Origin of the sequence: Cytophaga hutchinsonii ATCC 33406 (assembly GCF_000014145.1) — a bacterium.
GTDB lineage: Bacteria > Bacteroidota > Bacteroidia > Cytophagales > Cytophagaceae > Cytophaga > Cytophaga hutchinsonii.
Genome location: NC_008255.1, coordinates 2,057,672 through 2,173,014, shown reverse-complemented (window position 1 = coordinate 2,173,014; position 115,343 = coordinate 2,057,672). Strand labels below are relative to the sequence as shown.

Annotated in this window: 104 protein-coding genes and 1 riboswitch (2 of these 105 running past the window's edge); of the genes, 55 read left to right on the top strand and 49 right to left on the bottom strand. The window is 38.8% G+C overall.

What is annotated here, in order from left to right:
* From CHU_RS09060 to rpsT, 3 genes are all read right to left on the bottom strand, one after another.
* On the bottom strand, positions 1-1,207 hold the start of the coding sequence (locus CHU_RS09060) for a gliding motility-associated C-terminal domain-containing protein (RefSeq protein WP_011585237.1). Its footprint begins 1,973 nt before the window's first position; the window shows 1,207 of its 3,180 coding nt (coding positions 1-1,207); its start codon is at positions 1,205-1,207; its stop codon lies beyond the left edge, outside the window.
* A gap of 201 nt (positions 1,208-1,408) precedes the next feature.
* A complete protein-coding gene (locus tag CHU_RS09055; protein WP_143144040.1) occupies positions 1,409-1,816 on the bottom strand; it encodes a c-type cytochrome domain-containing protein in 408 nt (135 codons plus the stop codon).
* Positions 1,817-1,936: 120 nt separating this feature from the next.
* The gene (gene rpsT / locus CHU_RS09050) at positions 1,937-2,194 is read right to left on the bottom strand and encodes a 30S ribosomal protein S20 (RefSeq protein ID WP_011585235.1); all 258 of its coding nucleotides are present in this window, start codon (positions 2,192-2,194) and stop codon (positions 1,937-1,939) included.
* 130 nt (positions 2,195-2,324) lie between these two features.
* Between rpsT and CHU_RS09045 the strand changes: the two genes are divergently transcribed.
* Together CHU_RS09045 and CHU_RS09040 are read left to right on the top strand one after the other, a co-directional pair.
* Entirely contained in the window at positions 2,325-3,281 is a 957-nt protein-coding gene (locus CHU_RS09045) for a zinc dependent phospholipase C family protein (protein ID WP_011585234.1), read from the top strand.
* Between the two features lie 127 nt (positions 3,282-3,408).
* Entirely contained in the window at positions 3,409-3,684 is a 276-nt protein-coding gene (locus CHU_RS09040; protein ID WP_011585233.1) for a hypothetical protein, read from the top strand.
* On the opposite strand, the gene CHU_RS09035 is transcribed toward CHU_RS09040, so the two are convergent.
* The 4 genes from CHU_RS09035 to ettA all read right to left on the bottom strand — a co-directional run bounded on the left by CHU_RS09035 (position 3,662) and on the right by ettA (position 9,718).
* Positions 3,662-5,143 (bottom strand): hypothetical protein, encoded by a 1,482-nt coding sequence (locus CHU_RS09035; protein ID WP_143144041.1) that lies wholly within the window; start codon positions 5,141-5,143, stop codon positions 3,662-3,664. The two genes, CHU_RS09040 and CHU_RS09035, sit on opposite strands and share 23 nt — an antisense overlap.
* 1 nt (position 5,144) lies before the next feature.
* Positions 5,145-7,190, bottom strand: a complete 2,046-nt coding sequence (locus CHU_RS09030) for a hypothetical protein (RefSeq protein ID WP_011585231.1) — start codon at positions 7,188-7,190, stop codon at positions 5,145-5,147.
* 44 nt (positions 7,191-7,234) lie between these two features.
* Positions 7,235-7,900, bottom strand: a complete 666-nt coding sequence (locus CHU_RS09025; RefSeq protein ID WP_011585230.1) for a hypothetical protein — start codon at positions 7,898-7,900, stop codon at positions 7,235-7,237.
* Between the two features lie 147 nt (positions 7,901-8,047).
* Entirely contained in the window at positions 8,048-9,718 is a 1,671-nt protein-coding gene (gene ettA, locus CHU_RS09020) for an energy-dependent translational throttle protein EttA (protein WP_011585229.1), read from the bottom strand.
* 435 nt (positions 9,719-10,153) lie between these two features.
* On the opposite strand from ettA, the gene CHU_RS09015 reads away from it, so the two are divergent.
* From CHU_RS09015 to CHU_RS08980, 8 genes are all read left to right on the top strand, one after another.
* Positions 10,154-10,375 (top strand): DUF2795 domain-containing protein, encoded by a 222-nt coding sequence (locus CHU_RS09015; protein ID WP_011585228.1) that lies wholly within the window; start codon positions 10,154-10,156, stop codon positions 10,373-10,375.
* Positions 10,376-10,386: 11 nt separating this feature from the next.
* Positions 10,387-11,067 (top strand): ABC transporter ATP-binding protein, encoded by a 681-nt coding sequence (locus CHU_RS09010; protein ID WP_238379382.1) that lies wholly within the window; start codon positions 10,387-10,389, stop codon positions 11,065-11,067.
* An 83-nt stretch (positions 11,068-11,150) separates the two neighbouring features.
* Positions 11,151-12,806 (top strand): glycoside hydrolase family 5 protein, encoded by a 1,656-nt coding sequence (locus tag CHU_RS09005; RefSeq protein ID WP_011585226.1) that lies wholly within the window; start codon positions 11,151-11,153, stop codon positions 12,804-12,806.
* A 200-nt stretch (positions 12,807-13,006) separates the two neighbouring features.
* On the top strand, positions 13,007-14,464 hold the full coding sequence (locus tag CHU_RS09000) for a potassium/proton antiporter (RefSeq protein WP_011585225.1): 1,458 nt from the start codon (positions 13,007-13,009) through the stop codon (positions 14,462-14,464).
* A gap of 135 nt (positions 14,465-14,599) precedes the next feature.
* Complete coding sequence (locus CHU_RS18880; RefSeq protein ID WP_011585224.1) at positions 14,600-15,076, top strand: HmuY family protein; 477 nt, start codon at positions 14,600-14,602, stop codon at positions 15,074-15,076.
* Between the two features lie 185 nt (positions 15,077-15,261).
* Entirely contained in the window at positions 15,262-15,579 is a 318-nt protein-coding gene (locus CHU_RS08990) for a DUF6686 family protein (protein WP_011585223.1), read from the top strand.
* Between the two features lie 292 nt (positions 15,580-15,871).
* Entirely contained in the window at positions 15,872-17,095 is a 1,224-nt protein-coding gene (locus tag CHU_RS08985; RefSeq protein WP_011585222.1) for a hypothetical protein, read from the top strand.
* 1 nt (position 17,096) lies between these two features.
* On the top strand, positions 17,097-18,290 hold the full coding sequence (locus CHU_RS08980) for a hypothetical protein (protein WP_011585221.1): 1,194 nt from the start codon (positions 17,097-17,099) through the stop codon (positions 18,288-18,290).
* Here the strand turns inward: CHU_RS08980 and CHU_RS08975 are convergent, their stop codons facing one another.
* Positions 18,291-18,788: a DUF2306 domain-containing protein gene (locus tag CHU_RS08975; RefSeq protein WP_011585220.1), complete on the bottom strand. Its 498-nt coding sequence runs from the start codon at positions 18,786-18,788 to the stop codon at positions 18,291-18,293.
* A 147-nt stretch (positions 18,789-18,935) separates the two neighbouring features.
* Positions 18,936-19,607 (bottom strand): 23S rRNA pseudouridine(2604) synthase RluF, encoded by a 672-nt coding sequence (locus CHU_RS08970; protein ID WP_041932665.1) that lies wholly within the window; start codon positions 19,605-19,607, stop codon positions 18,936-18,938.
* Between the two features lie 172 nt (positions 19,608-19,779).
* Between CHU_RS08970 and ttcA the strand changes: the two genes are divergently transcribed.
* Positions 19,780-20,610: a tRNA 2-thiocytidine(32) synthetase TtcA gene (gene ttcA / locus CHU_RS08965; protein WP_049755513.1), complete on the top strand. Its 831-nt coding sequence runs from the start codon at positions 19,780-19,782 to the stop codon at positions 20,608-20,610.
* A 33-nt stretch (positions 20,611-20,643) separates the two neighbouring features.
* Here the strand turns inward: ttcA and CHU_RS08960 are convergent, their stop codons facing one another.
* Positions 20,644-21,126 (bottom strand): hypothetical protein, encoded by a 483-nt coding sequence (locus tag CHU_RS08960; RefSeq protein WP_011585217.1) that lies wholly within the window; start codon positions 21,124-21,126, stop codon positions 20,644-20,646.
* Between the two features lie 275 nt (positions 21,127-21,401).
* On the opposite strand from CHU_RS08960, the gene CHU_RS08955 reads away from it, so the two are divergent.
* Entirely contained in the window at positions 21,402-24,497 is a 3,096-nt protein-coding gene (locus tag CHU_RS08955) for an AsmA family protein (RefSeq protein ID WP_011585216.1), read from the top strand.
* Between the two features lie 9 nt (positions 24,498-24,506).
* Here CHU_RS08955 and CHU_RS08950 read toward each other — a convergent pair whose 3' ends face one another.
* The 5 genes from CHU_RS08950 to groES all read right to left on the bottom strand — a co-directional run bounded on the left by CHU_RS08950 (position 24,507) and on the right by groES (position 28,104).
* Positions 24,507-24,887: a hypothetical protein gene (locus CHU_RS08950; protein ID WP_011585215.1), complete on the bottom strand. Its 381-nt coding sequence runs from the start codon at positions 24,885-24,887 to the stop codon at positions 24,507-24,509.
* A complete protein-coding gene (locus CHU_RS08945) occupies positions 24,874-25,488 on the bottom strand; it encodes an HAD family hydrolase (RefSeq protein ID WP_011585214.1) in 615 nt (204 codons plus the stop codon). The genes CHU_RS08950 and CHU_RS08945 overlap by 14 nt, the downstream gene beginning before the upstream one ends.
* Positions 25,489-25,604: 116 nt before the next feature.
* Positions 25,605-25,976: a hypothetical protein gene (locus CHU_RS08940; protein ID WP_011585213.1), complete on the bottom strand. Its 372-nt coding sequence runs from the start codon at positions 25,974-25,976 to the stop codon at positions 25,605-25,607.
* Between the two features lie 165 nt (positions 25,977-26,141).
* The gene (gene groL, locus CHU_RS08935) at positions 26,142-27,770 is read right to left on the bottom strand and encodes a chaperonin GroEL (protein ID WP_011585212.1); all 1,629 of its coding nucleotides are present in this window, start codon (positions 27,768-27,770) and stop codon (positions 26,142-26,144) included.
* A 55-nt stretch (positions 27,771-27,825) separates the two neighbouring features.
* A complete protein-coding gene (groES, locus tag CHU_RS08930; protein ID WP_011585211.1) occupies positions 27,826-28,104 on the bottom strand; it encodes a co-chaperone GroES in 279 nt (92 codons plus the stop codon).
* Between the two features lie 213 nt (positions 28,105-28,317).
* Between groES and CHU_RS08925 the strand changes: the two genes are divergently transcribed.
* Entirely contained in the window at positions 28,318-29,037 is a 720-nt protein-coding gene (locus CHU_RS08925; RefSeq protein WP_011585210.1) for a hypothetical protein, read from the top strand.
* A 75-nt stretch (positions 29,038-29,112) separates the two neighbouring features.
* On the opposite strand, the gene secG is transcribed toward CHU_RS08925, so the two are convergent.
* The 6 genes from secG to CHU_RS08895 form a co-directional block, all read right to left on the bottom strand.
* The gene (secG, locus tag CHU_RS18875; RefSeq protein ID WP_011585209.1) at positions 29,113-29,448 is read right to left on the bottom strand and encodes a preprotein translocase subunit SecG; all 336 of its coding nucleotides are present in this window, start codon (positions 29,446-29,448) and stop codon (positions 29,113-29,115) included.
* A 6-nt stretch (positions 29,449-29,454) separates the two neighbouring features.
* Positions 29,455-30,927: a hypothetical protein gene (locus tag CHU_RS08915; protein WP_143144042.1), complete on the bottom strand. Its 1,473-nt coding sequence runs from the start codon at positions 30,925-30,927 to the stop codon at positions 29,455-29,457.
* A 1-nt stretch (position 30,928) separates the two neighbouring features.
* Positions 30,929-31,447: an LptE family protein gene (locus CHU_RS08910; RefSeq protein ID WP_041932296.1), complete on the bottom strand. Its 519-nt coding sequence runs from the start codon at positions 31,445-31,447 to the stop codon at positions 30,929-30,931.
* Positions 31,440-32,711 (bottom strand): sigma-54 interaction domain-containing protein, encoded by a 1,272-nt coding sequence (locus CHU_RS08905; protein WP_011585206.1) that lies wholly within the window; start codon positions 32,709-32,711, stop codon positions 31,440-31,442. Before CHU_RS08905 ends, CHU_RS08910 begins: the two co-directional genes overlap by 8 nt.
* A 79-nt stretch (positions 32,712-32,790) precedes the next feature.
* Entirely contained in the window at positions 32,791-34,236 is a 1,446-nt protein-coding gene (miaB, locus tag CHU_RS08900) for a tRNA (N6-isopentenyl adenosine(37)-C2)-methylthiotransferase MiaB (RefSeq protein WP_011585205.1), read from the bottom strand.
* 174 nt (positions 34,237-34,410) lie between these two features.
* Entirely contained in the window at positions 34,411-36,018 is a 1,608-nt protein-coding gene (locus CHU_RS08895; protein ID WP_041932295.1) for an APC family permease, read from the bottom strand.
* 282 nt (positions 36,019-36,300) lie between these two features.
* Between CHU_RS08895 and CHU_RS08890 the strand changes: the two genes are divergently transcribed.
* From CHU_RS08890 to CHU_RS08880, 3 genes are all read left to right on the top strand, one after another.
* The gene (locus CHU_RS08890) at positions 36,301-37,542 is read left to right on the top strand and encodes a DEAD/DEAH box helicase (RefSeq protein WP_011585203.1); all 1,242 of its coding nucleotides are present in this window, start codon (positions 36,301-36,303) and stop codon (positions 37,540-37,542) included.
* 137 nt (positions 37,543-37,679) lie between these two features.
* Entirely contained in the window at positions 37,680-38,354 is a 675-nt protein-coding gene (locus tag CHU_RS08885) for a hypothetical protein (protein ID WP_011585202.1), read from the top strand.
* Positions 38,355-38,481: 127 nt separating this feature from the next.
* Positions 38,482-39,423, top strand: coding sequence for a bestrophin family protein (locus CHU_RS08880; protein WP_011585201.1), 942 nt, complete (start codon positions 38,482-38,484; stop codon positions 39,421-39,423).
* A gap of 101 nt (positions 39,424-39,524) precedes the next feature.
* On the opposite strand, the gene CHU_RS08875 is transcribed toward CHU_RS08880, so the two are convergent.
* From CHU_RS08875 to CHU_RS08860, 4 genes are all read right to left on the bottom strand, one after another.
* Entirely contained in the window at positions 39,525-40,388 is an 864-nt protein-coding gene (locus tag CHU_RS08875) for a serine O-acetyltransferase (protein ID WP_011585200.1), read from the bottom strand.
* A 28-nt stretch (positions 40,389-40,416) separates the two neighbouring features.
* Positions 40,417-42,366, bottom strand: coding sequence for a family 2A encapsulin nanocompartment cargo protein cysteine desulfurase (locus CHU_RS08870; protein WP_041932294.1), 1,950 nt, complete (start codon positions 42,364-42,366; stop codon positions 40,417-40,419).
* Positions 42,350-43,267 (bottom strand): family 2A encapsulin nanocompartment shell protein, encoded by a 918-nt coding sequence (locus CHU_RS08865; RefSeq protein ID WP_011585198.1) that lies wholly within the window; start codon positions 43,265-43,267, stop codon positions 42,350-42,352. Before CHU_RS08865 ends, CHU_RS08870 begins: the two co-directional genes overlap by 17 nt.
* A gap of 307 nt (positions 43,268-43,574) precedes the next feature.
* Positions 43,575-44,408 carry a CvfB family protein gene (locus CHU_RS08860; RefSeq protein ID WP_011585197.1) on the bottom strand — a complete coding sequence of 278 codons (834 nt, stop codon included), beginning with the start codon at positions 44,406-44,408 and terminating at the stop codon, positions 43,575-43,577.
* 265 nt (positions 44,409-44,673) lie between these two features.
* Positions 44,674-44,775: riboswitch (SAM riboswitch) on the top strand.
* A gap of 129 nt (positions 44,776-44,904) precedes the next feature.
* On the opposite strand from CHU_RS08860, the gene CHU_RS08855 reads away from it, so the two are divergent.
* The 3 genes from CHU_RS08855 (at position 44,905) to CHU_RS08845 (ending at position 48,224) form a co-directional block, all read left to right on the top strand.
* Complete coding sequence (locus tag CHU_RS08855; RefSeq protein WP_011585196.1) at positions 44,905-46,077, top strand: PLP-dependent transferase; 1,173 nt, start codon at positions 44,905-44,907, stop codon at positions 46,075-46,077.
* Positions 46,078-46,136: 59 nt separating this feature from the next.
* Positions 46,137-46,928, top strand: coding sequence for an alpha/beta fold hydrolase (locus CHU_RS08850; protein ID WP_011585195.1), 792 nt, complete (start codon positions 46,137-46,139; stop codon positions 46,926-46,928).
* 81 nt (positions 46,929-47,009) lie between these two features.
* Positions 47,010-48,224, top strand: a complete 1,215-nt coding sequence (locus CHU_RS08845; RefSeq protein ID WP_041932293.1) for a sterol desaturase family protein — start codon at positions 47,010-47,012, stop codon at positions 48,222-48,224.
* A 43-nt stretch (positions 48,225-48,267) separates the two neighbouring features.
* On the opposite strand, the gene CHU_RS08840 is transcribed toward CHU_RS08845, so the two are convergent.
* The 5 genes from CHU_RS08840 to CHU_RS08820 all read right to left on the bottom strand — a co-directional run bounded on the left by CHU_RS08840 (position 48,268) and on the right by CHU_RS08820 (position 53,779).
* The gene (locus tag CHU_RS08840; RefSeq protein WP_011585193.1) at positions 48,268-49,125 is read right to left on the bottom strand and encodes a zinc-dependent peptidase; all 858 of its coding nucleotides are present in this window, start codon (positions 49,123-49,125) and stop codon (positions 48,268-48,270) included.
* The gene (locus CHU_RS08835; protein ID WP_011585192.1) at positions 49,125-50,414 is read right to left on the bottom strand and encodes a chorismate-binding protein; all 1,290 of its coding nucleotides are present in this window, start codon (positions 50,412-50,414) and stop codon (positions 49,125-49,127) included. Before CHU_RS08835 ends, CHU_RS08840 begins: the two co-directional genes overlap by 1 nt.
* On the bottom strand, positions 50,411-51,856 hold the full coding sequence (locus CHU_RS08830) for a tetratricopeptide repeat protein (protein ID WP_238379381.1): 1,446 nt from the start codon (positions 51,854-51,856) through the stop codon (positions 50,411-50,413). Before CHU_RS08830 ends, CHU_RS08835 begins: the two co-directional genes overlap by 4 nt.
* A gap of 72 nt (positions 51,857-51,928) precedes the next feature.
* Positions 51,929-52,675 carry a zinc ribbon domain-containing protein gene (locus CHU_RS08825; protein WP_011585190.1) on the bottom strand — a complete coding sequence of 249 codons (747 nt, stop codon included), beginning with the start codon at positions 52,673-52,675 and terminating at the stop codon, positions 51,929-51,931.
* Positions 52,676-53,779: a Nif3-like dinuclear metal center hexameric protein gene (locus CHU_RS08820; RefSeq protein WP_011585189.1), complete on the bottom strand. Its 1,104-nt coding sequence runs from the start codon at positions 53,777-53,779 to the stop codon at positions 52,676-52,678.
* Between the two features lie 32 nt (positions 53,780-53,811).
* Between CHU_RS08820 and lpxK the strand changes: the two genes are divergently transcribed.
* From lpxK to CHU_RS08805, 3 genes are read left to right on the top strand one after another with little or no spacing between them, the layout of a single operon-like run.
* Positions 53,812-54,903, top strand: a complete 1,092-nt coding sequence (gene lpxK / locus CHU_RS08815; RefSeq protein WP_238379380.1) for a tetraacyldisaccharide 4'-kinase — start codon at positions 53,812-53,814, stop codon at positions 54,901-54,903.
* A complete protein-coding gene (locus CHU_RS08810; protein WP_238379379.1) occupies positions 54,903-56,900 on the top strand; it encodes a putative porin in 1,998 nt (665 codons plus the stop codon). The genes lpxK and CHU_RS08810 overlap by 1 nt, the downstream gene beginning before the upstream one ends.
* A 5-nt stretch (positions 56,901-56,905) precedes the next feature.
* On the top strand, positions 56,906-57,382 hold the full coding sequence (locus tag CHU_RS08805; protein WP_011585186.1) for a hypothetical protein: 477 nt from the start codon (positions 56,906-56,908) through the stop codon (positions 57,380-57,382).
* Positions 57,383-57,403: 21 nt separating this feature from the next.
* Here the strand turns inward: CHU_RS08805 and CHU_RS08800 are convergent, their stop codons facing one another.
* The 4 genes from CHU_RS08800 to CHU_RS08785 form a co-directional block, all read right to left on the bottom strand.
* On the bottom strand, positions 57,404-57,604 hold the full coding sequence (locus tag CHU_RS08800) for a hypothetical protein (RefSeq protein WP_011585185.1): 201 nt from the start codon (positions 57,602-57,604) through the stop codon (positions 57,404-57,406).
* 43 nt (positions 57,605-57,647) lie between these two features.
* Positions 57,648-58,613, bottom strand: coding sequence for a hypothetical protein (locus tag CHU_RS08795; protein WP_011585184.1), 966 nt, complete (start codon positions 58,611-58,613; stop codon positions 57,648-57,650).
* Positions 58,600-60,822, bottom strand: a complete 2,223-nt coding sequence (locus CHU_RS08790; RefSeq protein ID WP_041932292.1) for a gliding motility-associated C-terminal domain-containing protein — start codon at positions 60,820-60,822, stop codon at positions 58,600-58,602. Before CHU_RS08790 ends, CHU_RS08795 begins: the two co-directional genes overlap by 14 nt.
* 66 nt (positions 60,823-60,888) lie before the next feature.
* Complete coding sequence (locus CHU_RS08785) at positions 60,889-63,093, bottom strand: gliding motility-associated C-terminal domain-containing protein (RefSeq protein ID WP_041932291.1); 2,205 nt, start codon at positions 63,091-63,093, stop codon at positions 60,889-60,891.
* Positions 63,094-63,382: 289 nt separating this feature from the next.
* Here CHU_RS08785 and CHU_RS08780 point away from each other — a divergent pair, with 289 nt between their 5' ends.
* Both CHU_RS08780 and CHU_RS08775 read left to right on the top strand, forming a co-directional pair.
* Positions 63,383-64,429 (top strand): PorP/SprF family type IX secretion system membrane protein, encoded by a 1,047-nt coding sequence (locus CHU_RS08780; protein ID WP_011585181.1) that lies wholly within the window; start codon positions 63,383-63,385, stop codon positions 64,427-64,429.
* A gap of 43 nt (positions 64,430-64,472) precedes the next feature.
* The gene (locus tag CHU_RS08775) at positions 64,473-67,184 is read left to right on the top strand and encodes a LysM peptidoglycan-binding domain-containing protein (RefSeq protein ID WP_011585180.1); all 2,712 of its coding nucleotides are present in this window, start codon (positions 64,473-64,475) and stop codon (positions 67,182-67,184) included.
* 178 nt (positions 67,185-67,362) lie between these two features.
* On the opposite strand, the gene CHU_RS08770 is transcribed toward CHU_RS08775, so the two are convergent.
* Positions 67,363-67,716, bottom strand: coding sequence for a hypothetical protein (locus CHU_RS08770; protein WP_238379378.1), 354 nt, complete (start codon positions 67,714-67,716; stop codon positions 67,363-67,365).
* 138 nt (positions 67,717-67,854) lie between these two features.
* On the opposite strand from CHU_RS08770, the gene CHU_RS08765 reads away from it, so the two are divergent.
* The 12 genes from CHU_RS08765 to CHU_RS08710 all read left to right on the top strand — a co-directional run bounded on the left by CHU_RS08765 (position 67,855) and on the right by CHU_RS08710 (position 83,206).
* A complete protein-coding gene (locus tag CHU_RS08765; protein ID WP_011585178.1) occupies positions 67,855-69,888 on the top strand; it encodes a BatA domain-containing protein in 2,034 nt (677 codons plus the stop codon).
* A 4-nt stretch (positions 69,889-69,892) separates the two neighbouring features.
* On the top strand, positions 69,893-71,158 hold the full coding sequence (locus tag CHU_RS08760; RefSeq protein ID WP_011585177.1) for a dihydroorotase: 1,266 nt from the start codon (positions 69,893-69,895) through the stop codon (positions 71,156-71,158).
* Positions 71,158-72,132 carry a glycosyltransferase family 2 protein gene (locus CHU_RS08755; protein WP_011585176.1) on the top strand — a complete coding sequence of 325 codons (975 nt, stop codon included), beginning with the start codon at positions 71,158-71,160 and terminating at the stop codon, positions 72,130-72,132. The genes CHU_RS08760 and CHU_RS08755 overlap by 1 nt, the downstream gene beginning before the upstream one ends.
* On the top strand, positions 72,129-73,163 hold the full coding sequence (locus CHU_RS08750) for a glycosyltransferase (RefSeq protein WP_011585175.1): 1,035 nt from the start codon (positions 72,129-72,131) through the stop codon (positions 73,161-73,163). The genes CHU_RS08755 and CHU_RS08750 overlap by 4 nt, the downstream gene beginning before the upstream one ends.
* 225 nt (positions 73,164-73,388) lie before the next feature.
* Positions 73,389-74,261, top strand: coding sequence for a hypothetical protein (locus CHU_RS08745; RefSeq protein ID WP_011585174.1), 873 nt, complete (start codon positions 73,389-73,391; stop codon positions 74,259-74,261).
* Positions 74,262-74,266: 5 nt separating this feature from the next.
* The gene (locus CHU_RS08740) at positions 74,267-74,935 is read left to right on the top strand and encodes a hypothetical protein (RefSeq protein WP_011585173.1); all 669 of its coding nucleotides are present in this window, start codon (positions 74,267-74,269) and stop codon (positions 74,933-74,935) included.
* Between the two features lie 10 nt (positions 74,936-74,945).
* On the top strand, positions 74,946-76,397 hold the full coding sequence (locus CHU_RS08735) for an LptF/LptG family permease (protein WP_011585172.1): 1,452 nt from the start codon (positions 74,946-74,948) through the stop codon (positions 76,395-76,397).
* A gap of 96 nt (positions 76,398-76,493) precedes the next feature.
* Entirely contained in the window at positions 76,494-76,769 is a 276-nt protein-coding gene (gene rpsO, locus CHU_RS08730) for a 30S ribosomal protein S15 (protein WP_011585171.1), read from the top strand.
* 111 nt (positions 76,770-76,880) lie between these two features.
* Positions 76,881-79,034: a polyribonucleotide nucleotidyltransferase gene (gene pnp / locus CHU_RS08725; protein ID WP_011585170.1), complete on the top strand. Its 2,154-nt coding sequence runs from the start codon at positions 76,881-76,883 to the stop codon at positions 79,032-79,034.
* A 75-nt stretch (positions 79,035-79,109) separates the two neighbouring features.
* On the top strand, positions 79,110-79,973 hold the full coding sequence (locus CHU_RS08720) for a sigma-70 family RNA polymerase sigma factor (protein WP_011585169.1): 864 nt from the start codon (positions 79,110-79,112) through the stop codon (positions 79,971-79,973).
* A gap of 139 nt (positions 79,974-80,112) precedes the next feature.
* Positions 80,113-81,765: a T9SS type A sorting domain-containing protein gene (locus CHU_RS08715; RefSeq protein WP_011585168.1), complete on the top strand. Its 1,653-nt coding sequence runs from the start codon at positions 80,113-80,115 to the stop codon at positions 81,763-81,765.
* A 193-nt stretch (positions 81,766-81,958) separates the two neighbouring features.
* Complete coding sequence (locus CHU_RS08710) at positions 81,959-83,206, top strand: cation:proton antiporter (protein WP_011585167.1); 1,248 nt, start codon at positions 81,959-81,961, stop codon at positions 83,204-83,206.
* Between the two features lie 87 nt (positions 83,207-83,293).
* On the opposite strand, the gene CHU_RS08705 is transcribed toward CHU_RS08710, so the two are convergent.
* From CHU_RS08705 to CHU_RS08690, 4 genes are all read right to left on the bottom strand, one after another.
* Positions 83,294-83,683: a hypothetical protein gene (locus tag CHU_RS08705; protein ID WP_143144044.1), complete on the bottom strand. Its 390-nt coding sequence runs from the start codon at positions 83,681-83,683 to the stop codon at positions 83,294-83,296.
* Positions 83,684-83,830: 147 nt separating this feature from the next.
* A complete protein-coding gene (locus tag CHU_RS08700; RefSeq protein WP_011585165.1) occupies positions 83,831-85,759 on the bottom strand; it encodes a D-arabinono-1,4-lactone oxidase in 1,929 nt (642 codons plus the stop codon).
* 148 nt (positions 85,760-85,907) lie between these two features.
* On the bottom strand, positions 85,908-86,795 hold the full coding sequence (locus tag CHU_RS08695; RefSeq protein ID WP_011585164.1) for a hypothetical protein: 888 nt from the start codon (positions 86,793-86,795) through the stop codon (positions 85,908-85,910).
* Positions 86,788-87,117 carry a hypothetical protein gene (locus CHU_RS08690; RefSeq protein ID WP_011585163.1) on the bottom strand — a complete coding sequence of 110 codons (330 nt, stop codon included), beginning with the start codon at positions 87,115-87,117 and terminating at the stop codon, positions 86,788-86,790. Before CHU_RS08690 ends, CHU_RS08695 begins: the two co-directional genes overlap by 8 nt.
* Positions 87,118-87,315: 198 nt before the next feature.
* Between CHU_RS08690 and trxB the strand changes: the two genes are divergently transcribed.
* Genes trxB through bshB1 form a run of 3 tightly spaced genes read left to right on the top strand, consistent with a single transcriptional unit; the run spans position 87,316 to position 90,051 of the window.
* The gene (trxB, locus tag CHU_RS08685) at positions 87,316-88,263 is read left to right on the top strand and encodes a thioredoxin-disulfide reductase (protein ID WP_011585162.1); all 948 of its coding nucleotides are present in this window, start codon (positions 87,316-87,318) and stop codon (positions 88,261-88,263) included.
* Positions 88,264-88,273: 10 nt separating this feature from the next.
* Positions 88,274-89,317: a M23 family metallopeptidase gene (locus tag CHU_RS08680; RefSeq protein ID WP_011585161.1), complete on the top strand. Its 1,044-nt coding sequence runs from the start codon at positions 88,274-88,276 to the stop codon at positions 89,315-89,317.
* A gap of 2 nt (positions 89,318-89,319) precedes the next feature.
* Complete coding sequence (gene bshB1, locus CHU_RS08675; RefSeq protein ID WP_011585160.1) at positions 89,320-90,051, top strand: bacillithiol biosynthesis deacetylase BshB1; 732 nt, start codon at positions 89,320-89,322, stop codon at positions 90,049-90,051.
* 60 nt (positions 90,052-90,111) lie between these two features.
* Here the strand turns inward: bshB1 and pdxH are convergent, their stop codons facing one another.
* On the bottom strand, positions 90,112-90,759 hold the full coding sequence (pdxH, locus tag CHU_RS08670; protein ID WP_011585159.1) for a pyridoxamine 5'-phosphate oxidase: 648 nt from the start codon (positions 90,757-90,759) through the stop codon (positions 90,112-90,114).
* A gap of 37 nt (positions 90,760-90,796) precedes the next feature.
* On the bottom strand, positions 90,797-91,312 hold the full coding sequence (locus CHU_RS08665; protein WP_011585158.1) for a toxin-antitoxin system YwqK family antitoxin: 516 nt from the start codon (positions 91,310-91,312) through the stop codon (positions 90,797-90,799).
* Positions 91,313-91,466: 154 nt separating this feature from the next.
* Here CHU_RS08665 and CHU_RS08660 point away from each other — a divergent pair, with 154 nt between their 5' ends.
* The gene (locus CHU_RS08660) at positions 91,467-92,015 is read left to right on the top strand and encodes a YqgE/AlgH family protein (protein ID WP_011585157.1); all 549 of its coding nucleotides are present in this window, start codon (positions 91,467-91,469) and stop codon (positions 92,013-92,015) included.
* 37 nt (positions 92,016-92,052) lie between these two features.
* A complete protein-coding gene (locus tag CHU_RS08655; RefSeq protein ID WP_011585156.1) occupies positions 92,053-93,822 on the top strand; it encodes a DUF349 domain-containing protein in 1,770 nt (589 codons plus the stop codon).
* Between the two features lie 109 nt (positions 93,823-93,931).
* Here the strand turns inward: CHU_RS08655 and CHU_RS08650 are convergent, their stop codons facing one another.
* Complete coding sequence (locus CHU_RS08650) at positions 93,932-94,870, bottom strand: cation diffusion facilitator family transporter (protein WP_011585155.1); 939 nt, start codon at positions 94,868-94,870, stop codon at positions 93,932-93,934.
* Positions 94,871-95,190: 320 nt separating this feature from the next.
* Between CHU_RS08650 and CHU_RS08645 the strand changes: the two genes are divergently transcribed.
* The 6 genes from CHU_RS08645 to CHU_RS08620 are packed head-to-tail and all read left to right on the top strand — an operon-like array spanning position 95,191 to position 100,942.
* Positions 95,191-96,408, top strand: a complete 1,218-nt coding sequence (locus CHU_RS08645) for an ABC transporter ATP-binding protein (RefSeq protein WP_081428656.1) — start codon at positions 95,191-95,193, stop codon at positions 96,406-96,408.
* A 19-nt stretch (positions 96,409-96,427) separates the two neighbouring features.
* Positions 96,428-98,038, top strand: a complete 1,611-nt coding sequence (locus CHU_RS08640; protein ID WP_041932289.1) for a hypothetical protein — start codon at positions 96,428-96,430, stop codon at positions 98,036-98,038.
* A 2-nt stretch (positions 98,039-98,040) separates the two neighbouring features.
* Positions 98,041-98,343, top strand: coding sequence for a DUF5522 domain-containing protein (locus CHU_RS19725; RefSeq protein ID WP_011585152.1), 303 nt, complete (start codon positions 98,041-98,043; stop codon positions 98,341-98,343).
* Positions 98,327-99,061, top strand: coding sequence for a diphthine--ammonia ligase (locus CHU_RS08630; protein WP_011585151.1), 735 nt, complete (start codon positions 98,327-98,329; stop codon positions 99,059-99,061). Before CHU_RS19725 ends, CHU_RS08630 begins: the two co-directional genes overlap by 17 nt.
* Positions 99,062-99,085: 24 nt before the next feature.
* Positions 99,086-100,189, top strand: coding sequence for a DNA alkylation repair protein (locus CHU_RS08625; RefSeq protein ID WP_011585150.1), 1,104 nt, complete (start codon positions 99,086-99,088; stop codon positions 100,187-100,189).
* A gap of 60 nt (positions 100,190-100,249) precedes the next feature.
* Positions 100,250-100,942, top strand: coding sequence for a DUF4136 domain-containing protein (locus CHU_RS08620; protein ID WP_011585149.1), 693 nt, complete (start codon positions 100,250-100,252; stop codon positions 100,940-100,942).
* 56 nt (positions 100,943-100,998) lie between these two features.
* On the opposite strand, the gene CHU_RS08615 is transcribed toward CHU_RS08620, so the two are convergent.
* Together CHU_RS08615 and CHU_RS08610 are read right to left on the bottom strand one after the other, a co-directional pair.
* Positions 100,999-101,799 carry a hypothetical protein gene (locus CHU_RS08615; RefSeq protein WP_011585148.1) on the bottom strand — a complete coding sequence of 267 codons (801 nt, stop codon included), beginning with the start codon at positions 101,797-101,799 and terminating at the stop codon, positions 100,999-101,001.
* A 137-nt stretch (positions 101,800-101,936) separates the two neighbouring features.
* Positions 101,937-103,577 (bottom strand): ABC-F family ATP-binding cassette domain-containing protein, encoded by a 1,641-nt coding sequence (locus tag CHU_RS08610; protein ID WP_011585147.1) that lies wholly within the window; start codon positions 103,575-103,577, stop codon positions 101,937-101,939.
* 382 nt (positions 103,578-103,959) lie between these two features.
* Between CHU_RS08610 and CHU_RS08605 the strand changes: the two genes are divergently transcribed.
* From CHU_RS08605 to CHU_RS08595, 3 genes are all read left to right on the top strand, one after another.
* Complete coding sequence (locus tag CHU_RS08605) at positions 103,960-104,460, top strand: hypothetical protein (RefSeq protein ID WP_011585146.1); 501 nt, start codon at positions 103,960-103,962, stop codon at positions 104,458-104,460.
* Positions 104,461-104,584: 124 nt separating this feature from the next.
* Entirely contained in the window at positions 104,585-105,436 is an 852-nt protein-coding gene (locus tag CHU_RS08600) for a KPN_02809 family neutral zinc metallopeptidase (protein ID WP_011585145.1), read from the top strand.
* Between the two features lie 13 nt (positions 105,437-105,449).
* Entirely contained in the window at positions 105,450-105,926 is a 477-nt protein-coding gene (locus CHU_RS08595) for a DinB family protein (RefSeq protein WP_011585144.1), read from the top strand.
* A 99-nt stretch (positions 105,927-106,025) separates the two neighbouring features.
* Here the strand turns inward: CHU_RS08595 and menD are convergent, their stop codons facing one another.
* The 3 genes from menD to CHU_RS08580 are packed head-to-tail and all read right to left on the bottom strand — an operon-like array spanning position 106,026 to position 109,365.
* Entirely contained in the window at positions 106,026-107,705 is a 1,680-nt protein-coding gene (gene menD / locus CHU_RS08590) for a 2-succinyl-5-enolpyruvyl-6-hydroxy-3-cyclohexene-1-carboxylic-acid synthase (protein ID WP_011585143.1), read from the bottom strand.
* A 21-nt stretch (positions 107,706-107,726) separates the two neighbouring features.
* The gene (locus CHU_RS08585; RefSeq protein ID WP_011585142.1) at positions 107,727-108,944 is read right to left on the bottom strand and encodes a chorismate-binding protein; all 1,218 of its coding nucleotides are present in this window, start codon (positions 108,942-108,944) and stop codon (positions 107,727-107,729) included.
* A gap of 1 nt (position 108,945) precedes the next feature.
* Positions 108,946-109,365: a hotdog fold thioesterase gene (locus tag CHU_RS08580; protein WP_041932288.1), complete on the bottom strand. Its 420-nt coding sequence runs from the start codon at positions 109,363-109,365 to the stop codon at positions 108,946-108,948.
* A gap of 44 nt (positions 109,366-109,409) precedes the next feature.
* Between CHU_RS08580 and CHU_RS08575 the strand changes: the two genes are divergently transcribed.
* The 5 genes from CHU_RS08575 (at position 109,410) to CHU_RS08555 (ending at position 114,140) form a co-directional block, all read left to right on the top strand.
* A complete protein-coding gene (locus tag CHU_RS08575) occupies positions 109,410-110,042 on the top strand; it encodes a histidine phosphatase family protein (RefSeq protein WP_041932287.1) in 633 nt (210 codons plus the stop codon).
* Positions 110,043-110,270: 228 nt separating this feature from the next.
* A complete protein-coding gene (locus CHU_RS08570) occupies positions 110,271-111,935 on the top strand; it encodes a pyruvate dehydrogenase complex dihydrolipoamide acetyltransferase (RefSeq protein ID WP_011585139.1) in 1,665 nt (554 codons plus the stop codon).
* Positions 111,936-112,020: 85 nt separating this feature from the next.
* A complete protein-coding gene (locus CHU_RS08565) occupies positions 112,021-112,671 on the top strand; it encodes a DNRLRE domain-containing protein (RefSeq protein WP_143144045.1) in 651 nt (216 codons plus the stop codon).
* A gap of 117 nt (positions 112,672-112,788) precedes the next feature.
* Positions 112,789-113,337 (top strand): dihydrofolate reductase family protein, encoded by a 549-nt coding sequence (locus CHU_RS08560; RefSeq protein ID WP_011585137.1) that lies wholly within the window; start codon positions 112,789-112,791, stop codon positions 113,335-113,337.
* 59 nt (positions 113,338-113,396) lie between these two features.
* Positions 113,397-114,140, top strand: coding sequence for a HEAT repeat domain-containing protein (locus CHU_RS08555; protein WP_011585136.1), 744 nt, complete (start codon positions 113,397-113,399; stop codon positions 114,138-114,140).
* Positions 114,141-114,327: 187 nt separating this feature from the next.
* Here the strand turns inward: CHU_RS08555 and CHU_RS08550 are convergent, their stop codons facing one another.
* Both CHU_RS08550 and CHU_RS08545 read right to left on the bottom strand, forming a co-directional pair.
* A complete protein-coding gene (locus CHU_RS08550) occupies positions 114,328-115,131 on the bottom strand; it encodes an SHOCT domain-containing protein (protein WP_011585135.1) in 804 nt (267 codons plus the stop codon).
* 123 nt (positions 115,132-115,254) lie between these two features.
* Positions 115,255-115,343, bottom strand: the end of a protein-coding gene (locus CHU_RS08545) for a hypothetical protein (protein ID WP_011585134.1). 664 nt of this gene lie beyond the right edge of the window; 89 of the gene's 753 nt are visible here — the last part of the coding sequence; the start codon falls outside the window, past its right edge — the gene reads right to left on this strand; its stop codon occupies positions 115,255-115,257.

Below are 115,343 nucleotides of genomic sequence, written 5' to 3'. Positions count from 1 at the left end.
TGAAACCGGGATTGTTATAATAGTACCATTGATACGCAGGAGCAGAGCCTTGTCCGGCTACAGGCGTTGCTGTATATGTGATTGGCAATGCATTATCGCATATGGCGCCGCTTACAGAAGCACTTGCTGTAACCTTTGGATAAACCGCCGGATGTAATATGATTTGTCCGGCTGCCTCTTCCATATGTCCTGTTCCGCAATAATCCGTTGAGCTGATCAGCACTTTATATATCGAACCATTATCGCTCATCTGCAGGTTTGTAAGCACGAGAGATTGATTGATTGCGCCGGGAATACTTACCCATGGCCCTGCAGCAGAGTTTGCTTTTTGCCAGCGATAGGTTGGGTTAGAGATAAACTGTTCTGAAACGGCATTGAATGTCATATCTCCTGTTTCACACAGGTTAATAGGTACAATTGTTGCCGGTATAGGTGTAACAAGCGGAAGCGAAGGACAATTTGCCCAGGCAGTGTTTGAACTTTTCGTCCAATACGCACTGTTTGGGTCTGTAGTTGACATGCGTTCTGCATAATCCGAGCTATTCAGGCATACTGAATTTAATAATGAGTTATTGTCAATTGTAACGTAAGACAAATTGGTGTGACAGCTTAAGTTGAGTGAAGTAAGCAAATTATTTCCGGCAGAAAGTACACTTAATGAACGGATAGGATTTAAATTGATCGTACTTATTTGATTGTCAGAAAAATTCAGATACCAGATGAATCTGTTTTCTGATACATCCAGCTGCGTTAATGCATTATATTCTACTTTTAATTCCCGCAGATCTTTATTACTGGTTACGTCAATAGAGGTCAAGCCATTATCCTGAAGCCCTAAGACCTGCAGCTTCGTACTTTTGCTGAGATCAATATTCGAAATGCTATTCCAGCCGAGTTCTAAAAATTTCAACTCCGGATTGTGAGACAGATCTATGTGTGATAAACTATTATTGCTGCAGTTTAAACTTACTAATTTGGGAAATGCCTCAAGGCCGCTTAAATCTGAAATTGATTTACCTGCAACATATAAACTTGTTAGATTTTCTATTTCACTTATCTGAATAAGTCCGTCGTTGTTTATATCAATAGCCGGCCAATGTGTAAGCAATGCGTTTTGAAAATTAGCATCCGGAAAAGTAATGGTTTGCGCGGAAAGATTCAGTATACTAAAACAAAAAAAGGTAATGGATACAAACAGGGATTTCATTTTTTATAACAGTTTATTAAAAATACTGAATGCTATAATTTTATATCGTGCAAATGAGTGAATGGTTATTTTTTCAGGATAAGCGGTAAAAAATAGTTATTCAATGGGAGAGGCTATCAATAATGAGATGGACAGCAAGTGATGCATGTGCTAAGAAATTCGAACAGCATTAAAGTGGAAAAAATATAAGAATAGAACGGACTAGTTATTTTGAACACCCTGTTTCATCCACAATTCGATCAGCTGAAGTTCACATATAGTCAACGGGCGTTGCCCTTCCGGTGGCATGGGGTTTGAAACGGAAACAAGAGAGCTGTACAAAACACTTGATTTCGGATCGTTTACATCCACATAACCACTTCCTCTTTTGAGTAAAGAAACATATGCTTTTGATGCTTCAAGATTCAGATTACCTTCGGGGTTGTTGCCGGAATGGCAGGTAGGGATGGCACAGTTGGTTAACAGGATCGGTACAATGTCTGCAGAAAAAGAAACGCTTTCAACAGGTAGACAGTCTACTTCAGGAGCAGCTGTTGTTCCTTTATTATAAGAACAGGCAAAAACGAAGCTTGCAAAGAAAATAATGCCGCTGATCTTACGGTACTTCATGAACATGTAACCTGATATATGGAGATATACGGAGGAATAACGTTTCAACGATGTTTTTTGGTATAAATTAAAAAAGTCCCGCTGAAAAGCGGGACTTTTTTAATTTATAATGAGCTGAAATTAAGCAGCTAATTTATTAACAAATTTAGCCAACTTAGATTTTTTGTTCGCTGCATTGTTTTTATGAATGATGTTTCTTTTTGCTAATTTATCAAGCATACCAGATACTTTCTTATATAACTCATTTGCATCTGCTTTTACAGTTGATGCTCTTAGTCTCTTCACGAAAGTACGTGTAGTTTTCATTTGGTAGCGGTTTCTCAGATATTTCGCTCTGTTCGCACGGATTCTTTTTAAAGCTGACTTATGATTTGCCATATTAGTATCTAAATTCTATTATCTCGTCAATAAATTTTCGAATGGCAAAGATAAGAGTATATTATTAAAAAACAAAACCTGGTTTGTGATTTCCATAAAAGAAGCTAATATTGTGGAAAACTTCACAGCTATGAAGAAACTTGATTTTTGGTGGATAAAGGCAATTTTAAGCACCTTTATCCTCATTTTATGCACTTCGTGGGGCTTTTTTGCTCACAAAGAAATAAATAAAATGGCCGTTTTTACGCTGCCGCATCCATTAATGTCATTTTATAAGCGGCATATTGATTTTATAACGGAACAGGCGGTTAATCCCGATAAACGGAGATACATCGTTTCCGGTGAAGCGCCGAAACACTATATGGATATCGAATATTATTCCGATAGTATTTTGATTGTCCGCCCGGATTGGAATACTGCACAGGCAATTTATCCGGAAGATTCTCTTCATGCACATGGTATACTTCCATGGAACCTGGTCCGGTTAACCTACAGACTAACCGATGCATTTAAACACCGGGATGCTAAAAGTATTTTAAAGTTATCAGCCGACCTCGGCCATTATGTAGGTGATCTTCATGTACCGTTGCATACAACTAAAAACTATAACGGCCAACTTACCGGACAACAGGGCATTCATGGTTTGTGGGAATCACGCTTACCGGAATTATTTTCCGCTGATTATAATTATTATTTAGGTACAGCTAATTATGTTACTGATATTAAAAAAGTTGTGTGGGAGTCAATGACCGAATCCAGAGCATGTGTTGCTCAGGTATTGGCTGTTGAATTAAAATTACAGCAGCAAATGAAGGCAGATAAAATTTTTTCATATGAAGACCGAAACGGACAAACAGTCCGGGTATACTCATATGATTTTAGCAACGCATATCACAAGGCTCTTGAAGATATGGTACAGAAGCGGATGCGCGCAGCCATTAAATGTACTGGCGATTTATGGTATACCTGCTGGGTAAATGCGGGCCGGCCAGACCCGGCAGCATTCGATGAACCAGTATATTCACAAGAAGAGTTAGAAGAAATGGAAAAATTAAAATCAGTTTCAAGTGAAACATGTTCACATTGAATATTAACATTTGTAAATTTTTTTTATGTAATTTGAACTTTAATATGAATTAATGTAATCTATTTATTGATTTACAAACCAAACATTAAATTAGTCCGTTAATAAATAGAATCGTTCAAATGAGTTTATGACTGAAAATCACGATAGTTCTGAAGATACAATATTCGACATATACGAGCTTCTTAAAGATTCAAATTCTACATGCCTGGATTCTTCTTTTTGGTTTGAAAATGTGTTACTCCTGAATAACATTATTACAGGCAATCTATTCATGAAAAATGAGGTAATTGAATTTGAAATAGATCGTTACAGCATTCTGTTCTTTGAACATTTTACCGTAGGAGAATACTTGTTTAAAGTGATCGATAAAAAATATATTGTTAAGGTTGATTATTCTTTTTAGCAGTCATACGCTTTAATACTTCCATAAAAGAAAGCAAGGGGTGTGTACCATCCGTAAATTCAACGATAAGAGATCCGGAAAGAGTTCTGTCATGCTTAGCCGCAATACATTCAATGGAGGAAATCTTTTTCAGGCCTGAATCAAGCACGGGAAATCCTTCTTTTTTTATTTTATGATCGAAAAGCCCCGAAATATATGACGGGTGAATATACATAGCGAAAGCCCCGTTTATTGAATCTTTACTGCCGGATGTTGATTCCGCAGGCTGATGTTTGTTGTGAAGTACAAGCGACGCATCTTTTTCAATTTTTAATTCACTGTCAAAACTTCCTAAAACAACGGTAAAACCGGTTGTGTTTATTGCAGAGATCAAACCTTGTTTTTGAAGATATGCTGTAAAACGTAGTGCCGCAGATTTATCCGGTTGGCTTACGGTTAATTTAAATACAGGCTCAATACTGGTTGTGTCTTTTTTTTGAAGTACCATTTCAAACTCTTCATTCATAACAGAGGTATAATAACTGCTGTGTATTTTTTTCCATCCATTAAAAGCCAACGAGAGATGATTATTATTCAATGTTGAAATGAGTGTATCAATCAGCGGATAGGATTTTTTTTGATAAAAAGAATGCAGATAGGGTATGCCTTGAATAAATGTCTGTATACTATCCAGCGATGTATTAGCTGCAACAAAAATACCGGTAGCATCTTTTTCTGCCGCTAAGCGCCCCTGTTTTAGGAAAGCAGCCGCGGGGCCAGTATAATTCCAGTTTATCTGTAACGCTTTTGAATTGTTTTTAAGAAACAGTTGCATACTGGATCTGCGCAGCAGCGGATTGTTGTCTGCATATGGAATGTATGCTGTACGGATAGTTGCCGTAAGCAAAATGGTTCCATCCGGTATTGTTTCAACCGGATGTATATTTTTTTTATTTAAAATGCCCGCTGCAAAAATCGAATCATTATCTGCATTCCCAATAAAAAGCAGATTGTGGTTGCGATACATCCAGATGCCTTCGCTGGTTCTGAAGCTATAGCGCTTTTCATTAAAATGCGTTATACTGTCAACCGGGTATTCATTGCTGAACCGGTCAATGCTGGTTACCTGAAAAATAATCCCTGTATACCGGATGCTGTCTTTCCATACAGAGAAATACGGAATAGCATGCTGCTCAAGAATTGAATAATCAGAAGGATTTCTAAATACCTGCAGAAGCGCGCTGGTAGTGGTGTCTGTTTTAAATAGTTTAAATACATCGCCATTTAATAACGACGACCAGGCAACCTCTTTACGAATCTGGTCAAGATTAACAGTTCCGCAAAGCCATGCAGAATCGGGCAGAGCAAATCGTTCGTTTAGGCTTATAACAATCGTATCTCTTTTACACGAACGGTAAAAGAGATACGATAAGATAAGAAGTAAAAGGATCGCTCCTGAAAAAAAATATTTTTTTTGCATATTATTTTTTAGTGAAATGCACATACATTTCATTAAACATTGCATAAATGCTGTTCAAGCTATTGATTTTTTCATCGTTGAATACAACATCTGTTTTTGTATTCATATTTGTGTTTTCATCAAACGTTGTATAATAAATTGTTTCATCAAAGTATTTCGCCAGAATTTCTAAAACCTCAGCTGTTTCTTTGTCTTCAACAAACTGTACAGAAGAAGCTAATATCTTTCCTACTTCAATATAGGCGCCCGACTGGTGGTTTGTAACGCGGTTGAAGTTTGTTAATTCATAATCGCTTTTTGTAGTGGCAGAACGTTTGGATGGATTGAAATTATTATCGTTTGTGATGATACACATGGTATCGCTTGCCCATATATACTGGTTCATTTCTCCTAATACGACTAAATATCTGTTTTTTTCTTTCTGAATAAATCCTTTTTGAAGCATGATATTCAGATACTTTTTAAACATAACATTGTTGTTAATCGTTAATGCAAACGAATATAAGGGCATAGGAACCTTCTTTGTCTTTTCAACTTCTACATAATTATATTCGGCATCCATTTCGTACTCCTTCGATTTTTTTTCAACCGTTGTCATGGCATGGTAAAGAATCAGAAACTCTCCGTTAAAAATGCTCCACAGTTCGTCTCCTTTAATACCCAACGATTGATAGGTTCTAACAGCAAGGGTATCTTTGCGGTCATCTATCAATACATATAAGCTGTCTTGTCTTGCTTCCAATGAATCGATCTGATACCAGTTTAAAGATTCGTGTTCATATTTTGCTTTGTCTGCACCGGAATCATAGGAATAATAATCGTAGTTATCCCGTTCTTCATCTGTATAAACCGTTCCTGAATCAGTGATGGTTTCCAGATCTAATACGTCCACTGTTTGTTTGGGACCGTTCACAAGAAAATCAATGGAATCGATTTCAACACGGTACTTATTTATCACGGAGTCTGTTTCAAATAAATTATTCTGTGAATCACGGATATACTCAATCAGAATAGTATCCATACTATACGTAAAGGTTTTATCTACAAATTTCTGAACCTCTGTAAGGCTAAATGCATAGCTGATATAACTTGTTACAGGTGTCTGGTATAAGATGTTTCCTAATTTAGCCGATGGTTTGAGGTTGAATATCGGATCAATGATACCCGCTAATTTTTTGCCATAGAACTGATTCCCGGTAAACACAATTTCTCCGTTTTCGAAGTTGATGTAGCTGAAGCTGTAGTTATCTTTGAACAGGTCCTGGTTAAAGATTGCCGTATCTTTAACATTTTTTTCTCTGTTTATTTCATTAAACATATAAGGCATTTCACTCCAAACGTTTGAAGTGAAGATATAGGATACATCTGAATCCTTGCCCAATGCATTCAGCACTTTTGAATTGGATAAGATACTTTTATGTTCGATCGGGAAGGCAATGGATTTTATAAAGGTTTTGATATCCGCCTTAGAATATTCTTTATCATAATAACTGCGGTAGGGAAGTTTGCAGAAGAATACTTTTTCCGCATTCCAGATGATAAGATTAGAATTATTGACATTCATATAATTCATTCCCTTCGCAAATTTCATCACTTTAACTTTTGAATTATCGTGATACACATCCTTTATGAAATTGGTAAAGTTTTTATTGTTTAATAAAGGTATAGCTACAACTGTTATCGAACGTGTCTTAGGTTGGTAGTAATCCTCGTCGTCGTATGAAGACGCTTTGGCTGATTTTTTAACTTCCTGCGGAATCTCATATAAGTACATGTGAGATTTTATATTCAGGCCCGTTTCATCAGGTGTTTCAAACAGCTTAATAATAGCGCGCTGCTCAGCTGTTTTATTGTTGAGCATTTTAAAGATAAAATCTTTATACATTTCACTTGACCGGATAATGTCAAAATTTACATTGTTATTAATACGTTGCCCGTCAATCTTTACAATGTAGTTGACTTTTTCAGGGATGTAGTTTTTAATATCCTGTGCGCTTAAAAAAAGTGTAAGAAGAAAGGCTGATACCAACAGTAAATATTTTTTCATAAATGGTAATAAGTATTGGAGGAATTGTAACTGATAAAATTAAATTATTGCGTAATGGTTAATTGATTATTGGATTTACCTTTAACCACGATTGTACTCCAAACATCATTTTTATACAAGGCAGCCTTTTTACTAGGTGAAAGTGTGTAGTTCATTAGGTTCGTATTGGTAACGGTTGTATCAAACCTGCAAATAACCGTATAGTTTGATTTCTGCAGCATTTCAATTACTTGTGTATTTGCATTTTTAGTGAGATGATCTACTGCTGAACTGTTTGCATCTCGTTTGAATACACCGTTTTCGTAAGAATACAGGCTCAGGTCAGCAGGTGCGTTTTTGTCGTATGTTTTCCAGATACTATAGATGGCATTGTTTAATGCTGCTACATTTTTAAAGTCACAGCTCAGGTTATAGATGTAATTTGAATGATCCTGTTTTATGACAACATTGCTTATTCCGTTGATCGTTTGAAGTTTGATTTTCACTTCGGTGATCTTACTGTCTGCCATCGCGGTTGTTGGTACTTTAAAATGCAGGATGCTGTCCTGTGTGCGGATCTTATCTATCTGATTTTTACTCTGGCTTAAATTCACAATGAACTTGTATGTGCCGCTTCCGTTTTTGTGAACCGTAATATCTTCAATGATTTCAAAGCAAGAGGTCATTGATAGAGAAATAAAAAGTAAAATTGCGTAAAAAGAATATTTCATATTAAATGAATTAAGTAATCAACTCTATTGTCTGACAGGCAGCACCGAAGTTAACGGTCGCCTGTTTAAATATAATTGTTTTATACGTTAATAAAGAGCAAGATGTTAAAAAAATAAAGTCACGCATTTAGCGTGACTTTATTTCAATTATTTAACCAGTTTTTTATACCGGATACGTTGCGGGCCAACATCACCCAAACGTTTTTTCTTATTTTCTTCGTAATCGGAATAGTTTCCTTCAAACCAATATACCTGAGAATCGCCTTCGAAAGCAAGTATGTGTGTTGCCACACGATCCAGGAACCAGCGGTCGTGGGAAATAATCACCGCACATCCGCCAAAGTTCTCCAGTGCTTCTTCCAGCGCACGCAGTGTGTTTACATCGAGATCATTGGTAGGCTCATCGAGCAGTAACAGGTTCGCACCGGTTTTTAATGTCATGGCAAGGTGTACACGGTTCCGTTCACCACCCGACAATACACCAATCTTTTTTTCCTGATCTGATCCGCCAAAGTTGAAACGGCTTACATACGCACGGGAGTTCACCTGCTTGTTACCAAGCATCAGATGTTCTGTTCCGCCGGAGATCGTTTCAAATACAGATTTTTCAGGATCCAGACCTGAGTGTTCCTGATCGTAATACCCAATGTCTACAGTCTCCCCAACAGCAAAAGAACCAGAGTCCGGCTGCGCCTGTCCGGTAATCAATTTGAACAACGTTGTTTTACCTGCACCATTGGGCCCGATAATACCAACAATGCCACCTTGCGGCAGATTAAAGCTCAGATCATCGAACAGTAATTTATCGCCAAAGGCTTTGGATACGTTTTGTACTTCAATTACTTTGCTGCCCAAACGCCTGCCTGCGGGAATAAACATTTCCAGCCTTTCTTCTTTTTCCTTTGTTTCTTCGCCTAATAATTTATCATAGGCGCTGATACGAGCCTTAGACTTGGCCTGACGTGCCTTCGGAGACATACGTACCCATTCAAGCTCACGCTGTAACGTCTTCTGACGTTTTGATTCTGTTTTTTCTTCCTGAGATAAACGGGTTTGTTTCTGATCCAGCCAGGAAGAATAATTTCCTTTCCATGGAATACCTTCACCACGGTCAAGTTCCAGGATCCAGCCTGCAACGTTATCCAGGAAATATCTATCGTGGGTTACGGCAATCACCGTACCTGCATATTGCTGTAAGTGTTGTTCCAGCCAGTCAACAGACTCCGCATCCAGGTGGTTGGTAGGTTCATCAAGTAATAATACATCCGGCTCCTGAAGCAATAAGCGGCATAAAGCAACACGTCTTTTTTCACCGCCGGATAAGTGTTCAATCTTTGCATCACCGGGCGGACAGCGAAGGGCGTCCATAGCGCGTTCCAGCTTTGTATCCAGTTCCCATGCATTGTGCTGATCCAGTAATTCCTGTATGCGTCCTTGCTCTTCAATCAGTTTTGTCATCTGATCGTCGGTCATTTCTTCACCGAATTTCAGATTGATATCTTCGAATTTCTTTAACAGATCAACTACTTCCTGAACACCTTCTTCAACGATTTCTTTAACCGTTTTAGTCGGGTCAAGTTTTGGTTCCTGCTCCAGCATACCAACCGTATAACCCGGGCTGAAAGCCACGTCACCGATAAATTCTTTATCAATACCTGCAATGATTTTAAGCAGGGTAGACTTACCCGAACCGTTTAAACCTAAGACACCAATTTTGGCTCCATAGAAAAAAGACAAATAAATGTTTTTAATAATCTGACGTTTGGGTGGTATGATCTTACTCACACCAGCCATAGAAAATATAATTTGTTCGCTCATAGTACTGTTTAATTCTAAGTTCAAATATCGGAAAAAAGTTTCTAGTTTCTAGGTGCCGGTTTCCAGACGAGGAAAGTACAGAATACTAAGTAGCTAATTACAAGGAAATAAAAGAATAGGGTATAAGTAATACGTTACTTTATATAAAATCAGTTTTTTTAGTTTGAAAAAGTAACCTCAAAGGACGCAAAGTGAAAAAGGTGAAGTTTGCAATGGTTAAAATAAGAAAGACCGCAAAATTATAGTCGCCTTAGTACTAAGTACTCTGTACTGAATACTGATTTCAGCTCTTTTATCTTATTAAAATATCATAATCTAACAACTGGTATCTGTCAATTGGAAACTACTTTCTTATCCACATTTCAAAAAAAAAGTTTGTAATACTGATTAATATTTTATTTTTGCACGGAAGTTCAAAACTGAGGAAATAGAAATATGTATTGGACACTAGAATTAGCTTCCTACCTGGAAGATGCCCCATGGCCAGCAACAAAAGATGAGTTGATTGACTTTTCTGTGCGTTCTGGTACACCTCTTGAAGTGATTGAAAACTTGCAAGAACTGGAAGACGATGGTCAACCTTATGAAAGTATTGAAGAGATCTGGCCGGATTATCCGTCTAAAGATGATTTCTTCTTTAATGAGGACGAATATTAATCAGAAACCGGGTGCAAACCCGGTTTTTTATTTTCTATCCATTGAACACAAACCTGGAACTCTCTAAAGTATCCATAACGCTTAACGGAAAACAAATTGTCCATTCTGTTAACCTGAAAGCTGTATCCGGAGATGTTATCTTTATTACCGGAGATAACGGCTCAGGTAAATCTACCTTGTTAAAAGCAATTGCGCGTTACCTGCCTGTTTCAGCAGGAGATATATTTTTTAATGCCCGTCATTTTGAAGAAATGCCTTTGCCGGAATGGCACAGAAACGTACACTTTCTTCCCCAGCATAATACCTTAGCCTTTCCCGTTGAAGTAAAAGAATTATTGATCATGGCATTTTTCAGACAGAAAAAATGGTATGAAGCATATACACCACACCAATGGCTGGCTGTTAAAGGTATGGCCGAGCGATTTGGCATTACCCATTTATTAAACAGGAATGCAAAAGAACTTTCTGGTGGAGAGCTGCAGCTTTGCTGGCTGGTACAATCTTTTTTAGCTGCTCCTCCCGTATTGCTGCTGGATGAACCTACGCAATATTTGGATGCTAAAAACCGTACCCGGTTTTTTTCTATTTTGCATGAAATGCAGGCTGTTGAGCCATTTATCTGTATCTGCGTAACGCATGATCTGCCCTTCAAAAAAGAAGACTATGGCCAGGTTTTAAATCTGTCAAATTGATTTAATTCTATTAATAATAGTACATAATCTTGTAATAGTTCTATAATTTTCATACTTTACTATGCCTCTATATAGTAAAAAATATGACTATCAGAACAATCTTTATTTTAATTGCCGCATGTTCAATCGCGATTGCCTGCCGTAAAAAACATGACGATGAATCCACATCCATTGATAGCAGGCAATTACATGCCAGTGGAATTGATATTATTGATGGCAGCGGTAAAAAAGTATACTTGAGAGGCGTAGCATTTGGAAATGAAGTATGGTCTAATGCACCTACCATTCCGACAACGCATCATTCAGAAGAAGATTATAAGCGCGTGCGCGATATGGGTATGAATGCCATACGTTTTTACCTGAATTATCAGATTTTTGAAGATGATGCTACTCCGTATGTATATAAATCTGCAGCGTGGGACTGGATCGATCAGAATATTGCCTGGGCAAAAAAACATGACATTTATTTAATTCTCAATATGCATGTGCCCCAAGGCGGCTTTCAATCTAACGGAGATGGTGATGCGTTATGGAACAATCCCGAAAACCAGAACCGGTTAAAGGCGTTGTGGTTTAATATTGCCAAACGGTATGCAAATGAACCAACCATTGCCGGACTTGATCTGCTGAATGAGCCCGTAGTAACAACATCCATTGATCAATGGAAAAACTTTTCACAGTCAATTATTGATACCATCCGTACGGTAAACACCAACAGCATGATTATTGTGGAGCGGGTGAATGCGATAGATGATAACTGGTCAAATAATTCGGATATGAATTTTTTTGACCTGAATGACAACAATCTTGCATATGAATTTCATTTTTATTTGCCGATGGAATTCACTCATCAGGGGGCAAGCTGGATCGGAGGAGGCAACACATTTCCGATCGGACAAACCTATCCGGATGCCAACAGGGTTTTTGTTAAAGGCAATTCTTTTTTTTACACCGCATCTTTTGCAAATGCCCGCATACCAACAGGTACCTACGATTGGATGGAATATGCTGAATCACCTAAGTATAAAATACAGGATGAAAAAATAAAACTGGGCAAACCAACAGTTGTAAACCGTGCCAATACAGGTAAGATATGGGTAGATGATATTGTAGTGAAGGAGTATGATGCATCGGATAATTTTGTACGTAATGTATTTGAAATAGATCTGAATACATTTGACGGCTGGTATTCATGGAGTGAAAACGGATCTGGTACTGCAGGCGCTGACGCTGCTACAGGGCATTCAAATTCAAACTCGCTATACATGCAGGGGACAACCGGCGATGCCAATATAAGCAGTACTGCCTATCAGTTTATTCCCAAACAAGGTTATTCCTACACCATCAGCGGCTGGGTAAAAGGAGAAGATGTGACAGCTGGTTCTGCTGCCATGTTCCGCCTGGATTTTGAACAGATTGCTGATGGAGACAATGTATATTCATTGGGAAAAGAATATTTAGCGGCACAGGTAGATCAATATTATAAATGGACACACATCAAAAACAAGCCCTTATTTTTAGGGGAGTTCGGAGTGATTCAGTTTGGTTATGAAAATAATCTAGGCGGCTTGCAGTGGACGGGTGATATGATTGATATCCTTAAAGAACGGGATGCCCATTTTACATACCATGCCTATCATGAAGATTCCTTCGGTATTTATAAAGGCTACGGTACTCCTGTTGATCCTTCAACGGGCAATCAGGCGCTCATTAATTTATTCAAATCAAAACTCCCTTAGTTGCTGGTGTAAATATTTTTTTTAATTATATGTGTACAGACTTCTGTAAATCTATACACATATAATTAAAAAAATAACTTATGGTGTTTTCTGAATGTTTGAAATGAAGTGATGTAAAAATACTGTATCTTTATTAAGATAAAACGTCAGTCGTTTTTTAGAATTCTCAGACTGTTTCGAACCCTTATAAATTTTATATTTTGAATCTGGAAGAATTATTATTAGGTTTTTCAACGCTTATTTTAATAAGTATTTTTATTGCACGTATCAGCAATAATTTAGGAGTACCGGTACTGCTCTTGTTTTTAGGCATTGGTATGCTGGCAGGCTCTGAAGGAGCAGGAGGAATGGCATTTGATGATACCAGGCTGGCGCAATCCATAGGCATCACCTCTCTGGTATTTATATTGTTTTCAGGCGGCCTGTCTACGCATTGGCATATTGTAAAACCGGTATTGTTTCCGGCGATAAGTTTAGCAACACTTGGTGTTGTTGTTACAGCAGGTTCTGTTGCAATTTTTGCACATTATGTATTCGATGTATCGTTACTTGTGAGTTTGTTATTGGGTTCTATTGTTGCTTCAACAGATGCTGCAGCGGTGTTCTCTATCATTGGCGCACGCAACATAAAAATTAAAGGTAATATTACACCTTTGCTTGAACTGGAATCCGGAAGCAATGATCCGATGGCCGTTTTTTTAACCATCACCATGATCGAAATTATTCAGATGCCGGACATTTCTTTCGGACAGCTGGCGCTTCAGTTTCTTATGGAAATGGGCATTGGCCTTGGCATGGGTCTGCTGTTGGGTAAAGGGATTGTATTTATTATAAACAGGTTAAAAATACCTATTGAAGGTTTGTATCAGGTATTTGTTTTTGCATCTGCTTTCTTTGTATACGCTTCAACAAATCTTATTCATGGAAGTGGTTTCCTTGCGGTATATGTAGCCGGCATGGTAGTAGGAAACCACAACATCGTACATAAGAAAAACGTTTTCCGTTTCTTCGACGGGATGGCCTGGGTAGCGCAGATCGTTATGTTCTTAACGCTTGGTTTGTTAGTGTTCCCGAGTCATATACTCACTGCATTCAAAACCGAACTTTCTATTTCCCTGTTCCTGATTATTCTGGCACGTCCGTTGGGTGTATTTATTTCACTCATTCCGTTTAAGTTTAGCTTTAAGGAAATGCTATTCATTTCATGGGTTGGACTACGGGGTGCAGTACCGATTATCCTTGCTACCTTTCCTTTATTGGCAGGGGTTGCAGAAGCACAATGGATTTTCAACGTAGTGTTTTTCATTGTCATAACTTCGGCTTTGTTACAGGGCTGGACAATCCCGTTTGTGCTTGATCTGTTACACTTAAAGGATACGCATAAACCATTTATCACTTCACCTACCGAATTTAACCACCTGGATGAAGTAGACCGTGTGCGTATTAATATGATCGTACCGGATAATGCTACTTTTAACAATCAATCAATCGTTTCTATAAAAGCATTACAAGGGTGTTTAATCATCACCGTTAAAAGAGGGGATACCTACTTTGTTCCCTCCGGAGGTACTGTATTGCAAAGCGGCGATTATCTTCAGGCACTGGTGAGTAAATCAAAAGTAGAAGAACTGCAATCCATTCTGGAAGTATCTCAATAAGCTGGTAATCAGTTTTCTCTTTTCTGGTCTTTTTTCAAAAATTACCTCTTTTTAAGTATTTCAAAGCTCCCTGTAATCGGGTACATTTGATTGTTGTTTAGAAATATTCTAAATAATAATCAAATGTAACGCATAATGAAAAGAACAAGACTTGCCTGTTACCTGTTAGTATTCATGTGGACAGGAATGAATACATTTTTTGTTTTGGCCATACAAACACACACTGTTAAAAATCTGAATGCATCGTCTGCAATTGCTTATTATAATCTGGAAACCAATGCAGCAACTTCGGCTGATAAAGCCTGGACCCTTTCATTCAACAGAACGAGTATTGAAAATAATACAGGTGTAACCATTCAGGTTCTGAACCAATCTTATGATCAGGTGTTGGTGGCTCCCAAGACAGGCTATTTAAATGTACTGGAGAAAGGCAGCGGTAACAGCTGGTATGAATATGATATGCTTTCGCATTCAATAACACCTTTACCACAAAAAACGATTGTTGTTAAACTGGCTTCCGGTAAATATGTAAAACTGGAAATCCAAAGATATTACAAAGATGGAAAAGGGGATAGCGGATATTATACATTCCGGTACGAAGCAATAAAATAAACATGCGTGAACGTCCGGGGATTTCTTAGCGAATATAGGTATCCTCCAACTCCCTGGAGGTTTATATATAAACATTAAGTCCTGCACTTCGGATTTTGAATATACATTGAAGAAGTCCGGAGTCAGGCATAAATGTCACTCAGCAGACAGGTAGAATTCATGAATCGATAACCTTTTTACCAACTATGTGTAATCCTGTTTTATTAAAATCCACACCGACAACACACTTAAGTCAATGTGTGGAATGCAAAACGATTTTTTTATGGCACAACAATTTTGTCATTAATTATACCTTGCCGGAGTTTGATGCATTTCGTGAAATTATGAACCGTTCTGCATTTGAAAACAATTCGCTGCCCTTTCCCGATAATGTGGAACGCATTATTGTCCGCACTCCCCATGAATCCATCAACCTTACGTTTACAGAAAGTGAATGGGTTCATTTAAAAGAGGTGCTGGATGAAGGACAGTTTGTGCTGCAGATTTATGAGATGATGAGATGATTGCATACATGCTTCCTGTTTTTGATGTTCTGATTCTGGATTCAGAAAGCCAGCCGGAACTTCAGCAGCAGCAGACCGGTTCTGCTCAGGTTTAAATATAAATGCACTTGCAGCTGATGTATATGTTGTCAACGTATATTCAGACGGAGAATTAAAAAGTTTGAATCGGGTTTTGAAGATGAGCTGATCCGCTGGCTGCATTTTTTATCCACGCTGTTTTTTCAATTCAGAAGTAACGCATCATTATCATATTATTTTACTAATTTGAAGCACAATTTTTATCTGAAATACTATGGTAAATAAATTTACGCAGTTTCTGGTCGCTTTCATTTCGTTGTGGATGCTACATTCCTGTTCCGGTCCGCAAAAGGAATATGTGCTGAAAGTTAAATTAAATAAACTCACACAGAAAGATATGTATGAATACAATCTGGTTAAAGATGTGATTTTTGATGCACAGGAATTGAATGTAGATTCCATTAAAGCCAGAAGCAGAGAATCCTTCCTGAAAGGTGTAGATGAATATAAAAACAAACACAATGCTGCCGCTGCTGTACCGTTGTTTAAACAATCCATCCTAACATTTCCCGATGCCAAAACCTATTACGAGCTGGGCAATGCGTTGATGGAACTGAACACTGAAGCTTCTCTGGATGAATCGATCAAGGCATACCGCGTTGCGGAAGAACTGGATATTAAACCCATCGCTTCGGTTTATTATAAAATGGCGTGTGCTCAAAACATGATCGGTACACTGAAAAAATCAGACGAAGATGAGTATATGGTTATTTCCTATTTACGCAAATCCTTTATCAACGGTTTCTACGATACACTAACGCTTGCAAAAGATACACGTATCAACTCGATTCTTTCAACCATGTCATATAAAACCTTATTGCGTGAATTGGAATCCTTCAAGTACAAAGAAGATCGGAATGGTTTGTTTGAGTTATTTAAACAAGCGTATCCACGTCCGGTTGAATTTGAAGCCGCCTTAACCGATCTTACTCAATATGAAAACAAAGAATCCATTTCGTATGATTTTGCTGTTTTTGTACCGGAAATGCAGAATACAGAATTTGGACGCGAAGTATCCAATGATTTTTTCTATAATGCGCTTGTTCAGGAAACGCCTGCCTATACAGCACTTATATATACATCGGTTTCTTTCTGGGGAGATCATGATGCATTGATGCCTTCGTTTACGTCGCTTGTAACGTATGACCCAATGGGTATTATTATTGACAGGAAACTTATTGCCTGCCAGTGTTCTGCAGAAAAAGTGAAAACAGTAAAAATAAAAGACAATAAGGTGTATGTAGAAGATTTTAAACGCATCTGGAAACAACCTATTGATAAGGTTTCCTTTGATGACAATGAAGTAGATAAATTTGAATCATTAGCAAAGCTTACCTACACCATCAACGAAGACGGCACCATTCAGGCATCTGAAATACCTGCCAACTACATGGATACTGTCATTACAAAAGATCAATCTAAAAATACACCACAATAACATGAAAGTTTTTTTATATAGCATTGTTACAAGCATTCTTATGGGTGCCTGCTCCGGAAAAACAGAACAGGTAATTGTTGAAGTGCCGGCAATGCATGCAAGTGAGATTTACCAGCGAAATGATGTTAAAAAATATATGCTGAAATACGGCAGCGAACACCATGATATTGCAGCATCCTACAAAGAAAAATCCGCAGCGATAAAAGATAAAGACCTGAAGAAGGCCATTTATTTTTTACAACGTTCCATAACATTAGAACCTACGTATGAATCGTATATAGAACTTATAAATCTGCTGTCTGCCGATAAGGATTATTCCGAAGCCTGCAGCGCGTACAATGTATTGGTAAACGAAGCATATTATGAAGAAAATGGGAAATGGGTGAGTGGATATGTATTTGCCAAGCCCGACGAAAATCTGATTTCAGATTATATTATTGTCAATATTCTGGCTACCAATACCATTGATTATTACATATTATCTCTTGCCGGAGAAAATATGGATAAACAAAAAATACGTGCGCAGTTGATTGCAGATAAACGTTTTGAATACGATACTGCAAGTGCTGTTTATAAAAATCTCATGGTGCAGTTCTGGACAGATGAAGAAATAGAAGCATATAAAAAAAGTCAGCTAAACTTAAATGCACTGTTAGCATCTGTAACAGATACATCTTCGGTGTTTCAAATCAATCAGAAGAATGTTAATCAATTCCGCTACGATGATTTTAATGGAATAAATTATACAGACATTTATGAGGAAGGTATTGATCTGGCCGGCATGGCAGTTTATTATCTGAAAGAAAAAAGAGATGAACCGAATAAATGGCTGCAATACAATATCAACCATTCTTTCCATCCGCATGAATCAATAAAGGCATTGGTCTATGCTGTTGATACGTCTGTAACGGCCTGTCCGATTGATATGAGAGCAATCTATCACCGTTTGGTTATTTATGATTCAAATGGAGATATTTTATCCGATAAAGTGCTGGCATGTCAGGCTGGTGAAATGCTGCAGACGGTTTCATATAACAAAGACCACTTTGAGATTACGGAATATAAACGGACATGGAAAAATCCGTACGAAAAAAATAATTTTGATAACGAGATTACGAAAGTAGAGCAGCTCTCTAAAAAAAGCTATTCAATTACAGCGGACGGACAGATCGTTGAAGAGCCAGCCGTGCAATAATCAATACGGATGAAAGATTCTTTTTCGGATCAATAGTTCGGCAAGCAATAGATTAGGTACCCAGCTTAACCAGGAAATCAGCGTATACATTTCTCTTGAATGCAGAATAAAGAAATGAGGAAGAATTACTACGTAGGTACGCAGGGTTATCGCAGATAGGGTTAATGCATAGCTCCGGATCATAAAATCAGTATGTGCCTGAATATTTCTGTTTTTTATTTTACGGTAGGCCTGTAAAGTAAACATAAACCACAGCACAGAAATCAAACTGAAGGAAATTTTTGTCCATAAACCACCATTGGCGTACAGGGACATAACAAACCCGCTGGGAGCGCTCACACACAGGATCAGTAATACATAGGCTTTTCCCATTGTCCGGTGCAGTTGCGGAAATTTTTTTAAAAAGATAGGAATGAATTGAAAAATTCCCAGAAACAAAACAAGCAGGCTGGAACTGATGTGCGTGTAAAAAGCTAACCGCCAGATTGGCTTATGCAATACGCGCTGCTTGGTGAGCAGAAAAGAAATATCGTATCAAAACTAAAATAAGGAAAGGTGATCCGGATCATCAGCCAGGTGCAAAACAGCAATGGCAATGTCCATAGCAAGATCCAGAACGTTCGTTTTATATACATGCCAGTATGTTTAATCAAAGATCTCTGCACGGGTAAGGACTCTATATGCTCCCGGTTTAAGATCGCCCAATTCAATTGAGGTGATGCGTATACGTTTGAGCATTGTTACTTCATACCGGAGTTTGTAACACATTCTTCGGATCTGCCTGTTAAGGCCCTGTGTAAGAATAATGCGGAACGAGTGTTCTGTAACCATGCTTACACGTGCCGGACGTGTTTTCTGGCCCATAATAACAATGCCTGAAGATAGTTGCTCAACAGCTTCATCGGTCAATGGTTTATCAACTTCAACCAGGTATTCTTTTTCCTTAAAATTATCAGAAAACGCAATGTCTTTATAGAGCTTACCATCGTTGGTGAGCAGCAGCAAACCTTCAGATTCTTTATCCAGCCTGCCGACCGGGTACACATGCTCTCCGAAGGGAAGTGTGTGCAACAGATTGTTTTCAATGGCTGCATTCAGCGTACACTCAATACCGCGCGGTTTATAATATGCGTAATACGTAAAATTCCGGCCCTCCTGCAATACTTCGCCATTCACTACAATGTGGTCACTTTTTAATACATCGTTCCGTTGAAGCGCTTTTACGCCGTTAATGAATACCTGATTTTCAAGCACCATGTTACTGGCTTTATCTTTTGAGATATGAAACCGCTTTATGAGAAATTCATTAATATTCATAAAAGTGTATGGGAGCGTAGGTGATTCAGCCGTTAAAGTTCCTGTTAAATACTTACAATAACAAGCTGATAAGGTATGAAAATCAGTTGCTTTTAATACATTCAGTGTGTAAAGGCATTTCGCATTACTGGTTTTCTTCGTACCTTTGAGGCATACATTTACTACTGAAATCATGCCATTACCAACTCCTGAAGAAAAGAATATAAACCGCTTGCGAAAAAGTTTTTGGGAAGCAGTGGAAGAGTTTGATCTGATCGAACCGGGAGATAAGATCATGGTATGTTTATCTGGCGGTAAAGATAGTTATACCATGCTGGACATGTTTATACATGCTCAAACCGTACGGAAAAATTTTGAAATCATTGCGGTTAATTTAGATCAGAAACAGCCGGATTATCCCGAACATATCCTGCCAGAATACCTGACGCATTTAGGCGTTAATTTTAAAATTGTTGAAAAGGATACATACAGCATTGTAATTGATAAAACACCTGCCGGAAAAACGATGTGCAGCCTGTGTTCACGCCTGCGCAGAGGAAGTTTGTATGCTACTGCTGAAGAGCTGGGTGTTACCAAGATTGCTCTGGGTCACCACCGGGAAGATGTACTGGAGACGTTTTTCCTGAACTTATTCTTTAGCGGGAAAATGGAAGCTATGCCGGCAAAGTACCGCACCGATGATGGTAAACATGTTGTAATCCGTCCGCTGGTATATTGTAAAGAAAATGAAATAGCCGAATATTCCATCTATAAAAAATTTCCGATCATACCGTGCAATCTATGTGGCTCGCAGGAAAATATGCAGCGCAAGATTACTAAAAAAATGCTTGCCGATTGGGAGCTTCAGTACCCCAATAGAAAAGAGGTTATTTATAACGCATTAAAAAATATCAGCCCCTCTCATTTGTTTGACCGTGATCTGTATGATTTCAAAGAATTGAAACACCGGGTAGAGGAACTGAATGAAAAAGATACTCCGAAAGTAGAAGAGTATATCCCGTAAAAAAATCCTGCCGTTAACGGCAGGATTTTTTTATTAGTCTAAGTCTTCCGGAGTAATTTCGCCTTCGGCCGGTTTTGTTCCGGCAGCTCTGTTTTTTTGAAATTCCTCTTTTTTTTGCTTTTTAATTTCGTCCCATTTTTTTTTCTGGTCGGCTGTTAAAATTGTATTCAGGCTGGCGTTATAGGTATCGCGGGCTGTTTTTAATTCAGGTTTTGCAGCTTCCATATTACCTTTGTATTTTGAACGGATACTGTCGACCTGCTGTGCCTTGGATGTATTCAGCGCAGCTACTTTGCTTTGCTGTTCGGCACTTAAATTTAACGAGCTTGTCATATATTGAGTCAGCCTGGCTGCTTTTTGAGCTGACGTTTGTTTTTGACCCTGCCCGCCGCCATGAGCAGCTTTACCACCTTGCTGGCCATTATGTTGTCCCTGGTTGCCGTTATGGTTTTGCTGTGCAAAAGATACAAGGCATAAACTTGAGAAGAAAACGATTGAGAAAACGATTTTTTTCATAAGAGTAATAGAGTTAACGGTTTTAAATATGTTTACTTTATTAGACGTTATAAAAGAATAAATCCTTCGTTTTTTGAAATAAATAGTTGTGAATAACTCCGGATCATTTTAAGCAGAATATCAAACAACAGTTTAACCGGTAGGAGATCCTTTTAAAAATAAATTATAAAAGTCGAATGTGAATTATTTATGCGTCAAAAGAAATAGAATATAGTATTGCATTGAGTATCTTGTCGGGAATATGTTAGATGTATTCAATTACATTTTACTTTAAAATGAAGTGGAATAAAAATATACAAAAATGGGTTTTGATTACAGGCTGTATACTTGCAGTACTGTTAATCAGTCCGTTTATTATTGTACAGCTTTACAAAGACGAAATCAAAACGGAGATTGAAAAAAATATCGATGAAAATATTAATGGCATTGTAAGCTTCGAAAAAATTAATTATTCCTTCTTTTTTCATTTTCCAAATTTAACATTGGCCATGAATAAGGTTGATGTAATCGGCATTCATACGTTTCAAAAAGACACGCTGGCACACATTGACCGGATTGATTTACAATTGAACTGGTTTAAACTCATCCTCAAAAATAAGATTGAAATAGATGCGGTTGTGTTGAATAAACCAATCATTCATATGCTGGTAAAGCACGACGGAAGCGCCAATTATGCGATTATAAAAAAAGATACAATAAATGCAGACACCATGGAATATGCCGGCATTTCGCTTGATAGATTTGAAATTAAAGAAGGTACGATCCGTTACCTGAATGAAAGTACAAGACAGTGGATAGAAGTATATGATATAGCACATACCGGAAAAATTGATATCGAAAAAAATAAAATCAATTATTTAACTACTACGGCGGTTAAACATATTTCTGTAACGGATAATGATATCAACTACATGCATGATAAACAATTATCCTTACACATGAATCTGGTGTTTGATCTGCATTCAAATACCTGTTTTATTCAGGAGAACGCTATTGAGTTGAACACGTTTCGTTTCGGCATGGACGGCAGTGTGCGTTTTTTACCTAAAGGATATCACGTTGATATGACCTTTGCTTCTAAGCAAGCTTCTTTCAGTGATATCTTATCGCTTATACCGGGTACCTATAAGAAAGAATTGAAAAACATTCATACCGAAGGTTTATTAACCTGTACCGGAAAAATTAAAGGTGATTATTATGACACAAGCGCAGTTATTCCGGCTTTTCATGTAGATCTGAAAATTGCTGATGCCGTATTGCAGGTGCAGGATTTTCCATCAAAAATAAAAGATATACAGTGCAATCTCGAAATAGAGAATACGAGCGGTATTATAGATAGCACCATTATTAATCTCAAAAATTTTAATATGGATGTTGGCGGGCATCCGGTAAAGGGACGGTATAAAATGCAGGGGTTTACTGATGTATACATTGACGCCGATATCCTTGCCGAACTTGAATTCGAAACCATTGAAAACATATTTCCAATCCGGCATTGTGATATTAAAGGTAAACTTAATTTTGACCTGCAGGCAAAAGGCATGTATAAGAAAAGAAAACATGGCGATGATTTTGAAGTTACCAGTATACCAGCATTTGATCTGAATCTCACGTTACGTGAGGGTACCTTAAAGTACGACAGTGCACAGGCAACTTTTCATGATATAGATCTTTTTTTGAACGGCAATAATACAGATGGAAATCCGGAGCATACAGATTTTAATTTAAAATCACTGGAAGTTTATTTAGGTGAAAATGTTATTACAGGTACTATTTCAGTAAAAGGATTAAATTCCTGCTACATTAAATCCAACCTCAGCGCTTCCATGGATTTAGCAGATATAGAAAAATTATATCCCGCTAATACCAATATTATCAAAGGGCTTTTTAAAACAGATGTTATCATTAATGGGGTGTATGATACTAAAAATGATTTATTTCCTTCTGTCAATGCTTTGGTAAGCCTTACTAATGGCTACCTGCAGACAAAGGGGTATTCAGAACCCATAGAAAATATAAACTTCACGGCACGTGCTGTAAATACTACCGGAAAGGCTGAAAATACACGTGTTGATTTTGATCAGCTGAATTTTTTAATGGAAGGAAATCCGTTTTCAATGAAAGGGTATATTGAAGACTTTGTTAAAATGAATTATGATTTTAGCATAAAAGGCATACTGGATCTGGAAAAAATCACAAAAGTATTTCCGATAGAAGGGGTTACCTTATTGGGTATGGTTGATACCGATATTGAAAGTAAAGGATCTATTGTAGATATAGAAAATAAAAACTTCTCTAAAATTACCTGTGCCGGAAATATTTTACTTAAGCAGTTTAAATACCGTTCACCGTCTTTTCGGATGTCGTTGCATGTAAATGAAGCATATTTAAAACTGGCGCCGGATAAAATTGTAATGACCAAATGCACCGGTCGGGTTGGCAGGACAAAATTCTCCATGACTGGTGATTTAACCAATTACATGTATTTCATTACCTCTAACAATGATATGATTACGGGTGATATTAATCTTAAAAGCGATACGCTTGATTTAACACCCTGGATTGATAAAACATATTCCCGTAAACGAAAAAGTATAACAACGATACCAGAACCAACTCCTGTACCCTATACGGAGCCTGAGATCTGGGAGGTACCTAAAAATATAAACTTTATTTTTGATGCGCAGATTGAGCATCTTTTTTATCAGGATTTGCATATTACAAAATTGAAAGGGAAGATTGCGATCAGAAATGGAATATTAACATTGAATGAAACAGGATTTAATTCCTCTAATGGTTATTTTTCCGTCGATGGTGATTATAATACGGTAGATAGCAACCGTCCGTTTTTTGATGTGCATCTTGATATCCGGGAACTGGATATTAATAAAGCCTATACTGAAATTGCATTGGTGCGTAAACTGGCGCCTGCAGCAGGAGATACCTATGGCAAAGTATCGGTCAACTACAAACTTTCAGCAGAGCTGACACATAAAGGAACCATAAAGCTCGAGACACTTACAGGGGGCGGAAATGTTACGGTGGCCGATGCAAAAATCAATGGCATGAAAATGTTTGATGAGATCAGCCGATCTGCTAAAAAGCAGGATATAAAAAATCCGGATGTGAAAAATGTATCCATGGATTCAGAAATTCATGATAATAAATTATTCATCAAACCTTTTTCATTAAAGGTGAACGGGCTGAATACAGATATTGAAGGTTCAAATGATATTACCGGCGGCAATCTGAATTATTTAATAAAAATAGAATTGATTCCGATTGATAAAATGAAAATTCCATTTCACGTAACCGGTACGTATGATGCGCCCAAAGTAACCATGGGGAAAGGGAAGAAGGAGAGCCGATAAAATGGACTGTTATGTAATAGTAAGATAAGCCCACTTTAAAAACAGCATCAATAATAAGCATACGGGATGATACATAATGAAAATAAAAACCATTGCGCTTTCATCTGTTCCTTCAATTTTCAATAGTTTAATCAGCGCAGGAAGTATAATCGATATGCTGCATAAGTAAAGTATAGCAAAAAGAAGAGAGTAAAAAAAATAAGCCCAGCCAGTAACAGCATAGCAAATCATTACGGCGTTTACAAGCATAAAACCGATGAAAATAATGCCGGCCAGCGTCCAGGTTTTATCGGTATTTTTAGGCCGGATAATAAACACACAAACGATTGTCAGCAGTATAAAAAATAATACCTGAAAAAAAGGTTTTTTTAGGAGTTCAAATAATATCATACGTGTAAACAGAAGTATGGAATTTGGTAACATCAATATAATCCATCCCTCCGGCTTGTGCCGCTTTAAATCCTTGTAGTGCATCTTCAAAGACGAGGCAATTTCCCGGGGCAATGTTCATGCGTCTCGCGCATTCTAAAAACGTATCCGGAAAAGGTTTGTGTTTTTTTACATCTTCGGCACTTACTAAAATATCGATGTATGTATCAGCCTTTATCTGCTTAATATTGGGAAGTGCTATCTCCAGCGTTCCGCCCGTTCCCATAGACATTGGAAGTACGCCCGCATATTTTTTAACGATGTCCATCGTATACGAGATGGGTTGAATCGTAGGAATTTCTTCCAGATAATATTTTTCCTTTAAGGCAGACACTTCTTCTGTAGAAATGTGTGATTTATGTTGCAGGTTTAATAACTCTTTAAAGACATCTGTTGTAGGGATGCCTGCCATTTTTATAAAGAACTCTAATGGAAATTCAAAACCAAATTGCCTGGCTACACGCAGGCTTGCTCTGTAATGCGCAGGCATGGTATCAGCCAGGGTACCGTCAATATCAAAAATCAATCCCTTGATATGATCGGGTAAAATAAAGGAATTCATTATTAAATGGGTAAAGGACTGGATAGTTAATTATGGTACAGCATTTTGTGAATGGCACAAATACATCGGCAGGCGTTTCATAAATACATAGCTTTATGAAAATATGCTGCGTATTATTATTTCAGGGTATTGATTACTTTCCGTATGTAACGGAACATGATCCAGGCCGGGTTGTTTTCATCTTCTTTACCTGAAAGATGTTCAAGATGATTGATGACACGTGTACGGATAACAGGAGTACGTAGGAAGCGTGCCGCGTTTACAGAGATAAATTCCATCCGTTCTTCTTCGGAGTGCACAAGGTATTCGTTGTATACTTCACGCTGTAAAGATTGTAATCGGTTGGAATCAACGCTTGGGAATAATTCTTTTTTGATACGTGTTGTGTCGGCTTCAGAAATGACACAGTCTGTATCAGCTATTGATAAGCACAGGTAATACAGGTAGTGCTCATACGCCCAATTTAGAACAGTTACTGGATGCACCATAGGTTAGTTAGTGGCTTCAGGGTTTTGAAACGTATTCGTAACATTTTAATAATGAGGATAAATACCATTTCGGTTCCAATTTACGAATCCTATTGACATATAAACAACAAAACTCCCCTGAATTACAGGGGAGTTTTGTAAAAAGAATCGATTTTATTACATGAATTACATCATGCCACCCATTCCGCCGCCGCCCATTGGAGGCATAGCAGATTTTTCTTCCGGTTCGTCAGCCACTACACATTCCGTAGTTAATAGAAGAGATGCCACAGAAGCAGCATTTTCTAACGCCAAACGAGTTACTTTAGTAGGGTCAATAATACCTGCAGCAATCATTGCTTCGTATCTGTCTTCACGGGCATTGTATCCGTAATCGCCTGTGCCTTCTTTCACTTTCTGAACAATTACAGAACCTTCAAGGCCTGCATTGTACACGATAGCACGTAAAGGAGATTCAATTGCCGTACGGATGATCTGAATGCCTGTTTTTTCATCTTCATTGTGGAATGCAACGTTATCTAAAGCAGCACCTGCTCTGATCAACGCAACGCCACCACCTGGTACGATACCTTCTTCAACAGCAGCACGTGTAGCATGCAATGCATCATCCACACGGTCTTTTTTCTCTTTCATTTCAACTTCTGTAGCTGCACCAATATACATGATAGCAACGCCACCGGATAATTTAGCTAAACGCTCCTGAAGTTTTTCGCGATCGTAATCAGACGTAGTATTTTCCATCTGAGATTTGATCTGGTTAACACGTGCAACGATATTATCTTTTAAACCTGAACCATTAACAACCGTTGTGTTGTCTTTATCAATATTGATCTTTTCAGCTGTACCTAAATATTCAAGTGTAGCGTTTTCTAATTTGTATCCGCTTTCTTCAGAAATAACTGTACCGCCTGTTAAAATTGCGATGTCTTCCAACATAGCTTTTCTTCTGTCACCGAAGCCCGGAGCTTTAACAGCCGCGATTTTCAGTGCACCACGGATTTTGTTTACAACAAGTGTAGCTAATGCTTCACCGTCAACATCTTCCGCAATGATTAACAACGGTCTTCCGGACTGAACAACTTGTTCAAGAATCGGAAGTAATTCCTTCATAGAAGAAACTTTTTTATCGTAGATCAGAATATATGGACGATCTAACTCAACTTCCATTTTATCTGTATTCGTAACGAAGTAAGGCGATAAGTATCCACGGTCAAATTGCATACCTTCAACAGTTTTTACTTCTGTTTCAGTACCTTTAGCTTCTTCAACAGTAATAACACCATCTTTACCAACTTTATCCATTGCATGTGCAATCATTTTACCGATTTCGTGGTCGTTGTTGGCAGAGATTGTAGCAACCTGTGCGATCTCGTTTGAATTAGAGATTTTTTTAGACTGAACTTTAAGATCTGCAATGATCGCAGAAACTGCTTTATCAATACCTCTCTTAAGATCCATTGGGTTAGCGCCGGCTGCAACGTTTTTTAAACCTGCATTGAAAATTGCCTGCGTTAAAACAGTCGCAGTCGTTGTACCGTCACCAGCCTGATCAGCGGTTTTTGATGCAACTTCTTTAACTAATTGTGCGCCCATATTTTCGATAGCATCTTTCAACTCAATGTCTTTTGCTACAGAAACCCCATCTTTTGTGATAGCAGGTGAACCGAATTTTTTATCTAAAATTACATTTCTTCCTTTAGGGCCAAGGGTTACTTTTACTGCATCTGCCAATGCATCAACACCTTTTTTCAATTTTTCGCGGGCGTCTCTGTCAAATAAAATTTGCTTTGCCATTTTTAGTTTTACGTTTTTAGTACGGTTGTTAGGAATGTTTTTTATTCTTCAGGAATTAAAGAATAGCGTAGATTTCAGATTCTTTCATGATTAAGTAATCTTTTCCATCTACAGATATTTCAGTACTGGAATATTTACCATAAAGTACTGAATCTCCAACTTTTACTGTCATAGGTTCATCCTTTTTACCAGATCCGACTGCTACTACAATACCTTTAAGTGGTTTTTCTTTTGCTGTATCAGGGATAATAATGCCAGATGCTGTTTTTGATTCTGCAACTGCCGGCTCAATCAGAACTCTGTCTGCTAGTGGTTTGATGTTTACGTTACTCATAATCTATTTTTGAACTTAAAAGTTTTAAAATTTCCTACTGCCTCTCTGTCTACTATCGTGCCAAAGCAGAAGACAGAAATTATGACATAAAAATAAGTGTAAAAACTGACACTATTTGGCTATATTGTTATATCCTAGGCATTTTGTTGAAATAATAACTAACAAAATGGCAGTATTAAACGTTAAGTAGTATATACCAAACCCGCATGCGTTATGAAGCAACTTGATCCGGATTGGCTTACCAAAGGTTTAATCGACTTTGAATACAAAAAATACCAGCTTTTAGGGTATTTAAACTCGGTTCGCAATGATTTTAATGACCGAAAATTATACCCGCCGCTTTCGGAGTTGTATGGGCATTATCAAACCCTGATCTCCATTAAAAATAACAAACAAAACCTGAAACAAAGTTTTCCGAAAGAAATCACTGCTGCCGATAACGATAAAGCGGAGTTTTTATACCGGGAACTTATTGCAGATGACAAGCTTATGCAGGAGATCGAAGATATTTTATCGTTTGCCATTCCTGCTTTTGAAAATGGCCTGCGGGAAGGAAGAGCGATTTATGAAGATGTGGAACAAAGCTTAAAAATTGAACCCATCGGCCTGGAGCCATTGTATACCGATGCCGGTTATATTCTGCTGAATCAGCCACCGGATAAAGAAATGCACGTATATCAATATGATATTACCATTTTTCATCATGCCAATGAAAAATTCAGAGGGATTCATACTAAAAAGATTGATTCCTTTAAAGAATCTGTAAGCAATACGGTTAATTCTATGAAATTGGGTCTGATCAAAAAATATCCGGAATTACCGAATCCTGCAACATATTTAATTCAAACACAAATAAGGTATCCCGAAAAAGAAACGGTAATGCCGGTAGCTCAGCTGGCATTGGTGCGTTACTTATCTACTAAAACAGTGTAATGCTTACAACAGCTTGCATAAAAAAAGAAAGCCTCCCGTTTAACAGAAGGCTTTCTTTTTTAGAAATGTTTATGATTACTGAGCAGGAACAGTATCAGCCGGAGCCGGTGCTGTTTCAACTTCTTCACCAGATTCAGGTGCAGTAGTACCTTCTGTATTTTCAACATCTGTATCGTCTGCGTCATCAACAGTAGGTTTTGCAACGTAGTTGAAAGCAAGACAGATTACTAAAATTGTAATAGCTAAACCAATTGAAAGATTACTTAAAAAGTCCCCCGTTCTTTTAGCTCCGATTACTTGTGTTGAACTGCTGAAGCCATCTGCAACACCGCCTTTAGAGTTTTGAGCTAATACCACTATCACCAATAAAACGGCACATAGAATCAACAAAATAGATAATGTAATAATCATTGTATGTTAAAGTTTCTTTTTTAATTCTTGAATTCGAGTTGCAAAGTAAGAATTTTTTTCGGGATTTTTCAAAATCAATTCTTCGTAAACATCAATTGCTTTTTCTATTTTCCCTTGTTTCTCCAGTAATTTTGCAAATGTATCGGAAACAAAATTCGGTTTCGGTTGATTTATAGGAGTTTCGCCTGCATCATCGTCTTCATCCTGAGCCGGAGGTTTATACGATAAAGGTGAAATGATCGGGTCTTTTTGAATAAAACGGGAAATGATTGATTTTTCCCTCTTTTTATCAGGTTTCTGTTTTTTGTTTTTTTGCTCGCGTAGGTATTCCAGGTAATTGAGTAATAACTCATCCGTTGCCTGTCCTTGTTCTTCCAGTCTGCTTTCTTCTAATTTCCAGTCATTATTGGTAAACGGAAAATCAAACGTATTGTCTGTTGCTGCATCTGTACCGGTAAGCTGTGTATGTTCTTCCGGTATAGTATCTTCAGTTGTTTTGTCGCGTGTATATGTGTTTATGTCGAAATAATCTTTTACCCGGTCATCAAAACTTAAGATCAGATCTAACACATCGTTACGTTCTACGGTATCTCTTTTCTGAACTTCGGCTTCGATTAAAGAGGTAAATGGTTTTTTGGGTTTTTTGATCTGTTCTTCAACAGCCGGAAGCGGCTGTGGTGAAGGCGTTATGTCTGCAGACTTTGAAAGAGCATCAATCGTTTCAAAGAAATTGGTTTCAGTTTCTGCTGTATGCTCTACCTCAATGTCCTTTTTTTTTATTTCATCTTCTGAAGGAATGTCTATGCGGACTTGTTTATCGGGAGCAGAAACGTGATCTGACGGAGGCGTAAAAACAACATTTTTCGGAGGAAGAATATTTTCCGGAATAATGGTTTGTTTTTCTTCCCGTGGAAGGATATTTAATTTTCCAGCCGCCCGTGCCTTAGCTTCCCGTAAGGCTTTTAAATTTTCTTCTAATTCAGTTAGAAAATCATTCGCATGTTTGTCTGCCTGTTCTTTAACTTGAAAAGTAACAGGTGTGTCAACAGTTCTAGTAACAGGAGGTTCGGGAATGCTTTCAACAACGCTTATGCTTGGCGTTGCATCAACGGTAATACTATCTGCAGGTGTTTCTACGGTTTTGTCTGCCATGATCTCCGCAGGCACCCGTACTTCTGGTTGTTCTATCAACAGGGAAGTGCCGTTTTTTTCAATAACAACACCGGCTGTATGTTTAGTATCTTCTTTTAATGGTGATAATAAACGTTTTAATTTATTCCGGTCAGAGGTATAAAGTGCTGCTTTGCGGGAAAGCTTGTTGGCATGCATGCTGCCAAGTTCTGTCTGTACCTTGGCTAAAAGTATATGCGCATTCTGGCAATAGGGAAACTGTTCAATCAGTTCCTCTATATCCGGGATATCTGCTTTGGTTAAAGCGGAAGGATCTTTTAATAGCGCTATGTATCGTTGTTTATTCAAATTACCAGTTTGATGTAGTTTCACTGAATACCATAAATACCAATTGGTCTAATATAGTATTTACTTTTTCTGTTTCAATTTGCGACAGTGTTTGCGTTGACGGATAATCAGCATAAAAAGAGAAGTCTTTTTTAAACTCTCTGTTATTCTTTTCATCTTTAAACGAGGCATTGATGGTAATGGTTAACCTGGATTGTGCCGCTGTCTGGTTGGCTTGAGGAGAAATAGGCTGAATAAAGTATTTCGTGATTAAACCTTCCAATTGCCAGTCGCCATTTTCTTTTACAACAATCAGCTTTGTATTGTCCTGATAAAACGATTTGAATTTTTCTGTCAACTGAAGGCTCATGGACGGCGGTCCATTACCCGACTGGTTGAAAAACGGCTGAATTGAAATTGTTTTAACATTTGGATCAACACTGCCTCCTGTAAAGTTATAACTTACACCACATCCGCTGAATAAAAGGAATGCAAGCAGTACAAGAAGAAAGGCTGAACGTTTACTGGTATTGTTATCCATTATTCTCTGTTTCGTCAATTTGGTACAATTTAAGTTTTCTGTATAACGTCCGTTCAGAAATACCTAAATCACGTGCGGCATATTTACGTTTATTATGATTTTTTTTCAATGCCTTTAAAATCATTTCTTTTTCTTTTTCATCCAATGAAAGCGATTCCGTTACTGATTCGTCAGTGCTGTGATCAATATCTTCAACTACTTCAATGTCGTCATCAATATCACGGCCGTTTTTATGGATCACAAAAGACGGCTGTGCCGGAATGGATTCTTCTGCCGGACCTAAGCTATGAAATAAATCACTATGTTGCTTAATTATTTGACTTCCATAGGATTCATTCTGAAGGGAATCATAGACAAGTTTCTTCAGGTCATTCATATCCTTTTTCATATCAAAAAGGATTTTATACAGAATATCGCGTTCAGAAAAATCATCGCCTTTTTTGCCGTTACCGCTTAAAGCAGGCAGCGAACTTTCTGTTGGTAAATATTTTTTTAATTGTTCTGCTGTAATTTCACGCTCTGTTTCAAGTACAGACATCTGCTCGGCTAAATTGCGCAGCTGACGGATATTGCCCGGAAAACGGTATTTAATCAGAAGGCCTTTTGCTTCTTCTGTTAAACGCACGGGAGGTGTTTTATATTTTTCAGAAAAATCGGAAGCGAATTTCCGGAAAATCAATTCAATGTCAGTACCGCGTTCTCTAAGCGGCGGCACATATATAGGCACCGTATTTAAACGGTAGTATAAATCTTCTCTGAACTTCCCTTTCTGAACAGCTTCGTAGAGGTTGACATTTGTTGCCGTTACAACACGTACATCTGTTTTTTGTACTTTTGAAGAACCTACACGGATAAATTCACCGTTCTCAAGAATACGAAGCAGGCGCGCCTGCGTGCCAAGCGGCATGTCGCCGATCTCATCCAGAAAAATAGTTCCGCCATTGGTAACTTCAAAGTAGCCTTTGCGTGCTTCCTGTGCACCGGTAAAAGAACCTTTTTCGTGGCCGAATAACTCCGAATCTATTGTTCCTTCCGGTATGCCGCCGCAGTTGATCGCAATAAACTGGCCATGTTTACGCGTACTTAACTGATGGATAATTTTAGAAAATGATTCTTTTCCACTTCCGCTTTCACCGGTAATCAATACGGTCATATCGGTAGGCGCAACCTGAATCGCGATTTGTATGGCATGATTCAAAGCAGGAGCGTTGCCTATAATGCCAAACCGTTGTTTTACGCTTTGTATTTCCTGATTTAGAGTCATTGTAAAAGTTTTACGTTAATGTTTTTATATTTTTTAAGAGAAGTGTAGAGTGTAAAGGTGCACAAATACATTTTACACTCTACACTGTCTCCACGATTTCTCCGAATAACGTTCCGCCTGAACAGCCGGTGATCAGTACATCTACATACTGGCCTTTGCTGTAGTTTTTCTTCGGGAAGATAGCCATCATGTTACGGCTGTTTCTCCCTTTCAAATCATGCTCTGATTTTTTAGAAACACCTTCGATCAGTATTTTCTGGATTGTGCCGATCTGTGCCTGATTATGTTCCAGCGATAATTGTCTCTGTACCGTTATGATTTCAGACAACCTGCGCTGTTTTACATCTTCCGGCACATCGTCTGCAAGCTTCTTGGCAGCAGGTGTACCCGGCCGTTCGCTGTAAACAAACTGGTAACCGAAATCAAAGCGCGCAAACTCCATCAATGATAAGGTATCCTGATGTTCTTCTTCTGTTTCAGAACAAAAACCAGCGATGGTATCCGACGATATGCCGCAGTCATCACCCAGGATCTGCCGTATTTTTGTGATCCGTTCCATGTACCATTCGCGTGTATAGGTGCGGTTCATCAGTTCCAGAATACGCGTATTACCGCTTTGTGCAGGCAGGTGAATAGAGTTACAGATGTTATCGTACTTTTTCATGGTGTACAATACTTCATCGGTAATATCTTTCGGGTGTGAAGTAGAAAATCGTACGCGAAGGTCTGGATCAACCAGGGCAACGCGTTCCAGCAGCTGAGCAAAATTTACGCGCTCATCGGTACCTTCTGCAGACCATTTATACGAGTCAACATTCTGACCCAGCAGGGTAACTTCTTTGTATCCGTTTGCTACCAGCTCCCGTACTTCATTCAGGATGGAATGTGCGTCACGGCTGCGTTCTCTGCCTCGTGTGTAGGGCACTACACAGAACGAACACATATTGTCGCAGCCCCGCATGATTGAGACAAACGCAGACACACCATCACCGCTTAAGCGAAGCGGATTAATATCTGCATAGGTTTCTTCACGGGAAAGAAATACGTTTACCGCTTTATGTCCGCTGTCAACTTCGTTTATCAGATTTGGCAGGTCTCTGTAGGCATCGGGCCCTACAACCATGTCTACAATTTTTTCTTCTTCCAGTAATTGTGCTTTCAAGCGTTCGGCCATACAGCCGAGCACGCCAACAATCATGGATGGTTTGTTTCTTTTTAAGCCCTTAAAATGTACCAGGCGATGACGCACTTTTTGTTCTGCATTATCACGTATGGAACAAGTGTTTAATAGAATAACGTCTGCGTTGTTTGGTGTGGATGTGGTATCAAAACCTTCTTCGGTAAGAATAGACATTACAATTTCGCTGTCAGAGAAATTCATCTGGCAACCATAACTTTCAATATATAATTTACGCTGCTTGCCTGTATTACGTTCCTCGGTGATGCGGGGCAAATCGCAGGCAGCTTTTTCGGCTGCGGTTGGAGCAGCCGGAAGTACATCTAAGTCTTGAACAACTTGTTTCATGTATTTGAAAGGCAATAAAATAGGAGAGATTTTTTTCCTATAGCTTTAATAGACGTAAATATAATAAAAATATGCTAAATATGACATAATGGCAGAAGAAAAATAGGCCTTATGCTAAAAGCGGAGAGCCTAAGGCTAAATGCTGAACGCAAACTTTGCTTAAGCTTTAAGCCTTCAGCCTTTGGTGCTAGGACCTGCCAAAACAGAATGCTTCCTTCCATACGTCATATACACAATTAATCCTATGGCCAGCCATGCTACAAACCGGATCCAGTTCTGATGATGCATGGTTGAGAGCAGAAGTAAATTCAGACATACACCAATACCCGGGAGCAGGGAAAGATTTCTAACACTCCCGTAAAAGATTGTTGCGATCATGGCCAGAATACAGGAATAGAGCGGAATCTGCGTAAACGAAAAAACATTTTCTGTTGATACGGTATGCAGGTACAAATATAAAACAGGAAGCATGGTGACAGGTAATAAATACCGGCCGCCTATAAAAGGTACGGTAAAGGATTCTGTTTTTATCTTTTCTTTTTTCAGCCAGATACCCGCACATACAATTAAAAAGGCAAACAGGGTACCAATGCTTGTTAAGTCAACTACTTCTTTCAGGTCAAGGAATAATAACGGCAGAATAATGCTGCCACCTGTTAATACCGTAGCTACAGAAGGCGTTTGGTATCTGGGATGAATCCTGGAAAGTGCTTTAGGTAACAATCCATCGCGGCTCATGTTCATCCAGATACGTGGTTGTCCGATCTGAAACACAAGCAATACACCGGTCATGGATACAATGGCACTGAATGAAAGCAGTCCGGCAAATTTGTGTAAGCCTGTTTTTTCAAGCGCGTATGCAAGCGGGTCACCGACATTCAAATCGTGATACGAAACCATGCCGGTAATTACTAACGCGATGGCAATGTAGATGAGGGTAGAGATCAGTAAGGAAGAAAAAATGGCACGAGGTAAATCCCGTTTCGGATTCACACATTCTTCTGTAGTGGTTGATAACGCATCAAAGCCAATGTAGGCGAAGAATACCGCTGCTGTGCCTTTGAAGATTCCTGACCAGCCATTGGGTATAAACGGCGACCAGTTTGCTGTATTCACTGTAGTAAAACCTACGATTATAAATAGAAGAAGTACAATGATCTTAAATACGACCAAAACATTATTGGTACGTTTTGATTCCTGAATACCGATATAGACCAGTATGGTGATAAGAACAGTGATTAAAATAGCAGGCAAATCAACAATCACCGGAAAGTCAAATATGCGGGGAGCGTGTACATATGCCTGTTGTGCCGCCGCCGATTTTTGATGCACGGCTGTAAAATAATCCATGCTTAACCACAACGGGAATTCGATGTTAACCCCTTTCAGAAAAGCGGTAAAATAATCTGACCAGGAAATGGCAACGGCCATATTACCAACGGCATATTCCATGAAAAGATCCCAGCCAATGATCCAGGCAATGAGTTCTCCGAAGCTAATGTATGCATAGGTGTAAGCACTTCCGGAAATAGGCGTAGAGGCGGCAAATTCCGCATAACAGAAAGCGGAAAATAAACAGCCAAGAGAAGTAATAATAAAAAGGAATATAATGCCTGGTCCGCCGTCATACGCAGCTTGTCCGATGGTACCAAAAATGCCCGCACCAATTACCGCTGCAATGCCCAGCGCTGTTAAGTCTTTAAAGGTAAGTGTTCTTTTTAATGCAGAGACTTCTGTATGAAGTTCGTTTGGATTTTTTGTACGGAAAAGGGATGACTGCATAGAATGAAACGAGACGAGCATTCAAGTAACAAAAAAAAGCTGAGTGAATCCAGTTTATGTATGTTGAATGAGAAAAGGATTCAGGATCAATGGTCTGTTCGATTAAAATTCCTACACTGTTCCCTTATTCATGGTTTGTGACGCACAGAACATCGTTCGGTCTGTGTGCCACAGACCGAGGTTAGGGGGGATTTTTAAAAACAGGAAAGGCTTGACTGATAGATAGCTGTATGCGGGTTCGATGATCAATATATCTGATGGATTTTTCTTACCTTTGTTTTAATGAAATTTGAAAGTTACGACCTTGCACCGGGCATTAAGAAAAGTTTAGCAGAAGCTGGTTTCAATCGCCCGACAGATATACAGTTTAAATCTATCCCGCCTATTCTGGCAGGAGAAGATGTATTGGCGATTGCACAGACAGGTACGGGTAAAACCGCTGCATTTGTTATTCCTGTTTTAAATACACTTATCAACGTTAAAAAATCGGAGCATACAGACATATCCTGTCTGGTAATGGCGCCTACGCGGGAACTTGCTGTTCAGATCTCTGAGGTTTTTAAAAAAATAGGAGCGTATACACGCTTACGTACGGTATGCATCACAGGTGGTGTAGAGCAGGAAGCACAGATTGCAGCAGCGGATTATGGCATTGATATTTTAGTGGCCACGCCGGGAAGGATGTTTGATTTGATCTATCAGAAACATATTAAAATCACCAGGGTTAAAATATTAGTATTGGATGAAGCCGATCACATGCTTGATCTGGGTTTTATAAAAGACATTCAGGATGTGAAGAAATTTCTTCCGGCCAGACATCAGACATTATTTTTCTCTGCAACCATTAACGAAGAGATAAAAAAACTTGCTTATTCACTCGTTAAGAATCCGATCCGCATTCAGATTGCTCCTAAAGACCGTGTATCAAAAAACATTACCCATTCGGTAGCTTTTATTGGTATGGATGATAAACGTTTTTTCTTAGAGCGTTTATTGAAAGAACATCCTGAAAGCAAGGTAATTGTTTTTGTGCGTACACAAGTTCGTGCAGACCGTGTACAGGCTGCTATGGAACGTGTTGGCTTAAAATCAGTAACCATGCATGGCGGTAAAGAACAGCAGGCACGGGATGCTGCTATGGACGCATTTAAAAACGGAACTGTACATGTTTTGATTGCAACAGATATCAGTGCACGAGGGATTGATATTGCCGGAGTAGAATATGTTGTAAATTATGACATGCCTGAAGTGGCTGAAAATTATGTACATAGAGTAGGCCGTACGGGCAGGGGCGTTTCTAAAGGTTTTGCAATATCCTTTTGCAGCATGGAAGAAAAACCTGTACTGGATGAGGTAGAAGAATTTTTAGGAAAAGAAATCAATGTGATTGAGATTACAGGTAAAGACTATGATGCAACCTTAGATCTGACAGAGGATGTGAACGATAACTGGAAAGCATTGTTAAAGGAAGCTGACGCAGAAACAACTAAAAAGTATGTTCCTAAAAAGAAAAAGAAAAAATAACCGCTTTATTTTATCAATGGGAATGTTGTAACAAATAGTTCAATTTGTATAAATAATCGTTCACAAAGCTTTTTACATTTGTATATAACAAATCGTTTAGCTTATTTTAAGTACTAATCTTAATCGTTTACAAAAACATGAAAAAAATATTTTCTACAGTTGCTATTGTGTGCTCACTATTTATTAGTGTAGGTGCTTTTGCACAAGGAACAAAAAATGCCGGTCAGGATGCCGCCACAAACAAAGGGGATGTTCTTTTTGATTTTGGTGTTGGTTTTGTCGGAAATGAATACAGCTATAGTTCAGATTACAATTACAAAAATGAAAGCAGCTTTCAGCTACCAACATTTTCATTAGCCCTTCAAAAGGCGTTTTGGGAAGATATTACTATTGGTGGTCAATTTTCAATAAATGGTGGTGGAAGTAGTTATGACGATTACTATCAAAATGATGGATATTACAGAAGAGATGTAAAGAATTCTCAAGTTAATAGTTATTTCACAGCAAGAGGTGAATATCACTTTAATAGATTGATCGGCTTAGATCGTAAATTTGATTTATATGCGGGTGCATTGGTTGGTTTCTCTATTTCCAATGACGTACACAAATATACTGATGGATGGGTAGATCCAAATGGTCCAAATCCAGGTAACAGAGGTCCCGATACTCATAAGTCCAGAAATATTGGAGCTCATCCGGTAATTGGTCCATTCGGTGGTTTCCGTTACTATTTTGCAAACAATGTTGGTGTATACGGTGAAGTAGGCTGGGCAATTACTGCAGTACGTGCAGGTCTTGTATTCAGACTATAATTTCAACTGATATAAACAGTTAAAGAAAAGCCTTTGTATGCCTCATACAAGGGCTTTTCTTTTTTTTAGAAGACATATATTACAGTACATTCATTATACCTTAAATACACCCTAAGTATTATATTTTATGATCGTTAAATTTAGATTTGTTCCTAAAGATGTTTTTGAAGTATCTAAGAACAATATTACTTATTCATTAACAATTGTTTTTTTTGCTGTTGTGCTTAAAGTTACAAACTACTACAATGATTGGGGGGTACCCGTTTCAATTACAGCTGTATTGGGTACCGCACTATCTATTTTACTTGGTTTCTCGAATAGTCAGGCTTACGACCGCTGGTGGGAAGCGCGGAAGATCTGGGGAAGTATTGTAAATGACAGCCGCTCGTTTGCAAAGCAGGTTATTTCTTTTATTCAGTTTGAAGATGACAATCACCATCACGCAACAAAGGAGATCCGGAAAAAAATAATTTACAGACACCTCGCATTTATCAATGCATTAAGAATGCAGCTGAGAGAAGAATCTGATGCAGAAAAAATGACTGCTGCATTGAGCCCGTTTTTATCAGAAGAAGAATACAATACGGTAAGAGGGTGCAGCAATGTTGCTACACAGCTTATAAAAAATCAGGCAGCAGATATACGTAAAATGTACGATCGTAAATTGCTGAATGAATATATGTTTGTTCAGATGGATCAAAGCCTGAACCATTTTTACACCTATCAGGGGCAGGCAGAACGGATCAAAAAAACGCCTTTTCTTCCAACCTATCATTTCTTTTCAAAAGTGTTCCTGTATTTTTTTATTACACTGCTGCCTTTTAGCTTATTATCTGGTGTAGACAAAGCTGCAACCACCTGGATGATGCTGCCTATTACCGTGCTTATCGGCTGGGTATTTCACATGATCTATATGAACGGACATGTATATGCGTATCCGTTTGATAATACACCGTTTGATACGCCTATGACTGCGATTTGCAATACCATAGAAATTGATTTAAAGGAGATGATTGGTGATGATTCTATCCCGGTGAAAATGACCCCCACCAGAGGTATTCTGATGTAAGCTGTAAAACGAACGCAATAAAAATTAAAGCGATCTGAAGAAAAAGATTTTCCTGCAGATCGCTTTTTTAATACGTTATCATACGTATCGGAGATACAAAATCAGGATTGCTTTTTTAATACTACTCCTCTGTTTTCATCAAATGTACGTGCATGGATATTACTGATGCGCAGCTGGTGCGTATTAAATACCTGTGAATCCGGTTCAATGCTTTTGGTTATAAAAACACTTCCGCCTATAATGCTGTTCTTTCCGATTACGGTGTTTCCCCCCAGAATGGTAGTACGTGCATAAATCACTACGTTATCTTCAACGGTAGGGTGTCTTTTGATCTCGGCCATAATTTTGGATACGTGCAGCGCACCAAGAGTTACACCCTGGTAAATACATACATTTTTACCGATCACACTTGTTGCCCCGATAACAATTCCCGTTCCGTGATCAATCACAAACGGGACATCTATGCTTGCGTTGGGGTGAATATCAATACCTGTTTTTCCATGTGCATATTCACTGAGAATGCGCGGGAGAATAGGAATATTCAATTCTGCCAGCTTATGTGCGATCCGGTAAACCGTAATGGCATAAAACCCAGGATAGGACACAATCACTTCATTGACGCTGGTTGCAGCCGGATCAAATTCGTTGATCTTTGAAGCATCTTCCCGCAGATTCTGATATAGGTTACCTAAGCCATTGTAAAAACTGGAAACAGCCTGTTCGATATTAAGCTTGTGTGCTTCTACATAACTCAGCAGAATATTTTCCAGGTCGATCTGGTTCTTTTTTAATATGCCTTCATATGAAGACTGTTTGGGTAAATGATTACTGGGAAATAAAAATTGTACCAGGTCGCCTAACCAGGTAATGGCATCGTGTGCAGAAGGGGTGGCTTCCCATTCTGCATGATGCGTTTTTCGAAGTAAATCGATCAGTGATTGTGTATTTATATTTTCTTTCATCATTTACAGAAGTTAAAGATGCAGACTACAATTATCTTATGGCACGTTTATGTCCGCTGCGTAAACGGTAAAGCGTTTCAACAAGCACATCAATATCCGAACATGTATTGTAGAAGGCCAGCGATGGGCGAACGGTTGCTTCCAGTCCGAAGCGTCTTAAGATAGGCTGCGCACAATGATGCCCGGAACGTACTGCAATGCCTTCCTGGTTAAGCGCTGCACCAACTTCTTCTGTTTTATAGCCATCAAACACAAACGATAATACCGATGCTTTGTCTTCGGCCGTACCGATCAGGCGTAAACCCGGAATATCTTTCAATAATTTTGTAGCATACACGAGTAGATAATGTTCGTATTGATTGATCACATCAATGCCAAGTCTGCTTACGTAATCAAGCGCGGCTCCCAAGCCTACAGCATCTGCAATGTTTCCCGTACCGGCTTCAAACCGCCCCGGTGCTTTGTGATAGGTAGTATGTTCGAATGTTACATCAACAATCATATTACCGCCGCCTTGCCATGGATTCGTTTCATTCAGCAGATCTTCTTTTCCATATACAACACCAATACCTGTTGGTCCGAATACTTTGTGTCCGGAAAATACAAACCAGTCACAATTCAGGTTACGCACATCTACACGCATGTGGGAAATGGATTGGGCCCCATCTACCAAAACTTTTGCACCGGCCTGATGTGCCAGCTCAACGATTTTTTTTGCAGGCGTTACAGTGCCCAATGCATTTGATACCTGGGTGAAAGAAACAAGTTTTGTTTTTGGCCCCAGCAGTTTGGCGTATTCTTCAAGTATGATCTGTCCGTCATCATCCACCGGAATGACACGTAGCTTTAAACCTTTCTTTGCCGCCAGCTGCTGCCACGGAACAATGTTCGCGTGGTGTTCCAGATGGCTTACAATGATTTCATCTCCGGCCTGCAGATTCTGTTCGCCCCAGCTTTTTGCGATCAGGTTGATTGCTTCTGTTGCACCACGCACAAATATGATTTCATTAATTGAACCGGCATTGATGAACGTTTGTACTTTCTGACGGGCACTTTCATAGGCATCCGTTGCACGTGCAGCCAGCTCATGCGCTGCACGGTGAATGTTCGAATTTTCATGCTCATAGAAATAGCTGATCCGGTCAATTACCTGTTTGGGTTTCTGCGTGGTTGCTGCATTGTCCAGCCAGATCAACGGTCGCCCGTTTACACGTTCCTGTAAAATCGGAAAATCCTTTTTTATCAGATTAACATCAAATGGTTTTGACAGAATACCGCCTGGAGTATGTACTTCTTTAACAGAAGTGTGCTGCTGTTGATTTACTTTTGTATTCGATCCGTAATTCCTGGTTTCAGAAAGAAAATAAAAAGAAGAATCGTTTACGAGTGGTAGCTGCGGACTTAGCTCAAACGTATTAATAGATGTAAGTATGCTTGTAAGATCGTTTCCATACGCCTGTTCATGTACAGTCGGAAGCTTATCCGGCTTCTGGCCATGCTGTAAGGCAGATGGGGAAATACCGCTTCCGGAAAGGGAAGTGGGAATACCGCGGCTTTCATGTTTAGGCTCAGCAAAACTGGTTTGCGGATCCGAAGCATTTACAGCATTTCCTTGGTCGGTCGGAGAATAAGGCGTAATGCCTCCTTTGTACGATTCACCGGGAATTAAATTCTGCAATGCCTGCACATCAATTGTATTGGTATGCTGTAGCACAGAAGGAGAGATACCCAGACCGCTTCCTGAAGGCAATGCCTGCTGTGGTTCATAGCTATGCGGATTCTGAAAAGATGTTTGAGGATCTTTTAGATTGAATCGTTCAGTCTGACCAAATGCTGCATCGCTGCCGGATGAACTGTTCAGCTTCTCACGCAAAGATTCCGGATTCGGAAAATTTCCGGGCAGAGCTAAGAACAATTCATTTGCTAGCTTTTCAAGTGAACTTACGTCTGGTAAGTTGTTTGAATTAATATTTGTACTCATGGTAGTTCGTGATATCAACGTCTTCAAGCACTGCAATGGCATCGTCAACCAATACAGCTAATGAACAGTATAGTGATACTAAATAAGAAGCAATGGCTTTATCGTTGATGCCCATAAAGCGTACTGCTAAGCCTGGAGACTGTTCGCCCGGCAAGCCCGGCTGATAAAGACCTACAACACCCTGACGGCTTTCACCTGTGCGTAATAATAAGATTTTTGTTCTGCCATTTTCAATCGGCAGTTTATCCGAAGGGATCAATGGAATACCTCTCCACGTAATGAACTGAGAACCGAAAAGAGAAACCGTTGGAGGTGGAACACCTCTGCGTGTACACTCACGGCCAAAGGCTGCAATCGCTAAGGGGTGCAATAAAAAGAAACCCGGTTCTTTCCATACTTTAGTGATGAGTTCATCAAAGTCATCCGGAGTAGGGGCACCTACACGTGTTTTGATACGCTGCGCAGTAGCAACACTTGCTAACAACCCATATTCTCTGTTGTTGATCAATTCACTTTCCTGACGTTCCTTGATGCTTTCGATCGTTAAGCGTAACTGTTCGCTGATCTGATTGTAGGGTTTGCTGTATAAGTCTGATACACGCGTATGTACATCAAGCACCGTGTTTACAGCACTCAGATTATACTCACGTGGATTTTCAACATAATCAATGAAGGTATGCGGTAATTCGCGTTCGTCTCTGCCTGAACAATCTACTTCAGCTACACTGCCGTCTTTTACTTTGTTTAAACGGTATACACCTGATTCTACAGGAATCCAATTCAATAAATGCGTTAACCACCTTGGGGTAATTGCTACCATTTGTGGTACCGTTCTGGTTGCTATGGCTAATTGCCTTGCGGCTACATCACCAAGGGCTGTTTGTTTGTTTACGTCTGACATTTTTCCTCTTAATTTGGATTAAATAATGATTTATAAATCAAATGTAGATATAATCTATTATATCTACCAAGTTACTAGGGTAATATTTGCAATACATTAAATCATTATAAATCAGGTAAAATTTTAAATATTTGGCTGTTTTGTAATAGGCAATTCAAATCAATACTAGGAAAGGAAATACCACCAAAGATTATATGGTGAAAAAAAGCAAAAGCATTCTAAAAATAATTTTGCACTTTTTGTATATAAAAAAAGTCCTGCAGATAAACAGGACTTCAAATTTCATAGGTTTATGGGATCAATAACGTTAGACCAGATATATGCCGTCTTCTTCCAGACGGATCAGCCCTTGTTTATATAAACCACCGATTGCTTTCTTAAAATTCTTTTTACTCATCTGCAAGCGGAACATGATTTCTTCTGAATCACTTTTGTCCGTTAATTTTAAAACACCCGCAGAGGCACGAAGTTTTGATAAGATTTTTTCTGCAGCGTCTTCAATCTGGCTGTAGCCAAGCTTCTGCAGCGTTACATCAATCTTTCCTTCTTCACGGATATTTTTAATATATCCTTCAACTTTATCGCCAATGGAAATATACGTGAAGAGATCGTTGTGATAGATAATTCCTTTGTAGGTATTATTGATGATTACATTCACACCAAGATCACTGGTATAACAAATCAACAAATTAACTTTTTCACCCACTTCTAATCTGATGTTCTGTTTTTCAATAAAGCTCTCTATCTTGCTGGACGCGGCTAGTCTGCCTGTGCGTTCATCCAGATACAGATAAACCGGATAGCGTTTGCCAACTTCCATTTTTTTGCCTTGTTCACGAAAGGGAACAAGCAGATCTTTTTCCAGGCCCCAATCCAGGAAAGCACCAATGTTGTTTACATCTTTACAAATCAAACAAGCAAACTCATTTAATTTAATTTTAGGTTCCAGGTTTGTTGCAATAATGCGGTCTTCGGAATCCTTGTATATAAAGACATCAATGCTGTCATCTACATTGAAATCATCGGGTACATATTTATTAGGTAATAAAACCTCTTCGCCTTCATCGTTGCCCAGATACATACCTACGCTTGTCATGCGTAAAGCAGTTAAGACATTATTTTTTCCTACTTCTATCATCATATTCGTTATTCCATGTAAAATTAACGCTTTAATTTTACATTGCTTTCATTTATTTAAGCTTACATAAACGGCTGAAACATTCTCTATTATTAGAGTATACATTTGTGAAACAATTACGCCATTTTTTGTTATGTGGAAATATTTATGAGTAATTAATATTCTGTTAATCAGTTTATTAAAATTAATCTCTATTAAACCGATAGAGATACTTGCATTATTAAAATAAATGATGCAATTTTACATTCAGTTAGTGCTAAGCGCACAGCATTTATACAGAATAGGGAAGAGAGCAGGCTCAATGATCCTATAGCAACCGACTTAAAGAACGGTGCTAAACCTGCCCAAAAATAAAAGGGAACTATAAATTACCATCGTATGAAAAAACAACTTTTGACCTCACTTCATTTTAGTTTAGCCACAGCCTGTTGTTGAAACTAAAATCACCGGCCTCTTTCAGCCAATCTTTAATTTATTTACTCATTTAACACGTATTATCATGACAGCTATAACACTATCCAATCGTCCAGTATATACACTTTCAGAAATAAATAAAATTTCGCATTCCATTTCTACCAACCACCAATTACTGGAAGTAGAAAAACAGATTGCTTCAATAGAAAGCGGTGTAAATGCACTTGCTAAAAAAACATTCCGTTCGGCACGTTTTTCATTAATTAAAAACCTGTTACCTAAAGGAGGTACTGTTTTAAGTTTTCAATCCAAAAGAGAGTGGCTTGAAGATACCGCAATCTTTCAGCGCAAAAGTGTATCAATAATCTATACTGAAAATTATTCAGCAGATGATTGGGAATCTATTCTTACAAATGCCATCGATGTTGTATATATTTCTACGATTCAACAGCAGACATTGAATGTACAGGATTACGGATACATTATCCAGAAGGCACATAGCCTGAATATTCCGGTTGTGTTTGATAACACGTTCGGCGGCCTTGGGCACATTTATTCTCCATTGAAAGACGGAGCGGATTTCGTTCTGATCGATACATCTTCGATTGAGTTATTCAGTAAGCATCGCGTACATGCATTTATTGTTGAAGGTGAAAATGGAATTCTGCATTCAAATAAGGATAAAGTTTTAGGAAAAACGGTTCTGGGGGTTCAAAAAAATAACCGGATACTGCATACTAAGTGGACGTATTTATTTGCAGACAAGGAAGATTATCTTGAAAAGCTGGTAAAAAAAGCTTCACGCAAATTTGGTGATTATTCAAGAACGGCAAACTATGTGGCCCGCTGGTTAAACAATCAGGAAGACATTATGGAAATTAATTATCCGGGTTTGAAATCGGCAGAAAGCCATATACACGCTGAGCTTTATTTTAAAGGCGGCTACGGTTATACGTTTAAATTCAGCTTATGGGATAACGATTATAGCTATTCGTTACTGAAAGGCTTATTCAGATCAGGGAATGTGAATGGTGTACAGGTGGAAGTTGATTCAGAAAGAAAAGAATTTTTTATCCAGATCAGAACGGAAGATTATACACGTGTCTTAAATTATTTTCAAAAAGTGTTTTCAATACTGAAAGGAAGCGTTGAGTTTAAGCAGAATATTACCAAGGAAAATAAATTGAAGCAGGTATTTGATTTCGAATTGAAACAATTACTGACAGCTAATGCCACTACATATAAAAGAAGAAACTAATAGTTTTTACTAACAGATATTTTAATAAAATAAATTACACATTTAAATAAATAGCAGCCATGATATTCAAGAACAATAAATCAGAAAAACGTCAGATTTTTAACTTCCATGAAAAAGGAGAAGGCGAAACAATTATTTTCCTGCACGGATTGTTTGGTGAGCTTAGCAACTGGAAAGCAACGATCGATCATTTCAGTAAGAGCTATCGCGTTGTTGTACCTATTATGCCGATCTATGATGGCACCATGCAAAAAGATGGTCTGGATGGTTTGGTAACGTATCTTCATGAATTGGTTACAGAATTAAAAATAGAGCGTTTCAATCTGGTTGGAAATTCTTTAGGCGGACAGGTAGCAATTTTGTATTCTGTTGCGTATCCTGAAAAGGTGATCCGTTTGGTGTTAACGGGCAGCGCTGGTTTATATGAAAGCACTATGGGGGCAAGTTATCCGAAACGTGGTGACTATGCTTATATCGAAGACCGTGTACGTTATACATTCCACAACGACAATATTGTTACTAAAAATCTGGTTGATCAGGTCTTTGAAACAGTAAACGATATACGCAAATCGATTCGTGTTATTAAAATCGTGCGTGCTGCAAACGGGAATAATGTTGCAGATGCGTTAAAACAGATAACTACTCCAACGTTACTTGTATGGGGCAGACAGGACAGGATTACACCGCTTGAGATTGCTTATAAATTTAAAAAATTACTTTCCGGAAACACCGAGCTTCGTATCATTGAAGAATGCGGGCACGCACCTATGATGGAGCGTCCGGAGCAGTTTAACGAAGCATTGGAAAGTTATTTTAACACCGAAACATTTGCATACGCAAACGTAGGTTAATGAACGTTCTATTCAAGGCTCGGTTAAAACAAGTGTTTAACCGGGCCTTTTTATTTATTCTAATTTAAAAACAGAACCTATATGACTATATACGCATGGGGGATACTGGCAGTACTGGCTTTCATCGGAGTTGAAATGCTGCTTGCCAAAAAAATATTCGGGATTGTATTCAGCTACAAAAAAATAATCTCTAATCTTTCTATCGGTGCTGCGGAGCGCTTATGCAACATATGGCTTGCCGGGGTGTTCTATTTTGTATTCCGGTACATTCACAACCATTTTGCATTGATTGATATTGTATCAAGCTGGTACAGCTGGGTCGCATTAATATTACTCACGGATTTTGTCTGGTACTGGTATCATCGTCTGGGTCATGAGATCAATATTTTGTGGGCGTTTCATATTGTACACCATCAGAGTGAAGACTTCAATTACACAACTTCCACACGCATTACCGTATTTCAGGCATTGGTCAGAAATGTATTCTGGTGTGTGTTGCCCTTAATCGGTTTTCCGCCGGAAATGGTAATTCTTACGTTAGTTATTCATGGGAGCTATTCGTTTTTTACTCATACAGAACTTGTCGGCAAGCTTGGCTGGATCGAAAAAGTATTTATAACACCCTCACACCACCGGGTACATCACGCTTCCAATACAGAGTATTTAGACAAGAATTACGGCGATATGTTTGTGTTCTGGGATAAACTCTTCGGAACATTTAAAGAGGAGCAGACAAAGCCTGTATACGGTATTACCAAGCCCTTAAAAACACACAGTTTCTTATGGCAGCATTTTCACTATCTGATTGAAATGAGTTACCGGTTTAACAGAACAAGAGGTTTGAAAAATAAATTCAGGATTATATTCGGTAAGCCTGATGTAATGGATGGGGATGAACGAGAGATCGTAGAAGCAAACTGGCTGGTGGAAGGTCAGCCGATTCCGGTTTTTGAAAGAAGAAGCGGAAGGTATAAGCGGTACATTAATGTTCAGTTTGCCGCTATGCTGGCCAGCCTGATCCTGATTACCTTATACCATGAACGGCTCAGTGTAAGCAGTAATTTTTTCTTCAGTTCAATTTTGATCCTGACGCTGGTAAACTGTTGTGCATTGCTGGAGCAGAAAAAATGGATCTTCTTTGTGGAATATGTCCGGCTGATTCTTTTTGTAGAATATGTAGCGTTTCAATTCAATGGCTGGTATTATTTCGTTTTGTGTAATCTCATTTTACTGTTGTTTACGCTTACGTACAATACACTAAGGAAAAAGTATATACAATTGGTCTATCAATATTGAACATTAAAAAAGGCTTGGAGTTATTCTTCAAGCCTTTTTCATTTTATGTAAGCACCGGATTGGTATGATTTAACGGATCCAGCTTTAGGATACGTGTTAAATAATCATATACCACAGGTTCATTTTTTCTTAATTGAGCAGGTGTTTCGAAAAAGTATTCAATACTTACTGCAAAAAACTCTTCTGAATTACTGAAAGCATAATCCCGCATAAAAGACTGCGATCCATGGCTGCGGATACGGTCATTGGAATAAGAATGGAAATCATGCAATGCTTTTTTGTCCATGAAACAATGTTCCATATCATGTAAGGTTGAATCTTCTATCTTTAACGCGTGCGCCATTTCATGAAAGCCTACATGTACGCCATCATTTTTTATGCGAAGCCCTTCGGTAAATGCAGCCCAGGATAATTTTATAACACCGTTGGACTGAACTTCGCCCAAGTGATAACGCTGTGTACTTCCTGAAAAATATTTGTCCGGATAAATGATTATTTTTCTGAAGTGCTCATAGATAGTAGGGAAGTGACCGAATGAAATTTGTGTGGCAGCAGCAGCTATCAGTAATTTCATTTCAGGTGTAACGGTACAGCCGTCCCGGCCTTCAAAATCCTTTTTTTGTATAAAATATTTTACATTACACTCAAACTTTCTTTTTAAGGAAGGTTTTAAATTTTGATAGAAAGGAATTTTATATTCCAGAGATGCTCGCTCCTGATAGTTCAATTGATATACGAAAAGTATGTAGCGATCAAAGAAAAAGTTAGCAGCACCTGTTATTACTTTAAACAGAGAGAAGCCGAGCAACGCAAAACCTGCCCAAAAGACAAGTAAAAAAATCACTAAGCCAGGTAAAATAAAATCTGATTTGGTTACAAGATATTCTAATTGATCTTCCATTAATAGTATTGTTGATTATTTAAAATATGGATCATGGGGGTTATTTTTAATAAACATTCTTCGTATTCTGTTTCTGCTTTTGCATAGGAAGTAATGGCACTTCCGGCTTCCATAAATAGTTCCTGCGTAGCACTATTATAAAAAATACTTCGGATCAGAACATTAAAATCAAAGTTGTCATGCGGATCCATATAACCAACGGTGCCTGAAAATGGCCCGCGTGCCATGGATTCAATCCGGTCAATAAATTTCATCACATTCACCTTTGGCGCACCGGTCATGCTGCCCATGGGGAAAGCCTGCTGAATAACATCTATAGAGCTGCATGCAGGATCGATGGTTGATTGTACGGTAGATATCAGCTGGTGTACATTAGGAAAGGTATATAAGCCGCTCAGTTCAGGTACGCACACGCTGCCGGCAACTGCCGTACGCGACAAATCATTGCGTACTAGATCAACGATCATGGTATTTTCAGATTGTTCTTTTTCGGATGTGCCCAGCTGCTGCTTTAACATTTCATCTTCGGCCTTGCTCTTTCCGCGTTTACTTGTGCCTTTAATGGGTTGTGAAATGATGGTATCTCCAGTCTTTTTAATAAACCGTTCCGGTGAAGCCGATAGAATATATTCCGTATTGAATTTATAATATACGGAAAAGGGCATAGGTGTTTTTTTATTTAGACGCTGGTATGTTGCTGCCGGGGATATGTTGCCTTTGGCTGTGAAAGGAATGCAATAGTTTATCTCATACGCATCGCCCTGTGCAATGATTTGCTGCAGCTCATCAAATGCATTAAAATACGACTCTTTAGAAACAACTTGTTTTACAAAAATATCAGATTGTTGTACCGGTGTTGATGGTTCCGCATGCTGTATCTCCGTAACCAGAGAGCTCCCCGAACCTTTATGTATAAGAATGCCATCCGGCTGAATTTCCCAAACATGCTCTGGAATAAAAAAAGTAGCCGCTGCAAAAGCAATACCTGCTTCTTTAGACGTATGCAATTGCTCAACACTGTTCTTGCCATCGTAGGAAGCAAAAACAAATATCCATTCATTCGTATAGCCTTTTTTTATTTCATTCCAGGTTTCAAAAACACGTGTTGCATCACTAACGTGAATAGCTGCTTCGGAGCCAAAGGCAAGATAATGCCTGAATGCGCCTTGCGGATAGGCTGTATACCCATTTGGATTTAAATAGGCGATGTGAAAATACCTGTCTTCAAGCCAGGGTAGTGCTTTCTCAATAAATGCTTCACTGGTGGTATGTAAGGGAGTGAAGCTCATTTTATTTCGTGCAGGGCAATTTTTGCTTTTTGTTCAATACTATTTTCATATTCGTGATTTTTATACGCAATCGCAAGATTAAAATAGTATTTAGCCTGAGGCGTATTCTTTAGCTGAACATAGATATAGCCCAGTTGCAAGGCTGAGTTTGGTGCAAAATAATAATTGTTTTTAGTATCGGTAGACAGCGTAATTACTTTTACATAATACTCCATGCATTCTTTTGTTTTGCCTGACTTTTGAAACAGGCGCGCTGCTCGGTAGTAATATTCGATTTTGTCCTTTTTAGTAAGCAGGTCGCTCAGGTTTGTTTCATTAAATACTTCAAGACCTTTTTCATATAGTCCGCCGTCTGTATACAAACGAATTTTTGCCAGTTGTTTATTCGGAAGTTCATTGGCCTGTGCAATCTTGTGCGCATACTTATCCGACTCATAGGTTGTTTGTCCAACGCTTGTGATCTTTTGCCAATAGGTATTTGCATCTGCATCCGCATTCATCAGCCAGTACGATAAAAATAATTTATACGTAGCGTCTTTGGTCAGATTTTTACCTTTAAACTCAGAGAGGAATCGGTTAAAGTATATACGTGATTCAACATAGTTTCCATGCTGCAGCAACACATCCCCATGTAAATAATCAATAACGGCAAGGCTTTCATACGCATTTTCGGGCAGCCGCTCTATAACCGTCAGTGCTTCTTCTGATTTGGAATGCTTGCATAAAATAGCGGCATACAGATACCCATATAAAATGTTGTTAGGGTTTTTAGCATACAACAGTTTAATAGATTCCATTTTAGAATCTCTGTTTAAAATATATTGCTCGGCAATAATTTTAAATAAGAGTGCTTCCTGTAAATAAATATTTTTGCTGTCGATCACTTCTTGAAGCATATTCATTCCTGCTTCTATATTCCCTTTAAAACCAAGGGATGAAGCGATCCAGGCATGAGAATTGGGTACTGAACCGATAATAACATTTAATAAGCCCAGTGATTTTTTTGTAGGTACAAAAGCAGGGTGGGTTTTAAGATTTTCATTTAACAATCCCAATGCCTGTTTTGTATTTAACGCGCCATTCACTTCGTCGTTAAATTTCATTTTTACAAAAGCCCATTGAAGTTTAACTTCTGCCAGGCAGAAGTTATGATACGGAGAGGTTGTAAGGTTGTTTGCGTTGAGTAGTTTTAAGTAGGCAGATTCAGAAGATTTTAAAATCTGGTATTGCTGTTCATCTTCAGAAAAAAGCAACTGTGTAGTTTCTGCCAGTGATCGTAAATATACGGGTAAACCATTGTGCGGATCGCGCTGTTGTTCTGCGGTAATACGTTTGGTTGCTTCAGTAAATTTAAGCTGAACAATTTCTTTGTACGCTGCTTCTAATTCGGTTGTAAAGTAATAGGTAGCGTGGGAGGGAATGCAGAAAATGAAGCATAACAAAAAAGGGTGTATCCATGAATACACCCTTTTAAGATTAAAATATTTAGAACAAGTCCTCAATGAAAGGGATACTTATTTTTTGATCGGTTCCATTACAAATTCAACGTTCGCTAAAATACGACCGCAGTGTTCACATACAATGATCTTCTTTCTTTCACGGATTTCACCTTGACGTTGTGGTGGAACAGTGTTGAAGCAACCGCCGCAAGCGCCACGTTTTACGGATACTACAGCAAGTCCGTTACGGTAATTGTTAACTAATTTTGTATATGAGTTCAATAAACGCTCTTCAATTTGCTTTGAAGCTTTTTCGCGTTCTTTGTTCAATTTAACTTCTTCATCCTGACTTTCAGAAACGATTACTTCTAATTCCTGTTTCTTGTTCTCAAGGTCTTTTTTACGTTCGCTTAAGTTGTAATCCGTTTTTTTGATTTCTTCTTTTTTGAATTCAATCTGCTGCAATGCTTCTTTAATTCTTTTTTCAGAAACCTGAATCTCTAACTGCTGTAACTCTACTTCTTTACTGATTGCATCAAACTCACGGTTGTTACGCACGTTTTTTTGCTGCTCTTCGTATTTCTTTATAAGTTTTTCGGATTCTTTAATTCCGTTTTTGAAGTTTTTAATACTTTCTTCTAACGTATTAATTTCACCTTCATGCTTGGTTAAACGGGTCTCATAGCCAGCTAATTCATCTTCCAGGTCTCTTACTTCTTCAGGAAGGTCTCCTCTTACTTTGATGATTTCATCTAATTTTGAGTCGATTGATTGAAGCTTGACTAAAGCATCTAATTTTTGAGCGATTGTAGATTGTTCCATTTACAGTTTATAGTAACCGATTGGGTTTGTATGAATACTCGATAAAACGACTGCAATATTAGCGAATTTTTTTGTCAAAACATTCATTAAAAGTTCTTTTGTATGAATTTCGCTTTCATAATGTCCAATGTCACAGACTAAAATGCGGTCCTCTGCATCAAAAAAGTCGTGATATTTGAAGTCTGCTGTTATTAAAACATCTGCTTTTGAGGCAATTGCATTTTTTAGTAAAAAACTTCCTGAACCGCCGCACAAAGCAACTTTTTTTATTTCACCTTGAAAAGCAGTTGTGTACCGGATACAAGTTAAGGATAATCGAGCGGTTATAAAAGCTAAAAAATCTTCTTTTGTCATGCTTTTTTCTAATTCCCCGACAAATCCGCTCCCGACTTCGGTATTCCTGTTCTGCAGGGCGATCAGATCATACGCCGGCACTTCATATGGGTGATGTGCATGCAGCGCCCGTATCACTTGTCTTTCCAGGTGATTGGGGTAAATGATTTCGATTCTGTTTTCTTCTACCTGCTCAGCCTGGTTGGCAGTGCCAATCGTTGGGTTAGCTTTTTCGTTTGGCTTGAAAGACCCCGTACCTGTTACGGTATAGCTGCATTCGCTGTAGTTACCGATGCTGCCGGCACCTGTACTGAAAATGCCCTGAAGCAATTGTTCTGTGTGCGTAGTTGGTACAAAGGTTACCAGCTTTGAAAGCAGCCCTTTTTTAGGTGAAAGAATCTCCGTGTGAATTAACCCAAGCTTTTGTGCCAGCATGCCGCTTACACCTCCCTCAATATTATCGAGATTGGTATGAATGGCATAAATGGCTATGTTGTGCTGAATGGCTTTGATGATGATGCGTTCAACATAATTGGAACCGGTAATTTTTTTTACTCCTTTAAAGATGAAAGGGTGGTGCGCTACAATCAGATTATATCCCTTGCTGATGGCTTCATTTACAACTTCTTCTATAACATCCAGACAGACAACAACACCTGTGCAGGTTTGCTGTCTGTCGCCCACTAAGAGACCGCAATTGTCGTAGTCTTCCTGATAAGCCAATGGCGCAATTTGTTCTAAATATGAAATAAGATCGTTGATACGGTGCATAAGATTTGTGAAAATGGACCTGACTTTGCAATTTGCTTCTTAATTTACATAAGCAGGATAAAGATAAGGTGATTTTTCTAAAGATTTTATTGTTACCGTTTTCATTGCTGTATGGAGGAATAACAGCCATCAGAAATTATGCCTATGACAAAGGCTGGTATAAAAGCTATACGCTGCCGGTTGCTGTTGTTTGTGTAGGTAATATAAAAGCAGGCGGCACCGGTAAAACGCCTTTTACACAACTTCTGCTGCAGCAGTTTGCCGGCAAATACAAAACAGCTGTATTAAGCCGCGGCTATGGTCGAAAGACTAAGGGTTTTGTGTTGGCCACAGCAGCGTCTACCTCAGCAGAAATCGGTGATGAGCCGCTTCAGCTCTATACGCATGCTCAGGGAGTATATGCAGTGGCGGTATGTGAAGACCGGGTAGCCGGCGTTGAAAAACTGCTGCAGTTGATACCTGATTTAAAACTCGTTATTCTGGATGATGGGTTTCAGCACCGCCGGATCAACAGAGATGTAAATATTTTATTGACCGAATATCAGGCGCCGTTTTATGCGGATTGGGTTTTGCCTGCCGGTCGTTTAAGAGAGTTCCGGAATGGGGCAACGCGCGCAGATGCTGTTGTTGTTACCAAAACACCTGCACATGCAGCTTTATTAAAGACAGATAACATACTCCGGCATACAGCCAAAGCTATACCTGTTTTGTATACAACCATTGAATACGGCGCTACCCGGAATGAAGACGGAAATTATACCTGGCAGCCAAATGAAAAAGCTGTGCTGGTAACAGGTATTGCAAACCCGCAGCCACTGGTACAGTATTTGAATAGCAGGCATATTGACATCATAAAACAGTTCGAATTTAAAGACCATTACAGCTATACGTTACGGGATATTCAACAAATGCTTGATTATCAAAATGCAAATGATGGAGTTAAAATAGTAATGACCGAAAAAGATTGGGTGAAAGTTGTACCTTTGCTTCGGGAGTTAAACCTTTCGAAAGGCTGGTACTATGTTCCCATTCAGATCGGCATATATTCAGATCAGCAGCAACTGTTAAACACAGTTGAAACTAAAATCATAGATAGACTTAACCGTCTCACGCAGCACACATAATGTTACAAAGATCTTATACAAAATCAGTAGTCCTTTTCCTGCTTTTTTTATTGATAGCAATTGGAAATACGATTCATGCACAAATATTAGATGATAGTACCCAACAGCTTTATGGCTATCACAGTATTCGTTACGGTACGGAAGAAGATGTTTTTTTTAACAAAGGATTAACCAGAGAAGTAGATAGCAGCCTGGCCAGTATTCAGCGCTACGGTTATATATACCGGAACGGACAATACAGCCAGGATCTCGGGAACTGGGCTACTCCCTTAAAATATGTTACAGCCTACATGCCCTCACAGTTAGGAGTCCAGACAGGCTTTGATGTATACAGCCCCTATGAATACAATGCTAATAACATAAAATATTTTGATACAAAATCTCCGTATGCTGAAATCAAATATTACCAGGGAAGCAGAGGGCAGCAAAGTATTGATCTTTCCGTTACACGGAATATCAATGCCAACTGGAATGCCGGCATAGACCTGCGCAGGATTGTATCCAAACGCATCATTGGTTTTGTGCAGCGGAATGATAAGCAGGCAGAAAATTATGCCTTTGATTTTTTTGTTTCACATCATTCAAAAAACAAAAAGTATTTTATGCTGGCTTCGTTTAATTATTTAGAAGCGCACAATTTTGAAAACGGAGGCATCCGTCCGGATTCTGTATATGATGCAGATTCACAAACAGAACGTCCAAAAAGAAAGGATGAATTGTTTGATAATCAGTTATCGCAGGTTTGGTTAAATAAGCAGGCTTTTCCATATAGAATGGTCCGGTCATTGGATAAACGCTATAACTATCGCGTGTATCAGCATTATGATCTGTTGAAAGATGATAAGCTGCAGGTGTTTTACCGCTTTGATTATTCCAGAAAAACCAACAGATACGATGATAATTTATTACGTACCAACGAAGATTTTTATAATACTTTTTCTGCGTATGATTCAAGAGGAAAGTACGATACGAGTGAAATAGCGGACCGGACAGATTTTAATTTGTTTGATAATCGTGCGGGTGTGAAAGGAAGTTCAAATAAGTTTTTTTACGCGGCTTATCTGAAAAACAGGTATGTAACCATGAGTCAGGGAGGCAGCTACGGTGAAGCTGTAAAGCTTAATACGTATACCACAGAATGGTACGTGGCTGGCCAGCTGAGAAGATACTTTGATACATTAAACCGGTCGTATGTAGAGGCTGTGGCAGAACAGGGCTTAAATTCTGTAACCAATAAAAGTACGAATAAAAATAACTTCATGGGAGCGATAAACGCTTTCTACAAAGATTTTAAAATAGAAGTGTCTACCTGGGCTGTATCCCCAACAATGCTACAACGTGCATACAGAAGTAATTTGGTTTCATGGGACAGTTCATTAAATCTTCAGCATTGTAACCGTTTTTTTGCCGGATACACCTTCAGAAAAAAGAAAATAGATATCATACCTTCCTTAACTTATAACCTGTATGAAAATTACATCTATTTTAATGATGCAGGTACGGTAAGTCAAACGACTGATAAAACTCAGACGCAGTTTCAGCCCAAGCTTGGCCTGCGGTTTAACCTGTGGAAAATTCACATTTATAACGAATTTCAATACAACGTAGTGAATACGGAAAGCAAACTTCAGATGCCGCCGATCGTTAATGCCACGCAATTATTTGTTGAAGCCTGGTTGTTTAAGCGCGCTACTTTGCTGCAGGTAGGATTTGATGTACTGTATCGCGGTGCCTATCAGGCAAACGGGTACAATCCATTGATCCAGCAGTATTATGTAACAACACCCACAGGTGGCGACAGAGCGCTGGATTATAATTACATGAATCAGTATTTTGTCGTTGACTTTTTTGTAAACATGCAGATCCGTACTGCACGTTTGTTTATAAAAATGTCGAACCTGACAACCGGCAAAGGGAACGGATATTATTCAACACCAACCTATACAGCTATTCCGAGAACAATTGATTTTGGTATCAGCTGGAGATTCTTTGATTAACAGATATGAAAGCGGCCAGTTTAAGCGAGTTAAAAAAAGAATTACAAAACCGTTCTTCCAAAGAACTGGTTGAAATATGCCTTCGTTTGGCGAAGTTTAAAAAAGAAAGTAAAGAACTGTTAACCTACCTGATCTTTGAATCAGAAAGCGAAGCAAATTACATAGCAGCAATCAAAGCAGACATGGATGAACAGTTTGAACTGCTGAACACAAGTAACCTGTATGTGGCTAAAAAAGGCCTTCAGAAGATTGTACGTTCAATCGCCAAATACATTAAATATTCAGGCATAAAACAAACGGAAATTGAAGTGCTGGTTTATTTTTGCAGGCACATGAAAAAATCCGGTATTAAGATCACACACAGCACTGTTATTGAAAATCTGTATCAGCGGCAGATCAATAAAATTGAAAAAGCATTAAACAGCCTGCACGAGGATCTTCAGTTTGATTATCAGCAGGAAGTTGAACAATTGTATCTGTAAGAACAAATAAAGCTGATATTGTTATAATTCAAACAATTCAAAATCATCGCCTTTTCCATAAGCCATAAACTCCTGCAACTCATATTTTTCAAGCGTTAGCAGGTCTTTAATTAAAAAATTGTCTTCAGAGATCCGTTTTAATACGATAAACTCATGGCGTTCCCCATAATTAACAATATAATATTTTTTGCCTATGCGTATCGTATCTACGGAAATGGACATTAGTTTTTTATGTTAAGAGTGAATGCTAATGATGAATGCTTTATCAATAGAAGGCTGCCATAAATACAAAGAATGCATTTAATAGAATATAACTTAACATCATAATTCTGGAACCAATGTAATTTAGCCGTTGTGAACGGAAGGCCTTGTTGTGTTCAAATAATTTCACACAATATGCATTCAGGAATATGGTGAAGAAAATGAACAGAAACGTAATGGAATGCAGTGTATCGACCAATGTGTAATCAGAGGTTTCCGGCAACAACGAATCGATGATGTACTTATTTCCGACCGCTGCGAACAGGCCGCCTACAGGTAATGCAAAGCGTGATTCAACTTCTTTTACATCAATAAAGAAACTAATGCTTCCGATGAAAAAGGCAATGTACATTCCCAGGAAAATTTTCATGAAAAGACCCATCGCATCACGCTCTAAGGTCATTTTAATATTGAATGTATCGTATTCAGATGTAGTCGATGTTACTCTTGGATCACCGAAAGCGGTGTTGTATTCATTCTGCCCGCGGTATACATGAAAGTCTTTTATTTTCCAGCCGTCCACATTCATGGTTGGTGCAAAGGTGCTGCCGGCTGAGTCAATTTCATATACCAGCCATCTTTTGTCGTACATGGTATTTTCAATAGACACATTGATGTGCTGTTCATCAAACGGATAATCATTTACATTCCACGATTGTTTCATCACGGATTTCATTTTCATCAATACCCAGGTTTTACCTTTTATGGTATCAACCAGCACATCCGGCTTTTCAACACTTTTGGCATTTGGTACTTCTACCTGTGTGGTAAAATCAAAATTCGGGTTGTCGTATAAGAACCATAGCCAGTAACGCATGGTATACTCCTTATCATGAAAATTGATGTCATGTAAACTTAAGATATAACTTCCGACACGTACCGTATCAGGCTGTTCAGGTGCCGCAGACAATTGAAGAGAGAGAAGTACAAAAAAAAGTGCGGTGCTAATTTTTTGATTAATGAAGTACATGAAACCAGCCTTTTAAATTCCGTTTATTTTTATAATGGGTTAAACTGTAATAATACACACCATCTGCTAATGAATCGTTGTTCCAGTCGTTGTTGTAATTATTATTCGAATATACTAAAGCCCCCCAACAGTTATATACTTTTAACGAATAGGTATTGTATTGCAAATCTTTTATTTCGAAATAATCATTTAGACCATCGCCGTTTGGCGTTACTAAATTATATACGGTAATAAAGGTGGAGCAATCTACTTCAAGGTTCAATGTGTTTTTACAGCCCAGACTATCCGTAAGCTTAACCCAATATATACCATCGGCAGATTTAGGTGACTGTATCTGCTGGGTAGTGTTTCCATTAAACCACAGATAAGCGGAGTAATTAAGTGGTGCGTCAAATTGTGCCTGTGTAGTGGCAGCGTCACAAAATGTTTGATCATCCGTTGGGGAGAAACTGATACTGCCGGAAGGTAGAGGTGTTACGGTTATCGTAACAGAATCTTTAGCTGCACAACCATGTACATCCTTTGCAAGTACACGATATTTATTGCTGTTTGTCACCGTTATGGAATCCGCATTAGCGCCTGTAGACCAGTTGTAGTCCGTAAATCCAATATTTGTGTGTATCGTCAATGGAATATCTGCACAGGTGCTGTCTTTGCCATCAATAATGATATCGCCGGAAGGAGGGAAGAACGCGATATGTATCGTGTCTTTAAATTCGCACTGTAATTTTTTTACTACCACGGAATACGTACCTGAATCTCGTGCAATAATTGTTGAAGTCGTTTCTTGGGTAGGTGACCATACATAACTGTCTTTTTGCACACCGGCAGAAAGCTCTAATTCAGTTCCCGTACACATTAATGTATCAGGACCCAGATCCACAAATCCGTAATCTGAAAAATACCCATATCTGAAGCCGGTATCATTGGCGCCATTCATTATACTCAGGTGAAAATAACCCGACGTATTTTTTAATATATTCGCTTTTAATGCAGGAATTTGTTGTATGCTAAATTGTTTGCTGGCATATACCCAGGTGGAAGTTCCAGTTACTTCTGAAAAATCGCTTGCTTTAATAAGCGTGTTTGTTCCGTTCAGTAAAAAGTTGTTTTCATTACCTTTTTCTGTAAGAATATTCAACACAAATGATTCCTGATTGGAACGGATAAAACCTACTTCTTTGGATCCGGTACATTCTAATTGCGGCAGAATTGCTTCGGCAAGTTCATTTGCAAAACCTGTTACATGCAGCACATATACCGGCTCGGAGGCATGAATCAACATGGATTCCAGAACCGGGATTTCCATTTGTTCTCCTTTATTCAGCGTGGCTGGTGTGGAAAGATCCCCGAGAAATATTTCGGTATTATCTTCTGTTGCCAGTATGTATGCAAAGTCATTATCTGTACCAGTATTAAGTGTGTGTTTTAAAATGATGTATTCTTTGCCTGTTTGAGAGACCGGAATCAATTGATCGCCGCCCAGATCCCAGTTATTATTTTTTAACATGGAATCATCTTTTAGAGTAACGGCAATTGGTTTGTCTGATTCAATCAATGAGCCAACGGGCCGTAGGCCGGCATCAATAAAGGAAGACCTGCCGCTCCACGTCTGTCCTTTTTGCAGTAAAATCGTAAACGGAACTGTTGCAACATGACCCTGAATGCGTCTGGTTGGGGTAATGGTTACAGTAGTGTTGTTTTCAGTGGCAACAATATCAAAGCTAGCCCAGGCATTTATATTTACCTGATTGTTCCAGCGTGTTTGAAAAGGCGTGAGGAATTCAGTGCCTAAAGCATTACGGCCTTTTAATGCAAACAGATCACTGTTTGTGCCCGGAGCATACGCACTGGTTCCATATAGTTCATAATAGGCACTTATTTCATGTGTTGCAACAATGTGTAAGCCTTTGTTCAGGATGGTATTTTCCGGAACACATTCAAGAGATGAAAGCCAGCTGGAGATATTAATAGAGTATGCGCTGTGTGCAGCAATGGCATAAACTTTTTTTGTGAAGGTAGTATTTGCCGGAATATCAATGGTGATCTGAACGGCTTGGTCAAAACTCTGGAACCGTAAAAAAACAGGCAGGTTTCCATTGGTTGGATTTGCATACGGAACCGCAAACCAGAATTCCTTGTCTACCTGTGCAAAAGAGGCGTGTGTGTATACAAATAGCAAAGAACTGAATAATAGCCGAAAGATCATGGTCAAAAATACAAAGTATTCAAGACAATTTAAAACATGTAATTATATTGATTTGGAAACAACAGATCAGCGCAGCATGGTTGCAGTACCTGCTTTATTAAAGGCTAATCCGTCATAAAATTTACCTTCGAGGGTGTAGGTATATACATTGGTTGATTGGCCGCCTTCATTTCCTTTAAATTCTCCTGACCAGCCTAAGGTATTGGCTTCAATAAAAGAATTTGTCTGATATACCAATTGACCCCATTGATTATAAATACGGAAACTGAAAGCTTCTTCCTGTATATAGGTACCATACACTTTTAAGTGTTGATTTTCAGGGTTAGATGCTTTAGGTGAGAACACATTCGGAATAAACAGTGCGTGTAAGTCTGCATCAATGTGGGTAATGCTAACAGAATCTCTGTTGAAACAGGTGTAATAACTATCTGTAGCAAAGGCGTAGATTGCCTGATCCGTTGTTGACGTATAGGTTAATCCAGAAGACAAATAAGTATCTGTATATTGTTCATACCAGTCAACAGTAACATCCGGGTTTGATGCGATATTCGCTACAAGAACTAATGGATTTCCGCCATATCCAATCGTATCCATCGCATTGGCGATGTGAACATAAGGTCTGTACCCTTTGATTGTAACATCAACTTCCGGGCTGGTGCAGCCATCACTGTCTGTTGAAGAAACCAGAATGTGATAGGTGGAATCAATCGGGTACAGCGTCAATATGTTTCCGGAGACACTGTCAATAGCAGGAGTAAAATTAAATGAATAACCGGTTAATGAACCGCCGCTGGCAAATGCAAACAACCGGATCGGGGTATCGGCACAGATCGTGGAATCCAGAAAATTTGTAGTTGTCGTAAGTTCAGACAAATTGGTAACATTAACAGAGTCTTTGTATGCACAGCCCCTGTCATCGGTAGCAGTAACAACATATTTCTGAATACCCGGAGTAGTTAACGTTAGCGTTGGGTTTTGTATGCTGCTGCTGCTTAAACCTGTTGCCGGGCTCCATGACCAGCTATAGGTGGCCGGATAAAGCGATGTAGTTGTTGGTGCAAGCTGAGCACCTGATAAATAACAGATCGATGTATCATTGCCCGCATCTACAGAACCATAGGCAGTAGCATAGGCGGGAAGGACAGTAACCTTTGTGGATTTGGTGGTACCGCTGCCACAACCGGAAGAACCTGTTACAGATACCGTATAAGTCGTTGGTCCTTCATTGACCGGTGTTGCTATTGGATTACTGATTGAGCTGTTGGATAAGCCTGCTGCAGGAGACCAGCTGTAGGTATATGTACCGGTGCCGGTGGCCTGGGCATTTAACTGAACAGAAGTATTTTTACAGATGGTCGTGTCTTTTGAAATTGTAACAGAAGGACCTGTTAAAAACGTAACATTTACAGAATCTGTATTTCTGCATTTCGATCCAAGATTGGAAATCGTTAATTTATATTTCCCGCTGGTATTTACCGAGATTGTTTGTGTAATGGCATTGGTGTTCCATCTATAGGAAATAACAACATTGGGAGGAGTAGAAGAAGGTGATGAAAGTGTTACAGGAGTACCCAGACAAGGAGATATATCCGGCCCCAGATCTACTACAACAGAATTATCTCTGCGGACGTTTTGCTGCGCTGAAACATCACAACCGGATGAATTTTTTGCGGTAACAAAAAAGGAAACTGTTCCTTCAGAAGCAGATAAAACAGCATTTGTGAACGTTAACGAATTTGTACTGCTCACTAAATTTGTTGTGCTGTTTTTATACCATTTATAATCTGTAAAACCCGGAGACACTAAAAAGGTACTGTCAATAGAACCGCAGATATTAATGTTTGTACCGGAAACCGGAGCGCCTGTAGTAGTGGTAATGGCAAATGAACTGGATGAGGTATACACAAGGTGCACTGTATCAGAGGCAGATGTATATGTTCCCGTACTGGTATTGTAATACTTAATGGTAGAAACCCATCTGCCTGCATTGAAGGTGTTGATCTGATTACCTGTTAACGTTGCTCCGGTTGAATCTAAATTTTTCCATTCATATATTGGTAAGCCAGCTGGAGGAGGAGTCGCAATGTTTGATGATTTAAGATTATAGATACCGCCTTTACAAACAAACACTGTTTTAGACGGACCAGGAATAACCGTGTTACCATTAACCACAACAGATACAGTTATTCCTGCCGCATACGTACGTATGCTTACTGTTAAAATCAGTAAGCATACAAAAAAGTGTTGTATGTATTGCCTGTAAAATCTCATGTGTGCGTATATAATCCGTCTTTTACAAATAAAAGACGACAACATTTGGATGTAAGTTACGGTTAAGAATTTTATTGTTTTACTATTCTATGGATTTTTTTTATACAAACCCAGTAATTTGATTGAATTTTGGATATTTTTTTGTATTTATGTGTGAATATCAAAATTCTGTTCGTCTGTTATTTGTTACATTTAAGTAAACGTAAACTTTTAACATGTTTAACGTATACCTGTAAAAGTTGTTTAGCCTAAAAGGTAGATATTTCTTTTTAAGCAGGTTAAAAAAAATATGTATATAAAAAATGCAATTTGGTCCGTTTTAGTTGGTTTCACTTTGGTGTTGATATCAAAGGGGCAGGATGCAGTTTTTTCTCAATATTATTCATCTGGATTATATTTAAATCCAGCTTTTGCCGCTGCCGAACCTGCCACCAGTGTAGGATTTAACTCCAGAGTGCAATGGAAAAGTATCACAACTCCATATACAACCAACCAGGCATCTCTTATTGTTCCCTTATACCGTTCTTCCAATAAAGCACTTAATCTCGGTGGTTTAGGCCTCTCTGTTTTTCAAAACAAAGCCGGAGACATTGGTTTAACATCTCTTGGTGTAAACATCAATGCGGCTTTTGTTATTCCGTTAAATGAACAAAATCATATACTTACAGGTGTTCAGGTCGGGTTCATGCAAAAGACAATCGATTTTACAAAAGGACAGTGGGGATCGCAGTTTAGTCCGGTAAATGGTTTTGATTCTTCCATTGATCCGGGAGAATACAATTTTATTGCGTCACATACGTATCCGGATGTGAGCTTTGGAGCTATATATTATAACAACCCAAGAAGAGAAATCAGAGAACAAGGCAAAAGTTTTTACCTGGGATATTCTGCCTATCATTTCAACAAACCGAATGAGTCAGTTATAAAAGACCAAAACAGTGCCTTGCCTGTATTAAGCAAGATTATTGCCGGAGGAGAATTTTCATTGAATGAAACCTGGAACATATCACCCAATGCATTGATTGCCATGCAGAATACAGCCATGCAGATCAATGTGGGTGTATACGGAACATTTTCGTTTGGTGATGTGGAATCGAACAGCCTCGTACCTTCCAGATTGATTGCTGGTGTATGGTACCGGGTAAAAGATTCTTATATCGGTTCATTTGGTATCGGCAATAAATTCTATACATTAGGTATAAGCTATGATATGAACAGCTCCACCCTGAGGCACAGTTCTTCTGCCAAGGGAGCCGGGGCTTACGAAATTTCAATAAAGATCAATACACCAAGAATCGAAAAGATACAACGTGTGTATCAGACACCTAGAATTTAAAAAGCAACGTATTTGGAAGGATATACGTTAAAATCATACCAGTATGAATAAGTTACGTTTAATCATATCGATTTTAATTCTTGTAGTTTTTTCTGCAACGACTTCTTATGCTCAACAAAAAAAGAAGCATATGAGTACGGGTAAAATTCATGCGTCTCAACAAAAAGGCGATGAACATTTCTCCAGATACGAATATTATTTAGCGGCACAGGAATATAAAATTGTTGTAGATGAAGAACCTTCTAATTATTACGCTGTATTTAAATTAGCGGAATCTTACCGCGAATATTTTGATTATGCATCCGCTGAAAAATATTATAAGATTATTATTGCCAAAGATCTTCCTGAATATCCATTAGCCCGTTTCTGGTATGCTATTACGTTACGGGATAATGGGAATTACTCTGGTGCTAAAACTAATTTTCAGCAATTTTTAAATGAATATAAAGAAACATCTTTATCCGCAGAAGAATATAAAGACCGTGCACGTAGTGCGGTAGATGGTCTGGAACTGGCAGAAGCTGAAATGAAATTACCACAGCGTGATTATACCTTTCATTGTTTGCCGGAACCGCTTAATACAAAATATTCAGAATATTCACCGGTTATTGTGGGTGAAACCGATTCGATTGTTGCCTTTACGTCTTCAAGAGAAGGATCTATGGGAAACGTGGCCAATGCTATGTTAGGTGGATCAACAAGTGATAACTACCGCTATGTTTTTGATGGGAAGTCTGCCTGGATTCCGTATGTGCCGGTACCTGATGATAATTTTGCTTTAGCGAATTCTATTTACAATGAAAGTCCCGGGTCATTTACCAAAGATGGTAAAAAGTTTTATTTCACCCGCTGCGATGAAAAATTAGTGATCGGTAAATACGAAGAATATAACTGTGTAATCTATGTAATGAAAAAAGATGCTGCCGGTATGTGGACAGCACCTGTCCGTTTAAATGAAAATATTAATATGAAAGGCCAATGGAATAGCCAGCCTTCTATATCTCCGGATGGGAAAATTTTATTCTTTACTTCTAAAAGACCCGGAGGAATTGGCATGCATGATATCTGGTTTTCAACCTGTACAAAGGATGATAACTGGGGACCGCCTTCAAACCTGGGACAAGGTGTAAATACCATATTCACAGATATGTCGCCGAGATATTATGCCGAAGACCGTTTGCTATACTTTGCTTCGAATGGACATAATGGCTTTGGTGGTCTGGATATTTTTGTAGCGAAAGAATCAGAAAATTTTGAAACATCTACAAACATCGGGATGCCGTTTAATTCACACCGCGATGATTTCTATTTTGTCTTGGGGAACAAATTCGGTTATCTTTCATCAAACAGACAGGGTGGTGTAGGAAACGATGATATTTACCGGTTTAATATCATTCCTAAAGAAGAAGCAGTACTTACCAAAATTAACGCAGATTCTATTCCGGCAACCGTTAAAAGTATTTCAGTTGTAGGTAAGGTAGTTGATGACAAAGGGCACAAAGCATCTAATGTTGAAGTAGCTTTAACAGATGCGAATGATGTTAAATTAAAAGTTACCAAAACCAACGACGAAGGTGTATTCCGGTTTGACAATCTGGCTACAGGGAATTACAGGGTTGTATTGATTGAAAAAGATTCAAAGGTAACGCAAAAGATCTCCTATAAAGTTGATACCATCATTATTCAGTCGTCAACGATTGCAGCTAACCGGAAATTATTTGAGAACATCTATTTTGATTTTAATCAGTCTGATTTACGTCCGGAAGCTAAAAAGACACTGGACGAATTGGCCGCTTATTCAAATAAAAATCCTCAGATACAAATTGAGCTGAATGCTAATACCGATGGGTTGGGAACGGATACATACAATAGGGCTTTATCTGAAAAACGCGGGCAGGCAGCTATTGATTATTTGATTGGCAAGGGCGTGGATCATTCGCGTATTGTTATGAATCCGCTGGGTAAAGAGCGACCGCTTACATCCAACGATAATGAGGTCGGACGACAATTAAACAGACGTGTTGAATTTTATATTCTGGGCGGTCCGAATTATGAAACAAAGAACATGGCTTATGTAGTTGAGCCGAAAGCTACGTTGTATTCCATTGCACAGAAATTCAACATGACGGTTGAAGAAATCCGTGAAATTAATGCACTGTCTTCCGATGACGTGATTCCCTTTACACCTTTACGAGTGAAGCGTAATGTAGGTGATAACGATATCATTGCACAGGTATCAATGACCGAATCAATGACAACAACCGATCAGAAGAAGAACAAAAAGTATTATAATAAACTGGCAGAAAAGAATGCCGGCATAGATGCATCCATGTCGTATAATAATATTGATATTGCTGAGAAGAATGAGATCATTGCATCTAAAAATTCAGAGATTACTAAAAACCTGGCACTGAAAAAAGCACAGCAGGTATCGTTGAAAGAGGGGGAAGACCTATATAAAGTTCAGCCTAAAAACACCTTGTTCTCTATTGGTAAATTGTATAAAATGTCCGTTGATGACATCAAAACATTAAATAATTTTAAATATGATACAATTTATGTAAATCAGCTGATAAAAGTTAAAACAGGTATTTATAAGCCTGCAGCAAATGAGTATTTAGTTAAAGAAGGAGATACCCTTGAAAATATTGCTTACACCCACAACGTAACCGTAGAGCAGATTATGGCACTCAACCCGATTGATGGATATGTATTGCAGCGCAACATGATCTTACGCTTACGCAAAGACGAATAGATGCTGTAGATGGTAAGGGCGAATCGCATTCGCCCTCTTATTACTATTGCATTCACCCTCTTAATTACTATCGCATTCGTCCTGTATATCTGGCGAATGCAATTTGCCCTTACTCTCCAAGACAAAAAAGGGTCAGATTCATATGAATCTGACCCTTTTTTGTCTTGGAGAGTTGAGATTATTTTTTCAATCTCAAAAATACTTTTGTGATAAATCCTGATTTGTCACCTAAACCACCTGTAGTTGAAATAACTTCATATCCTTCACTACTAAGTTTGTTTAATGTTTTAACTAATAAATCACCGTTATCATCCAGGTGGTGATCTTTCATATCGTTTGCATACGGAATGAATTCTGTTTTGCCATTACCGTAGTGTATGTGGAGACCTTTATCTTCATATGCAGGTAATTCATATACATCGATAAGAACATATTCACTTTTGTCTGCCTGATCTTCATTCTTAGCTCCAGTAAAAGCGGAAACACCAATAAACATGGATGCAGCCGAAAGAGCAACGATTGAATACTTCATGTATTTATTCATAAAACACGTTACGTTTAAAGTTTAATTGAGACTTGAAACTACGTATTTAACCTGAATTATTCAAAATTTTTAGTATTTGATTCTTTAAATAGACAAACTCTGATAATTTTTATAGATTTGTCTGTTATGACCTTTCTGAATCCTTTCTTTTTATTTGGCCTGCTAGCTATTGCAATCCCCATCGCTTTGCACTTATTTGATTTGCAGAGACCTAAAAAGATGATTTTTACCAATGTTGCCTTTTTGCGGGAAATCATCCAGCAGCAATCATCTGCCCGCAGACTTAAACACTGGCTCATTTTACTTTCACGTATCTTATTTATTTCATTTTTGGTGTTGGCTTTTGCGCAGCCCATAATCAATGCAACATCAAGTTCAAAAGGAAATCAGGGATCAAATGTACAGGTGTATGTAGATAATTCTTACAGCATGCAGAATGAACTGGAACAGCAGTCTTTGCTGGCGCATGTTTCCGGATTGGCACAACAGGTTCCGAATTCATACAGCGCATCCACCACATACCGGTTATTTACCAATGAATTCTCTGGAAATGACTGGCAATACAATACCCGCGACAGTTATTTTGATAAACTGACGGAGCTGGATTATAACGGACAATCCAGAACATTTGCTGACGTTGCACGCCGCATCCTTTCCTCCAATTCAAAAAATAATGCACACGCACAGGATGTCTTTGTGTTTTCAGATTTTCAAAAAAGCTATTGGAATTCTATGCTTCCCGCTTCATTGGATTCAACCATTCAGTGGCATCTGGTGCCCATTCAAAGTGCAGAAGTACTAAATATTGCCATCGATTCTATCTGGCTGGAAACACCTTTTATTCAGGCTGGAAAACCCAACAAATTACACATGCGCATTAAAGCATACGGCAAAGGCAAACGTGAAACCGTATGCAAGTTATTTATTAACGATATTCAGATCAGCACCACGGGCATTGAAATAACAGGTGGTCAGGAATTAAATACGTCTTTTGATTTTACACTCGATAAAAATTCCAGCTACAAAGGCGTAATCCGTTTTGATGATTCGCCTATCAGCTTTGATAACGCATTTTACTTTACGCTGAACAGCGCACAGGAAATCAATATAACAAACCTGCATCAATCAGGCGGCACATATCTTTCAAAACTATACAGCAATGAGCAGCTGTTTCAATTGCAGTCGTATTCGTATTCTACCATTGATTATTCAAAATTAAATCAATCCGATCTGGTTGTTCTGGAAGAGTACTCCAGTTCAAATAAAGCTATTGTTCAAAATCTGAAACAGGTACTGGCAAAAGGGGGGAATGTTGCGTTATTCCCGCCGCTGAATGAAGACAAAGCTTCATGGGAAGCTTTTCTAAAGGAATTGTCTATTTCAGTAAAACCTACAGCATTAAAGGACTCTGTTGGTAAACAGGCATGGTATCTGAAATTTCCGGATACAGACCAGCCATTCTTCAAAGATGTATTTACGGATAAACGCAAACATCTGGTTGAAATGCCATTCAGTGTTCCGCTGTTTGAAACGGTTTCGCCTGGAACCGTATTGTTACGTTATCAGCAGGGGACTCCTTTTTTAACACAGATTCAGGCGGGTAAAGGAAATGTATTTGTATTCAGCGGTTGTTTAACTGATAAAATGTCGTCTTTTCAGCGCCATTCTATTTTTGTTCCCATCATGTATACCATTGCATTTGATGCCTTACCCAGCTCAAATCAATTGTATTACCGTACAACAGACCAGCAGATAACGGTGAAGTCTAATGTTTCCGGCCTGAATCAGGTTCATGTTGTGAAAGATTCCATCAACTGGCTGCCGATCCAGAATATACGGGATGGAGAGATTGTACTGGACTTGCCGGATGAAATTAAAACCTCAGGGTTTTATGATATTAAAAATACCGATAGTACGTTGGCCGTGCTGGCTATCAATTATGGCCGGGGAGAGTCTGATTGCAATGCGCTTACTACGGAGGCCTTGCAGGAATTTGCTGCAGGCAAGCAATACATTCATATCTTAGATGCTGTAAATCAGAAAGATTTTTCTGATGCACTAAAAAGCTTGCGCGATGGCAAGCCACTATGGAAATATTGCGTTATTTTAGCATTGCTTTTCTTACTGGTTGAGGTTTTATTATTGAGATTTCTGAAATAAATATATGGGGACTATTGTTATACGTTCTGCTGAAATAGTTGATTCGACCTCCGAGTTGAATGGGAAAATCCGTTCCATATTGATTGAAAATGGAATCATAAAAAAAATAAGTGACAAGGAATTGTCTGCCGATACAGTTATTGAAGCTAAAGGAATGAAAGTTTCCCTGGGGTGGATGGATATGCGGGTAACGACAGGCGATCCCGGCCATGAATACAAAGAAGATCTGAACTCTGCTTGCAATGCGGCTATGCAGGGCGGTTTTACGGCCATTGCAGTGTTGCCGAATACAACTCCGCCCATGCAATCAAAAGAATCTGTAGAATATGTAAAAGGGAAGACCCGCGAAAAACTGGTGGATGTTTATCCGATTGCGGCTTTAACCCTGAATAATAAAGGCGAAGAGCTGACGGAGATATTAGATATGAATGCCTCTGGTGCTATTGCCTTTTCAGATGGTGTAAAACCGATCTGGCATTCAGATTTATTGTTACGTGCGTTACTCTACATGCAGCCGATCAATGCACAACTGATTGTACATGCAGAAGACAAATACCTGAGCCACGGCGGACAAATGAATGAAGGGAAAACAAGTACAATGCTGGGCTTGAAAGGAATTCCCAAACTGTCTGAACAGATTATGGTAGATCGTGACCTGTCTATTCTTGAATACACGGGAGGTAAAATTCATTTTGCACATATTTCAAGCCCCAAATCGTTGGAGCTGATAAAAGAAGCTAAGAAAAAAGGATTGAATGTTACGTGTGATATCGCTTCTTATCAGCTGGCGCTGGATGATACGATGCTTTCTTCTTTTGATTCAAATTTAAAAGTAAATCCTCCGCTGCGTTCCAAGCGTGATATTGATGTGTTCTGGAAATACATTAATGACGGAACCGTTGACGTAATTGTTTCAGATCATATTCCGCAGGATACAGAATGCAAGCAACTGGAATTTGACCAGGCAGACTTTGGTATGATTGGTCTGGAAACCATGTTCAGCGTAGTGAATACGTACAACACAAAGATTGAACTGGCAAAGATAATTGAAAAAATCACTGTTGCACCACGTGCAGTTTTAAATATTAACGTGCCTCAGCTTAAGGAAGGTGCTAAAGCAAACCTTACTGTTTTTGATACGGAAAAGGAATGGATACTAAGTGCAGCTGATTTACGTTCTAAGTCGGTAAACACGCCTTTTATTGGTAAGAAAATGAAGGGCAGAGCTGTGGCTGTTATTAATAACAATCAATTGACCTACGTAAGGTAATGAGTAATTTCCCCAAAGATATATCTGTTGTTATCCCGTTGTTTAACGAAGAAGAGTCGTTGCCTGAACTGGAATTATGGCTGAGAGAAGTTATGCTGAAAAATAATTTCAGATACGAACTGATTTTTGTAGATGATGGCAGCACAGATAATTCCTGGGATGTATTGATGAACCTGGCCGCACAGAATTCAAACATTCATGCGATCCGTTTTAACCGAAACTATGGTAAATCTGCCGGGTTGAATGTTGGCTTTAAAGCAGCTAAAGGCGAAGTGGTTATTACCATGGATGCAGATTTACAGGACAGTCCGGATGAGATTCCTGCTCTATATAAAATGATTATTGAAGAGAAATATCATTTGGTATCCGGCTGGAAAAAGAAACGGTTCGACCCGATTTCAAAGACAATTCCTACAAAATTATACAATGCTGCAGCACGTGCCATGTCTGGTATTAAGCTAAATGATTTTAACTGCGGACTGAAAGCATACCATAACCGTGTCATTAAATCGATTGATGTATATGGTGAGATGCATCGCTATATACCTGTAATTGCTAAATGGAACGGTTATAATAAAATTGGTGAAAAAGTTGTAGAACACAGAGCACGTAAATACGGTGTTACTAAGTTTGGTTTGGAGCGTTTCATTTATGGTCCCCTTGATCTGTTGTCCATTTCTTTTGTAAGTAAATACAAAAAAAGACCGATGCATTTCTTTGGCAGCATGGGTATTTTATCATTCCTTGTAGGCTTAGGTAGTACCATCTATTTGATTTCAGATAAACTGTATCATATTTACATATCAAAAAGCGGTATACACAGAGATGTTGTGAACAACACATGGTTCTATCTGGCATTAGTTGCAATCATTATCGGGGTACAATTATTTTTATCCGGTTTTATCGGGGAAATGATGATTCAGCAATCCGATAAAAAGAATGATTATCTGGTATCCGAAGAAATTGGTGCATGAGATTTTATTCCATCATAATACCGGTTTACAACAGACCGGAAGAAATAAAGGAATTACTGGAGAGCCTGACTCTTCAGACCTACAGGAATTTTGAAGTAGTTATTGTTGAAGATGGTTCAGCACAGTCTGCTGAACTCATTGTGAAATCTTTTCAGGACAGGCTTACCATTCAATATTTTTATAAAGAAAATACCGGGCAGGGTTTATCCCGCAATTACGCGTATGCACGCGCGAAAGGCGATTACTTTATTGTTTTTGATAGTGATTGTTTAATTCCGCCGCAATATCTTCAGGCGGTTGAAAATCGTTTGAATACAAATTACCTGGATGCGTTTGGCGGTCCGGATCGTGCCGACGTTTCTTTTACTCCGGTTCAAAAAGCCATTAGTTATTCCATGACTTCGCTGTTCACAACAGGCGGTATTCGTGGGAATAAAAAAGGCGTTGGGGTGTTTCACCCGCGCAGCTTTAACATGGGCATTTCCAGAGAAGTCTGGGAGCGTACGCAAGGTTATATCATTACCCGCATGGGCGAAGATATAGAATTCAGTATCCGCATCATGAGTTATGGCTTCACCGTCGGCTTGATCGAAGAAGCATATGTATTCCATAAACGCCGCACAAATTTCAAGCAATTCTTTAAACAGGTTCATTTTTTTGGCAGAGCCCGTATCAATATATTCCGCTTTGTTCCTTCGGAATTAAAACTGACACATTTCTTTCCCATGTGTTTTGTGTTGTTCTCTTCCATATCTGTATTGCTGGGAATTCTGAATGTACCTATCGGAGCGCTGTTGTGCTTCTTGTTGTATTGCTATACCGGCGCAATCTTTATTGATGCTTCCTTAAAAAACAGCAGTATTAAAATCGGGCTGTTAAGCGTAGCTGCGGCATATACACAGTTATGGGGGTATGGCATTGGTTTTATGAAAGAGGGGATCACAGAACTTTTTTCTCCAACCCGCAAAAAGCTCAAAGAACTGCTGATCCGGAAAAAAGAAGATGCTGCTGCGCACAACGCGATGCATTGAATTACTCATTCTTCCGTAAAAAACATCCGATAAGCTTACTGCACAATAAAATAAGCCACATCGATTGATGTTAATGCTTTTATCGTTAAAATAATTCTATCTGATAAATTTGATAACAGATGTTAACCTGTAACAAGGCGAACATCTGTATTTTTGTGCCTGTATTTTTACAATGTGTTTAGTTTTTTATTCAACCTAACTAGGCGCCCGGCCTGAACTTTTATTATGAGAAACATATGTTGCGCCTGTGCCATACTGGTACAGGTATTGAGTTTTACTGTTACCGCACAAACAGTTTTACAACCCGGAGATGTGGCTGTTATCGGGTATAATTTCAAAGATCCGGATCAGTTTTCGTTTATCTTTTTGCGTGAAGTGGAAGCGGGTACAATTTTGCGCATCACAGACTGTGGATATGATGCAACACTTTCCGCATTCCGTGTTGGCGAAGGTTTGCTTACGTATACTGTTCCTGCCGGTGGATTAAAAGCCGGTTCGGTAGTGACTTATCCGGATGATGCCGGTTTTGTAAGTCAGGGAATCAGCGGTTTTTTTGGTTTAACGGTTGATGGAGATCAGCTGATCTTTTTTCAGGGAACATTTGTTACGCCAGCGTTCATATATGCGTTACATGTAATGACTGAAAGCTGGGCAGAGGCCATTGTCAATAACAATACCACGGCGCTGCCACCCGGCTTAACGGATGGAGTCACGGCACACAGCTTTTCAAAAATTGTAAACAGCAGGCTTAATTGTACCGGAGTAGCCATTGAACCAAGTCTCTTCCTGACTCAGGCTGCAGATGAGACAAGGTGGGAAAGGAGTAATGCAGACCGCGTTTCTCTACCCGACATTACCTGTGATTATTCGCTATTAACGCTCAAACATTCAGCAACTGAAACACTTTTTGATTTCCACAGGAAAATTCTTTCTGACAGTAATTATAAGGAGATTGTAGTTTATACCGCCGATGGAAACCTATATTTTTCAACGCAGAGTCTTGATGACGCATTAAACGCAATTATTAGAGAAAAAATGTATATTTTTAAGGTGTGTTATCCAGATCGGCTGGAAGTAGTAAAAGTAATACGTCATTAACAGATATGTCTAACATTGCGTTGATTGCAGGAGCTTCCGGATTAGTAGGAAATGCATTAATCTCACTTTTACTTGAAGGGGAGCATTATTCAAAAGTCATATCGCTTCAGCGTGGACATGCTTTACTGGAGCATCCAAAGCTCGTTACCATACAAACAGATTTTAATAATCTGCAGCAACTGGATGTTCCTCCGTTAACGGATGTGTTTTGCTGCTTAGGTACAACCATTAAAAAGGCCGGCAGCAAAGAACAGTTTAAACGTGTCGATTTTCAATATCCATTAGATCTTGCTCATCTGGCAATCAAATCCGGAGCTTCACACTTCCTGATCATTACAGCCATGGGAGCGGATGAAAAATCATTCTTCTTTTATAATCAGGTGAAAGGAGAAATTGAAAACCGCTTATCAGCATTAACTACCCTGCCGCGTTTGTCTATTATCCGGCCGTCATTATTACTGGGCCAGAGAAAAGAAAAATGCCTGGGAGAAGGCATCGGATCGTTTTTGGCAACAGTATTGAATCCGCTTATGAAAGGGAGCCTCAAAAAATATCAGGGTATACAGGCAACAGATGTTGCAAAAGCAATGTACCGTATTGCAACCAGCATAGCTGGCAACGGCATTACCGTTTATCCTTCAGATGAATTAAAAAACATATCAACCCCTGTATAAGACTTTCCGGATGAAAATTATTAAGCGTTTAGATTTACTTGTATTAAAAGCCTTCTTCGGACCGTTTATATTGACTGTTTTTGTGGTTACGTTCATTTTTTTAATGCAAACCATTTTAAAGTATATTGATGAACTGGTTGGTAAAGGCTTGAGTTATTTGGACTATGCTGAATTGATGATGTATTTCAGCATGAACATTCTGCCTGTTGCGTTGCCGCTTGCCATCTTATTATCTTCTTTAATGACCTTTGGAAACCTGGGGCAGTTTAATGAGCTGACAGCGATAAAATCTTCCGGTATCTCACTGATCCGCGTTATGGTACCGATTGCGATCTGGGTATTGGGCTGCACGGTTGGCTTATACTTTTTTAATAATTATGTAGTACCTAAGGCGAACTTAAAAGCATTCAGTCTGCTGTACGATCTACGGCAAAAGAAACCTTCCCTGGATCTGAAGCCGGGAGTATTTTATAACGGGATACCGGGTTACAGCATAAAGATTGTTCAGAAATTTGATAATGATTCTTCTATTAAAGGAGTAATTATATACGATCATACACAGAGCCGCGGCAATACCGATGTGATTATTGCCGATTCAGGTTCTATGTATCTTTTTAATCAAAGCCAGTATCTGGCACTCGAACTTTTCAGAGGGAACAGCTACAACGAATTTAAAGGAGAAGGAGGGATGAGTTATATTAACCCCGAAGAGTTTGTGCGAAACTCCTTTGACAAAACAAAGATTGTGTTTAACCTGTCTTCTTTTGATTTGAAAAAAACGAAAGAAGAATTATTTATGGGAAGCAGGCAAATGAAAGGAGTAGATGAACTGGATCACCATATTGATTCAATTCAGAGAATGTTTGTGTCTGTGAATAAAAATTCAAGCGGCATGCTGCAGCCGTTCTATTATTATACAACGGTAAATCCATTGGATTCTACTAAAAATAAGGCTGTTGAGCATGATTCTATAAAGCTTTCAAAGAAAGCGCTTCTGGCTGAAAGTCCGGGTAAGGAAGTGGCGCAGCGGGCGGCTAATCAGGCACGTTCTATAAAATCATACCTGCAGGGAAATGTAGAACGTGATGAACGGTTCATAAAAGAGATTCATGAATTTGAAGTGACCAAATACCAGAAATTTACCCAGGCGGTTGCCTGTTTTGTATTGTTCTTAATCGGTGCACCATTAGGTGCTATTATCAAAAAAGGTGGCTTGGGTATTCCGGTGCTTATTTGTATTATATTTTTCATTTTTTATTATGTATTCAGCATTACAGGTGAAAAATGGACAAAAGAAGGGGTTTATCCGGCTGATTTCGCCATGTGGTTTGGAAACGGCATTCTATTTTGCGTTGGATTATTTTTTATGAGACAGGCAAAAAATGACTCCAGGATACTTGAAACGGACTTTTATCTCATTTTCTTTGATCGCATTAAGAAACTATTGCCAAAGAAGAAATAATTTTTTCCACGGCTATTTGTTTAAAAAATGGATTAATGCTATATTTGCATTGTATAAGAGTGTATAATAGAAAATTACTATAATAAATAAGCTACAATGTATCTTACAAGCGAAATCAAAAAAGAAATCTTCAAGACAAACGGAACAGCCAAAAGTGCAACAGATACAGGTTCTCCAGAGTCACAAATTGCTTTATTCTCTCACCGCATCGCGCATTTAACGGAGCATTTGAAAGTTAACAAAAAAGACTATTCAACGCAGTTAGGTCTGATGAAATTGGTTGGTAAAAGAAGAAGATTGTTAAATTATCTTCAGAAAACTGAAATTTCTCGTTATAGAGCAATTATTGCTCAATTGAATTTGAGAAAATAATCTTAGATTTTAAAAAAAATACTCTAACAGAGGGGATTCCAATCGAATTCCCTCTGTTAGTTTACATACATCCGTATTTATCTTTTTCGATTTAATTTAGAATCATAGAATATGTCTTACCCTGGATTAACAATCATAAATAAAACCATAACCTTACCTGACGGTAGAGAAATTCAAATTGAAACGGGCAAGCTTGCAAAACAGGCAGACGGTTCAGCAGTTGTTAAATTAGGAAACGCAATGATTTTAGCAACGGTTGTTTCTGCTAAAGAAGCTAAACCAGGTGTTGACTTCATGCCTTTGTCTGTAGATTACCAAGAGAAATTTGCTTCTAACGGAAAAATCCCCGGTGGTTTTTTGAAAAGAGAAAGCAGATTATCCGATTATGAAATATTGATTTCCCGCTTAGTGGATCGCGCTATGAGACCTTTATTCCCGGAGGATTTTCATGCAGATACACAGGTTGCTATAACATTGATCTCTGCTGATGCAGATGTTTTGCCGGATGCATTGGCATGCCTTGCTGCACAAGCAGCCATGTCTGTTTCGGATATTCCATTCAATGGTCCGGTTTCTGAAGTTCGTGTAATTTCATTAAACGGAGAATTCATTATCAACCCGAAGCCTGCTCAGATAGAAAAGGCTGAATTGGAACTTATCGTTGCGGCTTCTTATGATAACGTTATCATGGTAGAAGGTGAAATGAGCGAAGTATCTGAAGAGCTAATGCTGAATGCTATTAAGGTAGCACACGATGCAATCCGTACTCAGTGTATCGTATTAAAAGAACTGGAATCTGCTGCAGGTAAAACTGAAAAACGTACTTATAGTCATGAAGTTAATGACTGGGATTTAAAGAAAAAAATTAATGATGCTGTATATCAGCAAGTGTATGAGGTTGCTAAGTTAGGCAATGCAAATAAAAATACACGTGCTGAAGGATTTAAAGCAGTTAAAAAAGCTTATATCGAATCACTTCCGGCAGATCATACAGAAGATTTAACCTTAATTGGTAAATACTACCACGATGTTGAAAAAGATGCTGTCAGAAATCTTATTTTAGATGAACGTAAGCGTTTAGATGGAAGAAGCTTAGAGCAGATCCGTCCGATCTGGTCTGAAGTTGGTTATTTACCATCTGCACACGGTTCTGCAATCTTTACACGTGGTGAAACACAATCATTAACTACTGTTACATTCGGTACCAGACTGGATGAACAAATGATTGACAGCGCTATGTTCTCAGGTAACAACAAATTGATGTTGCACTATAACTTCCCGGGTTTCTCAACCGGTGAAGTGAAACCAAACAGAGGTCCAGGCCGTCGTGAGGTAGGACATGGTAACCTTGCTTACCGTGCCATTAAAAAAGTAATGCCGCCGGAAATTGAAAATCCATATACGATCCGTATCGTTTCTGATATTCTTGAATCAAATGGTTCGTCTTCTATGGCAACTGTTTGTGCAGGTACATTAGCATTAATGGATGCGGGTATTAAAATCAAAGCACCTGTTTCAGGTATTGCAATGGGTTTAATTACCGACACTAAAACAGGTCGTTGGGCAGTATTATCTGATATCTTAGGCGATGAAGATCACTTGGGTGACATGGATTTTAAAGTTACAGGTACTGAAAAAGGTATTACGGCTTGCCAGATGGATATCAAAGTAGATGGTTTATCATACGATATTTTATCTCAAGCATTACAGCAGGCAAATAGAGGCAGATTGCACATCCTCAGCGAGATGAAGAAGACACTCGCTACACCTCGTGAAGATTTAAAACCACATGCGCCACGTATGATCATGATTCAGATTCCAAAAGAACTGATCGGTGCGGTAATCGGGCCAGGCGGTAAAATTATTCAGGAAATTCAGAAGACTTCCGGAGCTACAGTTAACATAGAAGAAAAAGACAACGCGGGTTGGGTTAGTATCTTCTCTAAAGACAAGACAGCTTTGGACAGCGCTTTATCACAAATAAAAGGAATTGTAACATTACCTGAAGTAGGTGAAGTATACGAAGGCAAAGTGAAATCAATCACAGCATTTGGTGCATTCGTTGAGTTCTTGCCAGGAAAAGACGGTTTGTTACACATCTCTGAAATTAAGTGGGAGCGTTTGGATACAATGGAAGGTGTTTTAGAAGTTGGTGAAACGGTTAAAGTAAAATTGGTTGAAGTAGACAAAAAAACAGGTAAGTATCGTTTATCCCGGAAGGTATTGATACCAAAACCTGAGCAGCAGGCTACATCCAATTCATAATTAACAGAGTATTTAACTTAAAAGAAACTATCAGACACTGTTTTTCGTTTAACAGAAGGTGTTTAAAGAAAGCCGATGAGACAGCTAAAGATTAGTAAACAGATAACCAACAGAGAGAGTCAATCTCTGGACAAGTATTTACAGGAAATCGGGAAAGTAGATTTGCTTACCCCGGATGAAGAAGTAGATCTTGCGAAACGTATTCGCGAAGGTGATCAGTTAGCATTAGAAAAATTAACAAAAGCCAACCTGCGTTTCGTCGTTTCGGTTGCAAAACAATACCAAAACCAGGGTTTATCTCTGGGGGATTTAATTAATGAAGGAAACTTAGGTTTGATCAAAGCGGCTCAACGTTTTGACGAAACCCGTGGTTTCAAATTTATCTCTTATGCTGTATGGTGGATCCGTCAGTCAATTCTGCAGGCATTAGCTGAGCAGTCACGTATTGTGCGTTTACCATTGAACAGAGTAGGTTCATTAAACAAGATCTCTAAAACATTCTCTGAACTGGAACAAAAATATGAAAGAGAGCCGTCTCCGGACGAACTTGCTGAAGTATTGGAAGTTTCTACAGCAGAGGTTGTTGATACACTTAAAATTTCAGGTCGTCACGTATCTATGGATGCACCTTTTGTACAAGGTGAAGAAAACAGTTTATTAGATGTACTTGAAAACAGCAGCGAATCAGCTCCTGATTCAAGTTTAATGAATGATTCGTTAAGAAGAGAAGTACAACGTGCTTTATCTACACTAACTCAACGTGAAGCAGATGTAATTTCTCTTTACTTTGGTTTAAATGGCGAACATTCTATGACGCTTGAAGAGATCGGTGAAAAGTTTAATTTAACAAGAGAACGTGTTCGTCAGATCAAAGAAAAAGCAATTCGTCGTTTAAGACATACCTCAAGAAGTAAAGCATTGAAACCTTATTTAGGATAATATCTTTACATTTCTTATACAATAAAAAAACTCCCCGGATTGATTTCGGGGAGTTTTTTTATTTACCGGCCGTCATAAACATTTTTTCGGTATATATAAATAATTAACTCATACCTATATTTATAAAAAAATAGTTGCTATGATGATTAAACGTTTTTTATCCGTATGTCTTTTTGCTTTTTTCTTTCAGATGCCCTCATATGCTCAATTTAATCTAATCAAAGATTTTGATGGTACAGAATTAAGCTCTTTTCACCTTTATTATTCTGGTATTGTATATGCTACAGGAGATAAAGTCATCGTTCAATACGATTCAATAGAGGCTGGTCACTATGTTTCTAAATCGGTTCTGGCTTCCATAAATAAATCCGGAAAACGTGAATTTATAATCTCCGTTACTACAGACATGAATGATCATAGTAGAAATTTTTTCTTCGATTTTAAAACATTAAAAGATGGCAGAGTTGTCTTTGTTGCGGAACAGTCAGCCACATCAGCAAACATTATCATAACGGACGGTACTTCCAGCGGAACTACAACCTTATATACAGGTTCTGAGATGATCCAGGGATTAGAAGTGATGAATGATAACCTGTATTTTACATACGATGGTTTGTCATTTCATTCGTTGAAAAAGATTGACATGACAACCTTGCAGGTTTCTGAGGTTATTGAATTAGGATCATTCCGGAAGATTTCAGGGATTAGCAACGTTTCAAATACAGCAATGATTTTTATTGCCCCGGATGTAACTGAAAATAACAAGGTGAAATTGTATGTTTCAGATGGAACAGCATCCGGCACTAACGTATTGGCAGAACTGCTGGATAGCGGAATAGAAGAGCCACAAAATACTGTAATGACACGGGTTGGAAATAAAGTATATTTTTTTTACAAAAGACCGGGTGAAGATTGCTGCAACGATCTGTGGGTAACGGATGGTACCATTGCCGGAACAAAAAAACTGAAGGAATTTAATACAATATATTATAGTGATTTTGTAAAAGAAAAAAAGGCAATTGGTTTTAATGATAAATTTTATTTTTCCGGAGTTGAAACGGGTACTCGCATATCTACCAACGAAGTGCTTTGGGTAAGTGACGGTACAACGGAAGGAACAATTGCACTAACGGATGCCGATGAAAGTATGAGTCCCCGAAATTTAATGGTATTCAATAATTCCTTATATTTTATAGCATTTGATGGTTCTGTTTATAATAATAAACTTCATAAAACGGACGGAACGGTAGCCGGAACACATGTTGTAGATATAACATACAATACACATATTCTTTCCATTTCTTCTATGGCAGCGGATGCTGATTATATCTATTTAGGTGCAGTTAATGTGAATGCTTCGTTTTGGTCGGCATTATTCCGTTTTAATGGCAGCAAGTTAGACGTTGATATTCTTGACGACGAAAAAATTATTGATGTACCAAAGAACCTGTATGTAAATGGAAGTGATGTATATTTTACAGCCAATGTACATGGAACGGGAGAAGAGTTGTATACAATGGGCGGCGATTTTATTTCAAGTAATGTTACCAGCACGAAATCTGCTGCATTCCATTCATGCACACTATATCCGAATCCTGCATCAAGTCACATAACAGTTAAAACAGCACAGCAAATCAAATCGTTACGACTTATTAATCAATTTGGTAATGTACTTTTGGAAACAAATGAAAATACTATTCCTCTGGAATCTTATTCAGAAGGAATGTACTTCGTAAATATTCAGTTACAAAATGGTGAAACAGCTTTTGAAAAGATCATGATTGTTAAATAACTGTACTGCAAATCTTATATATAAAGAGGTCTTGGTTTATAATCAAGACCTCTTTACGTTATTGATTAAAATGAATGATTTGATCCTGTGTTCAGTGTAATTTTGGAGGTAAAATACATAACATATAATTGAAGATTTATAATTAAAAAAACGTTTAATTAATTAACTTCCATAAGAATATTTAAATTCTGATATGGACATCTTAACTGTTATCACTGTACTTATTATAATCAGCGCATTGTTCTCCTACATCAATGAACGGTTTTTCAAGATGCCCGCCATGATTGGAGTTATGACGATATCTGTAATGGTATCCCTTGCCGTATTGATCATAGGGAAAATCGGAGATGAACGCTTTAATGTGATCACACGGCTTGCGTATAACATTGATTTTTCGAAAGTGCTGTTGGATGTAATGCTTGGTTTTTTGCTTTTTGCAGCTGCACTCCAGCTTGATAATAAGAAACTGAATGTATTAAAACGCCCTGTCTTTATCCTCAGTACGCTGGGTGTATTGGTATCAGCAGGCACATTCGGAGCAATGTTTTATGGATTGTCTTTATTGCTTAATATTCATATCCCTTTAATCTATTGTTTTACTTTTGGGGCTATCATATCACCAACAGACCCGATTGCTGTTGGATCAATTCTAAAAAAAACAAAAATACCGGCACGGCTTGAAACGATCATATCCGGAGAATCACTATTTAATGATGCACTTGGTTTGATTCTTTTTGTAACGCTGCTGGGTGTTGCAAAACAAACCGGTCCGGATATTTCTTTTACTGAAACACTGCAGGTTTTTGTTAAAGAAGTGCTGGGTGGTATTTTGCTTGGACTTACGTTTGGTGTTGTGGGTTATCAGTTAATTAAACCTATCCGTGATTACCAGACAATATTCTTAATATCTGTTGCTGTTGTATTGGGTATTTCATTAGTTGGCAGCAGGCTGCATGCATCTATTCCGTTGGCGGCAGTAGTTGCTGGCTTAATGATCGGTAACGATAAATTCAGTAAAGAACATGAGGGCAGCGAATTTTTTAACAGTATCTGGCATTTGATGGATGAGGTACTCAATACCATTCTGTTTGTTATGATTGGATTGCAACTATTGGTTTTACCTTTCCTGGCAGATTACTGGCTGATCGGTGCGTGCTCTATCATTATTATTTTGTTGGCACGGATGATGAGCGTTACATTAAATGCCTTCTTTGAACTACGCAGGATCAATCTTACAAGTCTTTCTATACTAACCTGGGCAGGCTTGCGGGGAGGGATTTCTATCGCTCTTGCATTGTCGTTGCCGAATTCTGCTTATAAAGAAATTATTTTGAGCTGTTGTTATTGCATCGTCATTTTTTCAGTTCTTGTTCAGGGCTTAACATTAAATAAAGTAGTGAACACAGTTGTAGGACCGAAAGAAGAAAATGAACATTTATAGATAATGCTACGTCGAATATCGAAATAAAAATAAACGCTCTGCAGTTACCTTGCGGAGCGTTTTATTTTTTTGTCTTATCTTAATAAATCAATAGGAGTGAATGTTTGCGCACAACGATGACAATGATTCTTCTGTTATTTTTACAGGTATTTTATTTTCTCCGACAAACAGTTCATTACCACTTGTTTTAAATATAACTGTATATTCTTTATCAGATGAACTGTTATGGACAGATATTTTATATTCCTTCGAAAGATATGAGTAATCCGATAAATCGTTATAAAGCCTGGTCATTTCAAGACGTATATCATCAGAACCGTTTTCTTGAGTAAGGTCCAGATCAAATGGAATCTTATCGGTAGCGTGAGGTTTTTCTTTAAATTCACCACGTTCATTAATCGTTTCATCAATACGGATCATACCAACGCCTTTTTTTATGAAGCCGTATTTAAATGAATGCTGTAATCCTTTATTCATAAATTCTGCTGAACAGGACATTAATATATAAGAAGTTGTTAAAGACATATAATTTATTCAAAAGAAGTTACAATTTCAATATAGTTCATTTAAAGCAGCTATTTGTATTTCTTTTCATATGCTTTTTAATAATACTTTTCGTATGTTTTATTCCAAAAATGCTTCCTGTTGTCCAAGTACAGCAGATATGCCTGTACGGTCTGTAAACGAATTATTAAACACACGTGATTGATTGAATTTTTTATATGCCTGCAACCATACCGGTAATTTGGGATATAGTTTTTCAATCCGGTCAAAGGACAGGCTTTCCAGATGTAATCCCCAGTGTGGTCTTCCATTAAAAGCAATCATTTCTCTTTCAATGCGGCGCTGAAAATTTTCACCTCCTATGAAGCCTTTTAAACTTACAACTTCAATGCTGCATGCTGCCATATTATGCATCATTGAAAGATAGGAATGCGAGTCATCGGTAAACCTTATGGCAATCGGGCTTGGATTGTATTGTCCATATTCTTCTGCCATGCGTACCGATTCATCCAGAATTTTATCTATAGCTTTCAGGTAGGTATCATCCTGCATGGTAAAAGCCATTTCAGAAGCATACCCGAAAAATTTCATTTCAAGCAAACCCTGATTAAGCACATTGTAATACTTATCGGAATATCCTCCGCCTTGTTTGTCACAGTCAACAATACGCTTTAATGAACTGGAAATGGAGCGCGGAATATTGGCAGGTTTTTTATTAAATAAAAATACTGAAATCGAACCAACGAAATACAAGCCGGATGCCAGGGAAGATAAAAAATTCCGTTTTTCTGAAGACGTATTATCCTGCTTTGCCGCGGGTTTAGGTATAATATTCCGCGTGGTTACAATGCAATATCTTTTACCGTTTACTTTATCCAGTTCTCCTTTATCATTTACCGGATACGGGTTTACAGCCAATTCAAAGTGGCGGTTCTTACGAATATAATTTAAACCTAAGGATGCCAATTTCTGGCGTTCTTCTTCCCAAGTACCTGGTATCCGTTCTTCTTTAAGGTAATAAAAATCTACAACTTCAATCACAACAGAAAAGATAACGCCAAAGCAGCCCATAGATACAGTGGATGAATAAAACAAATCATCATCCTGTATCAGTTCAATGCCATGGGTTTGATATTCTTCAGAAGCGGCATATACCGAGGGATCAGTAATGCCATCGGCCGGTTCAAGCCGATACGCTTTTCCATGGCTTCCCACAAGCACCATGGATGCGATCATATCCGGAAACGGTTTTAATCCGATTCCCGATCCATGCGTAGATGTGGACGCAGCGCCCATAAAACCCTGCACGTCTGAGCCGCCCATATTGGCAAATGCAAGACCTTCTTTTTCCAGGATCTGTTTCAGATCTTCCAGCAGTGTACCAGCGCCGGTTTCAAATAAATAGCGCTTCTCCGGAATAACCTGCGTATCTTTGTGAATATAGGAAGTATAGCCATTACGGAATTTTTCTTTGATATAAGGCTGATTTGCACGACGCTGCGGACGAGTCATTTTTTTTGTACTAATCATGAAATCACCTGTTACAGCAATGTCTGATAATGAATGCCCGGAAGCAACACAACGCACACGTAAACCTTTTTCCTCTGCATCTGTTACGATTCCCTGAATTTCCTTTAAGCCTTTGAAATCATAGTCGCCAAGCTGCTGGTATGTTTCAATAACCTTAACATGCGGGCCATTACCCGGAATGTAATATTTAAGCGGTTGAGATTTTTGAGTATTGGCCCAGTTCGTCCAGCTGATCCGTTCATCTGTTTCCGGAATGTAGCGCTGGTATCGTTTTATAAAATCTGCATTATTTATTTCAATGAATTCTCCTTTGGATGCTTTACAAAGAAAAAATTCCATGATCCAACGTACAATGCGTGTTCCGAAAATTTTATTTAATAACGATACCGTCTTTAGCCGTTCGGCATCGGATACTTTTTGTGTAAGCTGAATATCTATTTTATCAATGGTTTCAGGCAGTTTCTTTCTTCTGAAAAGAAGTGTAAACAGTAACTGGAAAATAATTTTGATCGCTAGCATGATTGAAAAGTGTTAATGGAAAAAACAATGAAAAACAAAAAAGTATTACAGGTTAAAAATACAAACAGTTTTCAAAAGAGAAAAATATGTACCTGTTTTTAAAGTAATATTCTTATGCTTACTATATATACATGTTCTTTTGGTACACTCAAAACCCTGTTACCAATAATTTACGGGCAGCTTTTTCACTGCATTTCTGATACGCAGCATAAGCAAGTGCAGCGCGGCTGCAGATCGCTTCATCCGACTCATTATTCACATAACCTGTAAGGGCATCGTGCAGGGTATATGCTTCGGGGCACATCAGCCCGGTTGTCCAGACTAATGGGTTGGCCTGTGTTGCTTTTATCTGAGCAGAAAAATAATTTCTGCTCAGACACGCCAGAATAATACAGTCCCGGGTTTTATAATCAGCGTTTTTAACTGTTTTTTCCAGCTGAAAATCCATTAGTCCATCGTGGCCGATATAGGCTATCAGCCCGGCGTTGCCATGTATTCCGATACGGGTTTTATTTATATGCAGCGTGTCTTTGTATTGGCCGGCACAAGCCGATAAAAAATCCTCAGTACATGTTTTTATATACTTACCGTTGTAGGCATCTGCAACAAGATAATAATTTTTAGACACATGTTTAAAAACCAATCGTTCAAGAAGAATACTATCTTTTTTTTGTGTTTTTACTAATACCCATTCGCTGCTTTTTTTGAAAAACGTTTTAATGCCGTAGGCGCAGCCCCAATATAAATTATTGTAAGGATCTTGTCCATTACCAATCTTTGCGGGCACCGGTACGATACCCTGATACGTATTGTCACATAAGGCAACCAGCACATGAATGGTTTTGGTAAGCGTATCGTAATTGGTTATGTGCGTGAGGCCTTCTGTTTCAGGCGGTATGGAATTTTCTTCACGAACAGGTTGTGAACTGCACTGAATAAAACAGGCAGACAAGAGAACAACCTCCAAGAGCTTTTGAGCAATAAACCAGGAAGCATATCGATTTCCATACCGGTGTTTTTCCAGCGTATTATTCATGTACAGTTATAGGTACGTGAATAACTACGCCGTCTCGCTGCGTTAAATGTATTACACAGGAACGATCCGTTTTCCATTCAAACACTACATTTTTTTTAGAAACTTCATCGGCATAAAATTCCTGATAAATTTTACTTACAGTTCCATTGTGTGTTAATGCTATTTCAATCATCCAGGCATCCAAGGCGCTGGTGCGGCTGGCCGATAATTCAATCTTCATTTTCTTATCTGCCGAATACGTTTCAATAGGGGTAATTGTCTGTTTGGTACAGGAGACCAAACTAACAATAACAAAGAGGAAAATGTAAAATAGTGTTTTCATACTTAGGTTTATTACATAATCCGTACCAATTGAAAAAGATACAGGGACTGAAATGTTTTTTTTAGCTGATTTTTTCTATTCTGCTCGTTATTAGGGCGAATAATATTCTTTTTTCCACAGAACCTTACTCAATTGCTATATGTTTTGTTTAAAAAGACAAAAATCACGAAATTGAAAACTCTAATATTATAAGCGCTTATGTCAGTAGAAAAAGTACATTGTCTAATTATCGGTTCAGGTCCTGCAGGATATACTGCAGCGATATATGCTTCTCGTGCAGGTTTAAAGCCTGTCATGTATCAGGGTGCTCAGCCAGGTGGTCAGTTAATGATCACAAATGACGTTGAGAACTTCCCGGGATATCCGGATGGCGTAATGGGGCCGGAGATGATGGAACATTTTAAGGCACAGGCTACACGTTTTGGTGCAGATATTCGTTATGGTACTATCAGTTCGGTAGATTTTACCGGTCCGGTTCATAAAGTAACTGTTGATGAAAAGGTAGTACTGGAAGCGGATACAATCATTATATCTACCGGAGCAGGAGCTAAATGGCTGGGTATTGAATCTGAAACACGTTTGAATGGCCGCGGTGTTTCTGCCTGCGCTGTCTGTGACGGATTCTTTTTCCGGGGACAGGAAGTTGCAATTGTAGGTGCAGGTGATACGGCTTGTGAAGAAGCGAGTTATTTATCAAAGCTTTGCAAAAAAGTATATATGCTGGTACGTAAAGATAAATTCGTTGCCGCCTCGGTTATTATGCAGCAACGTGTATTAAATACACCAAACATTGAAGTGCTGTTCAGTACAGAAACAGATGAAATTTTAGGTAAAGAAGATGTGGAAGGCATGCGCGTGAGAAACAATGTTACGGGGGAAACACGTGAAATTCCGGTAACAGGTTTCTTCGTAGCGATCGGTCACAAACCCAATACAGATATTTTCAAAGGATGGATTGATATGGATGAAAATGGTTATATCAAAACAATTCCGGGAACATCTAAAACAAACGTCGAAGGTGTATTTGCTTGTGGAGATGCACAGGATCACGTATACCGCCAGGCAGTTACAGCAGCCGGTACAGGCTGTATGGCAGCCTTAGATGCAGAAAGATATTTAGCAGCAAAAGAAGCTGTCACCGCGTAAACAATAAAGCATGCGTATATTTCTATTTATTCTCTTTTTTGGGTTTTTATTCACTGTACAAGCACAGGTTCCTGGAAAAACGCCCAAAAAAGGGGATAAAGATTTTGATAAAACTCAGGCACCTGCCATTGAGTATAAAACTCCGGACATGAACGATATTCTCTTTACCGATGATATTGTTGATACCATTGCCGGAGGTGAGCAATCTAATTACAGTTTTGACGGAGAGAAGGATTGGTCTGTATTGGAAGAAGATACAGCTTCCTGGCAGGAAGGTGAAGAAGTTGGCGATGAAGAATTTGTAGTTGTTGAAGTTGAAGAACAACAGCGAGTGGATTCTTCCTGGGTAACCATTGCCCAGTACTATTCTGTTTGGGATACACGTTCCATTGATCCATATAAAATAGACCCGGCCGATTTTAAAGATACCATTGCTTTCCATTTGTATGACTCTCTCATGGGCCATTACTGGTCTATGCCATTAACGTCAAGTAAAACCAACTCAAGTTTTGGTATGCGTGGCAGCCGCTGGCATTATGGTATTGACCTCGATCTGGAAGTAGGTGATCCTGTAATGGCTTGCTATGACGGTATTGTACGGATTGTACAATACAATTCCGGTGGGTACGGCTATTACATTCTTGTTCGGCATTACAATGGATTTGAAACTTTGTATGCACATTTAAGCAGACAGGATGTAAAAGTAGGACAGATTGTTAAAGCAGGAGAGGTAATTGGTTTGGGCGGTAATACAGGCCGAAGCAGCGGACCGCATTTACACTTTGAAGTGCGTTATGCCGGTAATGCGTTTAACCCGATTTACATGTATGATTTTCCGAAGCATACCTTACGTTCTTCGGTATTCTCTTTAAAACCTGAGCATTATGCCTATGCAAAGGAAGCCCGCAAGGTATATTACCACACGGTACGTTCAGGAGAAACGATCAGCACAATCAGCAGAAGATACGGTGTATCTGTTACACAGATCTGTAAATTAAATGGTATTTCCACCAAAACTGTTATCCGCGCCGGTCGCCGGTTACGGATCCGCTAAACATGGTGAACAAAGTTGATATACTCGTTTTGGCAGCACACCCCGATGATGCTGAATTAGCCTGTTCCGGCACGATCTTAAACCAAATAGCATTGGGTCGTAAAGTTGCTGTTGTTGATTTAACCAGAGGCGAATTAGGGACACGCGGCACAGCAGAAATACGGGCTCAAGAGTCGGCTGCAGCTACTGAGTTATTGGGATTAACAGCACGTTTTAATGCCGGTTTTGCAGATGGTTTTTTTGAATCAGATAAAGAACATTGTGTAACACTGGCTAAATATATCCGTCATTTCCAGCCTGAGATTGTATTGTGTAATGCGCTTCACGACAGGCATCCGGATCATGGTAATGGTTCAGAACTGCAATCAAGAGCTTGCTTTTTATCCGGCCTGATAAAAATTGAAACGGAGTGGGAAGGTAATAAACAGGAAGCCTGGCGACCTAAAAATGTATATCATTATATTCAGGACCGATACATTCAGCCCGACTTTATTGTTGATATAAGCAAACACTGGGATAAAAAAATGGAATGCATTCTGGCATTCAAATCACAGTTTTATACACCTGAAACAAGTGGTAACAACGAACCGCAAACATACATTTCCGGAAAATCATTTTTACGTTCCATTGAATCGAGGGCACGTGAATTCGGCCATGCTATTGGCGTTGAATATGGTGAAGGGTTTACAAAAGAGAAGCAGCTGGGAGTAACGGATCTCTTTGATTTACTCTAAGCTTAACGCTTAAAGCGATAATGCTTTTTACTTTAGGCATTAAGCCTTTTGCCTTAAGCATTACGGGCATATCCTGAACACATTCCATCTGATATCACCTTCCAGATCATATACAATCCGGTCATGCAGACGGCTTGGTCTGCCCTGCCAGAACTCAAAATATGCTGGCTTCAGTGTATATCCCCCCCAGTGTGCTGGCCTGGGTACAACAGAACCTTCCGGATATTTATTTTCGTAATAGGTAATCTTACTTTCAAGTTCTTCCCGGCTGGCAACTTCTTTACTTTGATCCGATACCCATGCACCAATTTTACTTTGATAGGGCCTGCTGTTAAAATAGGTATCTGAATCTTCCGGTGAAACTTTAGTGATCTTTCCTTCAATACGTACCTGTCGTTCCAGTTCGGGCCAGAAAAAGTTTAATGCACCAAATGAATTGTGTGTAATGTCGCTGCCTTTGTGACTTTTATAATTGGTATAAAATACAAAGCTGCCGTGTTCAATTCCTTTTAATAAAACAATTCTTGATGCTGGCTTACCGGCTTCATTTACCGTAGCCAGGTTCATTGCTGTTGCTTCCAGCGCGCCGGCTTCCAGTGCCTGATTCAGCCATAAACGGAACTGTTCTACCGGGGAAGGAAGAATATCTTTTGTATCCAGGCTTCGGCTTGAATACTCTTTTCTGATATCAGCTAAATTCGTTTTCATACCCAAATATACGTATTAAAAGAACATGCAGTTTTAACTAATAAGAGATTGTACTGCTAAGCGTGCCGTCCGGATTGTAATAACTCCACTGACCTTCTTTAGCACCATTGGAATAATTACCTTGCGAAGAGATTTTTCCATCTTCATAGTAGTATACCCAGTTACCGCTTTTTATATTATTCTGATAATTACCTTCTTCCTTTTTTATTCCTGATGAATAATAAAAGATCCAGTTTCCCGAAAGCTGGCCGTTTGAATAATTACCTTCTTTCATTAACCGGCCATTCGGATAATACTGTTTCCAGTAACCGCTTGGGGAACCATTTTGATAATTACCCTGACTGCTAATGATATTGGAATTGGGATAATAGTAAGTTGTATATCCGTTAACCATGTAATAGGTATATGGGATGGCAAAACGGTTGGTATCCGGTAGTACGCTTGTATATGGATACGGGTGTGGATCGTGGTTGTGTCTGGATTTTCTGCAGGAAGTAAATCCAACAGTCAATAGGCTTACAGCTAAAAGCGTTACGCTTACATTCGGTCTCATAATGATATATTCGGTCAGGAAGTACGTGGAGGAATATGAATATAGTAATATTTTATTTTGAAATTAAATGAAAACGATAATAAATAGCCATTCTTTTTTTCATCATTGCCAATTTTTTCGATATTGAATACAGCAAAAAACAACGCATATCATTTTGTTAACAAAAGGAAAAATACTGATCTCGGAACCATACCTGGGTGATTCCACTTTTGAGCGGAGTGTGGTATTGTTGTGTGAACACAACGACAGCGGTGCGTTCGGTTTTATGCTGAATAAGTCAACGACCTTAACAATCAATTCGGTGTTGGAGGAACAGCTAACGTTTGAACAAAACTTATTTTTAGGTGGTCCGGTAGCCCAGGATTCTCTGTTTTTTTTATTGAGACAGGATAGAGCCATACTGAAAGACTCGGTTCATATCAAAGATGACTTGTATTGGGGAGGTGATTTTGAACATTTAAAAACATTGATTCAAGAAGGTACCTTAGAACTTGATAATTGTCGTTTTTTTTTAGGATATTCGGGTTGGGGAGAAGATCAGTTAGAGTACGAACTGGAAAAGCATTCCTGGATCATTGCCGATATTAATTCAGAAGATATGTTTGTTAAAAATCCGGAATCGATGTGGCAAAATGTTTTACGCAGCATGGGGGGAGATTACAAAGTCCTTTCTAATTATCCGATTGATCCGCGGTTAAATTAATTTCAACTAGTATATACATAAAATAATATAAATTGTAATGGGTGTTTCAGAGGAATTGAATAATGAGTTTCAATTGCACGATTCAGTAGAATTAGCAGGTAACGAAGAAGTGCACAAAGAAGACTTTAGTCAGTTTTCGAAAGCTGAATTATTGAAATTTTTAGAAAATATACAGCTTGAAAATAACTATCAGGAGGTGTCTTCAAATCTTAAAAGTATTCGTATTCATTACGATCATTTGTTTGATCAGGAGCAGCATATTGCATTAGAGAAATACCTGGAAGACGGAAGTCTGGCAGAAGATTTTAAATACCGTAAAGATGAAACCTCTCTTGCTTTTGAAGCCGTTTATTCAAAACTGAAAGACAAAATTTCAACCCATTTCGCAGAGCTTGAAAAAAATAAGCATAAAAATTTAGAAACCAAAAATGGTTTGCTTGAAAAAATGCGTGCTATCATTGCTTCAGATGAAAGTGCACAATCTTTTCAGGAGTTTAAAAAAATACAGGAAACCTGGAAGGCTACAGGTCCCGTGCCTGCTACAGAAGCTAAAGAGCTTTGGGCAAAATACCAGGCTTTGACGGATATGTTTTATAACAACCGGAGCATGTATTTTGAACTGAAAGAACTCGACAGAAGAAAGAATTTAACGTTAAAACAGGAGCTTGTTGCAAAAGTAGAACAGTTACTGGCGCATACAAACGTGCAGCATGCATTCAATGAAATGCGTAAGTTGCAGGAAGAGTTCAGACATATTGGTCCTGTTCCGAAAGAAGATCATGAATCGATCTGGGCTAAATTAAAAGCAGTAAGCGATGCGATTCATGTAAAACGTCAGGCTTTTTTAGAAGAATTTTCAAAACAGAAAGAAGCAAATTATGTTTTGAAAACAGCATTGATTGAAAAGCTAAAAGAATATGAAGATTTTATTTCTGAAAAGATAGACGACTGGAAAGAAAAATCAGATGCTGTACTGCATATACAGGAAGAGTGGAAGAAGATCGGGCAGGTGCCGGAAGATAAATTAAAAGAATTATCAAAAGCATTCTGGGCATCGGGTAAAAAATTCTTTTCAAATAAAAATGCCTTCTTTAAAAAGCTGGATGCAAAACGTAAAGAGAATTTAGAGAAGAAAACAGAACTTTGCGAAAAGGCAGAAGCATTAAAAGACAATGAAGACTATGCGGCTACATCCAGACAGTTGATTCAATTGCAAAAGGATTGGGCTAAGATCGGGCAGGTACCGATTAAATACAAAGACAGTATTTACGAACGGTTTAAAAATGCCTGCGATTATTTTTTCAAACAGCAGCGCGAACTTAAAGTACAGGCAGAAACAGCCTTGCTGGAAAATTTAAAAGCGAAGGAGGCCTACTTAACGGAACTTGAAGCCAAAGCGAAGGCAGGCATCGCCGAAACAGAAGATACCTTATTCGGGTATATCCAGAAATGGGAAGAACTTGGTTATGTGCCGATGGACAATAAAAAGATAATCCAGGAAAAACTTCTTACCGTTTTGATGTCAATGATCGATAAGATGCCATTGGATGCGGAAGCAAAAGAAAAGTTACAATTAAAGATTGAAGTAAAACAGGGCGGAAGCAAAAACGTAGAATCTTTATTGAAAGACCTGCAGCGTAAAGCACTTGCTGTTAAATCTGAAATTGAACAATATAATAATAACATGGCGTTCTTTGCCAATTCTCCTAAAGCTTCTGCATTGAAAGATCAGGTAATGGAAAAAATCAGACAAGCAGAAGCAGAGCTGAAAAAACTGAACGATAAATTACGTATCCTGAAAGGTTAGTTTCAGATGCGTAGGAATAAAATTAGAAAAGCATAGAATTAAAAACGCCCATGATTTAAATCATGGGCGTTTTTAGTTACAGTAATTTAATGCTCTTCCGGTACTCTTATTAAACGGGCTTATGAGTCGAAGTTGAAAAATAAGTGATCGATTTGATCTCAATGTAGATGCGCTTAATCTCCGGAAATTTAGCGCGGACATTGTGTTCGATTTCATCAATATAGGTAGCAACTTCATTCATCATTAATTTTTCGTCAAACTGAATATCTAACGCAAGTAAAATATCTTTTGGTCCGAAGTGCAGTGTTAACGGACTTCTTACGTTTACAACCGCAGGGTTTTCTTTTACAAGCAGCACAATTTCGTTGATCAGTGTTTCGTCGGCACTCTCGCCGATCAGCAAACTTTTTGTTTCATACGCAAGCATTAAAGACAGGCTGGATAAGATCAAACCGATCACAATAGAGGCAGCGCCATCAATGTATGGATTGTTTAAGGTATGCCCCAGGTAAACACCTAAAAAAGCGACGATCAGACCTAAAATGTCTGCTGTATCTTCAAACAGAATACTGAACGTTCCCGGATCTTTACTTTCTTTAATGGCTCTCCAGAATGATTTATCCGGATTGTCTTCCAGAAACTTTTTTACCGCTACATATAATGAACCGCCGCTTAATACAAAGGCTACAGCGATCACAATATAATTCCAGAACGGATCTTCCATTTTTTCCGGGTGCTGAATGTGTAGGATCCCTTCATAGATAGACATACCGCCACCTATGGCAAAAAGCGAGATCGCAACAACAAGACTCCAGAAATAAAGCTCACGGCCATAACCAAAAGGATGGCTTGGTGTAGGTTTCTTTTTACTGCGATAATCGCCAAATAAAAGCAAACCTGTATTACCTGTATCAACCAGGGAGTGTATGCCTTCCGATAACATAGCTGAACTTCCGGTAATAGCTGCTGCAATAAACTTTATGACTGCAATTAATAAATTGGCTGTAAACGCCCCAACAATCGCAATATTCGATTCTCCCTTTGACATAACTTATTGTAAATGAATATTCGAAAATAGAGATAAAAAAGATTACTTGATATGTCTTCGGGATATTTAATTTTCTACATATATATGTATTCTACAGCAAATTCGTTCAATTAACGTACTGAAAGCAAACGTAAAAAATACTGTTTAGTCGTAACAAATTCACAACTATGCATCTATTATTTCTTTCAGTGGATGTTGCGCATACTTAACGTGAATGGTGAATAACTCTTGCTATTATTCGTGGATTATTACTTTAAGAAACTGGTTATTTTGATTATGTTCGTTTACAAGTTTACATATTATTTTATCGGTCATATTTTATGGGTATAATAAATGCGGCGTTTCGGTTGTCTCAGATTGAACGCTCTATAATAAATAAAGAGTGTCACCGGACAACGTGCAGTCTGATGGATTTTATTCGTGATTACACAGTTGTTGCTACTGACCTGGAAGAAGCTGTTCAGCTGCGGAGTACATACAATTCGCTGAGACGGCTGGGAGAGTCGGATATAACAGAAGAAGACGCGGTTAATATCCTGCAACAGGGCACTGTTATTTTTAATCGCATAAGCGCATATTCTTATGAAGAATTAGAACGTAAGCTGGTTGCCAATTATCCGAATACTCCGGTTTTAAACGCCGTTGATGTGGTTAAAAAATATTCTCAGAAAGGAAATTTTAAACTGGGTCCGGTAAGTACGGTTTTAAACGCCGGCGAGATCACCGGTATTGTAGGAGAGAACGGTAACGGAAAGACGACACTGCTGCGCATCCTTGCACGTTTGCTGAGCTATGATGAAGGTGTGCTGCAATATCAGTTTGATGGGCAGGAAACGACAGAGGATTACCTGATCAAACACCGCATCGCTTATATACCGCAGCGCCTTGAAAGCTGGCAGGGAACATTGCGTGAGAACCTGCATTATGCAGCTACTATTCATAATATCGTTGGTGAAGAAAATGAAAAGATCGTTGAGTTTGTTATTCATCGAATGGGCTTATCCAACTTTGCACATTTGGGCTGGAAAGAATTATCGAGCGGATACAAATTGCGTTTTGAATTAGCAAAGATGCTGGTATGGTCGCCCAGGATATTAGTGCTGGATGAACCGCTTGCCAATCTGGATATCAATGCGCAGGAATGGATCCTGCAGGATTTTAAATCCATGGCCAGTTCAATCAAAAATCCGGTAAGTGTAATTTTAAGTTCGCAACAACTACACGAAGTGGAACATGTAGCAGATAACATTATATTTCTGCGGAACGGCCGTTGTGATTACAGCGGAGCTATGAATGCTTTTATGCAGGAGCGCGATGAAAATGTGTTCGAACTTTCCGGTAATTTTACAAGCAAAGAATTACAGCCGATATTTTCAAATCATGCCGTTCAGTTTTCAGAAAGCGGCATCACTATTATTGTACGCACAAACACAGCAATTACTGCGGCTGATGTGTTAAGCATGCTAATCTCAAATGGATATACCATTAAATATTTCAGAGATATCAGTACCTCAACGAAACAGCTTTTTCAATTATAATAGTTTACACGAAGGCATCATGAGAAAATTCTTATATAACATTACTCCATCATTTATACGTTCATTTGATGCGTATTTATTGAAAAACGCACCTTTAGGCTGGCAGCTCCAATTGCCTACAATTACCTGGTCGTGGTTTCTTATTACATTGATTACGCTGCCGATTCCTTTTCTGGTGAAGCTGGATAATACAGGAGACGATGATATTATTGGCGTGATCTTAATTGCTGTATTAACAGCTGTTCTGGAAGCATTTTTATTCGTTTATATCCTGATACAATTTAATGTTACCAAAACATTCGGAAAACGGGTAGTCCTTAACGGGTTTAAAGAACAGCTGGCTTATTTATATGTATTCCTGTTATGCATGCTGCATATTATATTCTATCCCTTGATTGTTGATATACGCAAATCAAAATTAATGACCGATGAAGAGATCAGAAACGAAGCAGTAATCTATAACCAGGCAAGTTTTTATTTTATGGGAAAAGAACCTTCTTACCGATATTTTCCTTCTGATTCCTCTTTTTTACATTATGAATTTTTAGAAGAATATGGGTATGCAATTTACAGGGAATCAAATGGAAATGCTGCTGAAACGTATTACATTGAACGTGTAAAACCAGCCATGCGGAATTTCTTTTTATATGATTCTGAAATGATTGATTCAAAATATACACGTGATGTAATTGGCTGTCCGAAATTATACCTGACAGAAGATAATTATATTACAGAGGTATATTATAATTATAATGCAGATGGAAGTTACAAGCCGGTAGATACATTGTATTTTGAAACGTATCAGCTGCAAAAGAAAACCGATGCAGAACGTTTGCGTGATATTTCAGTTTTTTTAAAGCTCTATAAAAAATATAGTTATAACTATTCAGATACCTATTTTGACAGTCCGGAAGAAACCCTGAACAAATATAAATCAAACAGATTCAGTCCGGTTGTTACGAGTATGGATGGTATTTCCAGAGACTATCCTGTTACCACTGTAGATGGAGAGCTTGAAGCGACAGATAATTCAACACAAGTGGATGGTTACCGGATAAGTGAAGTTCATAGTACGATCTCCGAAGCAAGATACCGCAAATGGCACAATGTATTTTTACGTTTCATCATTGCGTTTCACGTAGCCTTATGTTTTTCCGTATTATTGTTTCTTTTTAAAAATACACGCTTACGTGAGTTTATACTCATGTTTGTTTATACAGGTTTACTGGCGCTTGCTGTAATTATTTTAACGGTTGTGTTTAGCGGAAAAGAAGATTTTGGAATACATGTTGTACTGCTGGTATTTCTAACAGGCATTTATTTTAGCTTTTTAGAGCCGAAAGCAAAACATTTTTCATCTCTGAAAACAATTTTTGTTCTGGTATCCAATGCTACCTTTGCATACGCGCCTTTATTCTTTTTTCTTTATTTCTACGAATATATGGAGGTAGGTAAATTAGATTATGAATATTGTAACACGCATCAGCAGCTTTGTGACGAGCGCAGGGCCCTTGCAGATATGATCCTTTACAGTTGCATATGGGGCGGCATTGCCTTTTATATACTCCTCGGCAGTACACTGTATAAAAAAACATATGAACGGTTTAATGCATTGCCGCTTGCTAAATAAAAATGATGCAGGATAAATTATGCTCTACCTGTGGTATCAGCCTTACTTGTGGAAGCGAGGCTGATACGTGCTGGTGCATGGATTATATTCCGCTAGAGGCTATTGCAGAAGGAAAAGATTGTATGTGTGAAGCGTGTTTAAAAAACACCCTTGAAAAAACAGAGACAGCTTCGTGCAAACAACAGGGGCAGGAAGATTATTACATTGAAAATGGCTTTTATGTATTTACTGAAAACTATCATTTAAAACGCGGCAGCTGTTGTAAGAACGGTTGCAGACATTGTCCGTATGGGTTTAAAAAGTAATTCTGCCATACTGCCCAAAGCATTGTTTTGCTGGAGCGGCGGAAAAGATTCTGCTTATTGCCTGCATAAGGTATTGTTGGAAAAGCAATTTGATGTTTGCTACTTACTTACTACCGTTAATGATACATTCAAACGGATTTCGATGCATGGCGTGCGCGAAACATTGCTGGATAAACAGACAGAATCCATCGGCATTCCTTGTATAAAGATCCGCATTAAAGAAGGTACTAACAGCGAATACGAACAGCTGATGGAAACAACGCTGCTTAAAGCAAAGGAAGAAGGAATCACACATGTGATCTTTGGTGATATTTTCCTGGAAGATTTACGCACATACCGGGAAAACAATTTGGACAAAGTTGGCTTACAGGCTGTATTTCCCTTATGGAAAATGGATACCGGAATATTGATCCGGGATTTCATACGTAAAAAATTCAAGACCATTCTCTGTTGCATCAACGATGGGTACCTCGATGAAACCTGGGCAGGAAGAGAAATTGATGCTGTATTTATTGCTCAGTTACCCGGCCATGTAGATCCTTGCGGAGAGAACGGAGAGTATCATACGTTTTGTTACGACGGGCCATTATTTCAAAAAGCAATTACTGTTTCTACCGGTGAAAAAATATATAAACCCTTAGACTATTCGCTGGATGATGTCTGTCAATCAACTGTACCAACAAAAGGTTTCTGGTACTGCGATTTAATTCCCGATTAATTACTTACTATCACAAACCATTTCATGGAACCATTAAAATACGTTTATTCACCGGCCTTTATAGATTCGTTAATTGCTTTTTTGAAAAAGGTTCATCCGTCTTTGAATAAAAAAGCATTCGCTGCTGCTGTTTTTGATGCCGAATGGGATAACCGTGAATTGAAGCAGCGGATGAAGCATCTGGCACATGTGCTGCATCAGCAGCTGCATCAAGCCTATGCAAAGGATATTGAAACAATTATAGCGTTGGTGCATTTGTTAAAAGCGGACAGAGATAACCATCAGAGTTTCGAATATTTATTTTTGGCCGAATATGTTGAAATATATGGTCAGCACGATGTGGTGCTATCCATGAAAGCAATTGAAGAAATTACACAATATACCAGCTGTGAATTTGCGATCCGTCCTTTTCTGATCAAACATCCGGAGAAGGTAATGAAGTACATGCTTAAATGGTCGAAACATAAACATGCCAGTGTAAGGCGTTTTTCCAGCGAAGGCTGCCGACCCCGGTTGCCATGGGGTATGGCGCTTCCTGCATTCAAAAAAGACCCGTCCTTGATTTTACCTGTTCTTGAAAATCTGAAAACAGATGAATCGTTGTATGTGCGTAAGAGTGTAGCAAACAATTTAAATGATATCGCAAAGGATAATCCGGAGGTGGTGATTGACCTGATTAAAAAATGGCAGGGCGTTTCGCCATACACAGACTGGATCATTAAGCACGGTGCCCGTACACTGCTGAAAAAAGCACATGCAGAAGTGCTGGGTTTATTTGGCTTACAGACAACACTTGCTTGTACCGTTTCAAATCTGACCCTGATAAAAAATAAGATCAAAATAGGAGATACGTTGTCTTTCGCTTTTGATCTGGATACCGGCTCCAAAGCAGATGCGAAGCTGCGGATCGAATTTGCCGTTTATTATGTAAAAGCAGGCGGGAAGCCCAGCCGCAAACTTTTTAAGATTACAGAAAATACTTACCAGAAAGGTAAACGGGTTTCATTTAACAAAAAACTTTCATTTAAAGATTTAACTACAAGAAAACATTATGCGGGGAAGCATACCATTGCTATTGTTGTAAATGGAAATGAATTGATAGCCTCCGATTTCCATCTTCTGGGCTAAACATTTGTATGTCCGTTTAAATGAGTACCTTTGCCATATTAGATAGTTACCAATTCCTACATGAAAAAAATATTTTTCACTATTCTTGTGCTGTGCACGGTTGCATTGGCATCCTATACGTGTAAGGTCAAGGTTTTCACCAGTTATGATAAAAAAACAGATTTTTCCAACTATAAAACCTTTGCCTGGATAGCACCTTACGATACCGTTATCAATATGCACAGGAAAGACAAGCCTTACGGAAATTACATCGTAAAAGTATGTGACCAGGAATTGTTTAAAAAAGGTATGGTACTGGACACGGTTAATCCCGATGTTGTTTTTATGTTTGATACCCGTTTAAATGAAACAATAGAATACAAACAATCGCCTGTAACAAGCGTTGGTGTTGCGGTATATGCGCCGGCCTATTACGGGCAGAATTATTATGGCGGACCTGCTTTTGACCCTAATGGGTATAATATGGGGCAATCTGTTCCAACAAACCAGTATCCTGCTAACGCAGCCGGTTATTGGGGGGGGTATTATTACGGTGCAGGTGTTTCGGTTCCTGTTGCCGGTGGAAAAATTACGGAACATCATGTTGAAAAGGGCGCATTGATTATCAACATGTATGATACCAAAACACGTAAATATCTTTGGGGAGGCGGTGCAAATGACGATAATATGGATATAACAACCGACATACCATTATTGATTCAGAATGCCGTGGAGAAGATATTTAAAAAATTACCTATTGAAATTAAATACTGAAAAAGGCTCTTCGTAACTCGGAGAGCCTTTTTCAATATGTGTAACTGCAGTAACGCTTATAAATTAACGCGTACGTTATAAGCAATTGTACCCACTTCAAAATATAACATAAAGGCTTTGGTTGTTAGAGATATTAGCCTGAAACTGGTAACCTTTGGAAAACTTTTTAATTCTCCTGTAATGGTAATGATATCATTTTCGGTATATATTTCATCTATCCGGAATGTACCGTTGTATACCAGCTGATACACATCCGTTTTACCTGCATACATGTACCACTGATCGGTAGATTTAAAGTTGTTTTTGTTTTCCGTTAATTTTTCAAATAATTCAACGGAAGGCAGGGCACTGCAATAGGCAACACCGGTTAACTGCTTATTTGTAGTATCCGTTATTTGTGTAACATAATCCGGAAGGTAAATAATATTAGCGCCTTGCATAGCGGCCTGGATCTTTAACACGCGCAGTGATTTATCCAGATTTTTATCAGCCTGCTTAGGATCGCTGGAAAAAGTGTATTTTGCCTCTACATCACGTATTTTTCGATACGATTTTATTTCTGATTCATTCATCGTAATAACAACATCTTCAAAATTTGAAATGCCTTCGATCTGCTGTACACTACGTTCATTTTTAATAGAAACTGTTTTTCCGTTTTTATAAATGATTTTATCAACTTCTTTTTTGAAAATCGATTGATGCTTTTCAGAAGCTGTTGTTACATAGATGATAGAGTCTACTTTTATTTTCAAAACTTTGCAGACTATTTTACCTGACCTGGAAAAAATCGTATCCGTCTGGCAGAAACCTGTCAGAGAAAGGAAACATAGAAAAACAAACGCCGGTATTTTAGTCATATAGGTAACTAATACGTTATACGTAGTATTAACGTAAGAAGTATGTAATTCGTATTGCTAAGTTGTTTCATAAAAACGAAAAATCCCAACCATTGTTATATTTTTCACAATAGTTGGGATTTATAGTGTGTTATAAATTATTTTGCCTTGCGTTCAATCTCTTTTAGATTGTCCATTTTTTTATTGCGCAAAAATCCGTTGATATCTTCAAAGTGTTCTTTGATCCGTTTGTTTCCGAATTCAAATACTTTTGTTGCTAATCCGTTTAAGAAATCCCTGTCGTGCGAAACCAGAATGATGGTACCGTCAAATGCAACAAGCGCTTCTTTCAGAATATCTTTTGTTTTAATATCCAGGTGATTGGTAGGTTCATCAAGAATTAACAGGTTTACAGGTTCAAGCAGTAATTTGATCATAGCCAAACGTGTCTTTTCTCCACCGGAAAGCACCTTAACTTTTTTAGCAGAAGCTTCGCCGCCAAACATAAACGCGCCTAAGATATCGCGGATTTTGGTACGTATATCACCGATAGCTATATTATCTACCGTTTGAAAAACGGTTAAATCTTCATCCAGCAGCGACGCCTGATTTTGGGCAAAATACCCGATCATGCTGTTGTGACCCAGTTCCAAACCACCTTCATAATCTATCTGAGACATGATCGCTTTGATAAGTGTTGATTTACCCTCACCGTTTTTGCCTACAAAAGCAACTTTTTCGCCACGCTCAATTGTGAGAGATGCATTTTGAAATACCGTGTGGTCACCATATTTTTTAGTAAGTTCCGTTACAATCAACGGATAGTTGCCGGAGCGCGGAGCAGGAGGAAATTTCAGACTCAATGCCGAAGTATCCACTTCATCTACTTCAATCGGTTCCAGCTTTTCAAGCATTTTAACACGCGACTGTACCTGAAGTGTTTTGGAATAAGTACCTTTGAAGCGTTCGATAAACTCTGTTGTATCTGCAATAAAACGCTGCTGCTCGTCAAACGCTTTCTGCTGATGCTGACGGCGTTCTTTACGTAGTTCCAGGTAGTGAGAATAATTTACTTTGTAATCGTAAATCCGGCCCATTGTTACTTCAATGGTGCGGTTTGTAATGTTATCAACGAATGCTTTATCGTGAGAAATAACCATTACAGCCTTTGCGTTATTTACCAGGAAATCCTCCAGCCACTGAATCGATTCAATATCCAGGTGGTTGGTAGGCTCATCCAATAAAATAAGATCCGGTTTTTGCAGAAGAATTTTGGCCAGTTCAATACGCATTCTCCAACCTCCGCTGAACTCTGCACAAGGGCGGGTAAAGTCTTCACGTAAAAAACCTAAACCCAATAATGTTTTTTCTACTTCGGCATCAAAATTTACTTCTTCAATCGAATAATATTGTTCACTTACTTCAGATACGCGTTCAATAATTTTCATATACGCATCAGATTCATAATCTGTACGCGTTTCCAGCTGATGGTTTAATTCATCAATTTCTTTTTTTAAAGCCAGAACCGTTGCAAAGGCTTTAGAGGTTTCCTCAAAAACAGTACTGTCATCTTTAACCAATAAATGCTGGGGAAGGTAGGCAATTACAGCTCCATTCGGTGCGGTAATTTTTCCGCGTGTTGGTTTATCAACGCCTGCAATAATTTTCAGCATGGTAGATTTACCAGCTCCGTTTTTACCCATTAAGGCAATTCTATCACTATCATTGATGTTGAAGGTAACATCACTAAATAAGGTGTTGCCGCTAAATGCAACAGCCAGTCCATCAATCGAAATCATGCAGATAAATTTAAGGGTGTAAAGATAGCTAATTTTAGCCGTAAAATGTGGGAGCTATACTTGATAGGCAGAGAAAAAACAGCTGCCTTGTTTTGATGATTTTTTCGGTAAAGCAGAGCCAAAACCTCTACATCAAGGCTATAAAAAGAAGAGGATATCTAAAACGGAAATCCTTTTACGCGATTTTTATCTTTTTGTTATCAGAAAAAATAAAAAATGCTTAAACTATTCGTATTAAGTTGTTATTATTTAGTAAATTAAGATTACTATTGAATCAATAATGTGGATAACTTTTCATGAAGTATCTGCGATTGCTTCAAATCATTGAAATATATTTTACTTAACTTCGTATTCCCTATATTAAAAATATTTAACTAATTATATGAAAAATAATATTCTAAAACTGTCAATAGTATTTGTTTTGGGTTTAGTGAGCATGTTTGCGCTGTTAAGCTTTACGAACCAGAACCAGGCAACTACTTCTTCACCGGCTTTTAACGCATTGGGAAAAGACACCGCACATGCGTTTGTTAAAATTCCTAAAATAACAAAATACTATACAAAAGATGAATTGAATAAAATGCCTAAGCTTGACTTGATCCGTATTTACAAATCAAGGCTGGCATATTTGATTGAAATTTTACCATTCTTATCCTTGCATCCGGAGCCGGGCGCAACATTCAACGATATGTCTATTCCTGAAACAGAAGTAAATATTGCACACCTTGAAAAAGAAGCGAAGAACAAAGCGGATTTTGTTAATTCACTCAATGAAACTTTAGATGATGTTATTCCTTATTCTGAAAAAACAAATATCGTTTGGTCTATTCTGTATTTTGATGAAATGATCAAAGGATCAAACTATACTGAAAAGCAGAAATAATTTACTTTGTTCTAAAAACAAAAAAGGCCTGATGCATTGTATCAGGCCTTTTTTGTTTTTAGAAATCAAAGATTTAATGTACATTAGTTATAGGGTATAATACCCGCTTTTAAACACGAAACATATGAAATGGCAGAATAGAAGAGAAAGTGGAAATGTAGATGACCGCAGAGGTTTTTCAGGTGGTAAAATCGCGTTGGGCGGTGGTGCAATCGGTATTGTATTTTTTCTGGTTCAGATGTTTCTTGGAGGAGACAGTGCGCAGATATTAAGTCAGATCGAGCAGCAGGTAAATACTACTTCACAGACAGAACAACCCTTAAGTGCAGAAGATGAGGAGATGGGTAAGATGGTTCGGGTAATGCTGGCTGATAACGAAGATGTCTGGAACAAGCTGTTTGCCGAAGCTGGTAAAACGTATGTGGAGCCTACATTGGTTTTATACAGAGACGCAACCGAATCGGGCTGCGGAAATGCAAGTGCTTCAATCGGGCCCTTTTATTGCCCGGCAGATCAGAAGGTATATATTGATTTAGCATTCTTTGATGAATTAAAAAATAAGTATGGTGCCGAAGGAGGGGATTTTGCTATTGCTTACGTGATTGCACATGAGATCGGCCACCACGTGCAGAATTTATTGGGAACATCTGAACAGGTGTATAATCAACGTCAGCAGCTCAGTGAAAAAGAATCAAATAAATTATCCGTTGCATTGGAGTTGCAAGCTGATTTTTATGCGGGTGTATGGGCACATCATAATGAAGAAATGAATCACGTGCTTGAGCCGGGTGATATTGAAGAAGCAATCAGTGCGGCAAGTGCAGTAGGAGACGATCACCTGCAAAAAATGGCACGTGGCTATGTACAGCCTGATGGCTTCACCCACGGTACCTCTGCACAGCGGATCGAGTGGTTTACCCGCGGGTTTAAAACAGGAGACATGAGCCAGGGAAATACATTTGAAGAAGTTTTATAATAACGGATATGCCATGAAAACACAACTGGAAATTATTCGGAAAGGGCGACAATCACTTATTGGTATTGTAAGTGAGTTAACTGATGAGCAGCTGAATAAGATTCCGGAAGGATACAACAATAATATTATCTGGAATCTCGGACATTTGATTGCCAGTCAGCAGGGGCTGTGTTATGTACGTTCCGGCAAACCTATCGTTGTGGATGAAGGTTATTTGAAACTGTTTAAACCGGAAACAAAACCCGTTGGTACTATTTCATCCGCAGCGATCGAAACAATAAAACAGTTGTTGTTACCCACCATCGACCGTATGGAAAGCGATTATGAACAAGGGCATTTTTCAGATTTTAAAACGTTTCTAAATCGCTATGGAGTGGAGCTCCGCAACATAGAAGACTGTATCAATTTCATGGTTTTTCATGAAGGCCTGCATTATGGATATGTACTGGCGTTGAAAAGAGCCGTAGTGAATGAATCAAATTCCAAATAACAAATCCCAAACGGACAAGAGTAAACGTTTTGTTTTGACCGCTTGGGACTTGTTTTTTATTTTCGCCGCGGCGAATTGGTTTTTGTGATTTGAAATTTATTAAGATAAATACGATTGCTGTATCGTCTTTTTGAATCGTTTGAAAACTTCAGTATTTTTTACTGAATCTGTTTCAATTTCTAAAATCTTTCCGAACATGGATGGCTGGAAGAAGCTTTCAAGCGCCTGATTCAAACCATTTAAGTTTTTACACAACGTATATTCCAGGCCATGCTCTGTTGCAAGGTACCTTGCGCTTAACGTTTGTTTTGTTTCAAAAAGTTCATCCAGCTCAGGTAATGCCGAGGGGCCATCAATCATACGGAAGATTCCGCCACCGTGGTTGTTTAATAATACAACGCGTAAGTTTGATGGCTTGTAATTATTCCAGAACGCATTGCGGTCATAAAAAAATGCCAGATCGCCGGTTATGATTGTAACCAGTTGCGAAGTTTTTAATGCATACCCATAAGCCGTGCTGATCACACCGTCTATACCGCTGGTACCTCTGTTGGCAAATACTTCGGCATTACGCTGAGAAATACCAAGTGTGTTTGCGTAACGCACCGACATGCTGTTGGCTAAATGCAGTTTGGCAAAAGCAGGAAGATGATTTAAGACATCAAATACAGCTGTAAATTCATTAAAGACTTTTTCCTTCGTATTGAATTCCCGTATAGCCGGAATAATATGTGTCTGCTGCTGGATCCAGCGTTGCACGAATTGTTCCTGCGTATTGGAAGCTATAGTTGTTTTGGATAAGAACTCATTTAATTGTACCGGAATGATCTGGCACAAGTGCTGAAATACATCCGGTGTAGTTACATCCGGGCCTACATACCAATGATCAATGGATTCATTGCTGCGGATAAATTGCTTCAGCCATTTTGATAATAATGCGCCGCCAAAAGAGATAACCAGGTCGGGTTTTAATTCTTCCAGATCGGTTAAGGGGATAGAAGTAAGTAAGGTGTCGTGCGTATGTATAACATTGCGCACGCCATGCAGGTTTGATACAACTTCACCAATAAATGGTGCTTTGATGTTACCGATTTTTAAGCGAAGCGATTCGTCGTACAGATGTTGTCCGCCGACAAAAAGTATTTTTTTATACGAATCTAATTTGTGCTGAATGCTTTTCCATTGCTCGTCGCTTAATGTATGAAGCGGCTGTTCCCGTTTAATAACGGTAGGTGATCCGGAGAACATAATCTCGCCTTTCGGATAAAACGGCTCGCGGAAAGGAATATTGATGTGTACCGGACCTTTGGGATATGCTTCGGAAATGGAAACCGCTTCGTTTACCTTGCGGTACGTTTCCCATTGGGTATCTGGTAATTCGTGCTCTGCAGATAACTGGAAGAATGCTTTGCTGTGTTTCCCATATATTTCCTGCTGACGAATCGTTTGTCCATCGTTTTGGTCGATCCATTCCGGCGGACGGTCTGCAGACAGTACAATCAACGGTACACGCTGATAATAGGCTTCTACAATGGCAGGCGCGTAGTTATATAAGGCAGAACCTGACGTGCAGATCAATACCGTAGGTTTCTGCGTTTGCAGCGACATACCCAGTGCAATGAATGCGGCCGAACGTTCGTCAGGAACAACTTTTATCTGCAGTTTTTTATGACGGGAAAAGGCTATGCTTAAGGGTGCACAGCGTGATCCCGGAGAAAGTACAACATCTGTTACGCCATGCTGAAAGAGTATTTCGGGTATATCGTAGATTGCTTGCAAAACGGTTGCGTAAAGTTGAAGTTATAAATTACTAAAAGCGTTGCCAATTACATTCATTTTCAGATTCGTTTCTTCAAATTCTTTTTGAGGAACTGAATCTGCCGTGATGCCGGCACCTGCGTACAAGGTTATACTGTTTGCATGAACCTGTGCACAGCGCAACGTTACATATAAGGCGGTTTCTTTTTCCATGTTCACAGGTCCGGAATAACCGCTGAATAATTTACGGTCGAACTGCTCATGCCGTTCAATAAAATCAATGGCTGGTTTTTTAGGCATGCCGCACACAGCCGAAGTGGGGTGGAGCAGCTGCAGCATGGTTGTACCCAGTTCCTGCATATTTACTTCCGATGTATTGGCTGTGTATTCTGTTTTTAAATGCAGCAGGCTGCCGGACTGTATCGTTCGAGGTCCCTGTTCAACATATTCGCGTAAACGGATTGTCTTAAAACAATTGATGATGTATCGGCACACCAGCGCCTGTTCCTCGATCTCTTTGTGTGTCCAGGATACATCCCGGATAGGTATTTCCGGATTGTATTTCTGCGTACCGGCTAGTGCAACGGTTTTAAACGTGCCGTTTCGATCGGTACATAAAAGCAGTTCCGGTGTAGCGCTGATCCACAATCCCGTTTCGGGGTGGAAGAAAATTCCTATATATGCAAGCGGATAATGTTCGCGCAGGTTTAATACAACGGTTTCCAGATTGGCAAGGTTTACCTGCTTATCTTTGGAACGCGCCAGTACCACTTTCTGCAATTCACTGTTTACAATAATTTCTTTGGCTGCTTCCACACCGTTGATATAATCCTGATCAGCTGATTGGGTGAGAAATTCTTTTTCAGGTAAGAGATCTGCCAGCGATAAGGAAGTATCTTTTGCTAAGCGGCTTGTCTGCAGAACATCTTCTAACGTAGATTCATGTCCGGCCTGTGCGCTGCAGTTTACGGTATCTCCAAGCTGAATATGGATTTTGTTCTGAATAAAATATTTTGCCGCGTTTGATTTAAACGGTGCGATCAGAAAACCGGAGGGAAGTTTATGCAGGTAAGGTGTTTTATTTTCCGCAAGCAAGGTTGGCTGCGGGTCGATTAAGATGTCCCAGTTTTTTGATTCAGGGTTAGACCAGCACGCTATAGCATATGAATGCCTGAGCGCGGAGTATAAACTCCCTTTGATCAAATCCTGTTTACAAAGAGTTGAGGATATGTCTGTCTGTACAATTGTAGAAGAATTCATGCTACTTTTTATCCAACACCATTACCGTTAATCTGCTGCTGCAGATAAGCTGCTGCTTATCGTTTGTTATATCAATATTCCAGATATGTGTTTTTCCGCCTTCATGTATCAATACAGCTTTACCAGTCACCAGACCGTCCTTGGCCGCACGTATGTGGTTGCACGAAAGGTTGAGGCCCACACAGGCCTTCGTTTTAATATCCACACACAAATACGAACCGATGCTGCCAAGTGTTTCGGCTAATACACCGGATGCTCCGCCATGTAACAATCCCATCGGCTGCTTGGTTCGGTTATCTACCGGCATGGTGCCGCAGATATAATCGGTACCTACTTCTGTAAATACAATTCCCAGGTGTTCACCCATGGTGTTCACACTCATTTTATTTAATTCTTCAAGTGTTATGTTTGTATTTATCATTATACTTGTAAGCAAGATTGAAGGCTAACAAAAGTAGAATAATTTTGAGTACCAAAAAAATATACCTCGTCCGCCACGGACAAACGGAATTCAATAAAAGGGGAATTGTACAAGGCAGTGCAGTAAATTCATCGTTGAATGACACGGGACGTGCCCAGGCGGATGCCTTTTATCAGGCATACAGGCACATACCGTTTGATGTGGTATATACATCTGCCTTGAACAGAAGCATTGAATCTGTACAGTCCTTTATTGATCAGCCGATTCCGCATTTCATCCGTCCGGGTTTGAATGAGATCAGCTGGGGCGAAATGGATGGTAAACTGGCAACGGCCACTGAACACAATGAATATAAAGATCTTCTGGCCCGCTGGCAGCAAGGCGATATTGAATTCAAAATGTGGGGTGGTGAAAGTCCGCTGGATGTACAGAAGCGTCAGGAACCCGTTGTAACGGAAATTCTTAATTCTCCCTATGAAACCATTCTCATGTGTATGCACGGCAGAGCCATCCGTATCTTATTGAGCCTGATTACTAAAACAAGCCTGGCTGAAATGGATCAGTTTCAGCACGCCAATCTATGTTTATATGTATTGGAAGGAAGTGTGCAGGAAATAAAAATTGTCTGCAGCAATGATCAGCAACATTTGGCCGGCCTGCAGCAAATACCGGATTGAAACCTAAATTCCATACCTGTTGTTGAAAGATTGGGTGCGCGAGCCGGAAGTAGCTGAAAAAGCAATCCGTTAACAAACAGTTCTTTAAATACAGGTCGGTTCTTTAAAAATAAAAAAATAAGCAGCTACGCAAAAGTACCTACAGAAATTCTATACTTAGTAGTGGGAATTTATTGTAAAAAACGTATTTTTGAGTTCTAAGCATACGTTTAATCTCTATAAAAGATAATGGCAGAATTGATTAAAATGCCTAAAATGAGCGATACCATGACAGAAGGTGTTATCGCGGCATGGCACAAAAAAGTAGGAGATAAGGTGAAATCCGGAGACCTTTTAGCAGAAGTTGAAACGGATAAGGCTACCATGGAAATGGAATCTTATGAAGACGGAACACTCCTATATATAGCAGCTGAAGCAAAAAGTGCAGTACCTATTGATGGTGTAATTGCAGTAATTGGTAAAGATGGTGAAAATATTGATGCTTTAATTAAAGAAATCAAAGGTGGCGGTGCACCAGCTGAGGCTCCAAAAACAGAAGCTAAAGCAGAAGCAGAGGTACCAAAAGCTGAAAAGCCTGCGGAAGCGGCTAAACAGGCTGCACCTGCAGTAGATCTTTCTTCTATCAAAGCAGAAGCGATCTTAATGCCTAAAATGAGTGATACAATGGTTGAAGGGACAATTGTAGCATGGCATAAAAAAGTTGGAGATGCAGTTAAGTCTGGTGAGTTACTTGCAGAAGTAGCTACTGATAAGGCTACCATGGAAATGGAATCTTATGAAGACGGAACACTTCTTCACATTGAAGTAAAAGAAGGAGATGCGGTTCAGATCGACGGCCTGATTGCCATTATTGGTGAAAAAGGAACAGATGTAACACCGATCATCAACGCATATAAAAACGGCGGTAAGCCATCTGCAGCTCCGGCAGCAGCAAGCGAACCGGCTAAACAGGAAACAGCTTCTGCACCCGCATCAAACAATGCTCCTGCAGCACAGGCTTCTTCCTCTTCAGATGAAAGAGCCAAGATTTCTCCGCTGGCACGTAAAATTGCTTCAGACAAAGGAATCGATATCAAACAGGTTAAAGGTTCAGGAGATCACGGCCGTGTTATAAAACGCGACATTGAAAACTTTAAAGCGGCTCCGGCTGAAGCAGCTCCTGCTAAAGGTTCCGGCGCTCCGGCAGCTTCATTACCAAACATAGTTGGTCAGGAAGGCTTTGACGAAGTACCGGTTTCACAAATGCGTAAAGTAATCGTGAAACGTTTATCTGAAAGCTTATTCACTGCTCCGCACTTCTATTTAACCATGGAAATCAACATGGATAAAGCGATAGAAGCACGTGCAAGCATCAATGAAGTAGCTACAGCGAAAGTTTCATTCAATGATATGGTGATCCGTGCAAGTGCAGCAGCGCTTCGCAAACACCCGATGGTGAACGCTTCGTGGCAGGGAGACAAAATCCGTGTGAACCACCACATTCACATTGGTGTTGCCATTGCTATTGAAGATGGACTTGTTGTTCCGGTAGTACGTTTCGCAGATTCTAAATCCTTGTCTCATATTTCTCAGGAAGTAAAAGAACTTGGCGGTAAAGCAAAGAGCAAAAAAATACAGCCTGCAGACATGGCCGGCAATACATTCACGATCTCTAACTTAGGTATGTTTGGTATTGATGAGTTTACATCGATCATCAACTCTCCGGATGCATGTATCTTATCCGTAGGCGGTATCAAACAGACTCCGATCGTTAAAAACGGACAGATTGTAGTTGGTAACATCATGAAAGTAACCTTAGCGTGCGATCACCGTGTAGTAGATGGTGCAGTAGGTTCAGCGTTCTTACAGACATTAAAAAGCTACCTTGAAGATCCGGTACGTATTCTTGCGTAAGTTTCTTCTTATATCTTCTTATACAATAAATGCCCCGATAACTTATCGGGGCATTTTATTTTCAATCCTTTCCAATAAGCTTTTTATGAAAAATATTTTCTTTCTTTTATCAGTTATTTTGTTCGTTATCGGCTGCTCAAAAAAGCATACGATACATACTTCTGAAAATACCGTAACAAGGTATTCCTACCAATCTGTACGTGGTGATGCTGTGTTCAGCAGAATTGTTCCCGAAAATAATTACGGTGAACTGGAGGATATACATTTGTATGCCTGGACACAAGATGGCGGAGTAAATGTAAATCGGGTGGTATTGGATTTTAATACAGCAGACATTGTGCAGCATACAAAAATTAAACATGCTTATCTGAATCTGTATTTTAATCCAACATCCAGATACGATGCCCGGTTAGGAGGACAAGGCAATAAAGCAGAAGTTGGTTTCATGATTGAAGAGATTGTTTCTGACTGGAATGAAAAAACAGTTACCTGGAACATGCAACCCGATATTGATAGGCAGGAGCGTGTAACGATCAATAAAAAAGAAAATCCCAAGTCTGATTATTTAAAACTGGATGTAACGAATCTGGTACAGCATATGATTGATAAACCCGCCGGTAAACGTTTTGGTTTAAGATTGAAACTGGTAAATGAAATTCCATATAATGTATATTTCTTTGCTTCCGGCAATCATCCAGACATACGTATTCGTCCTTCGTTGGAAATAGAATTTTAAAGACATTATTAAACAGATATTTTAATGAAGCTGAATATAAAACATACCTGACAGCAGGCTGTGTTCTGAGACACGTCATTGAAGAAGTTTTTAATATCAATAATAAAAAAACAGCCTATGAGAAAAGTAATTGCAGCCATCAACATGACGATTGATGGATATTGCGACCATACAGCAGTTAATCCGGATGCAGAGATCCACCAGCATTACGCAGACCTGCTGCATAACACCGGCGTTGCCGTGTATGGCAGGGTTACATACCAGCTGATGCAGTACTGGCAAAGCATACGGGCAAACCCTACGGGTAAAAAAGCTACAGATGAATTTGCAGCTGCCATCGACCGCGTACCTAAACTTGTCTTTTCTCATACGCTGAAGGATACAGGTTGGAATAGTGCAACGCTGGCAAAAGGAAGTCTTGAAGAAGAGCTTACAGCACTTAAACAGCAGCCGGGTAAAGATATTTATGTGTGCAGTCCGGGTATGATTGTAGCTGCTATGAATCTGAATTTAATTGATGAATTTCAGCTCTGTGTGCACCCGGTTGTTGCAGGCAGTGGTTTGCCTCTATTTAAGAATATCCAGGATAAGCCTATGTTCAGATTGGTACAGACAAAAAACTTTACATCCGGTGCGGTTATTTTGTATTATGAGCCGCTGAAATAACAAATCAGTTTTTCTAAATTTAAAAAGAAGAAATATTGTAACGGATATTTATTTTGCGTATGAAAATTTTTAATTTATTTAAAAGTCATGCTTCCAGACTGAAAGAAGCGCGGCTGCTGCTTGAATCAGATCTTAGAAATAATGACATGTCTTTTCTTGTGAATACGATGGCTTCGGAGGAGTTATATTCTCCCTTGCTGCAACGGAAAAGAAGAACCGAAATAAGCAATACTGATCAGGTTTCCTGGTATGCCTGCCGCAGGGCGGAAACACTGTCTACCGAGGATGAGAAAGAAGCTTTGTTGCAATTGCTTGCTTTACCTGCTTACGAAGCGAAGAAGCGACACCTGTTTTTTTGCCTCGCCTACGTATGTACAAATACAAAGGATAATGCTTTATTCAATTTTCTCATGATGCATCTGGAGCATGAAAAAGATGCAGATGTGAACATATCTATTTTGATCGGTATTGAAAAAATGGATAAGACAGCTGCAGGCCTGAACATAGAGCCCATCAAACAGCTGGCAAAGAAGCGTGGAGTGCACCTGAAAACAAATGCGATTCTTGCGCTTGCAAAAACAGCGGATCCGGAAGTTGAACCGCTGCTGCTCGGACTATTTGCCGCAACCAAAGACAGTCATATGAAAAACATAATCTGTACAACACTGGAAACGGTAGGTACACGTGCTTGTGTTCCTTTATTGACAGAAGCCTACAGGAAGACACGTAACTCCTTGTTGCGTCAGGGTATTGATCTGGTGCTGAATGCGGTTAAAAGCAGAACCATTTCTAACACACCTTAAAAATGTTTGTTAGAATTTCCGTTTGATAGTATTGTTTACAGGAAAGGCTTGTAGTGATTTGCTTTGCGATTGTATTGTTTGACTTGCATTCAGTATCAAGTTCTTTTTTAGCCTTGTGTGAGCAACAATGCCAGCAACAGCCAGATAAAATACTCTAATCACTTCATTGAGTAAATTCTAATAAAGACTACAATCTTGCCAGCAACTCTGCTTTTTTACTGTTGAATTCTTCCAGCGTTAAAATTCCTTTATTAAATAGTTCTCCCAGCTTATCTATTTTTATAAAGATATCATCTTCAGTTGTGGAAGGTGTTGATGTAAGCGGTGTCTTGCCGATCAGTGGTTCTATCGGTTCTGACGATGTCGTTGAAACAGCAGGAGCGGAGAGTGGTGTAGTGGTATCATGCTTAATTGTTCCCGGACCGGAAACTAAGGGCAGATTCAATACATCTACATTGCCATACTGGCTGCTGAATACAACGGAGTAGCCGCGGCCCTGCTGTTGAGATACACCCGAGATGTGATGATCCAATGTATTATACACCGATACTTCGCCGTTAATCTCCATTGCCAGCCGGCTCACAGGCGCCGGGAAGAAGGCATATTTCACATTATTCTGTACGCCTGATGAACCAGGGGACCCTAACTCAGAAGGCCACCAGTTACCTGCATACGCAAAGCCATCTATAAAGCCTTCAGCTGTTTCAGGTGCAGTCTCAAATATGTTTTGTTTCGAAAGTAACGCAGACAATTCCTGACAAAGATTGTTCACCGTATTTTTTAGTGAATGATTAAACATATCACCCACCATAGTCATGCCGCCCTGCATCCATTGTCCGCTGCCCCCAAGCTCATAGATGTTGAATTGTGCCATTCTGCCGCCGCCGTTTATGACTGCCTGCAGCATAGATGTTACCGAATCCTGGCTGATGCCATATCTTGATGCAATGGATCCTATCTGTTGTTTACCTTCCTGAGTTAATGCTTTCATACAATGTGTTTGCTGGTGTATCGTAAAGATACTATTTACCGTTTTTTTATGCAGATCAAAGCTTTACATAATTTCAAAAGATCGTTATACAAATCACATTTCACAATGCTAAGCTGCAGTTGATTAATGCAGGGCTGAATGTATAAGGGTACTTTTCCTGCTGCATACCAAAGCAATCCGGTGCAGCGTCTTAAAATATTTGTATTTCATTT

What these genes read in the sequence shown, in the direction of transcription:
- CHU_RS08620 (WP_011585149.1), top strand. Translation starts at nt 100,250, where the DNA reads ATGAAAAAAATATTTTTCACTATTCTTGTGCTGTGCACGGTTGCATTG.
- CHU_RS08650 (WP_011585155.1), bottom strand. Translation starts at nt 94,870, where the DNA reads ATGTCAAAGGGAGAATCGAATATTGCGATTGTTGGGGCGTTTACAGCC.
- CHU_RS08905 (WP_011585206.1), bottom strand. Translation starts at nt 32,711, where the DNA reads ATGACTCTAAATCAGGAAATACAAAGCGTAAAACAACGGTTTGGCATT.
- CHU_RS08580 (WP_041932288.1), bottom strand. Translation starts at nt 109,365, where the DNA reads ATGATAAATACAAACATAACACTTGAAGAATTAAATAAAATGAGTGTG.
- CHU_RS09025 (WP_011585230.1), bottom strand. Translation starts at nt 7,900, where the DNA reads ATGAAATATTCTTTTTACGCAATTTTACTTTTTATTTCTCTATCAATG.
- CHU_RS08705 (WP_143144044.1), bottom strand. Translation starts at nt 83,683, where the DNA reads ATGAATAAAGGATTACAGCATTCATTTAAATACGGCTTCATAAAAAAA.
- CHU_RS09040 (WP_011585233.1), top strand. Translation starts at nt 3,409, where the DNA reads ATGACTGAAAATCACGATAGTTCTGAAGATACAATATTCGACATATAC.
- CHU_RS09005 (WP_011585226.1), top strand. Translation starts at nt 11,151, where the DNA reads ATGACTATCAGAACAATCTTTATTTTAATTGCCGCATGTTCAATCGCG.
- CHU_RS08990 (WP_011585223.1), top strand. Translation starts at nt 15,262, where the DNA reads ATGTGTAATCCTGTTTTATTAAAATCCACACCGACAACACACTTAAGT.
- CHU_RS09035 (WP_143144041.1), bottom strand. Translation starts at nt 5,143, where the DNA reads ATGCAAAAAAAATATTTTTTTTCAGGAGCGATCCTTTTACTTCTTATC.
- CHU_RS08800 (WP_011585185.1), bottom strand. Translation starts at nt 57,604, where the DNA reads ATGTCCATTTCCGTAGATACGATACGCATAGGCAAAAAATATTATATT.
- CHU_RS19725 (WP_011585152.1), top strand. Translation starts at nt 98,041, where the DNA reads ATGATGCAGGATAAATTATGCTCTACCTGTGGTATCAGCCTTACTTGT.
- CHU_RS08785 (WP_041932291.1), bottom strand. Translation starts at nt 63,093, where the DNA reads ATGAGATTTTACAGGCAATACATACAACACTTTTTTGTATGCTTACTG.
- CHU_RS08745 (WP_011585174.1), top strand. Translation starts at nt 73,389, where the DNA reads ATGAGAAACATATGTTGCGCCTGTGCCATACTGGTACAGGTATTGAGT.
- CHU_RS08895 (WP_041932295.1), bottom strand. Translation starts at nt 36,018, where the DNA reads ATGCAGTCATCCCTTTTCCGTACAAAAAATCCAAACGAACTTCATACA.
- CHU_RS08835 (WP_011585192.1), bottom strand. Translation starts at nt 50,414, where the DNA reads ATGAGCTTCACTCCCTTACATACCACCAGTGAAGCATTTATTGAGAAA.
- CHU_RS09045 (WP_011585234.1), top strand. Translation starts at nt 2,325, where the DNA reads ATGAAGAAACTTGATTTTTGGTGGATAAAGGCAATTTTAAGCACCTTT.
- ettA (WP_011585229.1), bottom strand. Translation starts at nt 9,718, where the DNA reads ATGAGCGAACAAATTATATTTTCTATGGCTGGTGTGAGTAAGATCATA.
- rpsO (WP_011585171.1), top strand. Translation starts at nt 76,494, where the DNA reads ATGTATCTTACAAGCGAAATCAAAAAAGAAATCTTCAAGACAAACGGA.
- CHU_RS08710 (WP_011585167.1), top strand. Translation starts at nt 81,959, where the DNA reads ATGGACATCTTAACTGTTATCACTGTACTTATTATAATCAGCGCATTG.
- CHU_RS08550 (WP_011585135.1), bottom strand. Translation starts at nt 115,131, where the DNA reads ATGAAAGCATTAACTCAGGAAGGTAAACAACAGATAGGATCCATTGCA.
- CHU_RS08825 (WP_011585190.1), bottom strand. Translation starts at nt 52,675, where the DNA reads ATGGAACAATCTACAATCGCTCAAAAATTAGATGCTTTAGTCAAGCTT.
- CHU_RS08640 (WP_041932289.1), top strand. Translation starts at nt 96,428, where the DNA reads ATGAGAAAATTCTTATATAACATTACTCCATCATTTATACGTTCATTT.
- CHU_RS09030 (WP_011585231.1), bottom strand. Translation starts at nt 7,190, where the DNA reads ATGAAAAAATATTTACTGTTGGTATCAGCCTTTCTTCTTACACTTTTT.
- CHU_RS08955 (WP_011585216.1), top strand. Translation starts at nt 21,402, where the DNA reads ATGAAGTGGAATAAAAATATACAAAAATGGGTTTTGATTACAGGCTGT.
- CHU_RS08645 (WP_081428656.1), top strand. Translation starts at nt 95,191, where the DNA reads ATGGGTATAATAAATGCGGCGTTTCGGTTGTCTCAGATTGAACGCTCT.
- CHU_RS08630 (WP_011585151.1), top strand. Translation starts at nt 98,327, where the DNA reads ATGGGTTTAAAAAGTAATTCTGCCATACTGCCCAAAGCATTGTTTTGC.
- CHU_RS08740 (WP_011585173.1), top strand. Translation starts at nt 74,267, where the DNA reads ATGTCTAACATTGCGTTGATTGCAGGAGCTTCCGGATTAGTAGGAAAT.
- CHU_RS08680 (WP_011585161.1), top strand. Translation starts at nt 88,274, where the DNA reads ATGCGTATATTTCTATTTATTCTCTTTTTTGGGTTTTTATTCACTGTA.
- rpsT (WP_011585235.1), bottom strand. Translation starts at nt 2,194, where the DNA reads ATGGCAAATCATAAGTCAGCTTTAAAAAGAATCCGTGCGAACAGAGCG.
- CHU_RS08765 (WP_011585178.1), top strand. Translation starts at nt 67,855, where the DNA reads ATGACCTTTCTGAATCCTTTCTTTTTATTTGGCCTGCTAGCTATTGCA.
- CHU_RS08760 (WP_011585177.1), top strand. Translation starts at nt 69,893, where the DNA reads ATGGGGACTATTGTTATACGTTCTGCTGAAATAGTTGATTCGACCTCC.
- CHU_RS08805 (WP_011585186.1), top strand. Translation starts at nt 56,906, where the DNA reads ATGAAAGCGGCCAGTTTAAGCGAGTTAAAAAAAGAATTACAAAACCGT.
- CHU_RS08655 (WP_011585156.1), top strand. Translation starts at nt 92,053, where the DNA reads ATGGGTGTTTCAGAGGAATTGAATAATGAGTTTCAATTGCACGATTCA.
- CHU_RS08840 (WP_011585193.1), bottom strand. Translation starts at nt 49,125, where the DNA reads ATGGAAGATCAATTAGAATATCTTGTAACCAAATCAGATTTTATTTTA.
- pnp (WP_011585170.1), top strand. Translation starts at nt 76,881, where the DNA reads ATGTCTTACCCTGGATTAACAATCATAAATAAAACCATAACCTTACCT.
- ttcA (WP_049755513.1), top strand. Translation starts at nt 19,780, where the DNA reads ATGCCATTACCAACTCCTGAAGAAAAGAATATAAACCGCTTGCGAAAA.
- miaB (WP_011585205.1), bottom strand. Translation starts at nt 34,236, where the DNA reads ATGAAACAAGTTGTTCAAGACTTAGATGTACTTCCGGCTGCTCCAACC.
- secG (WP_011585209.1), bottom strand. Translation starts at nt 29,448, where the DNA reads ATGATTATTACATTATCTATTTTGTTGATTCTATGTGCCGTTTTATTG.
- CHU_RS08600 (WP_011585145.1), top strand. Translation starts at nt 104,585, where the DNA reads ATGAAATGGCAGAATAGAAGAGAAAGTGGAAATGTAGATGACCGCAGA.
- CHU_RS08775 (WP_011585180.1), top strand. Translation starts at nt 64,473, where the DNA reads ATGAATAAGTTACGTTTAATCATATCGATTTTAATTCTTGTAGTTTTT.
- CHU_RS08885 (WP_011585202.1), top strand. Translation starts at nt 37,680, where the DNA reads ATGAAAAAAATATTTTCTACAGTTGCTATTGTGTGCTCACTATTTATT.
- CHU_RS08960 (WP_011585217.1), bottom strand. Translation starts at nt 21,126, where the DNA reads ATGAAAAAAATCGTTTTCTCAATCGTTTTCTTCTCAAGTTTATGCCTT.
- CHU_RS08690 (WP_011585163.1), bottom strand. Translation starts at nt 87,117, where the DNA reads ATGAAAACACTATTTTACATTTTCCTCTTTGTTATTGTTAGTTTGGTC.
- CHU_RS08585 (WP_011585142.1), bottom strand. Translation starts at nt 108,944, where the DNA reads ATGAATTCTTCTACAATTGTACAGACAGACATATCCTCAACTCTTTGT.
- CHU_RS08610 (WP_011585147.1), bottom strand. Translation starts at nt 103,577, where the DNA reads ATGATTTCGATTGATGGACTGGCTGTTGCATTTAGCGGCAACACCTTA.
- CHU_RS08810 (WP_238379379.1), top strand. Translation starts at nt 54,903, where the DNA reads ATGTTACAAAGATCTTATACAAAATCAGTAGTCCTTTTCCTGCTTTTT.
- groES (WP_011585211.1), bottom strand. Translation starts at nt 28,104, where the DNA reads ATGAGTAACGTAAACATCAAACCACTAGCAGACAGAGTTCTGATTGAG.
- CHU_RS08750 (WP_011585175.1), top strand. Translation starts at nt 72,129, where the DNA reads ATGAGATTTTATTCCATCATAATACCGGTTTACAACAGACCGGAAGAA.
- CHU_RS08735 (WP_011585172.1), top strand. Translation starts at nt 74,946, where the DNA reads ATGAAAATTATTAAGCGTTTAGATTTACTTGTATTAAAAGCCTTCTTC.
- CHU_RS08970 (WP_041932665.1), bottom strand. Translation starts at nt 19,607, where the DNA reads ATGAATATTAATGAATTTCTCATAAAGCGGTTTCATATCTCAAAAGAT.
- CHU_RS08555 (WP_011585136.1), top strand. Translation starts at nt 113,397, where the DNA reads ATGAAAATTTTTAATTTATTTAAAAGTCATGCTTCCAGACTGAAAGAA.
- CHU_RS08945 (WP_011585214.1), bottom strand. Translation starts at nt 25,488, where the DNA reads ATGAATTCCTTTATTTTACCCGATCATATCAAGGGATTGATTTTTGAT.
- CHU_RS08605 (WP_011585146.1), top strand. Translation starts at nt 103,960, where the DNA reads ATGAAAAATAATATTCTAAAACTGTCAATAGTATTTGTTTTGGGTTTA.
- CHU_RS08865 (WP_011585198.1), bottom strand. Translation starts at nt 43,267, where the DNA reads ATGTCAGACGTAAACAAACAAACAGCCCTTGGTGATGTAGCCGCAAGG.
- CHU_RS08565 (WP_143144045.1), top strand. Translation starts at nt 112,021, where the DNA reads ATGAAAAATATTTTCTTTCTTTTATCAGTTATTTTGTTCGTTATCGGC.
- CHU_RS09055 (WP_143144040.1), bottom strand. Translation starts at nt 1,816, where the DNA reads ATGAAGTACCGTAAGATCAGCGGCATTATTTTCTTTGCAAGCTTCGTT.
- CHU_RS08700 (WP_011585165.1), bottom strand. Translation starts at nt 85,759, where the DNA reads ATGCTAGCGATCAAAATTATTTTCCAGTTACTGTTTACACTTCTTTTC.
- CHU_RS18880 (WP_011585224.1), top strand. Translation starts at nt 14,600, where the DNA reads ATGAAAAGAACAAGACTTGCCTGTTACCTGTTAGTATTCATGTGGACA.
- CHU_RS08790 (WP_041932292.1), bottom strand. Translation starts at nt 60,822, where the DNA reads ATGATCTTTCGGCTATTATTCAGTTCTTTGCTATTTGTATACACACAC.
- CHU_RS08845 (WP_041932293.1), top strand. Translation starts at nt 47,010, where the DNA reads ATGACTATATACGCATGGGGGATACTGGCAGTACTGGCTTTCATCGGA.
- CHU_RS08755 (WP_011585176.1), top strand. Translation starts at nt 71,158, where the DNA reads ATGAGTAATTTCCCCAAAGATATATCTGTTGTTATCCCGTTGTTTAAC.
- CHU_RS08910 (WP_041932296.1), bottom strand. Translation starts at nt 31,447, where the DNA reads ATGGATAACAATACCAGTAAACGTTCAGCCTTTCTTCTTGTACTGCTT.
- CHU_RS08950 (WP_011585215.1), bottom strand. Translation starts at nt 24,887, where the DNA reads ATGATATTATTTGAACTCCTAAAAAAACCTTTTTTTCAGGTATTATTT.
- CHU_RS08870 (WP_041932294.1), bottom strand. Translation starts at nt 42,366, where the DNA reads ATGAGTACAAATATTAATTCAAACAACTTACCAGACGTAAGTTCACTT.
- CHU_RS08940 (WP_011585213.1), bottom strand. Translation starts at nt 25,976, where the DNA reads ATGGTGCATCCAGTAACTGTTCTAAATTGGGCGTATGAGCACTACCTG.
- pdxH (WP_011585159.1), bottom strand. Translation starts at nt 90,759, where the DNA reads ATGAAAACGAATTTAGCTGATATCAGAAAAGAGTATTCAAGCCGAAGC.
- CHU_RS08780 (WP_011585181.1), top strand. Translation starts at nt 63,383, where the DNA reads ATGTATATAAAAAATGCAATTTGGTCCGTTTTAGTTGGTTTCACTTTG.
- CHU_RS08985 (WP_011585222.1), top strand. Translation starts at nt 15,872, where the DNA reads ATGGTAAATAAATTTACGCAGTTTCTGGTCGCTTTCATTTCGTTGTGG.
- CHU_RS08615 (WP_011585148.1), bottom strand. Translation starts at nt 101,799, where the DNA reads ATGACTAAAATACCGGCGTTTGTTTTTCTATGTTTCCTTTCTCTGACA.
- CHU_RS08715 (WP_011585168.1), top strand. Translation starts at nt 80,113, where the DNA reads ATGATGATTAAACGTTTTTTATCCGTATGTCTTTTTGCTTTTTTCTTT.
- CHU_RS08695 (WP_011585164.1), bottom strand. Translation starts at nt 86,795, where the DNA reads ATGAATAATACGCTGGAAAAACACCGGTATGGAAATCGATATGCTTCC.
- CHU_RS08890 (WP_011585203.1), top strand. Translation starts at nt 36,301, where the DNA reads ATGAAATTTGAAAGTTACGACCTTGCACCGGGCATTAAGAAAAGTTTA.
- CHU_RS08570 (WP_011585139.1), top strand. Translation starts at nt 110,271, where the DNA reads ATGGCAGAATTGATTAAAATGCCTAAAATGAGCGATACCATGACAGAA.
- CHU_RS08795 (WP_011585184.1), bottom strand. Translation starts at nt 58,613, where the DNA reads ATGTACTTCATTAATCAAAAAATTAGCACCGCACTTTTTTTTGTACTT.
- CHU_RS08855 (WP_011585196.1), top strand. Translation starts at nt 44,905, where the DNA reads ATGACAGCTATAACACTATCCAATCGTCCAGTATATACACTTTCAGAA.
- CHU_RS08665 (WP_011585158.1), bottom strand. Translation starts at nt 91,312, where the DNA reads ATGAGACCGAATGTAAGCGTAACGCTTTTAGCTGTAAGCCTATTGACT.
- CHU_RS08880 (WP_011585201.1), top strand. Translation starts at nt 38,482, where the DNA reads ATGATCGTTAAATTTAGATTTGTTCCTAAAGATGTTTTTGAAGTATCT.
- CHU_RS08860 (WP_011585197.1), bottom strand. Translation starts at nt 44,408, where the DNA reads ATGATGATAGAAGTAGGAAAAAATAATGTCTTAACTGCTTTACGCATG.
- trxB (WP_011585162.1), top strand. Translation starts at nt 87,316, where the DNA reads ATGTCAGTAGAAAAAGTACATTGTCTAATTATCGGTTCAGGTCCTGCA.
- CHU_RS08625 (WP_011585150.1), top strand. Translation starts at nt 99,086, where the DNA reads ATGGAACCATTAAAATACGTTTATTCACCGGCCTTTATAGATTCGTTA.
- CHU_RS08925 (WP_011585210.1), top strand. Translation starts at nt 28,318, where the DNA reads ATGAAGCAACTTGATCCGGATTGGCTTACCAAAGGTTTAATCGACTTT.
- CHU_RS08595 (WP_011585144.1), top strand. Translation starts at nt 105,450, where the DNA reads ATGAAAACACAACTGGAAATTATTCGGAAAGGGCGACAATCACTTATT.
- CHU_RS08820 (WP_011585189.1), bottom strand. Translation starts at nt 53,779, where the DNA reads ATGCACCGTATCAACGATCTTATTTCATATTTAGAACAAATTGCGCCA.
- CHU_RS08850 (WP_011585195.1), top strand. Translation starts at nt 46,137, where the DNA reads ATGATATTCAAGAACAATAAATCAGAAAAACGTCAGATTTTTAACTTC.
- CHU_RS08875 (WP_011585200.1), bottom strand. Translation starts at nt 40,388, where the DNA reads ATGATGAAAGAAAATATAAATACACAATCACTGATCGATTTACTTCGA.
- bshB1 (WP_011585160.1), top strand. Translation starts at nt 89,320, where the DNA reads ATGGTGAACAAAGTTGATATACTCGTTTTGGCAGCACACCCCGATGAT.
- CHU_RS08980 (WP_011585221.1), top strand. Translation starts at nt 17,097, where the DNA reads ATGAAAGTTTTTTTATATAGCATTGTTACAAGCATTCTTATGGGTGCC.
- CHU_RS08560 (WP_011585137.1), top strand. Translation starts at nt 112,789, where the DNA reads ATGAGAAAAGTAATTGCAGCCATCAACATGACGATTGATGGATATTGC.
- groL (WP_011585212.1), bottom strand. Translation starts at nt 27,770, where the DNA reads ATGGCAAAGCAAATTTTATTTGACAGAGACGCCCGCGAAAAATTGAAA.
- CHU_RS08720 (WP_011585169.1), top strand. Translation starts at nt 79,110, where the DNA reads ATGAGACAGCTAAAGATTAGTAAACAGATAACCAACAGAGAGAGTCAA.
- CHU_RS09015 (WP_011585228.1), top strand. Translation starts at nt 10,154, where the DNA reads ATGTATTGGACACTAGAATTAGCTTCCTACCTGGAAGATGCCCCATGG.
- CHU_RS08770 (WP_238379378.1), bottom strand. Translation starts at nt 67,716, where the DNA reads ATGAAGTATTCAATCGTTGCTCTTTCGGCTGCATCCATGTTTATTGGT.